The sequence below is a fragment of the Herbinix hemicellulosilytica genome (assembly GCF_002904165.1).
Lineage (GTDB): Bacteria > Bacillota > Clostridia > Lachnospirales > Lachnospiraceae > Mobilitalea > Mobilitalea hemicellulosilytica.
In genome coordinates this window covers 1-112,052 of sequence record NZ_CVTD020000029.1, presented here as the reverse complement: position 1 = coordinate 112,052, position 112,052 = coordinate 1, and the positions used below count along the sequence as shown (strand labels likewise).

Below are 112,052 nucleotides of genomic sequence, written 5' to 3'. Positions count from 1 at the left end.
TATAGTAAAAGAACCTAAAACAAAATTTTTGATTGGTAAATTTACCCCATCAGATAATGTTGTGGTACATGCTAAAACATTTATTAAATTTTCTTTATATGCTTTTTCTATTTCTTTTCTTACTTCAATAGGTAAATCTCCATGATGATAAGCAACCCCATATAATATGCTATTGACTAGAGGATGTTCACTTCCTAGTCGGCTATCTAAAAATTCTTTTAGTTTATTTATTCTCACATCTTCTTTCAAAGGAAGATATTTTTCAGCATATTCAATGAAACGCTCTAAATCTATTTTGGTAAAAAAATATACCAACACTTTACCGTTATTCAATGTATTGATGAACTTAAAACAACGGTCATATTTTGTATCATATTTATTATTGCTTTTTTTCCACCGTCTATTTGAATTTTTATATTCAACTATTATATCTGTAATTACGTCTTCTATAGCCCTTCTTCTTTCAAGATATTTATAAATAAGGCGATATGGAGTTATTTTTTGTCTTTTTTTATCACTAATTCTTATATATTTAGTACGGTCAGTATCAGGAATTAATACACCATAAACTCTCCTGCTTGGAGTCCATTCCGATACTATAGGCCTAAACTCATCATTTTCGAGCCAAACATTAACTTCTTCACTATTGCTAACAATAGCCGACATTAGAATAATTTTAAAACTATATTGTTGTTGTTTAATCATAAACCATGTAATTAGTGTTTCTAACAACCAACCCCTACTGTTATCAGCCACTTTATGAAACTCATCGAAAATAATTAACTTTATTCTTTCAATAAATTCTTTATGTCTCCGTAACAATAAATCAAGTTTTTCAGGAGTTACTACAAGAACATTTGCTTGGCTTAATAAATCATTCTCATATTCATTTTCATCGGTATCAAGAACTGATGTAACATTATATCCAATTTTTCTTAACCTATAGAACAAGTTACCTTCAATCTCCGACATAAGTGCTCGTGTTGGGGTTACATATATACATACCTTATCTTCCGATAACTGTAGCGACTTCACTATCGCTAATTCTGCGACAAAACTTTTTCCTGCACTTGTGGGCATAGAAATAAGTACTCTTTTTATATTTTCGCTAAGATAATTAAATCCTTTATTATTGCATCTCAAAGCATCTAATTGGGATTTCCATAATTCATATACATTTCTACTATCATACTTTGTGAGAACTTTTATATATTCATTTGTAAAGCCTTCACGTAGAAGTATTGACCACACACTTTTACTGTGCATTCTGTGTAACACTTCACTCAATAATGAAATATAAAATAAGGTCTCTATATCATCCAGTTGTATTAAAAAATTCTTTAATTCTTCCATATTTTCAAATATGATTTTATTATCAAGCCCGTCAACAAATGAACGAGCATTTAAGATTAAGATTCTGTTTAAAAAATCCCATATAGTATTTTTAGATAATTTAATTGATAAATCCAGTTGATTTCTATCTTTATATATTGTTTTAAATTCTCTACCTAAAGTAAGACAAATATATATCCATGATTTTTTTACATCAATACCCAAACTGGGTATTTTGTCATTTTCAATAATCGACTTCAACCTTCTACCTATGACCGCTGCACTTGCTTCTTTATCTGACAAACTGTATGAAACTGATGAATAAAATAAGTACTGTCGCTTTTTTTCAAAGTCTTCAAACTCTACATCTGCAAGCAACTCAAATATTAGACCAGCAATATTTAACCCTTCGATATAAAAGTCTTGAGTATATCTTTTCATTTCTTCACTTGTTACATTTGTTAACAAGGAAAGTAAATACATTGAAATACTTTCCATAGAAGTACGGTCTATATTATCTACTTCTTTTCTATTAAGTATAATTCTTTGTATGTAAAAATGAAGGTCAATAATAACTTCCCTAACCCTTTCAACTTCTTTTTTATTCTCGATAATATCTTTTAAGCAAAGATATAACTTATTCATATCGATAATTTTGTCCATATTACTTCCAACACTCTTTCTTTAATATCTTTCATTCCTTTAATTCCAATTAATTTTATTCTTCTACACTCACTGCTATCATATAAATGAGTTACACATTTAGCACGAAAGTTTTGAAATACAGTTTTTCGTGGAGGAGAGTTTCTCCCATAATTAATAACCCCCGCAAATCTTTTATGTTTTGTTGGATTTTTATTCATAAAGTATATGGGCATTCGGTTTATAAATTTCTTTAAATCTTCCGGTGCGCTATACTTCGTCCGTTCTTTAAAAGCATTAATTGTTTGATGTATTAGATGCACAGGTCTCTCTATTAATGAATCAAGAATTTTGTCAGGGTAATCATCAATTGTATCATCAGTAGTTTTAACTTCGCCAATAATAAAATAATAGTCAGAATCACATTTTCTAATTTCAACATAATCTAAGCCTGGTTGCTTCGAATATGTTTTTGGGCAACTCGGTTCAATTATTACCTTTTCATCTTCAAGACATTGTTCTCTTACAATATAAAACAATACCTCACCAAAATATCCATTAAATGCTTCTCGGTCTAGAGATTCAATATAATTTTTTGTTTTATTATACTTAGACTGGCTTATCATCCCATCAAAAAAAATATACTTAGCAAGGCGCTCTTTTTCTTCTTTCTCTAATTCAATTTTATTATCAATTGCTTGCTGAAATTTATAACATAAATCTTCACCATTATCTTCCAATATCAATTCCCCATTACAGCGTAATCTACAAATTAACTTAGCGAATTCAACTATAAAACGCTGTACATCATCTTCTTTTAAATCTTTTTTCCAAAGCAGTGTAATTGTTCTGCATTTATTATGCTCATAGTACTCACTTATATTAAACCAGTTATGTAAATCAGGAAATTGTTTCATAATAGTCTAACCCCACAAAATCTATTTATAGTTTATATTAATTATAGGACAAGTTTCATAATTTTTCCACAAAATTTGTCAACAAAACTATCTTGAATATTCTTTATAATACTGTTACTGACACAATACTACAAAGAACGATAATTAAGAACTCTATATGGTTAAATTTTTTACTTATATATTTTTATGGTATAATTTAATAAAAATCATATATAGCGAGGTAATAACTTTAATGAAAAAATCAAAAAAGAAAATTGAGCAATCGACTGAAAACAATCAAAAAGAAACCGAAAATCTCATGGACGCTGTAATCAATGAAAATATAGAGGCTTTTAAGGAATTAGCAAAACAAGATTGATTTTTACGCCTGTTTTTCAAATAGTATTATCCACGAATTTAGTGTTAAGTTTAATAAGCCGAGAATTATCTCGGCTTATTCTTAATCGTCTTCTTCAACTTCCTGATTTAAATACTTCTCTTCATATAATTTCTTAAGTGGCTCAAATTTCTTCTTTTCCAATAACTTTGTATGACCTGTTGAAACGATGGCATCAAGTGCTTCTTCGTCTGTTACAACCTCTGCATAATCTCTTTCGCCTTGCCAGTCTGTACCATGAATCAATACATATCTGCCATCTTTTAGTTTTGTAATACCAAGATGACGCCCAGTGCTTCCACAACTAAAGTTTCTGCCATCCCAGAAATCGAGGTCGTTATTATATTTAACCACTGCAACCAAATCACCAAATTCATTGACTACTTTTACCATAAGAACCAACTCCTTTTCTTTTATTTGCTAACAGCGGCCGACTGTTTGCTGAATTTTTACTTTCTATTTTTAGTATAACAGGTGTTTTTTAAAGGCTTCGTATTATAAGGCTGTTTTTTTGAAATTGTAATAAAAATGTAATATTTGAGCGCTTCGTCTATGCTCTCCAAAACAACCACCTGATTTCAAATAATTTTATTGATATTTTATACACAGAATTAAAAAAATCAAATTTTTATATATATTTTTTAGATTATTACATCAAAAACAATGTTTTGAAACTTCAATGGCAACCTAGAGGAAAGTTATATACTAATAAGGCTTATAATTTTATACAATTTATTTTTATTCCTCATAATTTCTAAAAGGAGAAACAATAAGACCCCACCCCAATAGTTAGGTTCTTATTGTTTCTCCTTTTTACAAAAAATCTATGCAGAAATTTGATTTTCATAGCACAGCAAATATAATACTTAAAAATCAAACATGGAGTCGCTAATCGAAACGGCAAACACTTTATTTTTAAGCGGAGATTTATAAAATACTACCGTAAATTGCCTCAATGTAAACGGAAAACACAATATCTAGTGACTCCTCTGAAAAGGAGGAGTTTAATCTGCATAAGGATGTCCGGGATGCAATTACCAACTGGCTGGAAATAAGAAAGAACATTAAAACGGAATATGATAACCTCTTTATTTCCGAACGCAAGACCCCTTACACTAGGTCAGGAATCTGGAAGATTTTTAAAAAATACTGTGAACAAATCGGGATTACTGATGTAACTATCCATTCCTTCAGACATTATTTTTGCCGAACTTTACTCAAAAATGGCGTTGATATTTCTGTAGTTGCCAAGTTAGCAGGTCACTCTTCAGGTTTTGTTACGGCTCAGGTATATACCATTCCAAGACAAGAAGAATTGGAGGCAGCAATAGAAACATTAGTTTAAGGCTTAAAAAAACAGGCTCATTTTGCCTGTTTTTTTGCTATCTATAATACTTTCTATTTTCGTTTTATAATGCCTATTATTGCAGAAATGCTGACAATTGTGATACATACTATTAGACTTATTATTACATACTTCATAACTCCTAACCTGCTTCCTGTACCCTTTACTCTTTACAGGATTTAGGGACAAGGGATAAGGTTTAACCTCATCTTTTCCCTTACCCCTTGTCATCTAACTCTGCTGCTTTATCACCTTCCACTCTCTTCTGTTATCTATCATTAAATACATTGTAACTATTAAGAACGGTATAATAGCCAGTAACCTGTATTCATAAAACATTCTCTGATAAAAATAATAAAGCAGGAAAAATACTATATATGCAACTGCGGTTGGTATTACTATATTAAGCATAATATTTATTTTCTTTTTCATCGATAATCATCCCCTCTGTAATATAAATTTATAAGATAATTGTAGCGCGCATAAAAAAATTTGTCAGGTCCAAATTTATAAAATGTCATGCATTTGTAATAAAGTCTGCCAAAATTTTTGTCGCCTTAAAACACTTTCAATTCCTTTATACATAAGCCTTTTCCCATCTCAACTAATATACATATAATTAATAGGGTTCAGGGCATAAGGTGTTAAGGAAATAGGAGAAATATGACTTATAGGAACAATAGTAATCTTATAGGATTTTTTATTCGATGTTAAATACCATTTTCTTTAGTTCGTCTATACTGCAAATGCTGGTCACCATCTGAAGCCATTTCATTAATGTGTCCTCGTTGTTTTGTTTCGCAATTGCATAGTAGATGTCATCAGGTAGGACGTTAAATTTCTCCAAAAGTATTATAATTATTGATTCCCGCATTCCCTCCTTAACCCCTGCATCTTTTATACTTAATCCTACCTCCGTATCCATGAGATATTCCTTTAAAACCTCAACCCCTTGTTTACCTATTAATCTCGATACAATTTCTGAAATTACTGTTAAGTACGCTATCCTTTCTTCTTCATCCTTTATTTTCCCTATGATTGACATAACCTTCAGCAACACTTCATTAAAAGGTAAGGAATTCTTCATAAATGGAAGAAATACCAGGCTCAGTTTGTCAGCCTCATTAATAGGAAAACCCGAACTAATTTTTTGACTAATTTCCTTATGCACTCTTTCTCCATCAAGTCCTGATAAATCTACAATTTGAGTATTATAATAAACTGAACCAAAACTCCTCTGAAAATTGCTATTTTGCTTGCTTCCAAAATTCAGAATAACAGTCTTTACCTGCATCCTATATCTCAATACTATGCTCATGTCATAGGTCAGCATGCTCTGGAGGTCAGGTTTTATTTTATCACTCATAATTTCCATGTGAAGCAATGTATCATCCTCAAGTAAAAACATCAATAATGGTAGTTTATAATTCTCTATCCTTTCTACTTCTGCTATTTCCTTTATCATTGGCAACTCTAACCCAATCCACTTGAATGATAATCCTTGGAATATCTTATTAAAGCATTTTTCATTAAAACTCTCTTCCTGAAAAGTCACTCTCATATCCATCACCTCTAACCTTGATTTTATCGCCTCGAATTTTCTTTCAAAAAATAAAAAAGCACATTCTCCTTAATTACTGCCAAAACGAATCTGGCTGTATAAAGAGAATATGCTCTCCGCCTGTGTCACTAACGCTATTGTAGCGCATATATATAAAGAAAACAATCATATTGTAATTATTATTGGTAAACTATCCAATTTATCTTAACCTTGTAATCCTTCTACCCTATTTAAAACTTTTGCCTATATTAATTTGACTTCCCATACACCTGTTACTATAATATTTCAAATTTTCGTGAGGGAGTGGTCGATGTGATAAATTTGGAAGTTTTCAGAATAGAACTAAATTACCTGCAACAGGTTGTGGGGAAGGAATTAGGGAATAAGGATGCAAGGAAGTTAAGTGAAGCAATCACTGGATTAGTCACTTGTTTCCTTAACCCTGCTACCTATTATTCCTTATCCCTTTCTTACATTCAAATAGTAGAACAGTATCTATGTCAAGTTCAGCCAAAAACAGAGCCTTATGAATATAAACTAATGCTTAACAACATCCCTACAATAAGGAATTTTTTAAAGAAAGTAAAACTTGAGATGTCCATATCCTAACAAAATAAGGCTTTGTAGGATATATAACCTTATCCCCAAAGCCTTATGCCTTTATCCTGATTTTCTTTAACCCTAACCACCTTGTTCCCTTATAAACTGAAATAAGTCTGAATTATCCATTTCCCTAAAATCATCGGCTTTTATAATATTTGTTAGAATTATCGAGGTGTTATTTTTACTCATTTCACCGACTAAAGTAAATCCAAAATCTTTATCATAAGCAATTACAAAATCCTGGTCTTTTTCTATTTCTATCGTTTCTAGTTGTTTTATAATGTCTTCTTTTCTTAATTCATATTTATCAACTAGTTCAGTGCATTCTATAATAACCTTATTCATATAATCAAACTACTCCCTTCTTATTACTATACGCTCTATTATATTGTAAGAACCTTAAACCTTTCAACCATATTCCAAAACACGTCTTTGGTAGTATCTATACATATTTATGTTCTTTGTTCCTTATCCCTTACCCCTATCCCCCTTTAACACCTTCGTATATATTCCATTCTTAAGCCTGTATACCGAATCCGAAACCTTATTCGGGTCGTTATCTGTTTTTATTAAGTATTTAAGTAGTTCCTTATTGCTATAATTAAATTTTGCGACGAGAAAAGAGGAATTGCTTGGAACTGCGATTAGTATATCATCTCCAACTTTTCTTTGTATCTGTTTTTTCATTGCTTCTGATAAAAGCAGTGAACTGGCATAATCGGTGCTGTACTTTAGTGAATATACCGGTATGCCTTTATTTAAAGGCACAAGAGCAGCAGTCATCTTACTAATATTTTCTATAGCCTTTTGTTCAAGTAAATTAAAATCCACATCGTCATCAATAGTAAAAAACCGAAATACATCAGTCATATCCGCAACATAAAGTACATCTAAATCCTCGAAGGCTCTTTTCCTATAAAACTGTATTTTTGCATTATTGCCAAAATCAGTATGTTTCAATATAGGATACACATTATTGTAGTCTACTCTAAATTTATATTGATTTAATATTTCATTTGAAATCTTTATATATAATCTCTTTATGCTTTCAAAATCCGTAACCTGGTATTCTTTATACATGCTATTGATTGGCAATTCAACATGGGTTAATCCAGTACCAAGACGGATAAAACTATTTTCTATACTCACTTCAGGAAATACTTTCTTAAAATCTTCTGAAATATTCTGTACAAATTCTTGAACCGTAAGCATTCTTTCATCTCCTTCAACTGCATTTTTATACTCTACCCTCTAAAACCTAACAATAAAATGAAGTTCTCTTCCATAGATATCATCGTCTATTAAATTTCTATATCTGCCATTTCTGAAAATACAACATCAAGTCTTCCACCACATATTTATTATAAATAAGCAAAAAGGTACATCTCCCTTTCGTTTAATTCCAGTTGTGAAACTGGCCGTAAAGGAGATGTACCTCCATCCGTGTTTTATTTCTTACAACTTAAATCCTTTAAATCTAAATTCCTTGTATCCTACTCAAAATGATAGCGCAATTTGTTAGTGTTTGCAATGCTATTTAACTTATTCCTCTATTCTTAAATATCCATAATTCTTCAATTGTTTCAACTCAACATCCATATCATATCCTAAAGCCTTCAACCCTCTTTTATATGTATCCTGTAACTCCCCATAGCCACCTTCCCTGTATCTGATAATCATGCGCCTTAAAAACTTTGCAAGATAGATGTTCTCTCCTCCCGTAGGACAAAACAAATTTATTAGCGTAGCATATTCTGTAGTTTTCTCCCCATCTTCTTCATTATTACTTTTCTTAGATTTTCGTATAATCCTTCCCAGTCTTTGTATCTGCTGCCTTTCATCTTGATTGCCTTGGAATACAAAAGCCATGTCTGCTTTAGGAACATCTATCCCTTCATCTAAAGCCTCTACAGCAATGAGAATATTAGCAACTCCGCTTTTAAACTTATTAATTACCTCTTCTTTTATGCCTCTCTTATCATTTGAATTATAAATAACAACCGATTCGTCACAATATTTATTCTTTAGTATTTTATATATTTTCTTATTTGCATCATCAATCCGCTCTGCAAATATAATAACTCTATGCCCCTTGAAAATATCCATATTATTTATAAGTTCTTTTTCCCGCATTCCCATACCATATAAAATGCTTTGTTTTGCCTGATGTGCAACAGTTAGATTTCTAGCGCTCCATGCAATTTCCATATCATCATTCACATTTTCATTATACCAATCATTAAACTCAATTAACCATTGGGGCTTTCGATTATTATAAGCATCTTTAAATTTCTTTTTCTTACTTTTAACATAATCTATTATTTTTTTATACTTCTTATTTTGTATTATGTCATAAGCAAGGTAAATCAAAAAATCTTCCTCGTAATTTTTATGTAGTCTATCTAGTACTTCTTTAAAATCGTCTTTAGAATACTCGAATCTTTCTTTACTAATTTTATATTTCTTAAATTCCTCGGAAGTAAAATCAACACGTATATCATTAATAATCGGGGTAGCAATAATTCCCTCGTCTATAGCCCTGATTAAATCATATTCATAAATAATGTTACCTAATCTTTTCTCCAACTCCCTGGTTTTCATTGGATTAGTCTGTTCGGGAGTTGCACTTAAGCCAATGGAAAAAAACTTTATATTTGTCTTCTTGTCTTTTGTAATTTCATTGAAACAATTTAGCATATCCAAATTATTATCAGAACCATATCTATGGCATTCATCAGCAATAACAAAATAGTATGAATCTGAATAATCCCCTCCTATTGGTTCTACCAATGCTGAACAATGCAAATGTCTTTCCAAATATTTTTGTGCTGAATTATTAATATAAATAGTAAAAGTTCTCAACTCCTTCTTTCCATCCCCAACCCTTCCTATTTTTTTAGCAGGCACATGGAATGTATCTTTTAACACTTCTTCCCATTGATTTTGTAAAGCAATACTAGGAACAATTATAGCAACCCTTATACTATACCCTTCTTCGATGACCCGCTGAAGGCAATTGAGAGCAAAAATTGTTTTTCCACATCCTGTAGCAACTTTAAAAATTCCCCTGTAATTATTTATTTTCCACGTCTCATATGCTTCTTCCTGCCAGTTGTAAAGGGTTACATCTTTGAGTTTATATTCTTTATCATCTTCATCAATATCATTACTTAGTTCCCGCTCAAGGTCATTTAGCATCATTTCTTTGTAATCATATAACTTTGTCATTTTCTCAATACACTTACGTAGATACTCCTCAACCCGCTGAATCCCATCAATAATTCTATCTTTTTCACATAACATGTATATAACATAGACATATTCTTCTGATGTATTATATTCTAATTCTTCAATAACAATTTCATCATGCTGCACTTCTTCCAATATCCAGTCAGGAATTCCTTTAACTTTTACTGTGATTTTTGTTATGTAATCATCTATACTTTCTGTTGAAATATTGCTTATATTACTTGACTTATAAAACTTAACTAATAAAGCACATATTTCATCATCTAACTTTATGGTCTCATCTTTTAAAACCTTGCATTCATGCTTAATTTTTCCTATCATATCATTATTTAAATTTAATTTTTCTATCTCTGCATTAATTCTCCAAAACTCTTTGTTATACTCTAATAGAAACTTTTTAATACTTCTCAGTTTTTCAGTAAAACCCTTAAGACTTTCACAATTGTAAATATTTTCTCCATATAATTCAAACCCTGTCTCTAAATCAGCAATTACTATTTTTACGGCTTCATTTAATCTTTTTATTTCATTAAATTGACTGTAAATAACCTTTATGTCCTGAGATTTATTCATATATTTCCCCTTCCTTCAGATATTCTTCTATATGTTTTACCTCTAATTCTATTTCTTCCTGTGCATGGATATAACTTATTTGATTAAGGTATGTTCTCAATGCGTTTTTCATAATTTCCTTGTATGTAAGCCCGGAAACATTCTTAAAAATTGTAGCAGCATAATAATCTATTTCACATATTTTCCACGAATAGTGCTCTGTTAGATGGTCAAATTTATCTGTCACATGACAGGACTTTTCTTTGACAAAATCGTTATAGTCGGTCATTATTCTTTCAATTTCTTCATCAGTCAGATAAACTTGTTGAAGACCTTTTCCTTTATTATAAAAAACTATTTTATAAAAAACAGAAGGTATGGAGTATCGTAAAGCATAAGTAAAGATATTCTTAATATTATTATCTTGACGTTCTATATCTGCATCCGCAATTCTCTTCATTTTCTGCCAAAGATATATTTGAAAATCATTAAAATCCTGCGCTGCTTTTAGGTCTACTTTGTAAATTTCCCAACCACAATTTTTAAACTTGTTATTATTAATCCTAATCCGACTGATTCCCAATCTTTCATTATGTGATGAAACAGTCATGGATTTAAGTTTATCACACTCATTATTTGAATTCCTGCTTTCACCAGAAACATTGCTATAAATAATCCCGTTATTGCCCTCTTGCATATGACAACACCTCTCAAGATATAACTTGCAACTTAGTTATTCATACTTTTAGTTATAAATAAGTATATTATAACATCATTCTTGATTCAAGAATAGGGTGGTAATATATTATTGCATTTTTCTTGTTTCAAGAATAAGGTCATAATATATTATTACACATAAATCTTATAACAAAATGTCTCTTTTCTATTAATGCCTGTGTTGTATATTTTGTTAATTTTTTTATTTTTTGTATTGACAACCTTTTTTAGTCATGTTATGATATACTTGGGTAAATGTTATCTAAATTCATACATTGGCCAGTGTTATGGATTATAGGAAGACAGGAACTATATGTTCTATGTCTTTTTTTATTCCCAAAAATCAAAAAGAAAGGGTTGAGTAGAATGATTGTTATAAATAATGTAACAAAAAATCATATTATAGAGGCAGATTATATTTGCCTCGATATTACAAAGCAAGAGGTTAAAAATATAAATTTAAGAAGAGCCAGACAGACACTTAAAGCATTCGAAGATGCTGGTAAGCAGGGTAAAAATAAACTAATAATTGGTTTCAAGGGCTATGAAAATACATCAAAAGACATCTATGAAATCAAAGAAATTAGAAAATATGCAAAAAAATTATTTGATGAGTTCCCTCATATTTTTTATTTTCTTTCAAATGTTGTTTATTCAAGAACTGCTTTCTTACATTGTCTGTATGATGAAAATGCAGTTAGAAGAATTTCACCATTAAATGTTGCAATAGTGCCTTCGGAATATTCAGAATATATTAATAGAAAAGTAATCGATGGAATATTAGATTATGGGACAAAAATTGGAGAAAGTGAAACAGAATTGTGGCAACTTATAGATGAGGTGTTAAGACCAAAACGTAATACAGAACTTTTTAAGATATTATCCGAGTTAACAAGGGTTAATAAATAACACAAAATGTCAAAACTTTGAATTGTTAAACTTTTAGTAAATAATACGGCTTATATTTGTAGTGCTAATTTTACTTGCTACCTAGATTAAATATCTAGGTAGCATTTTTTATAACCAATCTGAAAGGAGAATGAATTATGCTTGAATTTAAAATTGGGGCTCCATTCCCCATGTTTAAAAACTATCAGAAAAGAGAAGGCGCCGTTTTGGAAGTTTCCAAAGAGGGTGGCTATTTCCTTCCAATCTATTTACACGGAATTCTGCCTGAAGAAATTAATGCTATAAAAACTGGAACTATTGAATTTAGAATATATGAAGATAGTAATACAGGTTTCATTTTAACACTTGTTCGGATGGGCAAAAAGTCTCTTACCTTTGAGATTGTATTCGACCCGACTCTATATAAGGATGGAAGAGCAGATATCTCGGTGTATAAAAAAAGCAACATTTTAAACATATATGGGATTGAGTCTCAAAACAATATTATACAGTGCATGAGGGCTGTGGCTATCCCTCCCGCTTTGCAGGAAAAATGGCTGAAGTCCTGGGCGAAAATGCTTTCTATGGGTAATTGTAATAAACAATATATGGACTGGATATTCAGACTTTACAGATTTGACCTTAATACACTTTGGTCGTATTCCACATATGTAGCAAAAATTATCAGGGGTTAACAGCCGATAATAATATTTATTTGGAGTTGCTTAAACATATACAGAGCAACTCCTCTTTTATATTCAAAATATTAAATTTGAAAGGAGAATAAAATATGTATAACAATAATGATTATTTTAAACGTATTGAGAAAAGGTCAGAGGAGTTATGGGAAAATTTTATAACATCAAAATGTTTTATTACTAAATTGCCTTTAGAACTGTTTTGGTTAGAAATGCAACAAGAAAGGAACAGAATAATTGATGAACTTAATAACAGGGTTTTATCTAAACCAATGATGAATTTGATGGGCACAGCCAACTATTTTATTGTCAATGATTTAGGTTATGGGGAAGTATGTGAAAAATGCCATAATAGCGGGATTGTTATTTATCTATCAGATAGCAACTATTTATCAGGATTGGAAGAAAAAATATTTACCCCCTGTTTTGAAACATATTATGCACTTAAAATCCAACCTGAAAGTGCTACCTTTGCCGAAAACTTTCCTATTCCTGTAAATTATAAAACTGATTACTGGTACTGCCCTTATTGCAATGAACTGCATAAATTTAAATATGATGAAGAACTAGGTTTATTATATGACCAAGAAGTTGTGGATATAAAGGAACTTTTGGAATCATCTGAACACAAAGATTTCATATGCGATATTCTGAAATTACACTTGCTAATGGAAAACAACCTAAAAAGAGAGCAGGAGAAAAGTAAGATTACTCCTACTTTAAAGCAAATTTCACAGGCTAAAAAAACTAACAAGCCTGTCCTCATCAGTAAGTGGATGGAAAAATGTAATGACCCTAATGAGGAATGTTCTTGGGATATTGTATATAAGTATGTTCTTCCAAACGGCAAAATAAAATTTGAGAGAACCCATACTTATTAATAACGAACAAGTCAGTTCTATCAAGATATATAAATTGATAGAACTGACTTGTTTCTTTATTTTTATCTCTTCGTAAGCCTAATATCCAATACCCTTACTACCACTTTCAAAATTAACCTTTAAAAATCCGCTGTGCGATTGAAATCAACTGCTCTTTTACCAATATCTTTTCCTTCCACCTGTCAGGGATAGCGTTATAGCCATAGTACACCCCAGCCATTCCGCCGGTAATTGCGGCTATAGTGTCCGCATCTCCTCCAAGGTTGGCTGCTTGGCATGCAGCATCCTCGAAGGTAGAAGTGTTAATAAAACACCATAATGCACATATCAAGGTGTCAAACACATATCCTGTCGGTTTCAGTTGGTCTTTTGATAACTGGAATACCTGCTTATATTCTGGATACTCTTCTATGTACTCTCTTATACAAGGCACTTTAGGCTTACCATTGAGAAATTGGTAAACTAACAGGTTGTAAAACTGGCAGGCATCTGTTGCTTTTTGGTCATAATGGGTAAGAACGCTTTGTGAAGCAGTTATCTCAAGCATTCTATCGATGTCATTGTAATAAAGCGCAACTGGCAAGCATCGCATAAGTGAACCATTCCCAGCACTCATACCACCTGTTGCCTGATGAGCGTAGTAGGCTGTTTTCATCCAGTCATTGCTTCGTTTATACTCACCAAGTGCAATTCGGATAATATTGCCGATATCCTTTGGTTTACTATCATACCATTTAATAAAGTGTTTTCCGATATCTTCGACAGGATTCTCTGGGTTGTCCAGGATGCCTTCTGCCACAGCAATAGTCATCATTGTATCATCCGTCACTTCTCCAGGTTCCAGGTCCCAACAGCCACCACCGATAATATCTTTTAAATATCTATATTTTCTTTTTATTTCATACCTTGACATAAACTCAAGCGTTCCACCGAGAGCGTCACCGCAGGCAACTCCAAAAAGGCCTCCGAGTATTCGTTCATATCTATCCACTTAACGCACTTCCTAACTCTTTTCTTGCCTAAATTACATATATTTTTATTTCTGTCGGTAATAAATAATTTATATAATATCTCTTAATCATTTACTTTACTTATTATACATATAACTATTCACCGTCATTAATTTCTTGGAGTTTCGCCCTTCTTAGGTTATCTAAAGTTCTATCACAATCTAATTTTACTGCCCATTCATAGATACATATTGACGACCATCCCGTTACATCCTGCCCCCATTGGTTATAGGTAATCTTATTGCCTTTGTAGTTAACAAATCTTTGGTCGATAACTTCGGCCGTTGATGATTCCTTATCATGATTTCTTATATACAACTTATCTCCTTTTTTTAGCAGACCCCATTCAAACAATTTGGGCATTCTGGGAAGATTGGTTCTGATAATTTCAGTTGGGTTTTTCCCTATTTCAATTTCTTTATTATCCTCAATATCTACATAAAAATCCTCTATACTTGAAGGGGGAAGAATTCTATCAACCTGTAAAAACACCTGGTTGTTTATCTTTAATGGCATAATACTAAAGCAACTGATATCAACATTATTTGATATTAGCCAAGCCACAGCGGATAATGTTTGAGTATCAAATGATGATGCGACTAATATTATTCTTTGCTTTTGGTTGAATGTTTTTAAAGAATTATTACTTATTAGAAAATCGTTTATTATTCTTTTCCCTTTCTCAGCAGGTGTTAAATCCCCCAATTCAAACTCTTCTTTATGCTTTTCGATATATTTTGAGAATATTTTATTAACTAAAACATCTGGTGACTTTATCTTAGCATAACTTGCTGCATATCTTATTGCCTGGAATTCAAATGCTTCTTTTCTACTCTTTATGTCATCAGCATCTCTTTTTATCTCTATAAGGACAATATTGCCATTTTCATCGATTGCAGTTAAATCACTTCGTCCTTTTTCCTTATTGTTTACTTGCTGCCCTACTATTAAAAGACTTTCTTCTTCGCCAAATATTACCTCAATGTTTTTCCTAAGAAACTCTTCAATATGCTCTTCTTTCAACTTTAAATCTTTAAAGGTTGAATTACTAATCTCAGTATCACTGGTATCAATATTATTTTCTTCGATACTTATCGGGATTAACATCCTATTTCACTCCTTACATAATACTGGCAGATAGTTCTTGGTAAACTTTCCATTAATATATAAGTAAAAATACTCCTAGCCTTGTACAAACTCAAACTACTCCACCCCAAGAGCCTTAAATACAGCATCCTCCGGACTCTGGTAGAATGAAATCTGAAACTTTGCAAATAGTTCAGGCGGAACGGTTGGAATATCCACCGCAGATGCCATTGGAAGAAGCACCCTCTTGGCACCTGAATCAAAACATACCTGCAGAACATTTGCTAATTCCTCAACCTTTATTATTGTACCACCTATGCTAAGTGAACCCAGAACAACCAACTGGCTCTGTGGCGGCTTACCCAATGCCCCTGAACATAATGCTACAAAGGCTGCCAGTGCAAGTTCGGAAGTCATCCCTACTCCATGTATATCCTGTACATGCATCAAATAATCCTTTGTGGTAACACTTATACTACCACTTATATTTTTGCTGTTTGCCCTGAAGTACCTGAAGGCTGTTTCTATACTTTCTTTTGCCTCCCTATCAGAGCCAAGGCCTGTCCTTTCAAATTTACCGGTACCTGATATAACCTGAGTTTCAATCTTATAAGCCCCTATCATACCTGATTTCCCTCTTGCAATGGTATAAAGATGGCCTGGTTTACCCATGCCTTCAGGTATTATTTTGCCACCGCCCTGCTCAGGAACCGAAACAAATTCCTCGCTCATTGTTTCATTATCTATGTAGGAGAAATGAACGTCATAAAATTCCATACCACCGATTTTCTTCAACTGCTCTTTAACGCGCCTTCTCCCTATCAATGCATAGCGCAGTATCTCTTCAATATCATTTCTTGTAAATTCACCGTCAGGGTATATGAGTTTTACAAGCCCTGAAACTGTTTTTCTTACTGCAATAACATCTCTCTGATTTAAGTTGTTGCCCAGTTTAAAGAATTTATCCAATGCATCAGAGTAGGACCATTTTCTCATCTCTCTCATAAACTCAGATATATAATCTGTAATAAAACCATATTCATCTGTAAAAAACTCCGGTCGCATTTTGGGTATCTCCCACCCAGGTATATAATAATGCATCCTGTCAAAAAATGCTGTATCATTGGCCATTGCCTCAGGGAAGGGCTCAAAAAGGTGGGATGTTTTCAGAAGTACATCCACACTCTGGTTAATATTCCCCACAAATACCATAGAAGCAGAAGCATTCTTCTCTTCTTTCCCTCTGGCAAAAGAACCCGAAGCCATGTAATCCTTCATTATCTGAATTCCATCTTTATCTTTAAATGTAATGCCTGCTACCTCGTCAAAAGCCACACAATCCCAAAGCCCCACAAGGCCTATCTGCCTTGAAGCCATATTATAAAACAGATTTGCCACCGTTGTCTGCCCGCCTGATACCAGAATGCTGTTTGGAGAAATTTCCTTATATACATGGGATTTACCTGTACCCCTTGGCCCTAGTTCGCAAAGGTTGTAGTTATTTTCCACCAGAGGTATCATCCTTGCCAGAAGGTGCCACTTCACATTATTTTCGAACCTTGTAGGTTCCATCCCTATAGACCTTAAAATAATATCTATCCATTCATCTTTTGTGAAGTATTTTCTGCCGTTTATTATCTCTTCCATATCAAGATTAGGCATTTGTATGGGAGTCAAATTGCTAATATTAAAAGGGCTTGTCCCTCTAGCCTCTTCATCATAGTAATAATCCATTTTTATAATGCACCATATTCCCCCACAAAGGAGTTTTTCATATTGTTTTACATATGTAGGTGATATGGCTACTCCCTTTATGCCCAAATTAGAAAATTCAGCCTCGTAGACATCCTTCTTTTCATTAAGTTTTACACTAACCTTATCAATAACGGTATACTTTCCTATTTCCCTAATCTTGGATTTTACCTTCTCGGCTTCATCAGGACGCACAAAATTTTCAGCCAGAATTCTTTTTACTGTTTCAACACCTTCGGCTATACCTTCTTCATCATCTGTGGCGCAATACATGCCCAAAAGATATTCAAGAACATATACGGGCACGTTTGCACCTTCTTTTATCTTTTTTGTTAAGTCCTTTCTTACAACCCTGCCGGCAAAATATTGATTCAGTTTCCTGCTTAATTCATCCACTCTTTCAACCCCTTAACTATACTTTATATTCCTAATAAAGTATAACAATATCTTTAAAAGGTTCTAAGACACTTCTTCTCCTAAGTAATACAATCCTTCATCTTTTACGATAAATACTTGCTCCCCCTTATTAAAGGATATTAGATTTCTTACTGAATCAATTGTATTTATTACACTCTTCTCAAAGTCTTCCATCCTTTTTACAAAGTTAGTATCAAATTCTCCTTTCTCATTCCATACTTTATCTTTATTAATAATTGCTTTACGTTCAATTTGTTCTAATATCCCTGAATATTTATTAATAATATCTCTATTAAACGTAACTGAATCTATAAAGTGAATGTTTAAATCTTCTATTAAGTTATTGCAGTATTCATCATCATAAATCTGGGCTAACTGCATCTCATACATCTTGCCTATTAACAATAATTCAAAACATATATGCTGTTGAACAAGCAATTCTGATACCTCAATCTCAACTTTTTGCACCTCATTAACTCTTTTACCTGTAGTTCTATTATTGCTGATAATACTGTCTAATTCTGCATTCTTTCTTTTTATTGTACTTTCATAAAATAGTAGATTTTGTTTTAGTTCTACTAAATAAGACTGCAAATTAGTCAATGTAGCAATTCTCAAATCAGAATTATTTATTATAATATTGAGATTATTTCTGATATAGGTATAGAAACCAAATATCGCCTTGTTTTTCGCTTTTTTATCATCTAAAAACATCGATATTATTTCTCTTACATCCTTTGATATACTTTCTAAAGACTTATCTATTCTAGCCATAAAATACTGACCCGTAATTGCGGATATTGCTGTAAATACCATTACAGGTGTTAACGACAAATTCTGCAATTCAACTAAACCAGCATGAGTATTTCCGATTTTGCCATTATTAACCAAAGGAGTTCCTAACATTCCATTTTTATATCTCATTAACTCTCCTACTGCCCCTTCAGGAAAAACTACTTTATAAGCACCATTTAGCATCTCTGATTGTTTTGCAGTTTGCACTATAGGAAGATATTGGATGAGACTCATAATCTTCTCTGAACTGCCAATTGGTCTTAAACTTTTTGTTTCGTACTTATTTGGACTATCAATTAAAGACTCTACATGTAAGAATGGTTTATTATCAATTGGATTTACAAACTGTAATGAATTATTTAGTTCCTTTTCCTCTTCTGGTTGATTTTTAATTTCTGACTTAATTTCTTCAATATTCTTCAGAATTTCATCTATTCCCAATAACCTCTTAATATACTTCTTCATATTGGCCTCCTTTCAACCATTTATTAAAACCCAAAATCATCACTTATGGCTATATCAATAATAAACGGTATTTTATCATATATCTTTTCTACTGTTTCCTCTTCATCTTCCATAATAAGATAATATTTCTTCGTTTTATCATATTTTCTATTCTTCAATACAAACTTTTCCCTAAAACTTCTGTCCTGATAATTTTCTGACTTACTGTCAGCAATAATTATATTTTCATTTGATATGCGGTTGCCATCTTCATCTACAAAATATACTTTAAGTCTCAATGGAACACGCTTGTCCTCTATCTTCTCAGTCTGAAAGAACTCCAAATAAGATATGGTGTTGGTTATTTTTCTTGTTATGCTTGTAAGTTTTACATCAACTTTTGTCACTTCGTTTTTACTATCCTTACTCCTGTCATTCTTAAATTTAATTACAGGAATAAGAATTTCCTGCAAAGATGTGCCGCCATGTACATAGTTGGCTCCTGTACCCTGCACCTTAAACCTGTTTACTCCCCTTGGAGAAATATATTTAAGGCTGGTATCAGGTCCAAGCAAATACTCCATATCAAAGGTTAAAGTGCCATCCAATTCTAAAGCATTTGTACTTAATACAAAACGTCTGTTTTCATAAGCATCTTCAATAGAACCTTTTGATATTTTATCGCTTTCCATAAGGTTTCCACGTTTATATATAAATCCGTGGTCGGCAGTAATAATGATATTTGTTGCTGTAACATTATTTACAAGATTATTTATTAACAGCATTAATTCTTTAAATGCTTCCTCCACCGCGTCAAAAACTTCTCTTTCGGTTTTGCTGTTGTCCCCTCTGGCATCAATCGTATTATGATAGATATATATTAATTCCTTCCCGCCAAAAGTTTTACGCATATCATCACGCTTCATATCAATGACATCAACAAACTGTACTGCTATTGACTCCTGGCTATAATTATTTAGAATTTTATTCCTGTTATCCGTTCCTTCTGAAGATATGCCGTCTACACATACCTTATAATCCTCATCTATTGTAATAGATTTATGAGGTAAAAGGGATGCCATGCCCAAACGGGTACTGGATGGGATACAGCCCTGCATATATTCAATTTCCGTAGACCCTTTCCTTTCTTTATTGAGAATATCACAAAACTCTCTGGCTACCTCATATCTAAGCGCATCTGAAATAATGACAAATACCCTTTCTTTACGATTTTTAAATGGTTTTATGTACGCATTATAAAAGTCTTTCTGCATAATCATACCGGGAATTGTCCAATTCCCGTTTAAAGTTTCCAGACTATCGGACCACTTAATAGAGAGTGTATTGAGATAACCGTTAGCATAGATATTTTCAACCTTCTCCTTTAACTCCATCAGCAGTTCCTTGTTTTGCAGCCTGTCGAAAGAAGTATAGAATTTTCTGTAAGCAGTATCCAGTTTATAATACTGCTCCGTATATTTTTTAATAAACTCTAAAGGGGTATACTGCCGTATATCCTGGCTAACATCCTTCCAGCAGTCAAATAACTCTATAGCCCAGTAGATACACTCATATTCTGATTTAAAAAAGTTATACCAGTGCTTGGTCCTTCTGTTTTGAATAACATCCCTATACCTTTCAAACTCTCCTATATCAGATAGCAGTTGTTCTTTGAGTTTCCTTATAATTGCTTCGTCAAAGGCTTTAAAAGTGTCACAGTTGATATAGTCCTCTATTTCCCATTTATTAATATATTCTTGCACTTTTAGTTTCCCTTCCATGCTGTTTGCCAACCTGTCATAAGCAGCAGAGTAGAGAGAGTGGTTCATGAAGTTGCTCAAGAATACTACACAATCAGCCTTCCTTGAAGAAACATATTTTCTCCATGTATCAGGCAATTCACCGCTAAGGCAATATGCTACATTTGTAACCAGCATGAATATAGCCAGTTTCTCAAGAGTAGGCTCATTATCACTATACCCATAATATTTATCAACAAGTTTCCACAGTACATCTAATCTTCCAAACTTCTCGATAGCCTCCAGGTGCTTGTTATTCTCCAAATCTTCTTCCATCAAAAGCACCCTTAAAACTTCGTCAAAATCCGGATAAGGCAATCTACATAATGCTGATAGCACAGCCACATCTACTATTTCTTCTGTGTACCTTTCTATTTCATACCCTTTGAAAATTTTATATCTGTCCTTGTTGTTAAAGAACTTAATATACTTCCTGAATGTACTTTTTAGACTGTCATCTGAAATATTTAAGTCCCTCATAATAAAAGTAGCCTTGTCAGTAGAAAATTCCATGCTGTATTTTAATATGTCCAATAAGTAATTCTCTCTTGGATTTGGTTTTCCAAAAGGAGCATAAATAAGATAATTGGATTCAGTGTCTGCCTTTTCCAAATGGTACTTTACAAAAAAGTAATTATTCTGGGATAATTTAAGTATCTTTGCATTTTCAAGGTCCAGTGCGTCTATGTCTTCCTTGAATTCTCCGTCATCGTCATACCAAAAAACAATATGACGTTTCTTGCCTTCAGTTAATTCTTTATTAAATGTGTCTTCAAGCAATGTTTTTATTTGTTTTAAATCCATAACACATCTACTCTCTCCTCTAAATTTTCGCCAGCAAATCTGCTTTCAACGGCTTCCTGCCTTCACCTTGAGGTACCTCAATACCCTGGAATTTAGAATAATTTACACTTACACCATCGTCCAAGTCTATCTTTATCCTCTGATTTGCAACATGAGCGATTACCTGGTCATACTGCAAACATTCTTCCATCTGTTTTAATATCTTTTCTTTTTTCTTTCTTGCATTGGTTTTCTCTCTTTGCGAAACATTGGAATCAATAATAATATCCAGCCTCTTAATTTCCGCTTCATAGGATTTTTGCAATTTGTGCAGGTAGTCGGTTCTTACCCTTGCCACCGTAAACTCATCATATCGGTGCATATAGATAAGGGCTTTAAAACCATCCTGCTTACCTGAATCAAAGAGCCAGTAGATAGGTTTTTTCTTATATACCTGTACATGGTCCTTATAGAAATCCTTGAGGAAGTATCTTCTTATGGCCTGCCTTGCAGTTTCGGAGGATTTTCTCCCCAATGTATCAGCAATGTAATCGAGGTTTTCTTCCAATGTATCCTCACCAAATGTAACCTTGAGGAACTCAATAAACCTGCTGACAATATCATCCTCAAAGTATTCGTCATCGGTGATGGGCAGGACATTATCCATATCAGGCACAAAAGTAGCATCTACCCATGTATCTTCAACTACTTTACCTTCTTCATCTTTTACTATCTTTCTCACTTTCCACTGCCCGTTCTCACACTTCCACTTATCCTTAAAATCTCCACCAGCATAAATAAGGCCTTCTACATCAATGGAGTATCGTCCAAACATACAGCCTACAGCGTAGGAAATAAAGGACTTGATATCTCTTACTCTGTCGGCTTTTCTTATGGTTATATCCTTGTCCTCCACTTCAGGAGTGAGTTCATCCTGCAAGCCGTATATTTCGATGAATATGCGGTTAAGTTCCTCCTCATTGGCTTTCAGTTTGTTAAACTGCTTATCAGTAAAGGCTGCCCAGTTATTGAAGGCTTGTTCTATAATAGCACTGTTATCCTTATGGGTAAGCAGGGGATGTTTTTTATAGTTCCAAGAGGTTTCAAAAGAATTCCAATCACTTTCGGATATTTTTATATTTTCATCCACTATGCTTGTAACATCATCAATTAAAGTTTCATTAAAGTCTATCACAGGAAGTCTTTTAATATCAATGTTCTGATAGTCTTGACTTTCACTAAATAGTTCAAGTAAATAGTTTACTACAGCACTATTCATGAAGCCCATATAAAATTTCGTCATACTTTCTTTAAGTAAAAACAAAGATGGTCCTTTTTTATCAAAAACACCTGTTGGAGGTAATAATCTACAAGAAAATTTTGAAGTTGTTGTTGCAGTCCATGTAATTCCTTCTCTAAACCAATATTTCTTGTCAAGCATGTTAGATGTACTGTTTTCACGGTAGAATTTTTTTGCTTCTTCACTCCAGTCAACAACCAAACTTAAATTGCCATACCACTTTCTAAAAGTACCTCCTTTTGCATATGTAATCCATTTCTTGCCCATGTCACTATAACTAATTTCCCAAAATTCTCTAAGATATTTTTCATTGTCAGCCGTAATATGCTGACTACCTGTTAAATCAATTATATTCTCAAAATTTTTCCCCTCCTGGAAAATTTTTAATGTAATTTCACTTATCCAATATGCAATAGGACATCCTTGTATTTGTCTAAAATCGCTTTGCTTTAAATTGGAGTAATGGTTATCAATATTAAAAAACTCTTTTTCTTTTTGTATGTGATTATTATACTTCGTTAATTTAATAAATTTAGGTTTGGCATCATCATTATTTATTTTTGAAATTACAAAAGAAGCAGTTTTGACTTTTTCTCCTTTAATTTCTTCAAATGCTTTTGAACCTAGATGCACTAAATTTATAATTCTATTATTTAATATTTTATTTCTTAATCTTTCATAACTTGATAAAAACATCCATGATTGTTGTGTAATTAATGCAACATAGTTACGAGTATACTTAATACTTTTTTCAATGAATACAGCAAATAAGTCTAACTTAGAATCTGGGTAATTATTAGAAACGTACTGTGAAATTTTACTATTCATTCCTCTGTTTCCCATATACGGAGGATTAGTTACTACAACATCATACTTCTGGCTCATTATCCTTGCCTGCTTTACCAATGGCGGTATCTTCTCAAGAATTATATTCCTAAAATGATACTCAAATAAATCCTGGGTTCCCCCTTTCCTTATCTCTTCCAATCTTCTTTCAATAGCATCAAAATCAATAGGCTTTACTTCAAGTATAGACCCGTACTCTTTGGCATCATGAAATACATTTATAAGGTACTCTACATCCTCTCTGCGTATTTGCTTCTCAATCTCTGTCTCATTCTGGTTTACAAGATAGTCAATAGCCTCTTTAGGAAAACCATTGCTTTCCTGTATAGCGCATACATTAATATTTATATTTTCCCTAAATATCCTTCTGCTTTTGCTCCTTGCCTTCATCATAACTGCAAAATAGGCAAGTTGGGCCGCCCTGTCGTCAATATCCAGCCCGTACAGATTGTTTTCAAGAATAAGCCTTGGAATATCCCTTTCGGAATATCCCGCACTCTTGTAGATATCATAAAGCACATCAAAGGCATACACCAAAATATGACCGCTGCCCATAGCAGGGTCCAGCACCTTAATATCTTCTGGTCTAATATCCCTGCTTTTAGCCCTTATTTCTTCCAACTGTTTCTGAACTTCAGGTTCCTGCTCTGCTTCCTCAAGGTAGTACTTCCATTTGCTTCTCAATTCTTCATCAGGATGCCCTTCCAACCACAGGCGCCCTAAGGAGTTTTCCACCATATATTTAACAATCCAGTCAGGAGTAAACAATTGAGTTGCAGCAGGAATATTTTCCTTTGTTATCTTTATGTTCTTCTTAAGCCCTTCAAATACCTCATCTTTCTTCTCTGAGATGTAGTACTGATACATCCAACCAATGATTTCAACCTGGTCTTTGAAATCCTCCTCAGGTATATCATCTACCAACCGCCTTATAACGGAACCTTCTCCAAGGAGGTTTGAAGGCAGAAGGATTTCAGTGTAATCCTCAATCTTTTCAAATAGTCCCGGAAGGATTTCTTTTAAGGCATTGCACTGCTTTACAAGAAGATATCTGTAGAGGGTCTCAGTATCATTGCCATCCTGCAATCTATACACTAGTTCTCTGTCTATATCAAGGTCAATATTAAGTGCTTCCTTAATAATATCCGGTTCTTTCTTGCCTGGTTCAATGGATGACAACACTCTGACTCCTGTAGGAAGATATTCATTGACTTCCATGAAACGCAGGGCAATAAACCTGTTAAACCAAGTATATGCCACTTCCTCTATCACATTGTTAAATCCTTTTTCTCTTATCCGGGACACAAGACTTTTTCTCTGTTGCATTTCTGCCTTATTCAAGGTCCTATCTCCTATTATTATTGTATCTGATGTAGAAACTTCAGGCTCTTTTATTTCTTTCTCAGTTATACCTATCTCATAAGCCTTCTGTTTTATATCTTCAATAAGTTTTTTTCTCGCCCATACTGCAAAATTTTTTATTGCTGTTTTATCCATGTCACTGCCTCCATCATACAAGTTTAATAATAACGTCGTCTTTCAACTCTCTTTTTAGCCTGTTCCTTATTTCATTTACTACATCCTCTATGTCCGATTCACTCTCAATGCTTTTTGCGCCATGCAGGATGTTGGCAATACTGATGTTTACTGTCTTCTTATACTTTCTCGGCGGGTCGTTTATTACTGTTGGCTTGCCTGGTTCTTCGGGTGTTATTGGAGGTTCAGCAGGCTTCCTTTTTGCAAGTTCCTCAGCAATTTCATCAAAGCACCTTAGTTTAAGCCTGTCACTTTCCTCTTTCATTGCAATGGCTTCATAGAAGTTGTTGGCACGCTCCAACCTGTTTAAGAGGTCATCGAATCTGCCTTTGAACCTGTCAAAAAGAACAGGTTTTAATTCGTACTTGTCCAATTCCTCAAGAACCTTGCTGTAATCACTCTCAATCACCTGTCTTACAGGTTTGCACTCCTCTTCCAGCAGTTCTGTAAACCTGGACACAAACTTGTCAATAAGGCCGGGCAATTTATGAATATCGGAATATGGTTCACGGCTTTCAACAATTTTCTGCATTTGTGCTACCAGGTCTATGACTTCTTTATCCAATACATAGGTCTTGTTGCTGTTGTATACATTTATCTTGTGAACCGCCTTGTCAAAGAAGTCCTTCTGGTTGCTGTCAAAAAATTTCTTAACATCTACGGAATCATCAGCATAATCCAGAAGTACATCTTTCTCTCTTTGAAGTTCATCATAAAATTCTTTTGCATCATTGATTTTGCAGACCTTTTCTAATGTTTTCTTTCCTTCCTCTAAAATATCCTGTCCAGGATATTTGGACTGTTTGTAATAAACCAGCAATTCATTGATTTTTGCAATTTCATCCCTTGCCAGGTCTTTAAATCTTCTCATAAGTCCATCTTCGTCAGAAGGGACATCAGTTCTAATAAACAATTCTTTGCATAGTTCTCTGGCATTGCTAATCTGGTGTGCAGGTACCTTTATCCTCTTTTCAATAAGAAGCCTGTCGGCATAATCCCTCTTGGTAAGATATTTGACAATCTCCCTATCCTGAACATCAAGGTACTGGCTGTTTAATTGCAGTTTTATTTCCTGTGCCTTAAACAGTTTGGCAACCAGCCATTCAATATCCTCCTCAAGCCATCCATAAGGGGCTTTTCCATATATGCCAAGGATTGTTTTCATGGTTACAGGAATACTTCTTGTTGTATTTCTCTCAATATAACCTGCCATTTCATCAAGAGCCAGTTTATTTGGGGCTTCAACACCATTTAATGTAATCTGTTCATTATCTGCAAATATATCGTATAAGTCTTTGGTAGTAGTAAAGTGAGTAATATAGCCAAGTTTCGTATAAATTCCTTCAATAAGCACCTTGAAACCATCATTTATCCTGTCAACAGGGTGCTTTGACTTAATCTCAAGCCTTTGGGAATTGGCATACATGTCCGCATTCTTGATGGCCTCCGTCAAAAGGAATTTTACCCTTTCCTTGCGCTCAACAAGTTCCCTTCTTTTTCTATCCTTGATTTCTTCAATCTTCTGAGTAAGGGAAGTTCCTCCTTTCCTACGCAGGAAAGTTTCAATTTTCAATACTTCTTCCATTTCGTCAAGGAAAGTAGTATCATTGGGAAGTTTAACAATTAAATTATTTTCCCTCATAGTCATTAGTTTTAGTTCATTATCCGTAAGTTCTACTCCAGTATCATAATAGGGGGTAATAATTTTAAGACCAATATCATTTCCCTGATTGCCCCTGAAAAATCTATCGTCTACAACCTGGTTAAAACTAAAGTTGTACCTTGAAGAATATTTATATTTCTTATCTGGATAGATTTCCTCAAAGACGATTTCGGAAATTTTTTGAATTACCTCTCCCAAATCCACACTAATGTTCTTTATTTCCCTATTAATATCCTGCTCTTCATGGGTAAGGAAAATATATTGGTCTCCGTTTTTTTGAACAAGGGTTTCCTTTACCAGCCTTTTTAGAGATTCTTCTATTTTCTTTTTGAGGTCTATCTTATCCTCGTCTATATGAGATACCATTAGAGTAGCCAGATTCTCTATGTTTGCAGGTATCTCCTTAACATATTTAATCATAAAGAGAACTTTCAAAAGTTCTACATCAAAGTCATTCAAATTGCCATTTTCCTGGGCATGGATAATAACCGTCCTGATATTGGAATCAAGGAAGGCTTCAATGGTATCATAAAATGCTGAAAATGGTATTAATGTTCCTTCTTCACTGTTCATATATTTTATAGCAGACTCCTGGAAGGAACTAATCATGGAGCGCTCCCCTTCTGCCAGATGCTTACCGGAGGCTCCATGTATCCTTATAGAAGTCAGCACTTGCTGAAGAAGATTGAATTGATATGGAATAAAAGGATAGCATTCTGCAAAATCCTCACTATCCTTATATACCTTTTTCTCCGGAGTATCTGCTGAGAAAGTAATAAGGTTTTTAAGTATGGAATTTTTATTCTCATAAAGGAGTTTTAATGTATCCTTTGCTACATCCTCTTTTAAAAGGATTCTTTTTCTGATTACCTCGTCAACATTAGCACTGGAAAGGCTAAGACGGGTATTGAACCTGCCCTGAATCTTGGAAAAATCATTGCCTTTTACTTTTGTAACAGAATCAATATCCTGCTGGCTTGTCACAATAACCCAGGCTTTGCCACCGCATTCGGTTCCCAAATCTTCTACAACAGTTTGAAGATTTAGCATCAGTTGAGAATTGTCTCCGATATATTGTCCTATTTCATCTACCAGGAAAATAACATGATGATTCTTGCCTTTTCTTTCTATGTACTCCCTTACTCGTCTTGCAAACTTTTCAACGCTTAAAGTGTAACTTTCTTCTGCTTTTGCATACCAATTCCTGGCTGCCTCAGGACTCATCTTGGTACTTTTAGACAGGGCTTCTACAATGGCATCTTCCTCATAATAGAAATCCTCCCTTGCATCTACCCATTCTCTTCCTGATATATCTTTAAAGGTCTTTTTAAAATCTTCATAAACCCCATCTATTACCATCTGTCTTTCCAAGTCCGCTATCCAAGGCATAGAGCCACAAAAACCCTGCATTTCATTAAATACTTTATTAAATACTTTTACTATGGCATCTTTATTGGCTTTTGAATCGGAATCACTCTTGGAATCTATGTTAAATAGAATTACATCGGCTGAAGTATCCCCGGCCAGTTTCATATCGGCTAGAACCATATTGTCTTGTATCTTGTCGTTGAAATATTCAATTGCTCTTTTCCCTTCAACTTCTCTGTTCTCAAGAAGGTAAGAAAGTATTTTGAGAAAATGGGATTTACCGCTTCCAAAGAAACCAGAAATCCACACTCCCATTTTGTCAGTAGTACCTACTATTCCTTTTTTGTATGCTTCAAAGAAAGTGTCAAAATGCTTTGCCAACTCCCTTGTGACAACATATTCTTCAAGTTCCTGTTGTACATTGCTGTCATCGTCCTGACCAACCTTAATTACACCCTTGATATCTCTATCAATAGGTTTTTTAAACATATCTTTTATTAACATGTTTAATCCCTCCCCATTTTATGAGCCTAACTTCCGCTAATATCTATCAACCAACTTAAATGCTCTATAATAGTTGTCATCCTTAATTTCTTCAAAAAGCACCAGTTCAAGTCCATCATATACTCCTGGGAAAAACATAATTACAGGTACTTCGTCCAAAACCTGATGAAGGTTATTTAATACCGTATGTGAGCGTATAATCGGCCATACCTTCCCCACACCGGTTATAAATACTACGTCTCCTTTTACTACCCTATCCCTTATATATTGAATAATAAGGTCATCTTTCTCAGTAAGCCTTAATGCTCTTTTAGTAGCATTAAATACAAATTCACTACCCTTTACCTGTTCCATCATAAAGTTCTTCTCAAGATAACCTTTTGTCTCAAGAAGTTCCAGCATTATTTCATACAAGTCAAATTCCTTTATGTGAAAACCATAGTCTCCGTCATTAATCTTCTGTATAAGAAAACGCACATGCTCTCTCACAAGCATTTCATATCTTGGTTCATAATCAAATATATAGTATCCTATTTCATTTCCAAGTCCTGTATTTTCTCTAAATGATTCTTTCGTAATCCGCTGTATGATTTCATCAAGCCTTTGATAAATAGTTTTCACTTATATCTCTCCCATCAGTGCATTAAGGTATTTTATGTCTCCAATCTCTTTAAGATGCTGCACAACCTCTTCTTCAAGAATTGGCTTAACAATTTCCCTGTCCTTTTTTGGGCCTTTTATAAAACCAGCCTCAAATAGGATACGAATATATACCTGTTTCAATTTATAGAAGGTGTAGTCATCCCATGAGGCCACCCGTTCGCTTTGCTCTTTCTTTCTATTAAAATATAGATTAAAATCCTTATCCTGCAATGTTAAATCCCGAAGCAATATCTTTTCTCTAAACACCTCATACATAAATTCAAAGAATAATCTATCAGTCTTCATAATAGAGTAGATAACTATCTGCTTGCTCGTTTCTATATCACCGTTTACTATTTTTTCAATCAAAAAGTCATCAATAGCCTTTAATCTCTGCAGCACTATTGACGCAATTTCACTTCTGCGCGTTTCTGTGTTTACCTGAAATATGTTATCTTTTTTTGCCTTTTCTTTTATCTCAAATTCCTTAAACCCTTTATTTATAAGTTCAGCAGCCTTTTTCGTTTCCCTAAAAAGAAACGGTCTTGATTTAATTGTGGATTTATATTCTAACTCTTCAGCCATACTTTTCCTTCTTTCTGGTCCACTTTTTCGATATTTTAATTATACATATTAATTGAAAAATTGTACAGGCTTAAGTATAAAATTGTAATATATATGACTTGTAAATTGTCTAATAATCACGATTATAACTTTAAAATAAAATAATAAACAGCCATTCAAATCCTGATTCCTACAAATGCTGGTTTAATATAATCCTTTCCTCTACTCCATTATGATAAACAAAATTAATTTTCTCCTGTCAAAAACAGGTCTTGCCCTATGAATAATCCGATGATGATTGGGACAAATAATAACCTGATTTTCTGCATTATTATTGAGGGATTCAACAAATGGGTCTATATGGTGAGACTTTACAATATTGACTCCATATCTTGTACTAATATTTTCTCCACATATCTGGCAGCAATAATTATAAAGAAGTTTCAAGGTTTCCCCTATTGCCCTGTTAAGTTTACGAATCTTTACTATTTGATTCACTATAGCAATAGTAGCATCAGGGTCAACTGTTTTATAGTTAATACTTGCTTCATACTCCTGCTCATCTTCATTAACCATTGTTTCCTTTACTATCCTTGTATCCTCCTGCGTAATACATTCAAATAGATACGTATCTGGATAGTCTGTTGTATATATAGCCAGATATTCCCTTTTTTCTACAGGAACTTTAGTGAACTTGCGTTGGTTTTCAGGCAGGCTATTTCTCTGCTCTAATATATACCTGTAACTTGCAGCAAAAATGCTTCTAAGTCTTTCGGCAATCTCACTTTGAGGATGATACCTTATTTGCAGTATATCTTTTCTGTTTGGATACTTTCTCTCATCAAATTTCTGGTTTACAAGCCTCGCCTTATAAGTCAGTCCTTCCAACACCAGATAAATATCTTTAGACTGGCCCCTTGGCAAAAACTTATTTATAGTATTTTGGAAAACTATCTGTATAGTTACTGGAATGCTTACACCCTGCTGCAGTACCGACCAGTCCACTTCTTTTTTATATACATAACAGTTGTTATCAAACATCCTATCATTCCTTATACCTTTAAACTGTTTATTCTACTTTTCTATTCGATAATTGTGAATAAAATCCTTTTAAATTTGATATAAAAACAAAAGTGCACGCTATAAAAGCATGTACTTTATATCACATACTCCCTAATCACGGTCCCGTACCAACACCGTCAATCCTCCAGCCGCTTTTTCAGATTCCTTCTTCAATATAACAAATCTTGGCCAGACTCCATCATCTGCTGTTATTAGTTTTTTAAAATCAAAATCAACTTTAACCTGATACTCCAACACCCCTGGCTCATTCTGAAATCCCTTTAACTCTTTTATCTCCAACAACTTTGCGCTATTAATGTTGTAGTCAATTTTATCTTCACCCTTAAACAAGAAAAATCACTGCTTTATTGTTTAAGCAGTGATAATAGAATACAAATAATGTCTCAAAGTGCAATAAATTTAATCTTATAAATACCGTGGGTACAATTAAGGCAGGTGTTAACCTGCTCCGTTACATATTGTATCTTTAACAACTCTTCTTAGAGAACTTATTATTATCTTTTTTAACTAAACTAACATTATTTTTATCAGAAGTAAGCCTTATTTCTAAAACTCCATTCTCTGCTAAAACAACTATCTTCTTCCCTGTTTCAAACCCAAGTTTCTTAAGCCATTTGCCTTGCAGCCTTATTTGAGGCACTTCCTTATCTCCTGTATAACTATAATAAACACTTAGAATACGTTTTTGCATTTTAACACCTCTGTAGTTGCTGCAAGATTAAATGCTTTTTTCCTTAGCAATCAATGTCCACCGAATGGCAGTCTTACTAATTGACTGTATATCATTTCCCCCTGTGTTTACCTTAACGTAATATGGCCTCAAATTAAACCTATAACCTTTATTCACCAGAGATTCAACCACTTGTATAAGGGCTTTCACTGTCGTATATGTTGCCTTTATTCCTATTGCATCAATATGGACAATGCCATCCTCAACTACGTATTTATTAATTGTATCAGCAATAGCGTTTATATTACCATTTCCTGAAACCTTTAATACCTGTATACCCAATATAAAATCCCTCCTTAATGTTTCAAGCATTATAGGAAGGGATTTCTCATAATTTCAAGTTTCTTGGTTTCTTACATTTATGTAATGAAGTATTATTTAAAATACTTCAAACCTATACTTCATTACGGAAGGAAGGAATTTGGTTAACCTCTCCTTCTCGTAATGAAGTACATGTTTAATACTTCATTACATGAGTTATTATAAAGCCCAAAAACTTTTTGTCAAATTTTCACGGCTCTTTTTTTTATTAAATTTTTGTTACAATTTATGAAAAATTTTTATCTAAAAATTTGATTTTATTTTATTTCTAAATATAATGCCATCATCATTAAATACACCGCCAAACGGTGTTTGATTTTTATGTGTTACTTTATAATTAGATGATAAATTTCTACGAAAGGATGATGGCAATGAATATCAATGAAATTATTGAAAATAAAATCAAATATGAAATGGGACAACTTTATAACTACCTAAATGAAATAGAAAATACTTATATATCACCTCATATAACTGGGGAAAATTTAGTTAGATTTTTCAACCTGAATGCAACTAATCAATATGGACACTGGCGATGTGTTTGTCCTTTTCACCAAGGTGCCTCCAATAAAACTGAGTTTATATTTAACGATAACGAAAAAAGTTTTACATGCTTTGCCTGCAAAACCAGTGGAACTTACTTAAAGTTTATTGCGCTGATGCAGGGATTCACTTCAAATGCTCTTAATGAAGCAAAAATATTTGCCGCAATAAATTTTGCTCATTTAAATCTTACTTTTAACTCAATAAGTGATTATAAAGAAAAAATAAAGCAGAAAGTTTTAAAAAGATATGAGGCAACAAAAAGTTTAAACATTAAGGATTATTATGATATCTCGGTATTACCCCGGGAATCTACTCCACTGGTTAATACAGTTGCGAGAAAACCAGATAATTCTATTGTAATTAACAAAAAAGAATCTTCAATTGAGCCATCTTCGAAGAAAGATACTGAACTTAATGTTTATGCACAAGCAATAGAAGACGCAAAAAACAGTATATTGCTGCACGAAATTTTATTAAATAAAGAACAGTTCAATTCAATTGATAAATTGCAGGATTTCATGCATAAAAAGTATTATATTTCTGGCGGTACTATAGAAAAATATGGACTTATTTATTTTGACAGACAAAACCAAAGCAAACTTACTCATCCTAATTTTTATGGGCTTAGTGATAGAGTAATATTCCCATTCAAAGACCATAACTCAGGCATAATAGTAGGGCTTCATTGTAGACACGTCTTATACAAAAAAGAAGAAGGCAAAAGTAAACAATGGGGGAAGTATTCAAATATTCTTGATTATGGTGAACTCAAAACTAAAGACAATGGATATCAGTATTACGGTATAAAATCTTTTTCCATAGGCCAGTTTTTGTTTAATCTGTTTGAAATTAAAAACAATAAAGTAACTAAATTATGGATTACTGAAGGTGTTGCCGACTGCCTGAAACTGATATCCTTAGGATATATTAATGCCGTTTCCCCCGGTCAATCTAACCTGACTGACGAACAAATAAATCTGTTAAAACACTATTTTGGCTGTGAAATTGAAGTACTGCTCTTTTTTGATAATGATAATAATAACATCGGACAGTGTAATAGCATCCAAATAGCCTATAAGTTATGGAACAGTGGATTTAGAAAAATAAAAATTGTCCGCACCTTTCCCGGGCAAGGAAAGGATTTGACGGATGTTGCTGTTGCAATCCAGGATGATAACCAACTGCAAATGTTAATTGACCTGTGGGAAAAGAATGGTTATGTTTTCTCGCCTGCCTCAGAAGAACATCTAAATATTCTTTTGAACTCTGGATATTACACTGATTCTGAAGTATTTTCTATTGACCCCAGGGACATAGAAGAAGAAATTGCAAAGGTTAATCTCCTTAAAAAATTAAGCCAGCAAAACGGCATTGATATTAAAGAACTAAAACAGATAAAAAATATTACGTCTATCCTTGAACTTAAAACAAACAACTCTAATGACAATACAAAAGATAATGTTTTTGAGCCGGCCGGCACAACCCATATAACCCCTCCTTCTCGTAATGAAGTAGAGTTATGTAAAACGGATACATCACAAAAAACCGAATACTATTTTATGAACATTTCAGATGCCCAGTTGTACCGTCTTAAGCAGAAATTTGATATAGATACAATTAAAGAAATTGATGAGAAATGTACAAGAGAACAAATTATCAATATAGTGGGTAAGATAATAAATGGCATTCCGTTTGAACTTGATGAATATTTTTCTCCCGAAAAATTTACACCACCAACTTTAGTAGACGAAGATTTTAAACCAATCCTGGTTGAACCTGAAGATATGCCATTTTAGAATAAATTTATTGTAAAAATATTTGACTTTTATTTTTATCCTTTCCTATAATGCCATAAAACTTTGGAAAGGAGATGGTGCTTTATGAAGAATAAGCATCTAAAATCAGAAGTTGCTAATTTATTAGAAACTGTTGATAAGACTTTTGGTAAAGATTCTGTTCCGTATCAAAATTTGGACTATTGCTTTGATATTCTAGTAACCGTCTATGAATACAACTGCGACAGCGAAAAAGACTTGCTGGGCGAATTAAAATATTTAATAAATAAACTTTCTGAAAAAATACCAGAATTGACTCCTGAACAGTTTAAAGAAAAATACCCCAACATAAGCGAAATGATTGATTACCTGGATAAATGGCTAACCGACTAATTATCTTTCAAGGCTTTCCAGTTTTATCGATGGGAAGCCTTTTTTCTATAGATTCTTAATAAGATAATGGGTAAGAAAAAACAATATTTTTAATAGTTACTATCATATTATATAGTTACGAATTCCAAGACTCCTATCCCCTTTAACCTATAATTCCCTTACACCTGCCTTTTTCAGTTTTAGAATCACTTTTTAACCTTTAATCCTCAAAAATCGTTTCTGAACCTTTTGCCTATACAAAACCTACGCATTTGCTCTTTTTCTGTTATAAAATGCTTGATTTCTAATAATTCATCTTACTAACTTTCTTATAAGGAAACCATTTCTAAAATCGAGTTTTACGCTTCTATTATACTCCTGAGGAAAAAATTACTTTATATTAAAACAAAATAGGGGAAGAAACTGCAGCAAAGCAACCTCTTCCCCTATTTTGCCTATTTACCAACTACATTTCCCAGAATGCATTTTAAATATAGCATATCTTAAAATTATTTGTAAAGAGTCTATCTTTAATTTTAATTATCCTCGAATTATAGTTCCTTTTAGTTCCTAACTTTTTATTCCAGTTCTTTTTGGGACTGTGTATTATAGAATAAGGAATTAGGAGAAAGGGGCAAGGAGGAATAAGGCTTAACCTAAGGTAATTTATGGCTTATTCAATGTCTCTCCACCTATACTTTTATACAAGAAAAAAGCAGGAAGTCTTAAACTTCACTGCTTGTAAAGGTTAAAGTCTATAGATTGTCAAACATATCAAATATATCGTCAGGCAATTCATGTTGTATGCAACTATCATTCTCTTTTCCCTTGTTTTCTATGGTAATTCCTCCACATTCCGCTATCGCTTCTTTCACAGCCTGTTTAACTATTTCCTTATCAAAACCCTTATCCCTTTCTCCTATATAACTTAACACTGCCTTAATTACATAATCTGTTTTATATTTTTGTGCAGAAAGTATGTTATATACCCTGGCATCGTCTTCCCTATCCATAGAAAAAGAGAGGTTTATCCGTTTTGTTGCCATAAAATCACCTTCTTAGTTCTTGCTCTAATAGGATTTTAAAACCTTTGGCATTTGCAAACTGGTCAAGGTTTTCAATATACCTTATCTTGTCCGATGATTCTATATATTTTCTTAACATCATACCCCCGCCACCAGCAACTATTGTCGGATTCCTGAATTCAAAACCGTATTCTAAAATCTTTGTCAGCAAATTTTCTACATATTCCTTTGCTTTTATTTCTATCATTTTATTTATATCTGCATCAAATAAAACTGGCTGCTTACCTAAGATAATATCCTGTATCTGCTTTTCTGTCAGATTAATATTTATTTTTAATAATTCCTGTTGTATGGATGCAAACAATGTGATTGTACCGTTCGGTAGTGAATAGCAGGTTGCAGTGTTAATTATCCCGTTTTCTACTATGAAAAAATCTGTAGTATAGCCACCAATGTCAATCACATTTGCCAAAGCAATATCTTTATAATCTTTAAAAATATTAATAAATGCAGCATAACCCTGGGGATAGACTCTGCAATCTTTAATGCTAATTGTATAGTCTATTCCTAAATAGTTGAAATTAATATTATTACACAAAAAATACTCTCTGAATTTTGCTTTCATTTTACCGTAGTGAATGATAGGAAGCCCCACACCTAAAAATACATCTGCTTTCTGTTCTATTCCTGCCTTGTTAATTGCATCTGCTATTGCAGCCAAAGATATTATAAAAGCATCCTGAGTCTGAGTCTTATCTAATTGAACGCTCGCTCTGTTATTACCTATGCTGTAATAAATACCTTGATATATAAGCAGATTTTGTTTTGCAATAGGCTCTACATCAGATTTTGTAAAGCCCGACTGACAACTAAAACCCTCACTGCTTTTAGTATAAGCATTTCCATTGTCTAATCCTAAGATAATCTTATCCTCCATGAAAATTCCTCCATTTCTTTAATAAATTTAAGTTCGTTATAGTTCTTTATATTTAATCACTTTTTATAATTTCAAGTATTTTTACAAAAAAATTGCTTACCTATCAAATTAGGTAAGCAAACAAATTTATTGTAACGGAGGTATTTGATTATAATTTAGTAAAATACCTTTTTATTAATGGGCGATTATTTTATATAAAATTACTAAATACATTTTCAAGTGTTTTATCATCTTTTCCCTAAATCCTTTTCCCTTTCCTCTTATACCTTTTCTTATTATATATGTATTTAGTAAAATCCCTCGACCCTCTAGCGCTACAGCATTTATATGGATTTTTAAGCGACAAAAACCATGTTAGGATATTAGTTCTAAGGTGTAATGGACTAAGGATTAATTATGCATTATTTATTTCCTTAACCCTTTTGCCCTTCAGTAATTACTTTACAAAAATTTTTCTATCAGAATTTGACTTATCCCTAACAATCCGTATAATGTGGAAAATCAAATTTGAAAGGATGAACTTTATGAGTGAAAGTTTAGTAGTAAAGGATTTTAAGACTCTCAAGGTTTGGCAGAAGGCAAATAGTCTTGAGCAGGAGATAGGGGAATTGGTTAAAGGGTTTCCAAGTTATGAACAATATAGGCTTACAGACCAATTAATTAGAGCCAGCCGTAGTATTGGGGCAAATATTGCCGAAGGAAATACTCAATTATTTATTAAAAGAGAACTCTTCCACGCCAACAGCGCACTTGGCAGTGCAGGAGAATGTAGGAATCATCTTCTTACTGCCTATCAAAATGGCTATATACATAAGGAACAGTATGATGCTCTAGATGAAAAGTTGATTGAGATTATCAAAATGCTCTATGGTTACATAAAAAGGTTGAAACTGGAGATAGGTAATGATTCAGATTTTAGTGACTCCAAATAATGGTATAACAAGGGTTAAGGTTGCTTCCCTTTGAGCCTTAATCCTTTATGCCTTAATCTTTATGCCTTACCCCTCCTCCTAGCCTTCCTATACGCATTTTTTATCCCTGCAGGTAATGTCCATTTCATTTTCAAAACATACTCATCATGCCTGTGAATGTACTCAAAAGTATCATTCAGATTATTAAATTCCTGCTGAAAGTGATAATTCTTGTTACCGAATTTTTTATTCTGATGATAAAGGTAAAATTTTTTAACCCCAACTTTCTGTATCAACCATAAATCAAGAATTGAATAGACATAAATAATATTTTGAACAACTGTTACTTTAAAATTATACTTATTACTTTCACAAACTTCATCCTCGCTAAGAGCATAAGCACTATTACATCTTACCACCTTCATTAATCATCACCCCGTTTTTACTTATTGTATCGGACCAAAATGGGCATGACAAGAGTCCAGTTATGAAATAAAATTTTTCAATGTTAAATTTAATAAATTAACAAAGAAATATGGTATTATATCTACATAGAATATCGTAAAATTGGTATTTGAAGGGAGGCTAAGATATGCCTAAAACAAAAATAGTAAACTTTGAAGAGTTTTTGCAGATGGATAAAGAAAACGAACATAGATTAGAATATTTTGATGGTGAAGTAGTTTACCTTGAATCTCCGTCAGTAGGACACCAGCGGGTTTTATTAAATATTGCGGCAGAATTCAGGAATTATTTTAGGGATAAACCCTGTGAAGTATTTATCTCTCCACTAGATGTTTGGCTGAAAAGTGAAGGAAAAACTACCGAAGTAAAAGTTCAACCTGATTTAATAGTTATTTGTGATAAAACTGGATTAATGGAAAACGCATATGAGGGTGTACCAGTCCTAGTTATTGAAATAATTTCCACATCTAATCAAACCCATGACAGAATAAGAAAGTATATTACTTATATGGAATTTGGCATAAAAGAATATTGGATGGTAAATCCAGAACTTGAAACAGTCGAGGTATATGTATTAGAAGAAGATGAGTACAAACAGGCTGCTATTTACAAAGGCGCTGATTGTGCAGTATCTGAAAGTTTTGATAAACTTGAGATTCACCTAGAAGAAATTTTTTCAGAACGATAAGACCTAATTCATAAAGCCCCTGATGAATGACGCTTCTTTTGCCAAAATGACTACTTTAACAATTATTGTAGTATAATATAAGGAAAGATATTAATGCCGATTTCCTGCTCCGTTGAAGAACCTTCTTTTGCTATGAAGAAGTTTTTTGCTAAGACACTTGCATCTACTGCGAGATTTTAGAATTTGTTATTTATATTTACTTATATATAACATGATTTTATTATATATTTTTGACATAACATTATTATTTCTAACACAACTTTTTTTGATATGATTTTTTATTCGTGACACGAGTTTCTTAGGGTTTATACAGCAAGTATTATGTACCAAGCCATCAATTTAACCATACGCTCTACTACCTCATGTACCTACTTATTATATCTTACACCATATTTAATATAGAAAATTTCTCTTAAATCTTCTCTATTACAGAAGAAATGAATTAATTGCTTTTCCTCAGGGGTAAACTCCTTATCGTAAATCTCTTCATAAAGAAAAATAAATATATAATTAATATTCTTTATTAGATTATAAAACTCTTTGACACTTCTCTTCAAGTCCTCTTTGTTATTTAAATTGTAGTTTTTTATTCCTTCATTAAAACTCAAAAACTTCTCATCTTGTGAATGTACATAACCACAACTAACCTTATAGAGATTAAGTATTTTTCGAAATGAGTCATCTAATATTCTATTATCCTTAATTTCATCCTTGTCCAATATTATCTCGAAGGCTTCCAAAGTATACTTACAAGTGATACTTAATCTATCCTTACATACTTTGATAAAATTATCGATAATATTTCTATACAACATATATAGAATTTTTACATCTCTATATACAGTCGTATAAATTATCTGTATAAATGTAGATACAATTTCATCAATATAAGTATAGTCTAAACTTACTTTCTCAAAATTTATTTTCCATATACAGAAAATATACGATGCCTTATGTATTGACTTCAGATATTCCTTAATTAATTCATCTGATATCCTTGCTTTGTAATCATACTCCATAAGAAGTTTGTACATTTCATCAAAATCACTCTGAATTTCTCTTTTGGCTAACAATCCATCTCACCTACTTAAATCAATTGAATCTATTACCTCTTGCCAGGTCAATTGAGTCTTATCATAACCATCATTCACTATTTTCGATATAACCTCATATAGTTTATTTAGAGCATTTTTAATCTCTTCAATATCTTCTAACTCTGAAAAGTACCTAATAGTTCTCCCTAATATAAGCGTCTTGTTCTTAGTAACATACTCTGGAAAACTAAATCCAAATATTTTGGATAAAAACTCAACTAAATCCTTATTCTTTTTAAATACAGACTTACACAAAATTAATTCAGATATACAAGAAATCATTGTATTATAGTAGAAAGTAGAATTTTCAATTTGGCAGTTATAAATATTATATTTTTTATTAAATACATTTAATAGGTCAAAAACCTCTTCAATTTTTTTATTCATTCTATCTCCCTCCATTTTCGTCATAATATACATCTAAAAATTCTTGAGATAAATCTATAATGTTTTGTTTAAAATCAGCAATATCATATAAACATATATTACGTTCAGCATTTTCAGGAACTTTGATAGAATGACTAATATAATTATTAAAAATATGGAATTTATATTTTTCTCTAATTTCTTGCATTTTAGCACTTCCGTGGTTTGTATGTTCTTGTGCTAAAGTAAAAATCATTCCTAAACAATTAATTTTATGTGGAAACTCCTCATTATATTCCTTTATTGCATTTCTAAATAGGTTTATGCCTAATGTTGACAAAAAGTCTGGCTTTACAGGCATTATATAATAGTTGCTTGCATAAAATGCAGATAAAGTATAAATAGATTGAGTAGGCGGGCAATCAATAAAAATAAAATCATAAATTGCTTTAAGATTATTATTTTCAATATATTTTGTCAACTTATGTTCTCTACCTAATACATTGCTTTTCTCAACATTAACCATCTGTAGGTCTCCAGGAATTAAGAATAGATTTTCATTAATTTTATACTCTAATCCTTGAAGATTCGCTTCATCAACTTCAATATCACCATCAACAAGGCTTGGTTTAACCTTCCTTTCTCGAAAAATATTATAAATAGTTTTGTTTTGTTCATAAATCTCTGATACATACTTATCCTGTGGAACCAGGTATTGTGTTGCATTAAACTGAGGGTCTAAATCTATTAACAATATTCTTTTATTAAAATGTTTTGATAAACAGTGAGCAATGTTAACACAAAGGGTCGACTTACCAACCCCACCCTTCATATTCATAAATGATATAACATTATTTCTGCACATACATATTTCCCCCGATAAGAAATTATGATTCACTTTAATTATACCACTTTAGAAAAAAAAGCCAATACTTTTAAATTTTTCTCAATTTTTATTATCGTCTCTTTTTATCTTAGAGTATTTCATCTTTATTCTAAAAATTCTTTTGGTCTAAATCCATTATTGTATAATGCTTTGATGCATATAAATAAAAAACTCATTTCGCCCCTCAAATTCTTGCTGCTTCTTGTCTTAACCTATTTTCCCTAATTCTTTCCAGATAAAAAAGTTATGTCAAAAATCACCCTATTTCTTTGCTCCTCTCACCCAATATTTCCCTATTTTAATCCTATTTCTGATAAAAAAGTCGTGTCAAGAATAGGGATAAGGTTCAAGGGAAAAGTGAAAAGTTTTTATCAATATCTTTTATCAATACTCCGTTCAAATCCAATAAATCCAATGCTTTCATCCTTATACCTTATACCTTACCCCTTAATCCTTTAAACTTAATAAGGTTTTCTACCCTATTTTCACCATGATTCTTAACACAACTTTTTTATTTTTAACACGACTTTTTTATTCGTGACACGAGTTTTTTTGGGTTATACATAGTAGGGTTATGTGCTAAGGGGCAAAGAAATAAGGTTAAGTATTATTTTTAATGCATTTTAAAAGAACCTTTTTCATTTTTATTAAATTCCATCTGTACCTCTTTCTTATAATTTTAAAGATATATCATATAGATAAATGATTTTATTATATTAATCTATCTATGTAAAAGATAGCCCTTTCGACTTACCTTAATTCGTTTTTAAGGATGGCGCGACAGAAAGTAAATCTAAAATTATCTTCCATCGACTCTATAAATTTGCAATTTATTTTTTATAGAAATTTCAGTGCAAAATTAATATCAGATATAAAAGTGTAAAGTTGATACATTGCTACAGCAAAAAGTAAAATATAAAAGAAAATCTTTTTATATATCTTGTCCTCCTTTGTTAAACAACGAATTCTTTTAAAATTATAATTAATTTTTTTCACACCACCTTCCCAAAATACGTCAAAATACGCTATAGAAATTAAAAACATAGCATATTCAAAAGCATTACTAGCACTCATAAACTCGATACTTTTCAATATATAAGCAAAAATAACATAATATATACAAACAAATATTGATAGAATAAGAAATAGAATAATTTTAAATGCCGCAATAGTTTCATACTCACCAATACTTTTATTTATCAACGGCACCATAAACGGCTTGTTCTTTTTATTCTCATAATAAATATTAATTTCATCTCTCCTTACTTGCTGTAAATACATAATGTAATAAATAAAACTCGCCACAATGTCAATAATTACTACTCCAAATGTGTTCAAAAATATTGAATCCATATCGAAAAAATAATGCATACTAGCAAATATCACCATGTAAAAAAAGGAAGGTGAGAAAAAATAATTAATCAAAATTTCCTTTTTCTTGTTTTTTATAATTGCATCAATTCTTCTTTTTTTCTTTCCATTTATTATATTATATTTATTCATCGCAACGCTCCTTCAAATTAAAAAAATTATAAAATGTACCATATCATTTTATAAATAATCCTTATACTATATATTTCGTCAAAAATATAAAATTTCCTTTATATTGCATATCAAAATGTTAATATTTCAAATACTTCAACTAATATAAAAAGGCTGAACGTTTTATGTAAATAAGCATCCAGCCTTTATCTAAAGTATTTATTCTGACCAATTAAATTCTCTAATTCTATTTCTATATTTTCTTGATACTCCTTCCTAATTCCAGCCGTTCTCCATCCTTTTACTCTTATCTCTTTTCTTAACTCCTAAACGCCCCACCTTTTCCGCCTAATCCTGAAAATATAACATTTCCTTCTCTAAAATATTTTAAAAAACTTGTTATTAAATAATATAGTTTATCCTTTATGACATAGTGGACAACAAGTTGCGCATCCATCAGCGTCACTGTAAATTTCTTTTGCTTTCTCTACAGCACCCACACAATTAGCAAAATAACCTAGATATGTTTTGTTTGAAATATTCAGTTCATTCGCATGTTCCTCAGTATGTACTTCATGATGTAAACCAGGATTTCTGGTTTGGTCGTTATTAACATAGTAGTATGGCATTATTCTGCCTCCTTTCTAAAAAGAATAGTAGTTGATATATTCATATGAAGCAAACGAAGTGAGTCTATATATAAGTCATTAAGAATGTATATCCTACTATAGATTGTATATTAAAAGTATAAATTTGTCAATAAATCCACAATTTTATTTCTTCTTGCCTAAATTTCTTCCGTACTTTCGACCATAACCTATATATTCCCATGTCAGATATCAATAATGTTTTCTTTACCCTTATTCCTTTCCCCTTACCCCTTAATCCTGCCTTCTGTGTAAACATCAAATAAACTCGTTCCCTTGCAAATAAAGTCGTTCCATTGGAACAGGTGCAAGGAGCAAGTTTTAAAGGACGAGAATAGCCACCTTTTTAATAAATGAATCCTTTATAATCCACTTATCATGCAAGTTTTTTATTATTTCCCCATTCTCCCCTATATCCCTTTTCCCTTACCCCTTCTCTCTAAAAAAGGAACATCTCTATTTTCATCTATTTTATCCCACCTATTAACCATGCGGGTTTGCGGGGATGAGGTTGGAATGAGTTTATTTTATATTCACATAGATAGGACTAAGGATTTAGGGGGTAAGGGTTAAGGTTTTTGATAAAATTAGGTTAAGTCGTTCCAAAATAAAAATAAAGTCATTCCATGACTTCACCGTGATATAAACCTTGAAATACCAGTATTTAAAGACTTATATGATATCAGGAATTCAGGGTTACAGGCTGTAAAAATGCAGATAAACACACTTAAATATGCTTTATGTTAATAATACGGAACGACTTTATCGTATGTGCTTAATTTTTTACGCTATTTTCTTATTGTTTTGTTTTTTGAATCAAATAACTCATAAGTCGTTCCAAAATGAAAATAAAGTCGTTCTTAAAAATGGGCTTGTATCTAAAAATAGTGTTGATATTGCAGCAACTTTTACTGCAAGATATAAAGACTGTATATTACTTATTTTTATATTTATTTAAGAAATAAAGCCCATCATGTGGTGCAATTCTCCATATTTCTTTCTTAATATCACATTCGACCATAAAAGCATAGTATAACTTTTTAAAATTTTCCTATATTACTGATTTTTCTTAATACTTATCTCTTATTCTCTTCTCTACTTCCTTCACATTGGCTTGAACGTTTAAATCTCTCTCACAAGAAACTATTCTATATGGCTGGTTCAATTTTATCTCTTTTCTGTTTCCAGAGATTGTTTGCTTCAAATATCCAACTGCTTGACGCAAAATATAAAAATATTGTTTAATTATTGACCCTAAGATTACGCTCATTTAATTTGCTCTGGATTATAGATAATACTTCATTAAAATTCACATCTGCTGTATTTATCGATATCGCAATAGGGGGATAATTTAATTTCAAGTTTGCTTTTATTACTTTTTGCTTTGCGGGAGAAATTCTGTGCAATAATTTATCTATATCATAAACAGCAATTGCTATAACTCTTTGTGTGAAAACTCTTATAACAGAAATAGATTCAATTTCATTCCAAGCAATAAATCCTACACTACTTGCAGTTGATATCAGTGATACCATCTTCTGTAATCACCAATAATGGTTTAGGATTTAATGCTCTTTTAACAGAATATATCTCACAAGGAACAAAAAAACCCATTCCTATTATTCCGATTATTATGTAAACTATATTCTTGTGAATTGTTCCAAATGCTAAAACAAAGACGCATGCGAGCAACATAACAATTCCTAATATTATCAAGCCTATTGATTTAACCTTGCTTTGTTTAATTATAATCTCATTCATTTATTCATCCCTCCCAAATTATTAAACCATATTCACAATATCAAACAAATGTGTTTTTTCAATTATATCATATGTATTTTAATAAATCATCCAAATATTACAATTCTTATAAACCCATATCCTCCAGCACTCTTTTAACCTCCTCCATCACCTGCTTCCTATACCTGTTCCCTACTCCAATCATATCCACAATTGTATAAACTCCAAACTCTTTTCCTTCCTCCTTCAACCTCCTGATTGCCCACTGTATCCGCCTCTTGTGCAAATCTATAGGCGTCTCTATAACAGAATTGATGAATGCCTTGGTCAATGGCAATTTATCCAGTTGAAAGTCAAAACTCTTAAGCCCTGACATGGTTTTAATTAATCGCAGGCTGATTCTCTGAGGCTTTTCATCACTTTCTAATATATTTTGAACAGTTTGCCTTACACATTTAAGAATTTCTTCATCCCTTGCCTCCCAATCAACATTGCTGTAAGCCTGAACATATTTCTTTGCGGGAATGTTTTTCTCCCACCACTCCCTGTCATTTTTACATAGCCAGACACAGGTATATTTGGCCAGCCGACGCAACTCAAGCCTACCTTTATCTGGATTTTCCCTGACTATCTGAAGCCATTTTTCCCTGTGAAACCGTTTCTTGATTTCAAACTCCGCAGAACTGATGCCCTTTTCCTCTGCTGTCTTTCCACTTTTCCCTTGCTCCTTTTTAAAAGCGTACCTTTTCACAGTTTTAATATCCGCATTAAGTCTCGCTGCAACTTCCTGAATGCTCATGCCGCTTTCAAGCAATTCCCGAACCTTAGCCTCCCACAAAGGTCCATACTTTACAACCCTGACAAACCTGCGTTGCCCCTTACCTCTTTCACCTTGCTCCTTTGTCACTGTTTTCATATACTCAAACCCGCAGGAACAGGAGAAAAATCCATTCACATTTTTATTTCTGCGGCGGTACTTTATCAACAGGTTTTCCACTACAGGCTCAAGTAAGTGGTCGTCGGCAGGATTTAGGCAAACCCAGGGTCCTTCTCCGAAAGGTCTGTTATTTAACTCTTTTATAAAAAGTTCATCTGCTCCTATACCTAAAAACCTTGCCAGTACCAGACAATAACTTTATTTTCATTTTAATATGACTTTCCTTTCTAGTAAAAATATTTTTTGTTTCTAAATTATAATCTATATGACTTTTGAAACAGAAAAAGCAGAGCATGTTCTATAGTAAATGCAAATAAAGTCATTGCATAAACTCCCTACAATTTCCAATATTTTTATACCTTAAAATCTTACCAAACCCCGTATTTTCAATATTTCCCCTTGCCCCTTTTACCTTCTGATACCACAACTTTATTTTTATTATAAAAGAACTTTAACATCCGTAAAAATGTCTTTTCTTTTTCTAAAATTTCTTCTTCATCATTTCTGAAACAGAAAAAATATGCCAAGTTATTATAAAAAGTAAATAATGTCCTTATCCCTTTACCCTTTTATCCCCATTTCCCTTGTATTTCATATGATTTATCCCCATTCTTGTTTCATAAAATGTGAGTAAAATCCTAATACAAGAACTTTATTTTCTTTTTGCAACTACTTTTCTGCGATAAAAGGACTTTTTTGTTTCTTACAATTTTAACCATGCTATTTTTTGAAACAGAAAAAAAGGCCTATGTCGTATAGAAAAAGTAAATAAATTGCTTTCACAAATTACCTTTAAATACCATATACCTTTATCCTAAAACCTTATCTAAACCTTGTATTATCAATACTTTCCCTGATTCATTATTCCTTTCACTACAACTACTTTATTTTATTTTTACAACAACTAATTATGGCCTAAATTCTTTCAAAATTTTTTCCTATTTCCTTACCCCTTTTTCCTCAATCCTAACTATATGCACCTCAAACAAACTTCTTTCCTTTTTCAAATAAACTCCTTTCACAAATCCCCCTCAAACCCTTGAAAATACTGGCTTGTTATTCTCTTCCAATTATCCGTTTATTTACTCCATTTTTGTTTTTCACAATTTAAAGTAGTTGCATTTTTGATTTTTCAATGGAAAAAATGAAAATAAAGTTGTTATAGGATTTAGGATTAAGGAGGAAGGTTTAAGGAGAATTATGTCCATTTCTCCTGTCCATTTTTACTTCCATTCAATCTCTCAATCCATTGATTTTACTGAATTTAAACCTTATCCCTTATTCCTTTTCACCTTAAAATTCCTAATAAAAAAACATGGCCTACAGGGTATTTCCTTATCCCTAATAAACCATGTTTCCTAAAAGAACTTTATTTGCATTTTAAAAAGAATTTGCAAAATGATAGGAGTTTATTTGATGGGGACAGCAAATATGCACCTCAAACAAACTTCTTTCCCTTTTCAAATAAAGTCCTTTTATAGACAGCCCTCAAACCCTTGAAAACACTGGCTTGTTATTCTCTTCCAATTCCCCATTTAATTCCTTTTTCCTTATTCCTTACTTCCTAAAGTCCTTTCATTCCTCAATTTTTAGGGCAAAAAATGAAAATAAAGTGCTTTTAGAGAAAAGGGTTAAGGGGGGAGGATTAAGGGGGGATTTTGTCCATTTTCCCTTCCATTTTCAATTCCATTTAATCTTCTAATCCATTGATTTATCTGGCTTTTAACCTTATTCCTTGTTCCTTATCCCTTAAAACTTCTAAACAAAAAACATGGCCTACTGGGCTTTTCTTCTCCCTAATAAACCATGTTTCCTAAAAGTACTTTATTTACTCCTTCTCAAACATTTGAAAAATGAAAGGAGTTTATTTGATGTAGACATAGATGCAGGAATAAAGGGATAAGTAAAAAGGTTCAAGTTTTTTATTTAAATTAAATCTTAAAATTACCTATTAATATTGCATGATTAGGCATACTTGTAAACTTAGGAAGATAATCGCTAGATGTTAGATTTTTATAACCGTTCTTAGCATTAACAAAGCCCCAATCATATATAGCGTACATTTTGTAATTCTCTTTCTTACTCAAATCATCTTCCATTTCTTTAGGTATTTCAATATTTTTTGCAACAACTAAATCAATTCCCACTTTACCATAATCTTTATGTACAAAACTCCATCTTTTATCATCAAGAGTTCTTGGTCCATATACTTCTGCTGCTGTTAAATACTTTTTAGTATGCGTACTAGTTAAATTAAAATTGCCAACACAGATTACTCTATCAATTGACTCAATTTGTTCGTTTAAGAATTTAAACTGTTCTACTCTATCCTCTTCAGAGCCTTGTGTCTTAATTCTTGCACCTATAATTGAGAATACTTTTTCTTGTTTTGTTTTGATATCAAGTTGCAGATATTCTGGACGTTTTATATCTAATGGATTAGCAGTAACAATTTTAAGTATATCACTCTCTTCAAATTTACTCCTATTTAAAGCAATAAGCACTTGATTATGCTCATATAAAAATGGAGATATAAATACAAAATAATTGTTTTGCAAACGTTGTCTAATATAATCAAAGTTATAACCAATATAAAACTCAACTAAAACAACGATATCTTTATTCTTTTGAATAATAGTGTCAGCAACAAATTTTTGTATTGTATAACCACTTAATCCACCCGCACCTTGAATATTCCATTCTAAAAAACTATAACTTATTATTTCATTCATAGGATAACCTCTGTAATCTATACATAAATTTTCTTCTCCTTTTGTCCCATTTCATTAGACTTTATCAATATATCCTTATTTTTTCACCTGTAATGAGATATTCAGGTATCTCTATTTCCTTATTTCCTGGATAGTTAGCAAAAAATAATCTTATACTTCTTATTGCTTTATATGTTTCAATTATCATTTCATTTTGCTTTTTATATAATAATTTGTCATATTGATTAGAATATATCTCATGTGCAGGAACCTGTCTAATTTTTCTAATGGACTTTAGAGGATTTATAATCAGTTCATCGATATCTTCATTAGTTCTAATATTTTGCTTTAACCATTCCGACATCATATTCAAACTGTGCTTTAAATTTCCCTTATCATCTTTTCGTTCTACTGGTTTAATATATTTAGCAGTTGTTGTAAAAGTTTTATAATTAATATTATGTATAATTATTTTTTCAAGTGCCAATATAAAACTATAATAATTTTTAAGTGTCGGAAGAAACATTATCCTATAATCTTCTGGTTTTTCGAATGTGTGTGGCTTATATGTTTTATTAAATAAATGTGGAATGCCCATATTTTCACACATCTTATTTATAACTATCATTTCATCAAGAATAGCATCATAAATTGACACTTCATCTACCCATTCTCCTAAAATTAAGTTCTTATAAAAACCTTCATTTATTAAATAATCTTGTTGATTCTCCAAATAATTTACTTTCCATTTGAGTTGCGCATTAAGTGAAAGTTCTGCTAAGTCTCCTAAAAAAACTCCAACTACCCTTTCTTCATATAATTTTTCTTTGTGATAACCTAATCCAAAATCCTTTATATATTCGCTTTCTAAGTCCTCACCATAAAATTCGTCAGAAACAACAATACTTCCTCTATAATCATGCCAAAATACTTTATATCTTGGGTCTTGAAAATATGTTTCTAAGATTTCTATATCAAAAAATAATATTTTCAATTGTTCTTGCCCATCTAAAAGCATTTTTGTAAAAGGTTTTTCGCTATTAATATTTAATTCTTTTAAATATTTTTCTGTTGGATATAAAACAACTGAATCTCCATTATTAATAACTTCTCTTTTCTGGTCTTCTTTATCAATATTTAGTTTCAAGGCTTTTATATGTGGGTTTATAACAAATGCTGAAGATAATACCTCTACTTTATCTTCATCAATTAACTGACAAATCAAATCAGTATAGTTTTTATCAAAATTATATAACGGGAATCCATTAAAATCCCCAGAATTCAAATAATAATCTGTAATTATCTTAAGAATCTCTTCCTTCACAAAATCCCTCCCATCTTTAAATCATCTTGTCATTCATTATTTTTATATAAACTTCTATATTTTTTATTATAACACACTATTTGCATTGTCTAAATTTATTTAACATTCTCTGGAATTTGAAAGGTGTTACTTGTCAAAAAAAGACTGCACACATTTATGTACAAATTATTTATTGTTGAAGATAAAATCATACCCCTTCTCCCTTAATGTATTTCGTATTTCTTTAGAAATTACTTTCATATACCTTGGCTTAACTCCCGCTGTTTCTGCCAAATTCCATAATGTTATCTCTTTTCCCTGACTTTCTAATTCTTCAATTGCCCATTTAATCTTTCTTATATGATATTCTTCTAGGCTTTCTAGTTCTGACTCTATATATGCCTTTGTCAGTGGAAGTTTCTCTTTCCTTTTAGAAAGCCATCCACTAATCCCTAATTTACTACCTATAGTTGTCCAAGTAATTCTTTCAGGTTTACTTTCTTTCATTTCCTTTACAACTTCTTTTACTAGTGGAAGTAGTTCAACATCTCTTTTAGACCAATCAACAGTGTTAACTGTCGTTTTTATTCTACGATAATTTTGTTCCAACCATTCACTATCATATTTTTTCAGCCAAGAATACAATCCATCGTTATTTCTTCTAATTTGGTTACTACTTCTATCAGGATATTGAGCATGAAGTTCGAGCCATTTTTTTCTATATTCTTCTCTTTTTATTTTAAATTCTTCGGTATCAGTATATTTCTTATAAATGTATTTTCCGCCACCATTGAATTTCCAAAATGGCTCTATTCCTAACCTGTCAATCGCTTTTCTAATAGTTTTCGTAGAGGACTTTAGTATATCTGCTATTTCCCGTATTGATAATCCTGACTGTGAAAGTTCAATTAATCTCTGGTCCCACAGTTCTTGATAAGCATCAATATTACTTTCATTTTCATCATTAAAGCCAAGTTTTGTATTAAATAATTCAACGACAGGTATTTCAAGAAATCTCGTTAATAGCAAGTATCTTATTGCATATGTTGTTCTATCATTTTTTCTTACCATATCAGACAGCCAGCCTCCGCTTTTATCAGGTAGAGAAGACTGAACAAGTTTCAGATATTCATAGCCATAAAATTCTATAAAATCTTCTTTTAATTTCTTCTGGTGAATATAGTTGTTCATCCTTGCATATCCTTTTTCAATTAATTTTACCCGGAATTGATTCTTAAACCAATCAGGTTCTTTAAATTCAAAGTGATTGTTTAAAAGTATTTCTGCATCCTCTGCCATCCAAAGCATCTTTTCCATTAAATCGCTAGGAAAACTTATTTCTTTTTCTACTATACAATTTGCATGAGTAGCGCTAATAAATCTTTGTCTATTTCCTCCCCTTATAAGTTCCGTACTATTATACAGGGGTATTTTATGTTTTGCACATACAAATACCCCTGTAATTTGATGGCTTCTATGCCAGTATGGTTCTCCAAATCTTTCTATATCCTCTTTAAAACACTCAGGACAAAATCGAAAGTACCGATTTAAAGTAACGGAACTCGTAACAAGACCCAAACTCATGTAAGAAACAGCACCTTCACCATTTCTCATAGTTTTAATTATTTTGTTAGCACGTTCCTCTGGAATAAATGCTGCAAGAAAAGGAAATAAGGTATGTTTATAGATAAAATATTCTGCTGTATACTTTGAGTTTGCAGGCATATTTTCAATTAATGCATCTAATTGTGTAGGCAATTCCATAGTTGCTATACAATTCCTTGTACCAAATAAGTCTTCAAAATTATGTATTTCTTTTATATTACCACTTCGCATACAGTATCGTGCCAGCGTACTATATAATATTTCATCTGGATAAGGTGTTGGAAAAAAGTTCACGATACCACTTCCTTAGAAAAAATGTCATCCTCAAAACTAATGATATATCCTGATTCTTTTATAGCCTCATAAGCACTTTTATTATCCTTTTTGCCCTGCTCAACAATAGTTCGGATATCAAGTAAGTTTAATGCCTTCTGTTTTTTCTTTTTTCTCTCTGCTTGTTTCTTAATCCTATCATTTTCAATCTTTGCTGTAGCAACTTCTATTATCTTTTCTGCATTTATATTCTGATTTTGCGAAAGTATAGTATCAATTATTTTTTGAGCCTTCTTAGCATTCACGCCTAAATCAACAAGTTTTATTAAAACCTCCTTTTTCTGCTCAATCAGATTTTCCTGCTTCATTTTGTTCTGTTTTTTCTTTATCTCCTTTGCCCGCAAATCCAGGCTGATAGATTCTTTAGTTCGGGTTAAATAATCAGTATAGTTGATATCCCCTACATATATATCCTCGTACTTAATAATCTCTCTCAGATTATTCGTTTTCAATGCAGTAATCATTGGCTGAATCAGTTTTAAATTCTCTTTTGCCACCTTTTTTATAACATATGGAGTTATCTCTTCCTTTCCCGATGAAATAGCATGGGCTTGAGCAATGACATATACCTTTTTTAATAAATCAGGTATTCCCTGAGTTTCTTCATATAAAACACTGCTTAATTCAGGGGTAAGAGGAGTTTCTTTTCTCGTCCACTGGTAGTGCCATATTGAATTAACTAATAAATCCCATACCTCGCCCTTTGGAATCTTATCGCATACCATATCACCATCAAGACCAGACCCCCTTCGTGCTTTCCTAAAATCCCCTTGGAGTACCTTTACAGCCTTCGGAGTTCCTACTAAAACGACTGGCACTCCTACATTATTTATAAGGTTTACAAAGAAATTTAACATTTTTTCACTTCCGCCAGACCTCGCCAAACTCAAATGTTGTATCTCATCAATCACTAAAATTCCTAGAGCACAATTTCTTGCCACCTGATTCATCACTGTCATCATGGCGTCCGTTGTTGCCCGTGTTCTCATCATCTTTTGATAGTAGTTAGTTCCCAATAGCCTGTCTATTTCTAAAAAAAATTCATATAAAAGTCCCTTAATTGACCCATCGTGAGGACATTCCAGTTTCGCCCACACCACTTGATACGTAGAAAATGGCATGTTTTGATATTCAGAGTGTACAATTACTTGAGGATATAAACTTAGTATTCTATTAAGAGAGGAAGTCTTTCCCAAACCTGATATTCCTATCAAAGTAAACCCTAGTGAATACGAATAATATTCTTTATTATCCATTATGCCGATGGGATTTTTATGATAATCCCTATAAAAATCTTGAGCCAATCTGATGCCAAATGGATTGCGTGAGAGATAACCCTGTCTAATTGAACGAGAAATCTTTCTTTCCAGTTCTATAGTCATAGGAATGGGCTGAAAAACCTGAAATAATCTGTCTATCATATGAATACGGTAGTGGTTGTCTAACTGTCTTTCATTTTTTTCAAACTTAGGATAAAAAGCCAATTTTTCTATTGCCTCTTGCGTAGAAAGAAGATTAGGAAGGGATTCGATGAATGGATTTCCTCTATAATCTGGAATTACTTGTTCTTTATATTCTGCTTCTACTGCTATACTACCATTGGGTATCATCACTTCTCTCATCTAACATCACCTCTTTCTGTTTTCGAAACAATAGTTGCAAAGTATCATTTTCTCCTGTTTCTGCTTCCTCATCTAAATTGTTTTGATAGTTTTCATCACTATTTCCTAAATCAAAAGCCTCTTCCATCCTTCTTATCATTTTTTCAGCCTTTCTGTTTTCTCGTATATTCTTTACTCTCTGTTTATCGCTTTCTACAATGCTTGTTTCTCTTTTATAATCCTCCTCTGCCTGTTTAACTATATCTTCTATTTCTGAAATTAATTGTGCCTTTGCCTGTGCAACATTATCTTTATTTTTTTCTCTCTGCATTTTTTCTACTGCTAGAAGATACTCTATTTCTTCAATTGTCTTTTCCTTGTATCTACTACCTGCATCAGTTAAAAAACATTTCTCATATTTTTTTATATTATCATCATAAACATATATGTAATCCATATTCCGTGGGTCATAACTTATCTTTACATTCCATCTTCCTTTTACTCTGGCATCAGTAAACACTCCATTTTTTAACATAGTCTTTGATGCATAATACATATCCTTATACCTTATCCCTTTAGGAGTTACAGTTGCTGTATCAGCCGGCATCAACGCTAGTTTTATAACATCCTCAGGAACGGTTCTAAGTGTACCGCCCCGGTTTGCAATACCCCAGTTCCAAAGTTCAATTGGGATACATTGAACATTATCTTCAATCATATCTTCATCCCGTTTATAATAATCTAAATGATAATGATTGTTGTGATACAAGACGCATTTAATTAATATCTGTGTAAATTGGTATATATCCAATTTTGCTTTTATCCTATAGTCCTTATCCCCTCGTTCCCTTCCATCTAAATCCACAACACCTGGCAAAAAAGGCTTTATCCGTTCATTCGTAAGCCCAAAAAATCTTTCTACTGCTGATTTAAGGTCAGCCCGATAAGGAGGCGTATTTTTAACTTTTACATTAAGTGTATTTATAAGATTTTCAATATTTCCTCCCTCAAGTTCTCCCCGGTCGGCAGTTATAGACTCTGGTAAATGATGAACCGGCCAATCCTTCTCCTCTATTTCAATACCATACTGCTTGCAAAATTCCACTTTGTCTGTCGTTGCATTTAAAAGTGCCATCATTGCGCCAAGGTATGAACCACTTTCCAAACCTACATAAATTCCACATATCATACGGCTAAATTTATCGATGACAGCGTATATAGCAGGTCTGCCTATTATCCAATTCCGATTAAATCTTGATACCAAATAAACATCTCCCACTTGGCAGTCTATCTCAAATTCCCCTGGTTGAAATACTCCATCAAGGGAACTGCCTATAATAGGTCTGTACCGTTTTTGATACTTTTTATTGCTGTATCTGCTAGTTATCTCTTTTTTTAAGTCACGTTCTTTATAAAACCAGTATCTAAACTGACCAAATGAAGGGATTTGTGATTGCGGTTTTAAAATAGGTATCGTTACCCCATTTTCTTCTTTAAATCCATCATTAAAGTATTCCTTTCTCATAAGTTCGTAAGTCAAGGTCAAAGAATTTTTGGCTGTGGTATAGTAATATTTGTTTACTGCAATACGAAAAATTCTTTTAATATCTTCCGTAACATTAATTCCTTCTCCTTTAACACTTTGATTTGCTCTAGGTCTTCCTCTTTTCGCATCTCTAGCCTTTCTCTCTTTACCCTTTGCACCACAGTTTCTGTAGTCTGGCAATAAGGCATTACGGGTTTTTCCCCTTTTCCAATATCGCTTTAAATACTCTAAAATCCAAAATTCACTTATTCCATAATTCTCAGATGCTTTTTTTATTAACTTCCTTCTAAAAGATGCCTGATAAATATCAGGCTCCTTGTCTACCATATCTTTAACAATATTCCATGCCTTATCCCTAATAACTTTATGCTTTTCGGCTATATCTTCTTCTCTCAACACAACGATATATTTATCTTCCTTGATAATTTCTGCTTTATCCTCTGCTAGTGCAACTTCTATATCTTCAATTCTACGAATATAAGGAACTTTATTTTTATTTACATCAATTACATATGCTATTTCATCGTCAATCCACAATAGCCTCTCAATACTTTTATCTCCATTCTCCTCTTGCCATTCAATTAAAGAATTAACCGAATACTTTAACACCTTCATTCACCTCCTTACCGTTCACTTCAGGTATGTATATTGATTTACAGGTTTGATTAATATTTATTGGTCTGTCCATATCCAAACTTATTCTTTTTTCAGCAATTAGGCGTTTAAATAGAAACAATCCCATTCCCGCATCTAATGTATAATCTCTTTCAAATCCTGATATAATGTTTTTTATACTCTTTTGGCTATCTATAAATCTATATAAAAGAGCATATAATAAATCAGCCAATTCATCTTCAGAAAAACTATTATCGCTACCAAAGCCCATCACTGAATGAATCCATTCGATGTTTTTCGCCCGAACTGTATTTATATCCTTATTAGTTACAATCCCCCAATTTATTCCCTGTGCTTCCCAGTACCTCCGCTCAATTTCAAGTTTCTCAATTGTACTCCTTCTTGATAATTCAGAAGCATATTTAATACTTCTCGCTGCAAAACTCTTTTTACCATCAGAATCTAACAGGGTAATTAAAAATGTAGTAGTTATTATATAAGGTTCTTTCGTTTTCTTATCTTCAAACTTATCAATTTTTAAATCAGTAGTATCATTCAGTACCACTTCTAAATCTATAAGGGGGTAGTGCTCCCGAATATCAATTACTTTCTCCTCCCAATCCAATAAGTAGAAATATTTCAATTGCGTATCTGAGAAAAAATGATGTATTCGCTGCGTTGTCCATCCAAATACTCTTGTTACCCTGCCCATCGAAGGAAAATCCTGAATAGTTAACCACGGTTTATATTCCTTTCCCTCTCCCTGCCCTCTGCCTTCTTTTATCCATTGTTCTATCTTTTTTGAATCCCACGTTGTATTCCTTTTGCCCACATAAACACCTCCATGTGCCAGGAATTAGAGATTAGGTTATAAGAATTAAGAATTAGTATAATCGCAACATTCTTGATGCCTTAATTCTATCCGTAAATTTAAAAACAAAAAATGCCACTGACCGCAGGACACCTATACTAGATGTCTGTGTCAATGGCATTTACCATTCTACAGTGTACTTTCATTTTACCATATAACGACTTTATTTTAAACGTAAAATTTTTTTATTTACAATATTCAATTATTTTATTTACTGTTATTCAGCAGCAAATTGAAGAGTTTATATGAAAATAGTAATTGAAATAATGGAAGTATTAGTAGAGTTTATCTATCTATGCCTTTTCATTATTTTACTGAAGCATTCCACCTTCGAATTTATAGTTTTTTAAGTAATTCCAATATGTGTTGACTTCATTACTATCAAGCATTCCGAAGATGTCTTCAATCTCATCATAAAAATCCTTGTATGCTTTGCATATAGAAGGCCTCATTTTCCCCCTTAAATGAGGTAGTGTATAATTGCAAAATACTAAATCCCTTATGACAAGAAACTCTGCAATACTTGTTTCTAAAATAACTTCTTTTTGATTATAAGGCTCGGCTGATAGAATATATAATTTAACCATTAACATCTCCGCATTACTGATGTAATCATATGTTGCAAAGTTGCTTGCTACTTCTTCATTACTTAATAGTTCAAGGAGTCTATCTACCTGCTGTAATAAAGTAAATAATAATTTTTTAGGAATCATTATCTGAATGTTTTCTTCATTGAATTTCGAATAAATTTCTTCTGCTTTTGTAAACATATTATAAGCCCTCCTTATCATTATAAAATTCCTATTTTTAAATCTCATATAATATAAAGAGGGCTATATACTAGTCTCAAGTTTTATAACCAAATTTGGAATACAATTTTAATTCCCTTCCAGCAGATACCCATATTTTCATTATTTCAAATCAAGTTGAATTTGCTCAGGTCTTCCTTTAAATCTTCAATCCTTTTATAGTAACAATCTATATATGCAATGTCATCATTATTCTATGTACAAAGATTTGCTCTATAAAATATATCCAACCTACCATCAAAACCTTTATCAACTTGCACATTATTTAATTCAAAAGTCTCTAATACAGTAAAATTACCCAAAATCGTCACATCTCTCATTAAAAATCACTCCATTCAGTTTTTGATTTGAAGGTTATTATATAAATAGTACCTGTAAAATCAACTTTCGAAGTGATTTTTTAACTAGGGAAGTAGGTTAATTATTCTTATTAAGGATTCTGGCTCGTATCTTTTTTATGGTATAATTTAATAAAAATCATGTAAAGCGAGGTAGAATTAATGGCTTTCACGGAAAAATCGAAAGAAGAATTTTTGCAATTGTCTGATGAAAATAAAGAAGAAATTGAAACTCTTATGGATATAGTAATTAATGAAAACAAGGAGGCTCTCGAAGAGTTTGCAAAATTGTGATGGTTTAAGCATCAGAAAAACACTTCACCTGTATTAATAAATAACAGAGGATGGATTGTAAAATCCACCCTTCTCCATAATAATTAAAATTTATCAATATCTTCCACTCTATAATACTCCTTTGTAGTTGCTCTAATATTGTTCTTTGCTACTGTTTTTATTTGTTCTAATTCCTCGGCAGACAACTGACCTCTTGATATTAGTAATTTTAATAATTCATCATTTAAATTTTTAATATATGACAACATATCCATAATGTTACTAAATTCAGGCTGGAAAAACTTCGAAAGAGGTGATTCTTTGTTGTCGTAAATATCTTCTACAAGTACAATATCTTTTTTAATATAACCATCATTTTCTGACCAGATAACTTTGCCGAATCTCATTTTTTTAACTTCATCACTAATACCTTTTCTGATTACATCAAAGTACTTATTTTCCTTTGTAGCCATATCAAGTTTTTCAGCATCTTCTTTTGATAATTTTATTTTTGCTTGTATTATGATGGCATCATCATATTTTTCGGTAAATTCATAAGGTGTAACTTCAACTCCTGCAATAACTAAACTGTCTATTTTTAGTCTCTCTATTTCCTCTAAGTATAAAGTATAAGTATAAATAGTATCTTCATCAGAATAATTTTCAGTATAACTGTAGGAATGGTTCACTAACTTATACTCCTTTATATTAATACCGTTATTGTCAGTACTAAAAATCCCCCCATCTTTAACTTTATGCAATTTGTTATTAAAATCCTCTTTCAGGGTTTTACCCCTAACTTGCAAACTAAAGGAAAGTGTCTCAAGTTGTTTTCCTGTATGTACTGACAATTTTGGTTCACCATAACTAACATTTGATGCATTAATTATATGGTCTGATAACTTCAATCTCAACATAATATCCCTCCATATACAAATAATGGACAAGTCAAATATACCATAAATCATTAAAATTTGTCTACATTGAGAAATTATACATTTATGATTTTAATAAATTTTATTACGAGATGCTCTAACCATCATCTCTACAATTGATTGAAGGCTTTGAAGTGATTTTTTTATATAAAAACATTTTTAACTCAATACTGATTTATTTCGAATATTAAACTACATTACAAACAATTCAAATTTGTTTTATATATTAGCGAATTAATAGAACTATTTCGTATGCCAATGCATATATTGTTTTTTAACTATTGAACTTAAGTTTTTGTATAACTTCAATATAATCTTCCACGTCAAGCACTTGTTCTATTTTAACATTACCATTATTTACTAATTCTGATAACTTTATGATTTTTAACTCTTTTTGATTTGCAAATCCTAAATCTTCAATTATTTTTTGGCCATCATCAGTAATATAATCTTCTAGTTCCCCTTTTTTTAGTATAAAAATATTACTTGCTTTTAATTTGTCTATATAATTGTAAACTTTAAATTTTATATCTTCATAATTATCTAATATTCTATAATTTACTTTTTTGGTTACTTTAGGTCTCACATACTGCCATATCTCTTTTAACTTGTCATTATATTCTTCAGTAGCACAAATTTCGTCTATAACAGTACATAATGATTTTGCATCCATACTTTTATCAGGTTTTAATAATTTCTCTCTTATATCTTTGCTCTTTATCCACGGCTCATCAATTGGTATTATTTCATTTAATGACTTTCTAATATCATTCAATTCTTCCTGAGAAAACTCATTTATAAATTCATCGATATCTTCTAATCCATTATGGAGAATATCAAAATCAGCAATAACATAATATTCAATTCCTAGACAAGATAATACCTCCATATATGGCTTGAAGAAAGATTTTCCACCTACTTTGGCTACACTAATATTGCTATAATCCAAAAAACCTTTTTCTTGATAATAATGCTCTGCTATTAATGGTATTAAATATTCCTCGCCACCTTCTACCAATATAACTTTGTCTGCAAAAAATATTTCTGCATTCTTAGTCGATATTATATTTTGAAGTTTTGCAAGTTCTTTATGCTTACCTGTCTCCATTTGTATACATCTTGTTTTTGTTTTTCCACTAACCTTCTTAACTACTATTATGTTGCCTATATCAGTGTTTCTTATAAACTCAGATGAGTGAGTTGTAATAATCACCTGATTTCTATTTGTAGAATTAAGGTTAACAAACTCATCAAATTTATTTGAGACAACCCTTCTAGCCTGCGGATGTAAATATATTTCTGGCTCTTCAACCACAAGCAGTGAAGAGTTTTTATGAAATTTACTACAATAATAAGAAAATAGTGATATTACAACTGCACTCTGAATGCCTGTCCCTTTATCCTCTAATAAACCTTCAACGCCATCATTAACAAATATATTTATTCCTTTATAAATATCATCTTTAGTATTTTGGAGAAGTTGGAAAGATATACTGTTATGATAAATAGCCTTTTTAATTTTTTCTTCTATATCTGATGCAGCATTAGTAAAGATATCATCAGTAATTTCTTTAATTTCACTGAGTTTTTTATCTATTTCTCTTTTTTGACTAGGATTACAGTTTTCCCAGATATCTTTTATTAATCTTCCATACCAACTCCACGTGTTAATCCTAAGTTCTTTATTTATATCTCTAACCGCTGATAAAATTGCACTTGTAATCAGTGAATTCTTCAAATCATTAGAAAACTTTGAGCATCTATAATATTGGTTACCATGCTTTAAAAAAATTGAATATGTTTTTGAATAATTACTCTGCTGATTATCCATATCATAATCCATGTTTTCGATTTCAGCATTTTTTATAACTGAAAAATAAATATATAACTCTTGAGCATTTCTAAATATATCAAACAACTCTTCTGTGTCCTTACAGTATCTTCTATTACTTAGAGTATCAAAATTTTTTATGAGTAACTCAGGATTTTTGTTTGCGTTAAAAAAATCCTCTAACAAATTTTTGTCTCCTACAGTCGCTAACCATGCTCCACTAACACTTTTAAACAATTCTTCATTAATGTCATTTCCCTCTAATTTTACTGCTATAAAAAACGCTTTTTTAACCTTTTCATTTCCATCTTCGTAACATGTAAAAAAGTCTTTCTCATTTATATCTAAATATACTGGGTTCTTCTCTCCTAAAACTAAATCTAATGCTTTAACAATATTACTCTTGCCAGAATTATTTTTACCTACCAATACATTCTTCCCAGGTCTAAAATCAATACTTTCTTTCTCTATACTTCTAAAATTTCTTATTAAAAGTTTTGATACAAACATATCCTTCCTCCTGTATTGATAATACAAAGGCATAACTAATTTCATATTCATTATATATCTTACAAGAAGAATTTTCCACAAAACCTGTCAACAAAACCAGGATTTTGTGGAGAATACAATTAAAATCAAGTGGAATTTTATCTTAATTTGATGTAATAAGCCATTAAAAATTGTCCACAAAACTTTTTAGCCTTACTTTTAAACTTGAAATCAACCTGGTATATAAACTTGAATTTCACCTTATGAGTCCTTAAAATCATAGTAAAATTTATGGAAGGGAGTTTAGTCATGGATACTAAGGAATATTATTTGGATGATTTTGTAGATTATTTAAATAAAAACGATAAATCAAGTGGCACAATATCAACTTATACTACCAATATCAATGATTTTATAAAATACTACACCGAGTCATATGGTGAAAAATTTATCCCAGGAAATGTAATCATGATGGACTTACAAGACTACCGGAATTATCTTTTGAATATCAAACGGCAAAAAGCATCTACCATAAATAATAAAATTGCAGCACTAAAAGAATATTTTTACTTTCTTCAAAGCAATGGCATTATTAAAAACAACCCTGCTGAAAATTTAAAGAAGATACGTACAAATAAACCTACCGCTCCAAAGGGTTTTTCTGACTCAGATTTTAGAAAAATCAAAAGATATGTGTATAGAAGTCAGAAAAATTTATGGATAGTAGTTTTTGAGTTGTTATCTAAAACTGGAGTCAGGGTAAGTGAACTTATAAATATCCGCCTTGCTGATATAACCATAAATGAACGTTCTGGAAATCTAAGAATTATAGGTAAAAATCAAAAAGAAAGGAATATTCCTCTTCATTTAGATGTCAGAAAGGCTATAATTTCATACATGGAAGATAGAGATAGAATGTCCATATCCTCTGATTATCTTTTAATAAGCGAAAGAAAACGCCCTTTTACGCGCTCTGGAATCTTTAAAATACTAAAACGCTGGGCAAATGATACCAATATTAAAATTCATCCTCATATGTTCAGACATCACTTTGCAATTCAAATTCTAAATACACCTAATGCTGATATTAATACTGTACAGTTGTTGTTAGGACATGAAAGTATAGAAAGCAGCGCTATTTATCTTAAAGTGAGACAGGAGGATTTGGAAGAAAGTATTAATGCTATATCAGATTATTAGAAACAAATTTATCTTTAGTTTCAGACTAAAAAACAGGCATCATTTGCCTGTTTTCGCTATCTATATCTACTCTCTATTTTCTTTTCATAATGCCTATGCCTATTATTGAAACAATGGTTACAATCGTAATGCAGACTAAAAGACTAATTATTACATATTTCATAACTCCTACCCTACCTTCTTTATCCTTTACAGGACTTAGGGATAAGGGGTAAGTTTGACCTTATCCACTTATCCACTTATCCCCTTTTCCCCTTACTCCTAATTCTCTAACCCTGCTGCTTTATCATCTTCCACTCTCTCATATTATCTTTTATAACATATCCTGTAACTATAATGAATGGAATTATTGCGAGCCATCTGTATTCAAAAAATAATCTCTGATAGAAATAGAAAATCAGAAAGAACGTTGCGTACCCTACCATTGTAGGTATAACTATGTTAAAAATTATATCTAATCTCTTTTTCATCAATAATCAACTCTCCTTTCTTCTAATATAGTAGCGCGCACAAAGAGATTTGTCAGGTCCAAATTTATAAAATTTCATGTATTTGTAATAAAGTCTGCTATAATTTTTGTCGCCTTAAAACACTTTCAATTCCTTGAAACATATGCCTTTGACCATCTTAACTAATATACATATATAATTAATAGGATTCAGGGCATAAGGTGCTAAAGGGTAATAGGAGTAATAGGGCTTATAGGGACGATAGTAATCTAATAAGATTTTTTATTCTATTCAATGTTAAATACCATTTTCTTCAGTTCATCAACACTGCAAATGCTGGTTACATTCTGAAGCCATTTCATTAAAGTGTTCTCATTCTTTTGTTCTGCAATAGCATAGTAGACATCATCGGGTAAAACTTTAAACTTTTCTAAAAGTATTATCATAATCGATTCCCGCATACCTTCCTTCTTCCCTTCGTCCCTAATCCTTATTCCTACCTCTGTATCCATAAGATATTCCTTTAAAACCTTAACCCCTTGTTCACCTGTAGACCTTGATATGATTTCTGATATCACTGCTACATAAGCCATCCGTTCTTCTTCATCCTTTATACTCTCTATTAAAAGTATAACTTTTCTAAGTGCTTCACTGAAGGATACCGAATGCTTCATAAATGGAAGAAATGCCAGATTTAATTTATCTCTCTTATTAAGTAGGTAGCCTGAAGTAATTTTTTGACTTAGTTCCTCATATACTTTATCTCCGTCAATACTTGATAAATCTACTATTTGAACCTCATAATGCATTGAGCCGAAATTTCTCATTATTTTGCCATCTTGCCTGCTTCCAAAATTTAGGATTACTGTCCTTACCTGTATCTTATACCTTAAAACTATACTCATGTCATAAGTAAACATGCTCTGGAGGTCGGTTTTTATTTCATCATTCATGATTTCTATGTGAAGTAATGTATCATCCTCAAGCAAAAACATCAACAATGGTAGTTTATAATTTTCTATCCTTTCTACTTCCACTATTTCTTTAACCTTTCTTAAATCTAAACCAATCTCCTTGAACGATACCCCTTGAAATATCCTGTTAAAACTTTTTTCATTAATACTCTCTTCCTGAAAAGTTATTCTCATATCCGTCACCTCTTATCCTTACATTTTACTACATCAAACTTTCTCAAAAATAAAAGCACATTCTCCTTAATTATTGCCAGTATAAACCTGGCTGTGAAAAGAGAATGTGCTCTCCGTCTGTTTTTCCAAAATTATTGTAGCGCATATAGATAAAGAAAACAATCTATTCTAATTATTATTGATAAATTACCAAATTTACCTTAGCCCAATTATCATTTCCCCCTGCCTAAAACTTTTACCTCTTTTAATTTGACTTTCCATCTATCTGTGGCTATAATGCTTCAAATTTTGTGAAGGAGTGGTTCAAATGATAAACTTAGAAGTTTTCAGGCTGGAACTGAATTACCTGCAACAGGTTGTGGGGAAGGAATTAGGGAATAAGGATGCAAGGAAGTTAAGTGAAGCAATCACTGGATTAGTCACTTGTTTCCTTAACCCTGCTACCTATTATTCCTTATCCCTTTCTTACATTCAAATAGTAGAACATTATCTATGTCAAGTTCAGCAAAAAACAGAGCCTTATGAATATAAACTAATGCTTAACAACATCCCTACAATAAGGAATTTTATAGAAAAAGTAAAATTTGAAATGCCTAAATGCTAATACAATAAGGCTTTGTAGGATATATTGTCCTATCCCCAAAGCCTTATTCCTTTATCCTAATTTTCCTTATCCTCAATCACCTTGTTCCCTTATAAACTGAAATAAGTCTGAATTATCCATTTCCCTAAAATCATCGGCTTTTATAATATTTGTTAGTACTATCGAGTTATTGTTTTTACTCATTTCACCGACTAGAGTAAACCTAAAATCTTTATCATAGGCAATTACAAAATCCTGGTCTTTTTCTATTTTAATCGTTTCTAGTTGTTTTATAATGTTTTCTCTACTTAATTCATATTCATCAATGAGAGTATCACATTCAATTAAAACCTTATTCATACTGTAATATCTCCTTTCCATATATTACTAGTATAGTACAATATACAAATTTAAAATACCTAAACTCAAACTTTTTACTCAAACAAATTAGGAAATAAATCACCGTAAGTATCAATAAATAATACTTAACCCTTATTCCTATACTTCCTTAATATAAATATACTTTTCAAACCGATGCAATATCAAATATCCCATTTTTATACTGATACACTTTATCCGAAATTCTGTTCGTGTCTGTGTCTATTGCCATTAATGACTTTATTATCGAAATATATTCAGGACGATATCTGGCCACAATTAATGTAGTTGAAGAAGGAATTGCAAAAAGATAATCCTTCCCTATTTTTTTGTGTATTTGATTCTGTAGTGCGGTACTTAACAACAATGTCGAGTTATAGTCTGTAGAATACTTCAGGCAGAATACATCAAGTGTCTTATCCAACTTTACCAGTGGATTGGCCATCTTATTCAAGTTTTCCCATGCTGCCTTTTTCATTTTATCAAAGTCTACATCATCGCTATTAAGTATAAATCTAAAAACTTCTCCGATATCTGAAGCATAAAAAATATCTATATCAGCAAAGGCTTGCTCTCTATAAAACCCTAAATCCTTTTCCCCTTTCCCAAACTCCCTGCTTTTAAGTAATGGATACACATTATTATAGTCTACTTTAAATTTGTATTGATTTAATATTTCATTAGAAACCTTTATATATAATTTCTTTATACTTTCATAATCCGTAACCTGGTATTCTTTATACATGCTATTGATTGGCAACTCCACATGGGTCACCCCTGTACCAAGGCGGATAAATTTTTCTTCTTTCTTCACTTCAGGAAATACCTTCTTAAAATCATGTAGAATTTTTTCTGTGAACTCATCAACAGTAAGCATCCTTTCATCCTCCTTAAACCGTGTCCCTTTATTCTTAAGCCAAGCACTAACGTCACTTTTCTTTCCTAATGACCAATCAATAATTTAAAAAGGCACACCCCCATTACGTTTAATTCCAGTTGCAAAACTGGCCGTAAAGGAGATGTGCCTCCGTCAGTATCTTTTAATTTTCTATAAAATAACTATTCTACAACTATTGTACGATATATTATTTTTTCTACTTGGTTTGAAATATCATTCTTAACTAAATAATCTTCCACATCTTGAACTGTCCCAATACTCTCAGAAGCCTCTCTCAATATGCTTCTATCCATTGAAGGTATATAATGGCATATATCTTCTATAATGTCATCCATAAAAATATGTGCGCACTGTGTTTCTTCAGGCCCTAAGTACATTCCATGCCTAAAATATCCTTCTTTGTAAGGAACATTTCCTCTATAGTATAGTTTCCCTTTACCGTGGGCATGAAGTTCCTTTATTCCCCCTATATATTTTATATCTCCATTTTCATATGGTATTACAACAGTTTTGATACTGCCTTTATAAAACTCATTATTAAACTCTCTACACAATTTAAAAAACTCTATTTGCTCGCGTGTTAATATAGTACCTACGCCATCCCTGTGTTTTACGCAATCATCTGTTTGTACTTTATTAATTCCTATCACCTTGCCATCTTTTCCTTTTTTTATCATATAAATTTCTCCTTTAAAATTATTATGTTTTTAACTAATATGGAATCAATACCCTCCATATGTAATTTTGTTTAAAGGAAAGATGATTTTATATATAGGTCAAGACCAACAAAGATTTAATTATCAAGGTTCTAGGTTTTTGTTATAAAATAATAAGAAAATTTTACCACAACCTTCTATCATGCGCAAGAGCCCTCCTTACAGTCTTTCATCTCTAAATGCATCGGTAATATATCTGTTGTAGCATTCTACATATATAGACTAGGACGGCTCAACTTCTTTTATAGTTAATACTACCATGCCATAACCACTGGAGTTTTTTCCACACCATTGACATCTATTCATGCAAATTCTCTCCTTAACACCGACTGGAATTACTCTTGAATCCTATTCTTTTCAATCATCCTCTTTGCAATAGAAGTTAACTGCTCTTTTACCAATATCTTTTCTTTCCACCTGTCAGGAATAGCACCAAAGCCGTAATAAACTCCAGCCATTCCACCGGTAATTGCGGCTATAGTATCCGCATCTCCTCCAAGATTGGCCGCTTCACATACAGCATCCTCAAAGGATGAAGTATTAATAAAACACCATAATGCACATATCAAAGTATCAAACACATATCCCGTTGGCTTCAATTCTTCTTTTGATACCTGAAATACCTGCTTATACTCTGGATACTTTTCAATATGTTCTCTTATAGCAGGTACTTTAGGCTTATCATTTAGATAATCATAAACTAACAGATTATAAAACTGGCAGGCATCCGTTGCTTTCTGGTCATAATGGGTAAGAACACTTTGGGAGGCAGTTATCTCCAGCATTTTTTCAACATCAATGTAATATAAAGCAACTGGCAAGCACCTCATTAGTGAACCATTCCCAGCACTCATACCACCTGTTGCCTGATGAGCATAGTAGGCAGTTTTCATCCAGTCATTGCTTCGCTTGTATTCACCAAGTGCAATTCGGATAATGTTGCCGATATCTTTAGGTTTGCTATCATACCATTCAATAAAGTGTTTTCCGATATCTTCGACAGGATTCTCTGGATTGTCCAGGATGCCTTCTGCGACAGCAATAGTCATCATAGTATCATCGGTCACTTCTCCAGGTTCCAAGTTCCAACAGCCTCCACCTATAATATCTTTTAAATATCCATATTTCCTTTCAATCTCATCCTTTGACATGAATTCCAGCGTTCCGCCAAGAGCGTCTCCGCAAGCAACACCAAAAAGCCCTCCGAGTATGCGTTCATATCTATCCACCATAAAATACACTTCCTTAATTAGGATTTTTCTATCTTTTTCAGTAAGTTCCCTTCAATTATCTTTCTGTCACTTCCATAAATCCAGTAATCAATGCTGCTGGTTTCCCACGGGTAATATTCATTTCTTCTTTTTAAACGGTCCAAAACAGTATCCCCCAAATCTGCCTTTCTCTTTTCAAAAGAAACAAATGCAATGGGGATATCTTTACTCATAGCATATTCTTTTGCATCATGCCAATTATGCTTATACTTGTCTGCACCATTTGTATAATTTAGCATAACTAGCAGGCCAAAACTAAACCCATCATAATCTTTTGTATTTTCCATATATGCAGCAATTGAATCTATCTTCTCCAAATATTTAGACACTATCGTTTCAACCTCAACTACTATAAAAGGTTTATCACCTTTGCATAATAGGATATCTGCATTTTTTTGCCCTTTTCTTCCCTTGCCGACAAACGGAGAGGGAGCGCCATCCAACACAGAATGGTCAGAAGACTTTTTAATCCATTCACTTGACAAAAGACCAATAATGGAACTATGAGAGTTGCCGTACATTCTGGTGATAATACCCCAATTAAACATCTTGATAAAATCTTCTATAGAAGCAGAAATCATGTTGTTACCTCACTATAATTCATTTTATAATAATATAGTAGTCATACTACCCCGCACACATATTTAATCATATCCCAGGCACCTTAATATAACTCTTATAATCTTGTCCATACTATTAAATATTCTTTAACCACTTCAATATGTATTCAGGACTTTTCTTCAAAATATATACTCGTTTATAATTCTCCTTATTTTCTAATATATCTTCTTTTATAAGAATTTTAATAACACTATAAACCAAAGTTTTAGGAGACTTTTTATAATTTGTTTCCTGCATGATTTTATCATTCAATAGTGAAGATATTGTAGATGTTTTTATATAATCCTTATTATATCGAGCAAATTGGTCAATGATGGTCTTAACAATTTCTCCAAAAATATGTACTGGTATAATATTAGGGTAACTGCTGCTTTTGTCAGGTCTTACCGTTTCAATCCTTATATTCTCATTTTCTCTCTTCCATGTTGTTCTATCTGCCACATCTTTTATGTCTTTTTCGTTTTCCTCTTCAATTTCTTCGGTATCCTCTCCATTATTGCTATAAATATAACTTCCAAATGCCTGATTATAAGAATTTCGCAACTTAGCAAGTTCATTCATATGGCTTTCAACCTGCTTTAGCACTTGTAATGCGTTTTGTATTTCTTCAACTTGACCATTCTTACTGCAATCAGGTATATACTCTTGCAGGATTTTATTTTTGAGATTTTCTAAACTGTCCTCCAGCAAATCGTATGAAGCACTTATATCCTCAATTTCCTTTTTAAAAACTGTATTCATGCTCATCCCCTCAATATTATTTTTTTAATACTACTAACCTAATTCACACTTTTAAGATTTTCTTATATATTTATGAAACTTGGTTTCTACCAAACCTAAATAACTCACCCTAATACCCAAGATAACTTAAATACTTACTATATTCCTCCAGCCTGCTCCTAATCAGCGTGTCATTCGGGTCTAAGCGTATGGCATAATTAAAATAAGCCCTTGCCTTTTTAAAGTCTTTTCTCTGGTCGTATGCGTGACCAAGTTTTTTTACTATATAGAGCATTCCAGGAGTCTTTTTATTAATATCCTCCAGAATCTCTATGGATTTTTCCTGTTCATTATTTAAGCCATAAGCACATGCTAGTTTATATCTATAGTTCAAGTCATCTGGATTCCTTGATACCAATTTTTCATAAACTTTGACTGCTTCCTCATATCTTTTTAGTTCAAAAAATAATTTTCCTTTTAAGTATAAAAGGTTATCTTCTATAGCCTCTCTTCTGACATCCTCTATCTCCTTAATATTTATGCCGTTTAACACATCCATACTGTCGAAATATCTACCCTGCAGAAAATATGTATAAGCAGTATGATATAGTATGTCAGCAGATTTATTTCCATTCTCATACTCCGTTTTTAGCAGTAGTTCTGCCTTATCAAATTCTTTATTCTTATAGTATCGGATTACTCTTTCTACCCAATCAGTATCCTCATATCTTACTTCAACCCGCTCATTGTAAGAAATAATATTGCTATTTCCATTCCTTAATACCTCTTCGAAATCCCTTTTTACTTCCCTCACATTCTGATATCTTTCTTCAGGGTTTCTTTTAAGTAATTTTATAATAATTTCTTCAACTAATTCGGGTATATTATCATTTATCTCCCTTGGTTTTGGGTAAGGCATATTATTAATTAATTGATTGGCAGTTTCATGAGGAGTCCTGCCAGTTAAAAACTTGTATAAAAGCACTCCTAATGCATATATATCCGAGTTAAGATACCTGCGGTTAGACCCAGCCACTTCTGGAGCCATATAAGCCCAGGTGCCTCCACCATCAATTGTTTTTATAAATAAATCTTCAATCAGTTTACTTGTACCAAAATCGGTTATTTTTGCAATTTTCCCATCTGTCAATATATTTTGAGGTTTAATGTCTCCATGACATATTTTCTTTGAATGTATATATTCTACACCATCTAGTATTTGAAAAAACAAGTTATATATTTCTTCAAAAGTTCTGGGACTCTTAAATCCAGTTTCACATAACTCGTCTGATAGTTTATGCCCGTTAAAGTACTCCATTTCTATCAGGAAAACCCCATCCACACGTCCCATCCAGTATATAGAAATAACATTTGGGTGATGACTCCCGATGAATTCTTTTCCTTCCGATAAGGTGTTGTCTCCTCGTTCCTGGTCCTTTGGTATTTTGAGCGCCACTGTTTGCCTATTTTCAAGGTTTATTGCTTTCCATACATAACCAAAAGAACCTTCATCAATAAATTCTTTTAGCAAATACTTATCCCCTATACTCAAATCTACTTGCGGATGAAAATTAACTGCTTTTTTCTTCATAATTAACCTACCTCTACCCATTGATTTAGTGTTAAATTATCAACATTACCTGAAGCAACACAACGATAAACCAGATAGGTCGTTTTTAAAGCATTTATTCCTCGTACGTAGGTACCATCATTTTTCTTAAAGCCATTATCCAGTATTGATATGCATTCTTCAATATCTTCTGGATTCTCCCCAGCATAACTCCAATATACAAACAATATAATAGGTACATTCCCGCCCAACTGGTGGTAAGCAAGAAGCAGATTTTGTATCTTTTCCTTGATTTTTAAATCTTTTCGTCTATTCTTTTCATATCTTTCAAATTCACAAATCAATATAGGGCTATTATCCTCTTTCGAATACCAAATAGAATCTGGTCTTACTTCGTTAACTTTTATTTCGTAACTGGCCTGGCTCTCTGCAACCATTTGTCCGTAGTGGCTTCTTTCAGAATATGGATATACAGGACATTCCGAAAGAGATGCAACCCCCTCAACAAATCTTCCTATAGCAGTTATGTAATTAAGGCCTATGGTATGAACAGTTTCTGAATAGTCCCTCACTCCGAATTTTGTCATCATAGGGAACATTTCGTTTCTAATTTTACCTTCTTTAAATTCTTTTTTTATGAAGTCAATGATTGTTTCCTTATTCATTGAATGCTCCCCATTCCTTGATAACTTCAGGGGATTCACCACCATGTATAAGTGCTTTTGTCCCAACTTTTACTAACAGTGGTGCAGGTATTGACCTACCATTTATCAACGCTTCTCCCGTTGATAAAGATGGCAATTCTTCAATATCAGATGATGAAAACATATCTGACGTTCTTGCTATAAACCTCTGGTCATCTGGATTCTTTAATCTCATTGTAATTATTGTATTACATTGCGACGTAACATCAGGGTCCAATTTTGACGGTCTTTGAGAAATAATCGCAAAGCCAGTACCAAACTTTCTTCCTTCTGCTGCAATCTTCTTAATAATTTTTTTAGATATACTTGGGATGCCTGCTGGTGCAAAATTATGCCCTTCTTCATAAACAAGGAAACAGGGCCTTATCTGTCTTTTCTTATCCGATGCTGCCCTCATAATCTCACTGGATATTAGTGCTGTTATAATTTGTTTAGCATCATCAGATAAGCCTTGTAAATCTATTATAACAAGCCTTCCCACGTTATTTCCCTTTTCGCCAATCATATCATAAATATCTGTAGGCTCACCTATAGACCTTGTGTAAAAACTCTTTGCTTCATTTATCACTCGGGTTAATTTCATAGAAGCCACTGCCGCACTTCTATTATTCAGTGCTTTGGCTTCACCTTCAGTCAAATTGTCCCAATTCTTTAGTTCCTCAAGCCCCTGTTCATCAGAGAGTAGATATGTTAAATCCTGAATATCTCTTGGTGGATGATTATATTTTGCTTTCCAATACCTGATTGCAACATCTAATACTCTTTCCTGGGCTTCTGTCAAACCGGGAAGAATGGAAGATAAATCATCCATATCGAATCTGTCGAATTGCAGGGCTAAGTGATGATTTTTCCCACTATACTTATAATCAAAGGAATCAATCTGGGGAGTATAAACTTTTATTCCACCACCTGCATTCTGCATTTTTATTAAATTTTCCTGAATCCTTTGAATACTCTTCTTTTCCCTCTCATCCTCAATAAAATCAAGATTGTTATTAAAATGTATCTCTCCCTTTTCAAACGCTTTGCCATATTCTCCATGAACATCAAATACAACTACTGTACCATTCATTTCTGCTACAAGCCTCTCAATAATTCTACCCACAGTATATGATTTCCCTGAACCTGTCATTGCCAGCACAGCCAAATGTTCTGTAACCAGTTTGTTTACATCGAGATAAACAGGGACTATATTACTTCCCTTGTCGTATCCAATCAAATTACCTATGTTAATGCTTGTATTCTCATCAAACTTATAAAACTTTGACAAAAACTCATAGTCAACACCATATACCTTTTCCCCTGGGTTAAGGGGTCGCCTGGGTATTTTTATCTGCCCATAGTTATCCCTGTATCCCACCAGTTCTATGGTCCCAAATAAAGTCTCCCCAGTAACTTGTGCACCTGGTAGTATCTCAAGAGATGACAGCCCCTCCCCCATATTGGAGTTATATAGAATATTGCTTCTGGATATGGATACAATTCTCCCGAGAACATATGTATCCCCATCTTCTTCCGATTCTCTATGCTTGATTTTTACAAACTCTCCTCTTTTAGCAGAAAAACTGTTTTCGAGAGCAATCTTTAAATCATTAGGATTGCCTGTATTGCCGATAAGTTTACCTATGTATTTATCCACCATCAATCACCCCTTCTCTTTAATCCTCAAACACATCCAAATCTTCTTTCCAAATGCTCTCCAATGCCTCACTTTGGAGCATCTCCCTGGCTTGTGTTTTATAGTATTCTAAAATCACATTTTTCCCATTATTTGTGGCCTCGACAGGCTTTAAAGCATATTTGGCATACCATAATGGCAGTGGCAGTGCTTTTTTCTGGTCAAATGCAATCAGGGATATAATTTGAGAAGCCAGTTCATCCAGCATTTCAGATGACCAATCTTTTACGCTGCCTAATACTTCTACCAAAAGTGGCGGTGTAGTGTTTCCCGCCTTAATATGCATGCCTATTAATCCCACATCTCGTAAAGTTTCAGGCTCCAGCCTGTTATCCTTATTTAATCCATCATATTGAAATGCTGCTGTCCTTGTTCTTTTTACAAGAATACCTGTTAGCAGCCTTTTAATACCTACATCTTGAATTTTGGGCATTAGTTCTTCCATCTTTTTAATTATACTATTGTCCACATCATCTGGAATATAGACTAAATTATCCTCAGTCAGAGCATATATAATTGCACCAAACCTTTTTGTTCCCACTGATGCGATTTTAATTCCATTTTCATTAAATGGATATACCATATCCTTATATTTATCCCAGAAAAACTTAATGGTCTCCCTGCATCTATCATAAATTCTTATAATTTCCTTTCTATCTTCAAGGGGAGCATCCGAACGCTCAAGTACTAAAGGTACATCAACCAAAACGAGTTCAGGCTTTTCATCATCTTCCATTAAATCCTCAAGTAATTTATAGACATTGATAATATCTATAAACTTCAACTTTTTCTGATTATCCAGGTCATCTATCTCATCTACATCAACGATACTTTCCTGTCTTGTTTTATAAATAGAACCTTCACTTATGAGTATGTCCTGCCTTACTGCCCCAGCAACATATAACATTCCGCCAAATGCACTGGAAGTCCTATTGGTTGCCGCAATACCTGATGCCTTGATAGTGAGAGGGGCTATTAAATCTATATTCCTAACCACCCCACTTTCCTTTAAGGCAGGGGCTATTTTATCAATAAACCGCATTTTGGATGATAACCTGGAAACTGTGGCTGGAAGACCTAATTGAATATTAGCCACTATGCTTTGGGATATTGGAGTACTATTTTCTTTAAATCCATCCATCTTCTTTTTCTCCCCTTTGTTTTACAGCATTGATAAAGGATTTCAATTTCCTTTCTTTAACTACAGTCATACCCTTGCTTAACAATCCATTCTCGTTAATATATTGATTTGCTACCAGGTCTTGATATCCTTGCTTGGCAGTTTCTTCATCAATGAAAACTCCAAAATATTTATGAATTATACTTGACAGACACTGACTTAAGTCAATACCAGCCCCTGTCAGGATAATCAAATAAATATGAATATCATCTAATATAAAATCTTTTGTTTCTACCAAGGATTCTTGTTTAACATCCTCAGCAAGGAGCAGGGAATTAAAAAGAGCCTTTAATTTATCTTCTAACTGAATCATTTTATAGTCCAATAACGGTAGAGTGACTACCGTTACTAGACCTGTTCCCGTATTCTTCCTGTAATGAATCCCAAATTTCTTCCCATTTTGTTGAAATATAACATCTTTTACAGTGGTATCAATCAAAAAGCCTATCGGAATTCCCTCATAATTATCATCTGTTCTATTTATTCTTATATCTACCGATGAGTGAAGGATTTCCTTTAAATTCATTTCGGCCCAGGAAGGTGTAAGTATTAACTGGTTTTTATTATCCTCTAGCCATGTATTAAGTAGGTCTAACTGTTGTTTGTTTAGTTTACTTAATAGAATTCCAGGCAGAACTAAAACCCCAGTTTGCAGTGAATTCATCTGGGCTACCTGGCAGTCATAAAAATCCTTAAGAAGCCTGTATTCTGTTCTATTCTTATATTCATCAAGTATTTGAACAGCCATCACAGTACCTCAACCTTTGTCCGAATGAGTTTTATTGCTTCTAACTCACGCTTTTCCTCAAGGTAGTCATCCCAGTTAATATCCCCATCCTTTTCTACTACCTGCTTAAAGAAACTAAAGGTAGTTTTCCTAATCAATGGTGAGTTTTTAAAGAATGATTCACCTTCACTTGCAAGCAAATTCATTTTATTCTGTATTGCTTCTTTTGTGGCAGCATAAGTTTCCTCTTTTGGGTACTCTTCCGTATTTATTTGTGCGGATACGGGAGGTTTCCCCTGTACTCTGCATATCTTATCTATGGTACTTATCAGCAAATTATCATAAAACTCATTCTTCTTTGTCCTTGCTAAATTCATTACATTTGTTTTATAACCTTCAATAAGCCCTACATACTGCTGCATATCTTCTACACTCTTTTTAAGAAGCGCCAAAAATTCATCAGGCTTACTCAGCATAACAGGCTCGTTATCTTCAATCTCTTGTTCAAGACCGCCGTTAACAAATAACTCTATTTCCTTAATACAGTTGCTTAAATTCTTCACCTCGGTATGATTCCTTAATTTTTCTGGTGCATTTGAAAAATAATCAACCCACCTTTTGCTTTCAGGTAATTTCTTATAACAGTCAATGATAGAAGTAAAATTCTTATAAATAGCCTTATACTCACCTATTATTCCTCTATCATTAGCCCACTTTAACTCATTGTTCTCAATAGGCTCTAATCCGCAGGCATCAAGAATTTCTTCAATTCGCTTATATGCTCCACTAAAATCTCCATCTTTTAACTTGTATGCTAATGTATTTATATAGGAAACCATAGTCCCTGTACCTGATATAGTCATCTTTTCGTAATCAGTTGAGTTCTCCAGTTCATTACAATACTTTTGCAGTATATTCGTTATCGGAGAAATAGGAAGCATGAATCCGCCATACTCACAATTTTTCTTGATTTCTGCAATTTTATCCGTAATGCTCTTTACTGCTGGGTCCTTTAAGGTATTAATATAGTCTATAAACAATCTTATATGCCTTACCCTAAACCACAAAGGCTTATCCTTATCATCAATTTTAATGTCCTTTATGATGTTTGGATTATAGGTTTTGATGTTATTCCATCCATCACTGTCATATACTTGGTAGCAAATGCCAAGGAATTTCTCAATCTTCGAAATAACATCTCTGAAGTTTTCCATATTCTTATTATCTTTTTCTGATAACTTATCAACATTAATGCTGTCCTTAATTTTTTCAGCCTCTTGAAGTTGTACTTTATAATAAGGTACCTGATTCTTCTCAAGGACATCCAAATAAGGACCGTTTATAACCTTCTTCATGCTGTCAATTTCTTTTTTGCAGTCATCTTCCAGCCATTTTTTAACTACAGAATACCTGCCGTCCAACTCATAATTGGATATTCTCTCGATAAAACCGTCCTTGGTTTTTAGCAAAAGATTTAGCCCCATCATAAACTCTATCCACTGTTCTAGAATGCGTTTCGGCTTTACCTCGTGTATAAGGCTGAAGAAAAATTTATTGCTGTAATCAGCCATGGATTTGTTGCTGTTTCCATTAAACTTCAGTATTCTGTTCATACATGCGGGTATATTTATGCTGTATCTATTTTCATCCTCATGAATGAATAAACCTGTTTCCTTATATCCTTTTCCCTCATTCATTCTGCCTATGGCGGTTGATTTCAAAACGTTCTTTAACTCCGTATATTCTGCATCAGACAATCTCACATCTTTTTTGCTTCCAAGTTCCTCAAAATCAATGCCGTGGATGAGCATTTGCTTATAAGCCTTTGACAGCAGCGCTATTTGTTTCTCATCATGTTTCTTATAGATAATAGGTCTTAATATCCAGCCTTCCTCATCTAATTTTTCAAACCATTCTCTTGCCTTTAAATTAAAATGGTCCCTGATTTTTCTGATTCTATCCCTAAAGGTAGAAGTAATAACATTCCTGTTCTCCCTTATATCCAATATGTCCTTATCTATGGACATGACCTCTAAAATATCCTTTTGAAGTCTGGTTATATTGACAAATATCAAGCACTTTCCTATGCCTTCATACTTTTCTTTTACAAATTTATCGGTGTACTCTGCACTAATAACAGAATCAGAGATTACAATAACAGGATGAACTCCTTCTTTTAAAAGCCTGCTATCTAACAGTGCATCTTTTAATCTATCTTCATCCTTACCCCATATAATATCTACTATTCTGTCCTCGTGAACATCAAGATAAGGTCCTCCTTCTACCTTGGTCCTGACACATTCAACGCCATTGATAGTATAAAAATTTTCTTCTGGGTAGTTTATTTCCAATGCCCTGCAGGCACCTGAAAGAACCCTTTTTACTTCCTCTTTTCTATTTTTGCTTCTTTCTTTTACTAACGCTTCAATCTCTTTGTTTTTTTCAGTATCTGGAACGTAGCCAAAATCATCTTTTTCTACTCTATACCTTTTATCAAGGCGGCTTAAATAGGCAAAGTTTGGTCCGATATATTCTGCTTCTTTTATATCTTCTTTTTCTATTTTTTCAAGGATGTATCCATAGATATATCTTGCTGATTCTTCAATATCATCCTTCGGATACAACATCCTGACCTGGTCTAAAAATGTTTCTTCTTCCTTCCCCACAATATACTCATTTTCTTTTACATTGAGAGAAAAAGTTTTTAGGCTTCTCAAAAGTATGCCTAAATCAAAACTGCTACCGAAATTATTAACAAATATATCTCCCGTTTCTCTTTTGTAGCCTTGAGAATTGAGGTAAACCGCCAAATCATCCTTTTCTAATTTCACACAGTAAAACTCTTTGAATAACTTTTCGCCATCTTCTGCCTTTGCATCCATCATGGCATTTATTTCTTCCGCAGAATAGTTTGTTTTCTTCTTAGGGATTTGCTCTAAAAGAGCATGCTTAATAGTCTGCCTGAATCTATCATCACACTGAATGTAGTCAAAAGCAGGTTTATCAATCAAACTTTCTTTAAAACGGTTGCTGGAGTTTAATATGGTTTCAAAAATATATCCTGTTTCTTTTTTGACAGAACTATCTTCCATCTTTTGGTCTACGTTATGCATAATAACGTTAAACCAGCCAAAATTACCTCCTGCTATGGTATAGGCTGCTTCTATCAGTCCTTTTGGATAATCGGGTATCATGCCCTTCTTGTTAAGATAAGCGATATAATCCGATATATCTGCAAAGGAATTCTGAAGCATTTCATACATTTCCGTTCTTCTATCTAAAGCACCTATCCCTTGGATACTTCCTCCTATAACTGTAGAACACAAAAGAAGATAGGAAACCTCTGGATATTTCTTTCTCGGGTCTTCATGTTTTATAGCACTTGTAATTACCTGAATTGCTTCTCCATCTATTTTGTTTACCAGTTCCTTCTCTTTTTCAATTCCATACTTTGCAATTTCCCCCGCTGTTTCTAATTCATCGCAGACAATAAGAAAATGTTCAATACCGAATTGCTTAACATACTCCATTCCTTTTCGGGTTAATTCATCCAACTTCTCTTTGTTTATAACCAGTTCATTTAAATTTACCCTGTCTACTTGCAGTAAATCTCCAAGGATGCTTCTATCAAACCCTACAGGAGATAAGGCATCTTGAATGGCTTCCATAATCTTTCCTTGAATGCTTCCATCGGATTCTCTGCTTAAATAGGAAAGTGCTGTATAAATGCCGTAAGCCACCCAGTTATCTCCAATTAAATCAGGATGGCACATTTGGGAATACCTTATGTATAATGGAAGAACCTTATCTTCGAAATTCGGCTTGAAAATTCTCACTTCCTTTTGTACGCCATCTTCATTAATAATCCATCCCTTGTCCATGCCAAGAGGTTCTGAAATAAGTTCGAAACCGATACGGGATTTACCTACACCCCACTTTGAAATCAGCGGGAAAATAGTTGCCATCCCTGCACTTTTCATAGTCTTCGTAAAGCCTTTAAAAATTTCGTAGAACTCTTTCTGCCCTACCATCGGCTGATTTAAAGGAAAATCACTGGTACCAAAAGGAGCCCATATAGACATATCCATCCCTCCTAATCTCTAATCTCCAACTTAATTAATTGATAATCTTTTTTCCCCAGCAAGCCCCTGCCGTGCCTGGGCTGCCCCTGCTCATGGTCTTTAATTATAAACTTTCCTTTGTTTATACCCGTAACAAAGTAATGGTCAATCCATTGTTCTTCTGCCATAGTATTTTCACTGTCAACCTTCTTTTTCAATATGGAGCCTACTATTCCTACTGGAAAAAATCCTCTTGCATCCGAGTATTCTTTAATTAATTTATGTAGTATTTCTATATCATCCACGTCGGCTTCATTTACTAAACTTTCATATACATCAATACCAGCATCCTCTTTTATCTTATGTTTATCTAAGACGTACCTTCCATCTTCGCTTTCAACAATCCAACCTAAATAGTCAAACAACAGCATTGGTATTTTTAAATAAGTACTCATGGAGCCTAAAGAAGGATAATCTTTATTAACGCCCCTAAATTCTATTTCTTCCCCATCTCCAATATCAAGTTCCTTTCTCCAGAAATCACCTAATATTTTTGATTGATTCTCCTTCATTAAACTATTAATGTTCATTTCATCGGGCTTGTTGCTGAAAATGTAAAACTTCTTGTCATTCAGGGTTATATAAGCCTTTGCGAAGTTTTCCATATATCCTTTTTCAAAATAGAGATATCCTCCATTTAGCATTGCATAAGCAATGGTCCTAATTCTTATGGAATACTTTAATAATTGACTTCCCAATACCTTTTCCCATTCCTCATTATGTTTAAATCTTTCTACCAGTTCAGTAGCACCCCCTGTAAGTTCATATCCTCCTTCAATTTCTTTTATAAAGTTACATCCAACGATAGTTAAAGAGTCTTTATCTTTTTCTGCACCAAAAAGGCCATATACCTCATCAGCATTGACAATTCTTCCGCTCTCGTCAACCTTATAGCCAAGATAATCCCTGGCTATATCTTTTTTACTGCTGCAGGGTATTTTCTTTGGTAAAGATTTTAAAATCTCTGCCCACCTTTCTATATTGGATGCTTTTACCCAAAATCTGTCCGTACCTATTTTTATAATCATAATGTATTCCTCAACTTTTCTATATAGTCTTTAATGGTGCTTTTAAACTTTCTGGAACGGTTTTTTATAATAATATCCTTTGAGTATATTAAGTCTTTAAATTCCTCATTAAGCACGTATTCCCCATCTTTAAAATCAATTATATTCTCATCCATCATATCGAAAACCACCTTGTCTACTTCAGGAGCCTTATCTGGAAAAAGGTACATATCATTTTCCATGCAAAATTCATATACAAAATCATTAAGTCTTCCTACCCTAACTTCTCTGCCCTTTGTATTAAAAATGTAAAAGTCTAAAGGCTGGGTTGCATAGTAGTTGGTGTGGTCCGTAGGTCTTATGGATAAGCCTTCAAAACCTGCCGTCTGATATTCAAGGGCTATCATAGTTAGTATGGTTAAAAATGTCTTCCACGGGTAAGAAAGGGCTTCCCTTATAGGCTCTTCCACTGAAAAATCCTTATATTCATAGGGAGTAAAGGTATATTTGTTTTTATCCTTTAACTTTGAGAGGTTTACAGATGAAGTTATCCTCCTGCCCTGCACCCATATCTCATTAGGGTTATTACCCATCGGTGGTAACTCCACATCCTCTGTATCCTCTGCCAATTGCATGATTTTTAGTTTTGTAAGTATTGAAGGATATTGAGGATATCCATTAAACACAGCCTGATAAAAGGACTTTATTTCTTCCGTTTCTTCTATATCTTTATCCTTAATATTTAATATGGTTTCACCAAATTCAGGGATGCTGTCTATAAACTCATATAGGGCTTTACCGTCTCCCCTCTGACCTATAATACAAGCCTCTTCGTATACTTTTTTCAGCAATTTATGTAACAGAGGAGGATAGAAGCAGAGAAGAGATGTTATAAAATCTTCCCTGCTTACCTTTCCACTAAACTTAATCCATTTTTTCGTGATAACCAGCCTGTCTTCTGCAAGTCTAATAAAGTTTTGGTCTATAAGGTATTGTAAATCAGTGTTATTTTTTATTTCTCCGTAATCGTATAGGCTATTTAAACTTTTAACCAATTCGTTTATATTTATCAAAGGACTCACCTGCCTTTGCTCTGTACAAAATTCTAACTATTTGCTTTTACTTTCGACATATCAAAGTTGCCTTCTATCAGGTCTTCTACGTCTCGTTTGGCCTCTTGAATTAGTTGTTTTGATTCTTTATGTTTTATTAAACTATTAAGTACATTATGATGGATTTTATCCATTATATTATTCGCTAATTGAGGTATTACAATATTATTTAATTCTTCTAATGCTATATTAGGTTGTGCTACTCCAGTTGATAAACTATAACTTATTTCTTTACCAATATCAGAATTCAAGTATAGTAACAAATATCCAGTAGGAATATTATTTCTTTTTGGTTTTATACATGCTACTCTCTGATTTATATATACTGTTTCATTATCAATATACATTGCTACTTTTCCAATTGTAGCACCAGTCATTGCATAAACTAAATCTTGTATATTACATGAGAATTCTCTAATTCTTTCCTTTACCTTAGTACCAATCTTTACTCTAGTTAGACTTGTTGTATCTATTGTAAAGTCACTAATATCTCCTATCTTTATTACTTTTTCTCCATCCATATCATCAAAATCACCACTTGAAAATGCATATCCTGAAATTGTTTTAAACTCATCCTTTAATAGAGAACATTTATATTTTCTAAAATGTTCATAAATCGTAATTATGGATGGAGAATTATATTTTAAATCCAATCTATCTTCAATCTGATTTTCTTTTATCCAACTAAATTTAGTTACTTTTATTAATTTGGAATTCAATTTATCTATCTCTATCGCCTCATAAAATATCTCTTCAGCCTCTTTCTTCAATCTTTTCGCTTCTTCTCTCAACTCTTCTGCTTTTCTAACCTTATCTCCTATGTACTTTTGAATTTCAGGAGATGGGATGGGGATTAAAAATTGTTTAAGTCTTTGAAAATCAATTGTTGGTTGACCAGTTTTGGTTTGTGCTCTATTGGTTTGAACTTTTCCATATTTACTATTTAAAAATGTAGAAACATAATGAGAATCAATGCTCTTATTTTGACTTTTTTTAAAAAAACAACAATTCGATGATGCTATGGCTTTCATTCCTTTGGGCACACAGCATACTTGACCTAGATTAGAGCCCGTTTTAGTATAAAGTAAATCATCATCACTAAGTTGTGCTCTTTTTAAAATGTTATATACTTCTTCTGAAATATAAGTTAAATCATCTTCATCAAAATAATTATCTCTAATATTTTTACATCTAATAAATGGAATTCCTTGGTTTGTGTAATTAATATATTTTGAGTTTTCAAATCCTGTTAACATCTCTACTGAATAAAAATCTGTTATATTAGCCAATTTTAATCCACTAAATTTTAATTTTGATATTTCTTTTATATATAAATAATTATAAGCATCTGCATCAATTCTATCTTCTATCAATATATTAGCAGCATAAATTGCACTAGGTTTTTCTAAAGCCAAACAATATCCCTTCAAAGATATTCACCCCTTTCCGTCTTTACTCCATATCCTCTGGCATACCCTTTTTATAAGCCTCCACAATCTTTAATAAATCGTTGTGGTCGTCACCTAACTGCACTTCTACATTCTGTTTTACAGTAAATCCAACCTCATCTGCTACTGCCATAAATACAGGACCTTGTTTTTCTCCTGGATGTTTTTTCTTCTTTAAATATAGCAGCGACGTTTTTGCACCTGCTCCTGAAAGGGCAAAAGTTTCCTGCGGAAGGCTTATAACCGCTTTCAGTATTGCTTTGCCGCCTTCAAATTCACCTGTTACAGGGTTTTTCTTACCCATGATGTATTCACGGACATATTTATCCCCTGAGTTTGAAAGAATTCCATCTGGTACAACTATCATGAGTAGCCCGCCTGGTTTCAACAGTTGAAGGTTTCTGTCAATAAATAACACTGCTGGGTCTACCGAATTTACTTCTTTCCACTGACCTCTGCTGTCTGGCTTTGACCCAAGTGATAAGCCATAAGGATTCATTCTGTTTTGTCCATCTTCATCTATGTCAGAAGAATAATATTTGATAATTTCAGCGCCTTCAGGGTTTTCAACAGTGGTATTTCCCTTCTTAATCGTTTTTGAAATACCAGTTTTTGAAAATGGGGGATTTGTAAGGATTGCATCGAATGTCCCTGGTTTAAGACGTGTATTCATAAGGGAATTTCTCGTTTGGAAAATCGGGCACTTAGGCGCTCCGTGAAGTGCCATGTTAATCCTTGCTTTAAGCACCATCCCTGGGGCATTATCAGCACCTATAAAACAGTGTTCCTTCATTTGTTCAAAAAGTTCCTCATACTGCTTCTTGTCTCCTGTCAATTTGTTCAGAAGGTAGTGTTCTATCTTCTGAAGCATTTTTATTAAAAATCCTGCCGAACCGCAGCACAAATCACCTATGCGGAGGGTAGGTATTCCTGTTTTGGGGTCTTTAGCAATTAGTTTTGCTGCCCCGTCTTTGGTAAGGTCGTGTAAAACCATTTCTGCTGCTGCTTCCGTTACCTGTCTTGGAGTAAGATAGATACCCATACCGCCTTTATTCTCAAACTTTCCACGAAGCAGTACATCAAAAACCCTACCCAATACATCCCCAGTTAAATCCCTTAAAGTGGCAGGTCTCTCTACACCGTCAATTTTTATCGGTCCTAAATCCTGGAGAGCCTTTAAAACAGCAATATAGATATTGGGATTCTCCAGTTTTATATATTCATCTGCACTGAATATGTTTGCCTTTTCCCCATTATCCAAAATAGCAACATAATCTGCATGGTCTTTTATTTCTTTAAAGGCTTCCCTTATCTCCTGGACTGCCTTATCCTTATGTTTTTCTACATATTCGTATCTATATATTTCGTTAAATAGTTTCCCTGTTACATTACCCTTAGTTAATCTATATTCAGGATGATAAAGCCTGAAAGTCTCCAAAAAAATAAGTTTGCTGAATTCATCGATTACATCATTGGAGTTATTTACATGGTCCTTCATTCCATAAATCATTTCATGGAGTCCATCAAATTTCTCTTGTAACTCTTGATATTTTCTTATTGACCATTTATCCCTATCAGTAAGTTGCCTTTTGCCTGAGTACAATTTATTCTCATCTTCAAAGACTGATGGAATTTCAGAAACAGCCTTTTCCTCTTCAACAAGGACATAGGCATTGCTTGTACCGTTTGTAATCCAAGCATAGGTAGAAATAGGGTCAGTTTCCATCGCTTCATATGTTATAGCAGTAACCAATTCTGGCTTTAACTGTTCTTCATCTACTTTTTTTACATATACATATACATTTTTATGGCTGGCTATAAAGGTAGCATCATCAATGTCCTTTATTTCTTCGTAACCAAGTTTTCTTATTTTATCCTTTAGTTCCTGCATGAAAAATTCCTCCTTAATTTTTTGCTCTCATTAAAACAGCCCCATTGGGATGAAGTTTGTATTTCCCACTTTGCTCTGCAATTTTTGATATCTCTTCTGCACTGACTGTAATGTCATTTGGTACATACTCCATAATCCTTTTTATAGGTGTAACAGGTTTACCATCCATTACTTTATCCACTATGTCCAATATAATAGTATTTAGATTATTTCCTCCAACACTGTATAAATCCCCAGTCTTTTTAATATTACTATCCATAAGAAGAAATAGTTGTAATTGTGCTTTATTCCATTTCACTCCAGACTCTTTTAACCTTTGGTGTAATTCTTCAACAGACTTAGGGGTTTTCAGTTGTTCATATATTATTTCTACCAACAGGGTCCACCTCCATTAATGCTCCTTATCTTTTGGTGGATACGGGTCATTTCCATAACTATCTTTACTCCTGATTTTACCGTCTCTTCCTTGAATGATAAGTTCAGATTTTTGGTTTTGGGCAATTTCCTTTGCTACATTTATCGCTTGTTTTTGAGTGCCAGTGACTTTAGTTGCTCTTTCGTTGCCTTCACCTTTAACAGCCCATTTGTCGCCATGTCTTACAACCCATTGATTTTTACCCATATATAACACCTCTTTTAAAATTTGTTTTGTAACACACTTAAATAATTCATCATTTTATCTACTATTTGTTCTTCCAAACTACTTTCCAGTCTTGGAATTTTGATTTTTTCAAAGTCATTTTTTTGAATGAGTTTATATAGTGTCCCTTTAGTAAACATGTTTACCTGGTTTAGAATTATTGGCTGTTTAAATAAAAACAGAAGATAGTAAGGATTAATTCTTCTGGGGACCAAGTTATATAGAGCATCTGTTGTAACCAAACCATCAAATTTTTCTGTAATAAGTGCCGTTGCATGTCCCTTAGTCCCTGTGGCACTGCCTCCTTTGGCAGTTACTATTTCTCCCCTCCTCACAACATATCTCATTCGATTGCTTAAATTGCCGTAAAAATCCTCATGTGTTTCTTTTATGATTGAAAAATTCGGGTCTATATCCGCTAACAAAAAATACTTTACTTTTTGATTCTTACTTATTTCGGGCTTATCTGCTTTTTTTATTTCTACAAGTTCTCCAAGTTCCTCCCATTTTACATCATCAAAATTCTTGTGAATTACCCTATACAGTTCAGTGTAAAAGTTCGAGTAGTACTCAGGGTCTAATCTGTGACTGTCAAGGTATTCTGTCACATAAAAGTGTTTAAGATTCATTTCTTCACCTTTATAATCAAATACCCTGTAAAATATGTTTTCTGCAGACCTGTATAGTTTTTCAGACTCTGCATATCCTGTAGAATCATAAGAACACTCTTCCTGATATGTATCAAAGTCTTCAGGAATTAATAAATTTTCAACATCCTCCACAAAAATTTTATTTAAAATCCCTATTTTTATGGAGTTTAACAGCATTTGTCCTATACTGCTTTTTAAAAACTTATATAATCTTATACCTTTATCCCTATCCCTTAATGTAATTTTAATAATATCCGATGTTACTACACATCCTTCTAATACTTCATTTACATAAATTACCTGTCCTGATTTACCTGAGGCTGTAATCAATATATCTCCATTATTTATAATGTCTTTTTCTCTTACTACTTCAGGCTGTACTACTTTAAGTTCATTAATATATATAACTTCATTTCTTATGTCTCCAGGAGCAATAATCTTATATCCGTTTTTATCTGTATAATACTCTTTCTTAACCCGAATCCCACTTGTTATTTCTTTGCAAATATCACTTAATGCTATAAGGGGATGCCACTGTAATAATCGCTGTATTTCACATTGCTGTACTACATAATCATAAGAAATTCGCTTTCCATCCATTTTATCTGGGGTAATAAACATACAATTCACTCAACTCACCATCGTTCTATAACATAATTTCCCCTTAATAAACTTTCTTTACGTATATAATATTACTATTTTTAGGAAAAGTCAATAGTTTTGTTTCCAATTATTATTAATCACGCTATATCAAATCACTGTACTATGCACAAAAATAAAAACAGGCAAATGCAACCTGTTTTCTATAAATGCTGATTTAATATAATCCTTTCTTCTACTCCATTATGATAAACAAAAATTAATTTTCTCCTGTTAAAAACAGGTCTTGCCCTATGAATAATCCGATGATGATTGGGACAAATAATAACCTGATTTTCTGCATTATTATTGAGGGATTCAACAAATGGGTCTATATGGTGAGATTCTACAATATTGACTCCATATCTTGCACTAATATTCTCTCCACATATCTGGCAGCGATAATTATAAAGAAATTTCAAGGTTTCCCCTATTGCTCTGTTAAGTTTACGGACCTTTACCATTTGATTTACGGTAGCAATAGTGGCAGTATAGTCAACAGTGTTATAGTTTATACTGGCTTCATATTCTTGTTCATCCTCATTAGCCATTGCTTCTCTAATTATTTTAGTATCCTCCTGCGTAATACATTCAAGCAGATATGTATCTGGATAGTCTGTTGTATATATAGCAAGGTATTCTTTTTGTTCTTCAGGAACTTTTATAAATTTGCGTTGATTTTCAGGCAGGCTATTTCTCTCCTCTAATATATACCTGTAACTTACAGCAAAAATGCTTCTAAGTCTTTCCGCAATCTCACTTTGTGGATGATACCTTATTTGCAGTATATCTTTTCTGTTTGGATATTTTCTCTCATCAAATTTCTGATTTACAAGCCTTGCCTTATAAGTCTTTCCTTCCAGTACCAGATAAATGTCTTTAGACTGACCTCTTGGCAAAAACTTATTTATAGTAGTTTGGAAAACTACCTGTATGGTTACTGGAATGCTTACACCCTGCTGCAGCACCGACCAGTCCACTTCTTTTTTATATACGTAACTATTGTTATCAAGCATGCTATCGCCCCTTACACCTTAAAACCATAGGCCTTACTTTATTTATTCTATAATTTTAAGTAAAACCCTTTTTATGCCTAAATCCATATAAAAAAGTACATACCAGTTAAGGTATGCACTTCATAATATAGATATTAAACAAATATACAATAGCATATCAAATAATATTCTTAATAGTACGAGTCATAATCATCATAAAGGTTATAATCATCATTTGATTCTTTACTTTTCTTTTCTCTTTTTTCTATTTCCTCAAGCCATTGGTCTCTAATTTTGTTTTCCTCTGCATAAAAAGTTAACATGTCTATTTTTAATTCATCAACACTAATACCATTCTGCTTGCAATATTCATATTCATCCATGTCTTCAGGTATTTCTCTTTCAATTCCACCAAACACTTCGCTTCTTAAGTATTCGGTACCTGGATAAACTGTGTACAAATCCATAAAATCTTCATAATCTTCATCAAATTGCCCTGTTGTATAAGTAGCACCGCAAATTTTACCTGTATGAAGATTTATCTGTGCCGTGCCCCTACACTCGTTTCCACAAGTAGCATAGTATGCTTCTCTAACAACTTCTCTGATATCTATATTTTCTAGGATATTTTTAATCTTTTCATAATTAATCATAAACATACACCCCCGAAACTATTTATAATTAATTTTGTTGCAAAGGGGAATATAAGGATTTATTCCCCTTCGGTCAAAAACAATTTATTTATTGTAGCCAAAGTACTCATAACATTTTTTGCCGACTTCTTGCATATACCAATGGTATTCATTATTATAAGTCCAACTATCATCATCTAAGTAATATAATTTGTCTTTTATTTTAAAGATTTCTTTGCCAAGATATGTTCCGATTACATAGTCACCATCTGCATCATATCCATTTTCTTTTAGATAATTATCAATTTCTGATTCAAGGCTGCCACCATTTACACCATGAAATTCTATAGTGTCTTCTCCATCTTTTTCGTCTTCATATTTCTTTATCAGGTCATCTACTGCTTTTTTACATATATTTTCTTCATCTGCCCAGTCTATTTCAAAAATTGATTCCATCAGATACTCGGAGTTGCCTGTATAATAAGTTAAATAATATTCTATGAAGTTATCAGTATCGCCAATTTTTCCATAGTTATATAATTGACTGCATGACCAATCTTCGGCGATATAAATTCCTAATTCTCTTACCTCATAAAAAGCATTATCATATTTATCATACTCGCTACCAAATTCTAAAGAACATATATAGTGAATATCTTCTTCGGTCCATACATACTCTTTTTCACTATCCATAAGAAAATCATTTAGCAAGACTTTTAATTCTTCTTCAGTAATTTTATTTAATGGCTTTTTATATTCACTTTCAATTTGATTTGCTACCCTATCTGTAATTTTATAGTTAAATAATATTCTCATAGTATAAACCCCTTTCTTATAGAAATTTATATTTCTTATATCAGCAGATACTTGAAAAATTCAAGTATCTGCCGTTAAAGATTTCATATTTATATAAAGTTATACCTATGCCCCTAAATTATATGGACATGAGTAAGTTGCTGTTTCTAAATCAACGTCCTTAGGATTAAATACAAGTGCATGATTTCTCCAAAACTCCAGCATTCTCTGCCTTTCTAATTCGTCTTTTATATTTTTGTCCTGCGGCTCTTTTACCAGGTATTCTCCTGGGAACATGGTAATAAGGTAGTATTCATCAGGCTTCTGATTGCTTCTATTTAAGACAAAAACACATTTATTCGTTAGTTTCTTTTCCCCATCCAAGGTAAACCTGCTGTATATCTCTCTGTTCTTTCTCTTCGCATATACAATAGAATCCTTATCAGTTGTCTCGCAAAGCAATGAGTATCCGATATTAAATGGAAATTCAACTACCATATCTACGAATCTCTTATTTATATCATTAAAGTATCCTTTATATGAAGCATATTGAATAACATTTTGATAAGGAATTATAAAATCTTTCTCATGCACTTGCATATGGCTTCTAAATTTGTTGGATTGGATAATTTTATTTTGAACTGTTTTTCTTACACTAATAGTTCGTACAAAAATTTTATTATAGCAATATATAATTCCCTGTTCCATTGGATTACTCAAAAATGCTATTGAAGCAATTTCCTCATGCTCTAAATTCACAGTAAAATCTTTCTTCTTCACTCGCATCCTGCCACAATTAAATGCATTTTCAATCTTTTTGATTGCTTCATCATAACTTATTACATAAACTATTTTTTCATCTTTTCCATTCATTTTTGTATGGTGCTCTTCTAACATTAATTCTTTTCCGCAAAAAAGTTCTTCTGCTGTTTTTAGTATTTCTTCTTTAGTATAATAACTTCTTTTAGATTTTACATATTCTACAATATCTCCGTTATTCATAATTATTGTAATGGCATTTTCGTCAATTAATGCTTGTTTATATTCACCGTCAACAGGAAATACCGAAGAATTAATTATATGGTCAAAACCACACGGATTTACAAAATCGTATTCTTTATCAAACTGACCATTTACATATCTTTTTATAAAGTGCCCTAATTGACATATGTGCTTTTGAAGTTCCTTAGAATTAACAGATTTATTTATATTTTTCATATTCCATCTCTCCTTTGTCTTTGATATAATTATTAATAAGTTCATATTTATATTCTGTTACCAATACATGAGAGGGGCATTCGGCAAAATGCCTCTCATTTTTTCTTTATCGGGTGCTCTAATATTAATCACAAAACCACCTCCCTTATAGTCCATAACTTAGAGTAAAATGTATTTTAAAAGTCAGGGGGTTTTCAAACTTTTTTAAATTTTATAAGAATCATTTTCCCCCTCTACTAGGAGTATAACATAAAAGAAATTTTGAGTTTTTTATGAGCCTTACCCCCTACATTATTGAGCATAACATAAATTAAATTTGAAATTTTTTATTCGCCTTTTATCCCGACATCTATAGTATAACTCATAAGAAATTTGAAATTTTTTGAACCTTACCCCTCTAATAGAAGTATAACATACAAGAAATTTTGGTTTTTTTGTAAGCCTTACCCCCTCGTCTATAGTATAACTCATATAAAATGGACAACTTCAATTTACCTTAGGACTCTATTCCTTATACCTTATACCCATCTCGCCTGTAATTGGCAATAAAAAAAACTGCCTACTATTTAAGTATTTAAGTAGACAGTTACGTGAAGGAAAGCGATATATATTGAAACCATTACTAGATGAGGTATTCTAATAATTATTAGTTTTCTATGTCAAGTTTATTTTTATTTTTTAATTCTTAACCCTTTATTCTTTTCCCTTCTTTAAACCTAATCATAATATGTATATTAGTGAGTCAGAGCAAAGGCTTATGGTTTAAGGGGGTTAGTAGGTTTAAATGCGACAAAAATTATACTCCTGCCCCAGACATCAACCTTATAACTAATTCCTTAGACCTTTCCCATCTCTAACCAAAATGGCTGACAAATTAGTATACTACAACTACCCGTCAGCCTAGTTAAAAAATGTAAATTATTCAGTCTTTTCGTTTAATAGTTTTTTGAACATTCTTTCTATCTTGTTTATAAACTTCTGCCTGCTCTCACTTGTATTAATAATAGAATATCCTCTTTCCTTTCCTCCCTTAATTATTTCAGCATACCATACTTTAGAAGATTTTAGCAGGTCGAGTTTATTAATTAGTGGTAGATACTCTTTCCAATTCTCCTTATCCCGTAACACCTTGCTTATGGCTACGTATCCGTAAAACATGAAATTTTCCCCTATTAACGATGTTTCTTTACTTTGTGCTCTCTTTTCGTAATTGTGCAACTCGGGAATGAGGTTTATTAGTTCATTAAAAAATTCTGACAGATATTTTGCAAGTTCCATTGCCTGAACCCTTGTTTCCAAATCCTTATAAACTAAATCTATAGCATTTACAAGAGTGGCAAAAGTAACAATATGCCTCTCATCTTTTTTGGGAATTGAATTTCTCACTACTTCCACTCTACCAGCCAGGTCGCTGTTTTTCATAAGTTCTCTAACTATAATGTTTGCAAGGCCCGTTTGATTAAAATATTCCGCACGGCTTGAACTGATTTTCAGCCCTAGAGAGAACTGGTGGAATTGCTGCTGTGCGGTCTGGACATTATAGTGGGTAACTTTTACAGGGAATTTTAGTTCGGTTAAATCGAAGAATGTATCCCCTTTTTCGTTTCCTTCAAGAATCATGCTTAAAGCCCTAATTCTGTGCTGCCCATCTGCAATGTTTATTTCGCCATCTACAGCAAGATTACCCTCATCATCAAGTTCGACTTTTTCATTGCCATCTTCAAGAACATTTAATGTAATCATATCCGTAAAATATTGGCCTGAAAGCATAGAAGTATAGATTTTTTCACATTGGCTTTATTGTACACAGCAACCTCAACTTCACTATTGTCCTTTCCCCTTTTTACCTTTGTTCCTCTCTGGATTTCTGGGTTATATGTTATTATCCCATCCCTCCACATCTCTGCTAATTCCTGTCCATCAATAACAGTTTGATATTCTTTCTCCCCTATTTGATTTACGTTTTTGAAGACATATTCGGACATATGTGCCCTTCCTCCTCTGCTAATATATTAGATACCAACCAAAATATTTTCCATTATGAAGATTATTAGCAATATTTTCTGCTTGTATTCTAACAGATTGAAGTCAAAGGCACAAGGGAAAAGTTAATTTTGATGGGTACATCAATAATAAGTTAAACAATATATAAAACAAGTTTGGAAAATAAAAAGTGCGGGATTCTCTCCCACACCTTGCTCCTTGTCCCTTATATACCTAATTTCTATTTATCCCTGCTATTCATCTATTAAGTACCTTGTAATAAGTTCATCCAGTTTCTGGCTTAATTTCAACGTCTCTTCATTGTTTATTCCTTTGCCCTCGAGGGTAACTTTTTTATTCAACTCATCTCTTAATTTTTCTATTTCCCGAAGCAAATGCTTCAATTTTTCACTGTTCTGTTTTTCTTTAGATTTTTTACTCTTTTCTCTTTGTACAAATCTCTATCTGCCATTTTTATTATGTCCCCCATGTTTCGTAAACAATCATAATAGGCTGCTCCTGCACTAATTTGAATATTCATCCCTTGCCCTGCTGCTAATTTATTAATCTCTCTTCTTATTCTTTCTATTACTCTATAAGCAGCCTTTTTATCCTGGTTAAAAAGTAAAATTATGAATTCATCGCCCCCGTACCTTAGTCCCGCATCCTCCTTCCTTATACACTTTTTTATCGCTTGTCCTACTATTTCAATGACCTTATCTCCTGCTGTATGTCCATATGTATCGTTAATTTCTTTTAAATTATCCACGTCAATAAGTATTAGGGAAAAGTTTTGGGTTCTAGGGTGAAGGGTTGCACCACTGATAATCTTCTCCCAATAATTACGGTTATATAGTCCAGTAACTGCATCTGTCAATGCTTTTCTACAGTTTTTACACTTAGGATGTCTTAATACAGCAGTAATTACATAGTACATATTGCCAGTAATATTAACCTCATCAATAGTGACATTATAATCCTCCAAATCATATTCAATAGGAAAATTATCAGTCAATCTATATAAATCCCCTAGTTTTTCAAGGTATTTTATGGCATTTTGATTGTCTATGCTGGCATATTGAATATCATATCTTTTATTTAATACGATGCGAATTATCTCTCTATTTTTGTCTCCCTTACACACAATAATTAGCCCCCAAATTTATGGTTTGTTCTTTATTAGAACATATTATTGCATAACTTCGGATAAAATACAACTGTTCCAATAAAGAACATAAGGTGGTGTAATTATGAAGTTAATACTGGATTCCGAAGAACGCAATATTACAGGTTCCAGAGTAAAAATTGCAAGGTTAAGAAATAATCTAACCCAACAACAGTTATCCGCTAAACTGGAAACCTTGGCCGTGTATATAGACAGAGCCAGTATTTCTAAAATCGAGCAACAAAAACGCATTGTGACTGACTATGAGTTACTTGCCCTGTGCGAAGTCCTCAAAGTCAGCCCTGGTTGGCTATTAGGGTTAGAAAAATAATTTTTGTTCTAATAAAGAACATTATAATATATACCCTTATTTTTGTAAATCTAACAGTCTCTTTTTCCTTTTCTTGCACCTTTACCTTATATCAGTCCTCATTTACCCACCTTGTTTGCCTTCATTTACCTATATTTATCAAAGCATAAAAAACACACCTCTCCTCTGCGTTATGCAGTATAAGAGAAGTGTGTCCCTCTCGGCTGTATGCCACCATATTACCATATTTTAGTTATGAGTACAAGAATTAATATTATTTTCCCTTTGCAATCAATGTCCACCGAATGGCAGTCTTACTAATTGGCTGTATATCATTTCCTGCTGTGTTTACTTTAACGTAATATGGCCTCAAATTAAACCTATACCCTTTACTCACCAGATATTCAACCGCTTGTATAAGGGCTTTCACTGTCATATATGTTGCCTTTATTCCTATTGCATCAATATGGACAATGCCATCCTCAACTACGTATTTATTAATTGTATCAGCAATAGCGTTTATATTACCATTTCCTGAAACCTTTAATACCTGTATACCCAATATAAAATCCCTCCTTAATGTTTCAAGCATTATAGGAAGGAATTTTATATTATTTCAAGTTTAAATAACAAATATGTAAAATTGTTAACTTTTGCAAACAGTTAAACTTTGTTTGTTGCTTCTTATAAACAGTTGAATTTTGTTGTTTTTCCTTATAAACAGTGGTGCAAATGTGTTTGCCAAATTCAGTCATTTTTACGCCACTGTTTGATAAGGAGTAACAATTAATTTTACCTTTTACTATAATATTTAAAAATACTTTATTAATAAAAATATGTATCATAGTTTAACTGTTTGTAAGGGTCAACAATGAATGAAATATTTGTAATAAAAATATATACACAGTTCAACTGTTTATAAGGCTTAACAATTCTTTATATGCTTCTATATATATATTATACAGGCTTTAAATTTAAAAATGTGACACTTTTTATAAAACTTTTTAAATTTTTTTATTTTATTCTACAGCATTTTTCAGTCCTGTATCATAATCTTTTACAACGATTTTCTTCTTGTTATATCTTATAGTCTGGAGTTGTGCAGTTTTATATGCTTTGTCTACCTGCTCTTTTGTGGCTTCTCCTGCATCCTTTGCTCCTTCGAGAATCATCTTATAGATGTTTCTGAATCCTAATTCCTGAAGACTCTTTACATTATTCTCAAAACCTTTTAACCCAGCCTCATCGTTGTCAACAAGTAGATATATCTTAATTTTTTCTCTTACATTCTCATACAACTGGTAAAGTTGATATAGTTGTCCCTTACTGAGGGAATGGCCGAACATCCCCACTGTATTTTTATAGCCATGTTTAAGCACCATTTTCATTACATCAAATGGTCCTTCAACAATAAAAACTTCTTCTTTACTACTATTAACCAGCCGGTTTGCATTATATAAAGTGCATCCCGATTTAAATCCCTCAAAATTATAGTACTTTTTATATATGCAATTTTGATTTTCAATCTCTTTTATTTTTTCTTCTCTACTAATATCTTTTAATCCCAGCCTTTTAGCCCAATAGTCGTAATGTTCTTCCTCGCTGTATTTATTTCTCCCCACAACCCCTACAAGCCTATCATTTAAATCTCTAACCAGGAAACATATTCTGTTTCTAAAACCATTAACACAGTCTCTTCCTGCAAAATACACTTCCATCTCTTCCGCATCCTTTACTGTAAATCCCCTTTTAAAAAATGCAGGAGGATATACTCCTTTATTAAAGCCAAAGCCTTCAAGACTAACCTCTGGAAGAATTCGCTTCTCAAGCACAATTTCTTCCTCCACATTTACAAATTCTTTTTTTATTTCTGCAACATTTTTATGCTCAACATTTGAAACTGTAATCCCTAAAACACCTGATATCCATTCCAGTGCTTCAGTAAAACTATAGTTTTTCTTTTCACATACAAATTTAATAAAGTTTTCTCTTTTCCCACATTTAAAACAGCCAACAAAATAAGAATTGTCATTACCTTTCTTTAAAATTGCATGCTGATACCTTTTACTATGCATATCACATCCCCAGGGGCAGTGCTCAAACTTCCCATTTTCTATTGCATACCCTAAGGCTCTGATTACGTGCTCTATATTTAATTGGCTGCTATCATTAATCTTCTGTTTCAACTCATCATAGTATGCATATGTCTGCTGTTGATAGTTATTATATTCACCATTCATCTTTTCTGGATGATATTTAAGGTATGTTTTAACAACTACTCTAATTTCTTCATTATCGTTATGAGTAAGATAATTTTCCAAATAACTTCTATTTATTTCATCAATCTGCTTCAGCGTTAGTCCCTTATATTTCCCAAATCTAACAATATAATCACCCGCATATGTTTTAAAGCATTCTGCTATTTCTTCTTTTACTGTATCGTTTGTGCTTCTTTTGTACTGTCCCCATAGATATTGTAATCCAGAAAAGTTGGCATGTATGGTTTCCATATTCATAACTTCCACCATATCCATCCCTTTTACCTTACCAAACGAAAAAGTTTTGTTTTCCATATACATCGCCTCCGTCTTAATTTGGAGGCATTATATTGACCAAATCTTTGGTTTTCAAATTTTTATCTTGTTTTTTTAAAATTTTTACTTCAAAATTTGATTTTCTTCTTGCTATGGCTAAAATGTCAAAAACAATCGTGGAGGATGATTCATATGAAAAAACCATACATAAATGATAAAAAAGTAAAATCCCTTCTGTACATGTACAAGTTAGGGCAAGAAGATAAAAGCAATTTAAACAAACATCATCAAAATGAAATTTTCGTTAATTTGTATTATTTAATGGAGCCCCTTTTAAAATGGACAATAACAGGAGATATAACTAAAATCTATTCGCCTAAAATTAGAAAGCAAAGGTATTCTAAACTTATTGAATTACAAGATTCTTTATTGTGCAATCATTATGATAAAAGTTTCAAATTTAAATTTGATTTTACTTCTGTTTATGGAAGATATTTTAATGATTATATTCAACTGTATGGATATACAGATGATTCTAAACCTTGGAACTATACTCTTATATACCCTTTCTGGGAACTGGTGAATAAAATCTCTTTAGATAAGATTGAAAAAACATTAGAGAAATTTAATAATCAATATTCTTATTATCTTGCCGTTAAATTTTGTGACCAGTATTGGGATTATATATATAAATGTGTCAAACGTGACTTAACATTACAAATATTAAGCATAGACAGGATTAAATATGAATGTTCTTCAGACGAGACAACTAATTCTTTTGATAAATTTCAATATAAACACAATATGTATACTCTTATCGACGCTGATGGCACAGATGATATTTTTTCCAGTATTAAAGGAATATTAACAGAAAAAGAACAACAAGTATTAAATTTGCTCATAGATGGATATACCCATATAGAAATTGCCCAAATACTAAATATTACACCTGAATATTCCCGTCAGATAAAAGCCAGGGCTGGTAAAAAGATTCGTAGCCATCTATGCAGAATGACATAGTACTCTGTATCCATAGAAGTCCATATTACTGAATTAATATGATATGCACTCATATGGCTGGATATATTCTTATGTCGTCTTTTATTTTTAACCTTTATACTTCTAATCCTGTTTTTAATGTATATGTAATTAGTTGAAACTGTATAAACCTTTGAATTCAGAAGGTTTAAAGCATTTTTGGGCGACAAAATTAACTTTAACCATATAATTAACGCATTGCAAGAAAGAAAAATTTTTTGAATTTGAGAAAATATATTTGACTTTTATCTTTATCCTTTCCTATAATGCCATAAAACTTTGGAAAGGAGATGGTGGTTTATGAAGAATAAGCATCTTAAATCAGAAATTGCCAATTTACTAGAAACTGTTGATAAGGCTTTTGGTAAAGATTCTGTTCAATATCAGAATTTGGACTATTATTTTGATATTCTAGTAACTGTCTATGAATACAACTACGACAGTGAAAAAGATTTGCTGGGCGAATTAAAAGATTTAATAAATAAACTTTCTGAAAAAATACCAGAATTGACTCCTGAACAGTTTAAAGAAAAATACCCAAACATAAGCAAAATGATTGATTACCTTAATAAATGGCTAACCGACTAATTATCTTTCAAGGCTTTCCAGTTTTATCGATGGGAAGCCTTTTTTCTATAGATTCTTAATAAGATAATGGGTAAGAAAAAACAATATTTTTAATAGATATTATCATATTAAACAGTTACGAATTCCAAGCCCCCTATCCCCTTTAACCTATTATCCCCCTACACCTGCTTTTTTAGAATCACTTTTTACCCCTTAACGCTTAAAACCGTTTCTAAACCTTTTATCTATTAAAAGCCTATGTATTTGCTCTGTTTCTCATGCAAAAAGAATGAATTCTAAATAATTATCTTATCAGTTTTCTATATAAGGAAACCATTTCTAAAATCGAGTTTTACGCTTCTATTATGCTCCTGAGAGAAAATTACCTTATATAAAAACAAAATAGGGAAAGAAACTGCAGCAAAGCAATCACTTCCCCTATTTTGCGTATTTATCAACTACATTCCCCAGAATGCATTTTAAGAATATCATATAGCAATGTTATTTGTAAAGAGTCTGCCTTTATATTTCAACTATCCATCAAACTATAGTTCTTTGTAGTACCTAACTTTTTATTCCAGTTCTTTTTGGGACTGTGTATTATAGAATGAGGAATTAGGAGAAAGGGGCAAGGAGGAATAAGGCTTAACCTAAGGTAATTTATGCTTATTCAATGTCTCTCCACCTATACTTTTATACAAGAAAAAAGCAGGAAGTCTTAAACTTCACTGCTTGTAGAGGTTAAAGTTTATAGATTGTCAAACATATCAAATATATCGTCAGGCAATTCATGTTGTATGCAACTATCATTCTCTTTTCCCTTGTTTTCTATGGTAATTCCTCCACATTCCGCTATCGCTTCTTTCACAGCCTGTTTGACTATTTCCTTATCAAAACCCTTATCCCTTTCCCCTATATAAGTTAACACTGCCTTAATTACATAATCTGTTTTATATTTCTGTTTTGATAGTATGTTAAATACTTCTAAATCATCTTTCCTATCTAAAGAAAAAGATAAATTAATTCTTTTTACAGCCATAAAATCACCTTCTTAGTTCTTGTTCCAGCAAAATCTTATATCCACGTGCATTAGCAAACTGGTCAAGGTTTTCTATATATTTTACTCTATCAGAAGACTCTATATATTTCTTCAACATCATACCCCCGCCACCAACGATTATTGTTGGGTTCCTGAATTCAAAACCGTATTCTAAAATCTTTGTCAGCAAATTTTCTACATATTCCTTTGCTTTTATTTCTATCATTTTATTTATATCTGCATCAAATAAAACTGGCTGCTTACCTAAAATAATATCCTGTATCTGCTTTTCTGTCAGATTAATGTTTATTTTTAATAATTCCTGCTGTATGGATGCAAACAATGTGATTGTGCCGTTCGGTAGTGAATAGCAGGTTGCAGTGTTAATTATCCCGTTTTCTACTATGAAAAAATCTGTAGTATAGCCACCGATATCAATTACGTTTGCTACTGATACATTTTTATAGTCTTTGTAGATATTAATAAAGGCTGCGTAACCTTGGGGGTATACCCTGCAATCAACAATATTAACCGCATAATCGCTTCCATTAAAACTAAACTTGATATTGTCCCTTATAAAGTATTCCCTGAATTTATGTTTCATTTTACCGTAGTGGACGACAGGAAGTCCCGCACCTAAAAATACATCTGCTTTCTGTTCTATTCCTGCCTTGTTAATTGCATCTGCTATTGCAGCCAAAGATAATATAAATGCATCCTGAGTCTGAGTCTTATCCAATTGAACGCTTGACCTGTTGTTTCCTATGCTGTAATAAATACCTTGATAAATAAGAAGATTTTGTTTTGTAATTGGCTCTACATCAGATTTTGTAAAGCCTGACTGACAACTAAAACCCTCACTGCTTTTAGTATAAGCATTTCCATTGTCTAGTCCTAAGATAATCTTATTCTCCATAAAAATTCCTCCATTTCTTTGATAAATTTAAGTTCGTTATAGTTCTTTATATTTAATCACTTTTTATAATTTCAAGTATTTTTACAAAAAAATTGCTTACCTATCAAATTAGGTAAGCAAACAAATTTATTGTAACGGAGGTATTTGATTATAATTTAGTAAAATACCTTTTTATTAATGGGCGATTATTTTATATAAAATTACTAAATACATTTTCAAGTGTTTTTATCATCTTTTCCCTAAATCCTTTTCCCTCTCCTCTTTACCCTCCCATATATAATTATGTATTTAGTAAATTTGCCCAAATCCTTGATATTACAATACTTAAATAGATTTTTAAGCGACAAAAACTAGTTTAGGGTATTAGGCACGAGGTACATGGACTAAGGATTAATAATGTATTATAAGCCCCTTAACCCTTTTACCCTTCAGTAATTACTTTATAAAAATTCTAACATCAGAATTTGACTTATCCCTAACCCTTTATATAATGTAAAAAATTGATTTGAAAGGATGAGTTATATGTCTGAAAATTTACTCATAAAGGATTTTAAGACGCTTAAGGTTTGGCAGAAGGCGAATGTATTGGAACAGGAAATAGGAGAATTGGTTAAAGGGTTTCCGAGTTATGAGCAATATAGGCTTACAGACCAGTTAGTAAGGGCTGTTAGGAGTATAGGAGCAAATATTGCCGAAGGAAACACCCAATTATTTATTAAAAGAGAACTCTTTCATGCAAATGCTGCGTTAGGTAGCGCAGGAGAAGTTAGAAACCATCTTCTTACCGCCCATCAGAGTGGCTATATAAATAAAGAACAATATGATGCTTTAGATAAAAAGTTGATTGAGATTATCAAAATGCTTTATGGTTACATAAAAAGGTTAAAACTGGAATTGGGTAATGATTCAGATTACAGTCATTCTAAAATTCTTGATTAATTTGTATATTATTCGTTATCAAAAGAAATACCAATAAACATCTGTTATACTAAAAGTAGAAAGGAGATGATTTTTTCATGAATAATGTAAAAGGCTTTGCAAGGGTTGGTAACTTAGGAAGTAAAGACGGCTATCTATTTGTCTTTACGAAAAACTACATTTATATAACCATAAGAAAAGATTATATGACAAAACATAAAAAAATAAGAAATGACATATGCAAAAACTTAACTGATTTTAGGAATCTAAGTTGGGATGAATTGTGTAAATTGGCAGATAATAGTTAAGCGATTTAACAACGGAGTTATTCTAACACTCCGTTGTTCTTAGTATTCTTACTAGTAATTTTCTTTATTAGTTTATTATTGTATGTCCGAAATTCTTGCTTTGCAAATCTGATAGATGTGATTATTAAACTATAAATAAAGTATATAATTTCATGCATATATAAATTCAAAAATTATGAAATTAATAATTGGTCTTTTTTATTATATTGCAATCTCGAACAATTGCATTGATAATCTTCATTATCATTACTCTTTTTTATAAAGGAGTTACAAATGCTACAATATACTATCTCATAAAACCGTATAACATTATTTGTGAATTGTTTTATTTCATCCTTGGATACTCCTTGAGCCCATTCATTATAATGACACCCACTTATATTTCTAATAAACTTAGAAACATTGATGGAATCTAATACCTTTGAATTTAACCTATAAAATTCCTTATTCTTCTTTAATTTAGAGTATAAGTTATCCCAAATATCCACAATGGTATATTTATCTTGATATTTTGCAGGGATTGATAATTCCAAAGAGTACCTTAATTTGCATAAAACTAGTTCCAGAAAAGTACCAGTAGCAGAAGCAAGAATATTTTTATCTGTATGAGGATTAGTTAAATGTTCCCTTAACTTCTCAATTTCTGACTTAGTATCATCTAATATAGGTCCCCTATCTTTTGTCCATTCACATATCTCAATATTTCTATACTTGTTATTTCCTCCATATAATTTTTCTAACTCAAGGATTTCCTTATATAATACAATATCATGAGTTGTAATAATTAATTGGTGTTCTTTAAATTCAGAAAAAATAAGGTTTATTATATTGATTCTATGTGCCGCATCAACAGATGTAAGCACATCATCTAATATTAATAATCTTAAATCTTTATTTTTTGAACATTCTCGCTTATATAATGCTAGAAAAATTGCCAATCCTAAAGTATCAAGATGTGATTCACTATAATATGCTCTCGGGTCCTCACCACTCTTTTCATAGAAACTTGCTTCTATTATGACACTTCCCTTGCTTGAAGAATCTTTTATTTTTAAATCAATATCACCTATATCCTCTTCAAAATGCATACTACTATAGTAACTATTAATATCATTTTTAATTTCATCATAAATTTCTTGTACGGAATTTTTACGTTGGCGAACCAATTCCTCATAAAATTGCTTAGCAATTTTATATTTTTTATTTAAAAGAGTATTTTCTTTAGTTTTCTTATTTATATGTACAATGTTGTCATATACAATTTTTAAATCATTTTTAAATTTAATTGCTTCGTTAAGTAATAACACGGCATCCTTTGGAAGTACTTTGTTACTATACTCATTTTTTAGATGAATAGCATTTTTATAAATAGATTCATTCCAATTTGGCAAATTCTTTACAATAATGATTTCTTGTATGCTATTAGGAACTAATTTCTTGAAATTCTCGATATCATCTTCAATTGTTTTACATAAATTTTCAATATTTTCATCATTAATTTTTTTGTTTATATTTCTAATCTTGTCTAGATTGTCTTCCCACCATTTAAGTTCTGACTGCAATATACTATAATCTCTTTGAAACTCCTTTTTAAGTGTTGAATACTCCGAATTCTCATTTATTCTCTTCTTTACTCTTTCTATAACACTTGGTACATCTATCGGACTTTCACAAAATGGACATAGTGATTTGTTTTCTTCCTGTAACCATTGAATACCTGTAGTGAGAAATTCCTCGTAAAAAACAACTTTCTTTTTCTGAACCAAATCAAGTTTTGTGTTAATATTATCATAAATCGCTTTTGCAAACAGTTCAGGTGATTTTTTATCAATTAGTTCATTAAGCAAATTCAAAAAATTCCTAATAATTACATCTCGATTTATATTTCCCATACACTCAATATAATTATCAACTTTTTTTATGTATTCCGGTATTTCCTTAAAGTCTTTTATATCTTCTATGTTAAACTGTTTACCTCTATTTACAAGTATCGAGAAGATATTATCAGAAGTAACAGAACCTAAATCCTTTATGTCAAGAGCAGCCTGAATGTTCCTCATATGATTTTCAATTTCTGTTTTAAGATTATTTACTTCCCCTTGAAACTTATCAACTACTCCTTTTAAAGCATTCTCAAATTTTGTTATTTCAGCAAGTGGCAGAAATTGCTTTAACAAATCATATCTTTCTTTTGGTTGGGCAGAAATAGCATCTAACAGTTGAGAGCGTCTTAAAATATTTATGTTTCCTAATTTACTATTTCTTATTCTATATGCCAATGTGCCTTTCTCAGGCTCTTTATAATTAGATAATACGCTTCCATCACTAAATTCCACTTCAACTTTTATCTCTTGAAAATCTGCGTATATATGAGGGGCGTGTTTTTTTAATGATACTTCTCTACATGTTGAAGAAATATGCTTAATATCCCCAGTAATTGCATATTCAATTCCATCAACAATTGAACTTTTTCCTTTTCCATTTTCACCAAAAATAATTAGAGATTTATTATCTAAATCAATATTTGTATTAAACCTAATTCCTCTTAGATTTTCAATATTAATACTTCTTATCATGGTTTTTAATCACCTGCCTAATAGACCTATATATCTCCTCCTGGTTATCATATTTTCCCTGTTCAAATAAATCTTTGAAAATTCCACTATACTCATCAGACCAATCTTGCTGTGAGTTTAGTTTTTCTATAGTTTTTTTCAGGATTTCAGCAACAAAAGATTTATCATCCATTTCAATCCCCCCTATATTAAGTTAGTGATAAAAACACATTTATATATAAAATTCGATATAATTTTCCAAATCCCTTCATTTTCCATAAAAAACCACATAAATGATATCTTATCTATAATATTATATTGTAATCATATCTTTTACCATCTCCTTACTCCTCTTACACTCTCATTTTTAACTTCTGTATAAGCATCAAATAAACTCTTTCTCTTACAATAATCCAAATAGTTTTTTACATTTAGAACTTGTTTTTTAGTAAATATTTACGTTTTATCGTTTTATACCTAAAAACCACTCTTGATTTTATCTTTTACTATTTAATAATTCTAATATTTGTTTCTTTAACAATTATGTCTTCAGGATTAAACCCTCTATCCCATATGCTGGTGGCTTCTATAAGAATAGATTTTTCTTTTTTAGTTGCATATCCAACCAGCATATATTTTTTGCCTTCATTTATATATGGCGTATAAAATAACATCCTTTTATCCAAACTTAAATCTTTTTCCTTTTCCTCAATGTGGGAAAAGATATTTTGTTTTGTTTTATTAAAATCCAAACCAAATTCTCTTAAATTACTAAAAAACCTGTCCGAAAAAGTTATGACTTTTTTTCTTTCCATAACTTTCACCCTTTCACATGAAACCTATTCATACTCATAAGCCTCTCTATTTATTTCCAATATAGCATAATTCCTATTGTTATTTCAATGCCAGCAAATGCTTTTGTAGTATTTATTAACAGTTTATAAAAAAAACATTCATCTCATGATACAACTTTATTTTTATTCTGATAGAACTTTATCGTTTGCAATTTTATTTTTCTTTTTCAAAAATTTTTTATATTTATATTTTGAAACAGAAAATACAGCGTATGTTCTATATAAAATGCAAATAAAGTCGTTGTATAAATTTCCTATGATTACCAGCCTTATTATACTCCGAACCCATATCAAGCCTCGCATTTTCAATGTTTCCCCTTATTTCTTAAACTTTTCAATATAACAACTTTATTTTAAAAATAAAAGAACTTTATCGTCCTTTATAATACTTTTTTATTTTCAGAATTCAATTCATTAATTACAATTTCTGAAACAGAAAAAATACACTAAGTTCTTGTAAAAATAAAATAATGTCCTTTTTCCTTTTTCCTTTTATCCACATTTATGCTTTATTTTATATGTTTTATCTCTATCCCTGTTTCATAAAATGTGGACAAATTCCTAATACAAGAACTTTATTTTCTTTTTGCAACTACTTTTCTGCGATAAAAGGACTTTTTTGTTTCTTACAATTTTAACCATGCTATTTTTTGAAACAGAAAAAAAGGCCTATGTTGTATAGAAAAAGTAAATAAAGTACTTTCATGATTTCCCTCTAAATACCATATACCTTTATCCTAAAACCTTATCTAAACCTTGTATTATCAATACTTTCCCTGATTCATTATTCCTTTCACTACAACTACTTTATTTTATTTTTACAACAACTAATTATGGCCTAAATTCTTTCAAAATTTTTTCCTATTTCCTTACCCCTTTTTCCTCAATCCTAACTATATGCACCTCAAACAAACTTCTTTCCCTTTTCAAATAAAGTCCTTTTATAGACAGCCCTCAAACCCTTGAAAACACTGGCTTGTTATTCTCTTCCAATTCCCCATTTAATTCCTTTTTCCTTATTCCTTACTTCCTAAAGTCCTTTCATTCCTCAATTTTTAGGGCAAAAAATGAAAATAAAGTGCTTTTAGAGAAAAGGGTTAAGGGGGGAGGATTAAGGGGGGATTTTGTCCATTTTCCCTTCCATTTTCAATTCCATTTAATCTTCTAATCCATTGATTTATCTGGCTTTTAACCTTATTCCTTGTTCCTTATCCCTTAAAACTTCTAAACAAAAAACATGGCCTACTGGGCTTTTCTTCTCCCTAATAAACCATGTTTCCTAAAAGTACTTTATTTACTCCTTCTCAAACATTTGAAAAATGAAAGGAGTTTATTTGATGTAGACAGCAAAAATACATCACTTACAACTCCACCCTGCCTTCCAGGGCGCGAAGAAGTGTTACCTCATCTATATATTCCAGATCACCGCCTACGGGAATACCGCTGGCTATCCTGCTTACCTTTATGCCTGCGGGTTTTAAGAGCTTGCTTATATACATGGCGGTTGCTTCACCTTCCAGGCTGGAATTGGTCGCAATTATAACTTCATCCACATCCGTTTGCTGAAGCCTTGTCATAAGTTCTTTAAGCTTTATATCTCCTGGGCCTATTCCGAGCATAGGGGATATAGCCCCGTGAAGAACATGATAGACCCCGTCATATTTTCCGGTTCTTTCATATGCCGCCAAATCCCTAGGAGTTTCCACAACCATAATCTGCTTTTTATTCCTGTTTGGCGAAGAACAGATAGGGCATAACTCTTTATCTGTTATTGTAAGGCATTCCTTACAATAACGGATATTTTTCTTGGCATCTAAAATTGCATTTGAAAGTATCTCTACCTGGTCTTCCGGCATATTTATAATATGAAAAGCAAGCCTTTGGGCTGTTTTTGTCCCGATACCCGGAAGTCTTGACAGTTCCTCTATTAACTTGCTTATTTTACTGCCATAGTAATCCATTAGAACGGGAAGCCTCCCAATCCTCCTAATCCACCTGTAATTTGTCCAAATGCCTTGGAAGTTTCATCTTCCATTAATCTTAAAGCTTCATTGGTAGCCGCAACAATAAGGTCTTCCAACATTTCAACATCGTCGGGATCAACCACTTCAGGTAAAATCTTAACAGATACAATTTCTTTCTTTCCCGAAACCGTAACAGTTACAGCACCGCCGCCTGCACTGGCTTCCCAGGTCTTTTCTTCTAACTCTTTAGCCTTCTCCTCCATCTGCTTTTGCATACGCTGTGCCTGTTTCATCAGATTGCTCATATTTCCGGGTATTCCCCCACCGGGAAATCCTCCTCTTTTTGCCATCAGATAAGCTCCTTTCCTTATTTTACGTAGTCTAAATTTTCTTTGTCTGCCTAATATTATAATATGAAGCCTGATTTTCTACTATAAGAAAATCAGGATATTTAAATTGTAAGTTTTAAAAGCATTTGATTTTAATGCATTTATATTAATTCATATCAACAAATCATCAGCTTTTACTCATAATATATTGGGGCTTTAATCAATTTAGTAAGGTCCACATAATCATTCATATTCTCTTTATCTTTATCCAGGCATCTGACGCTGATTGTTGTCTGTTTGCCTATTGTCTTAGCTATAACATCATTTATGACTTTCTTATGGTTTTCCCTGTCCACCAGTTCCTTATCAAGAGGGTCGGCTACAACAATTACAAGCCCTTTTGATTCGTCTATACTTAAGGTAGACCCGTTAAGAACCGAAGCTAATGCCGGCGCTTTTTTAGAAATCTGCCCTATTATTCCCTTCCAGTTATTTGCCACAGCTTTTAAATCTTCCGGAAGAGCTTCCGGCAGTATTTCCTGCTTTTCTTCAGGTTCCGGTTCAGGCATGGGAACAGGTGCTGCAGCTTTCTTATTATCAGCCGCCACCACTACACCCTTTTCCAGCTTTTCTTCCAGTATCTTTATGCGATTTATCAGGGCCTCATAACTTTGCTCCATCTGAGGTTTGCAAAGTTTAATAAGTGCTATTTCCAGTAAAATTCGTTTTCTTGACGCATATCTGATCTGGTTTGCCAAATCAGAAAATACCCTGATATACCTCATTAATACAACTTCATCAAACGATTGGGCTTCTTCCTTAAGCTGCATCAGGTTCTCGGTGGACATATCTATAATAATGTCACTGACATTCTCAGTTGTCTTAACCAGTAAAAGGTTTCTTAGATACCAGATAAAGTCTGTGACAAATTGTGAAAGCTCACGGCCGTTGCTTTCAATATCATCCAGTATCCTTATGCAGCCGGATACGTCCTGGCGTTTTACGCATTGTAATAAATCTGAAAATACTTTGGTGTCTACCGTTCCCAAAACGTCCAGAACGTTGTCGTAAGTTATTTTCTTTCCGAGATAGAATGAGATGCATTGGTCAAGCAAACTTAAGGCATCTCTTAGGGAGCCGTCGGCAACCCTGGCAATATACTTAAGAGCCTTGTCCTCTATCTCTATGTTTTCTATATCCATAAGTTCACGAAGCCTGTTTGCTATTGTTTCAATGCTGATACGTTTAAAGTCATATCTCTGGCACCGTGATAATATTGTAACCGGAATCTTATGGACTTCCGTAGTCGCAAGGATAAATATTACATATGAAGGCGGTTCCTCAATAGTCTTTAAAAGAGCGTTAAAAGCTCCGGCAGAAAGCATATGAACCTCGTCAATAATATATACCTTATACTTTCCTTCCGTCGGGGAATATCTAACTTCCTCAACTATTTCCCTGACATTTTCCACACCGTTGTTGGAAGCCGCATCTATCTCTATCACATTCATGGACGTACCGGAAATGATGCCCCTGCAAGTCCTGCACTCATTACAGGGATTGCCCTCATGAGGGTTTTCGCAATTTACGGCTTTTGCAAACAATTTTGCCACCGTAGTTTTTCCGGTTCCTCTGGTCCCCGTAAACAAATAGGCATGGCCTATCCTGCCGGATCTTATTTGATTTTTTAATGTTGTAACTATATGATCTTGGCCTTTTACATCATTAAAATTATCGGGACGAAATTTCCGATAAAGAGCCGTGTACGACATATGTTGCTTCCTTTCTTATTGGGAACAAAGGTTTTGTCCATTTTTGGTACCGTTTCATTATATCATTGTAGTTTTTTAAAATCAATTACTTAACCCTGTCACATCAGGTGTTAGGATACATATTTCAATATTACAATTTATTATAGCAGGTCTAGTTATTAATTTTCTCAAAATGCTGATAGTCCTTGCTGTTTTTCCATTCCCCGCCCCAGGTAAATCCTCTGTTTATAAATGCCTTATAACAGGGGTCATCTTTTTTAATATAATAGATATTATCCTTATCTCTGTCTGCATACTCCGCGCCGTTTTCAGGTAGAATCTCAAGTTTATTGTCTTTGGTCCGGACATAAGGATTATACAAAGGATTAATGTCTATAGCCAGGCCGTCACTATGGTTGGAGCGCCTTGTAGTTCCTTCAACAAACCTGAAATTAAACGCCGACGTATTATTATCTGCCATAGATTTTAGATCGTTGGCATCATATTCATCAACTAAAAGCATTTTCTCTATGGGATATGAGATACTGTATAACTCCTTAAAAATATCGACTATATCCTGAGCTATAGCTTTGTTTACTATCAGTTCTCCTATACGGGTCTGGCCTTCAAAATCCGTATGAAGGACCCGTACATATCTTAAATCACTGTATGGTACATCGCAGTTTTCTTTATACGATTTTCCGTATATGCGGTCAATTATACTCCGGTCCAGTTCCTGAAAATAAAATAAAGAATCAATTATTTCACTGCCAAATTCGGTAACATTAATTACTGTTCCTGCAGAAAGTTTCTTAATATTATTTATCGTATCTTCAGTATTTAACGTATCTTCTATATCTTTTAAAACATTGGTTTTCCCAGCAGCAATTACCTCATCATTATTACCATTGTCTATATTCTTCATGTTATCCTCGGTCATTTCCATGACCCCATTATATTTATCATTTTCATCTATATACATATCACTATTTATTGTGATTAAATTATCATTGGTATCATTTTTTTTGCATGATCCCATAAAAAAACACAGGGGGAGTATCCATAATAATATTAAGATTCTCCTGCCCACGCTAATCCTCCTCTATTACCTGTATTTCAAGGTAGTCAAAATCAATAATTTCTATAAAATTATCCTGGTTAAACCTTGTTTTGTCATGCCTTTTAAAATCGTTTATATTTGAATCAAGCCATATAGGCTTTGATAAATCAAAGTTATGGCAGATATCATCAATAGCAGAAAATATTTTTTGAGTCCTTCTAAGATCAGGGCTGTCATTTGATACCACCATATCTTTAATAATTTTATTATCTTTTATTATTTTTGCCCATAAACGAAACATAATATTTCCTCTCTAATAAAGAATTTGAAAAACGTTGCGAATCAATGTTTTCATGTATATAATTATATTTGAAGCTACCCTGCTTTCATTCTATTATAGCTAAACAAATACAAAAATAAAAGTAGTAATAAAAATAAGAGGGTTTATCAGATGGACGGGAATAAGCGAAGAGAAAAACTTTTGCAGATAATTAAAGACAGCAGTACACCCGTATCCGGCAGTGAACTGTCAAAAATGTTAGGCGTAAGCAGACAGGTTATTGTCCAGGATATAGCTCTTTTGCGCGCATCTGATTACAATATCATATCGACTACAAAGGGATATATATTATATCAGGATAACAAGCCGAAGTATACCAGGGTAATAAATGTCAAACATTCTACCGACGAAATCGAAGACGAATTATGTACCATAGTAGATAACGGTGGCCGTGTCCTGGATGTTCAGGTAATTCATGAAATATACGGTCAGATAGCCACCGAACTTATAATAAGAAACAGAAGCGATGTATATGATTTTGTAAAAAAGGTCAAAGAGAAAAAAATAGTTCCCTTAAAGGAACTAACAGCAGGATATCATCATCACACTATTGAAGCCGATGATGAAGAAACTCTTGACAGAGTAGTTGATGCCTTAAGGCAAAAAAAATACATCCTCGATTAAAATATCAACATAAAGAAAGAACATGTATGCTTATATGACATGTCCTTTCTTTTTCTTTTTATGAAATTCATTTCATCATCCTTTATCGAAGAAGCAACATAGGATTTACGGTTTGATCGTCTTTCTTCACCATAAAGTAAAGGTTACTTCCTTCAACTACATAGAATTTTGTAGGTTCATCAACCGCTCCGATTACTTCACCTTCAGCAACTCTGTCCCCGATTTTGTGATTGACATCCTTTAGCTGACCGTAAAGCAGTGAATATCCGTCTCCTATATCCATGGTAACTGTTAAACCGGTTACAGGATCATCATATATATCTGTAATTATTCCATCTGCTGCTGCCTTAACTTCCGTACCAACCTCAGCACCTATAACGATTGCAGGGTTAACCTTGTACTGCATAAGGGTAGCATAATAAGTCAGATGATCCATGCTGTAATTCATGATTACATTGCCATCCACCGGCCAAAGGAGTCCCTTTTCAACATCAAAGCTTAAAGGTGTCACGTTCTGAACAGTAGTACCGGCAGTTTCTACAGCCTTAGGCTGCTCTTTTATATCCTTTTTAACATCCGCTGCCTGCACAGGCTCATCGATTTCTGCCAAATCAATTCCTTGTTCTTCTTCTTCAGTAAACACGTCAAATTCCAAAAGACTGTCATTGTCAGCTACCTCTTGACCGTCTTCAGTAGATTCGGATACCTGGCTTGTCTGATCGTTATTAGCCAATTGATCCGATGTGTCGTTATTATCTGCCAGAAGATTCTCATCATCCTCGGCTGCTATGTTAGTATCCGGTTCATTAAGATCCACAAAATCATTATTGTCATCCTCAACTTTAGAGGATAAGTTGGAACCAATGAGCGCTACTGCAGCTATAGCGATGATACCGACAAATAATAACACATAATAGCCTTTCTCTTTGAAAAACTCAGCAATTTTTTTCACTGTTCTCACCTCTAGTAATATTCTTCTCAGATATTGTTGTATTTATTCCTCAGTCGCTTCCGGATTATAAAATTCTCTCTAAAATTAAAAGATCTCAACTTACCTAATTAATATTTCCATTTGCATTTTTTTTAATCGTTTGTCACATACTTTTTCTTGACTTTTTTGATTAAAGTAATAAAATTATTTATGTGATGCGGATATAGTTTAGTGGTAAAACACGAGCTTCCCAAGCTTGTGATGCGGGTTCGATTCCCGTTATCCGCTTAAAAAAAGGTACTATGCATTAAGCATAGTACCTTTTTTTAATGGCTCTTTG

Annotated in this window: 101 protein-coding genes, 1 tRNA gene and 1 pseudogene; 20 read left to right on the top strand and 83 right to left on the bottom strand. The window is 32.5% G+C overall.

The features are described 5' to 3' along the window. Together HHT355_RS13400 and HHT355_RS13395 are read right to left on the bottom strand one after the other, a co-directional pair. A partial coding sequence (locus HHT355_RS13400) for a DEAD/DEAH box helicase (protein ID WP_146039197.1) occupies positions 1-1,995 on the bottom strand: 1,995 nt, incomplete at its 3' end. Beyond that, complete coding sequence (locus tag HHT355_RS13395) at positions 1,974-2,891, bottom strand: hypothetical protein (RefSeq protein ID WP_034843390.1); 918 nt, start codon at positions 2,889-2,891, stop codon at positions 1,974-1,976. The genes HHT355_RS13395 and HHT355_RS13400, both read right to left, overlap by 22 nt. A gap of 232 nt (positions 2,892-3,123) precedes the next feature. Here HHT355_RS13395 and HHT355_RS13890 point away from each other — a divergent pair, with 232 nt between their 5' ends. Next, positions 3,124-3,249 carry a hypothetical protein gene (locus HHT355_RS13890; protein ID WP_278320060.1) on the top strand — a complete coding sequence of 42 codons (126 nt, stop codon included), beginning with the start codon at positions 3,124-3,126 and terminating at the stop codon, positions 3,247-3,249. An 81-nt stretch (positions 3,250-3,330) separates the two neighbouring features. Here the strand turns inward: HHT355_RS13890 and HHT355_RS13385 are convergent, their stop codons facing one another. Further along, entirely contained in the window at positions 3,331-3,660 is a 330-nt protein-coding gene (locus HHT355_RS13385; RefSeq protein ID WP_034843395.1) for a hypothetical protein, read from the bottom strand. 580 nt (positions 3,661-4,240) lie between these two features. Here HHT355_RS13385 and HHT355_RS13995 point away from each other — a divergent pair. Further along, the gene (locus HHT355_RS13995; RefSeq protein WP_278320062.1) at positions 4,241-4,612 is read left to right on the top strand and encodes a tyrosine-type recombinase/integrase; all 372 of its coding nucleotides are present in this window, start codon (positions 4,241-4,243) and stop codon (positions 4,610-4,612) included. 231 nt (positions 4,613-4,843) lie between these two features. Here the strand turns inward: HHT355_RS13995 and HHT355_RS13370 are convergent, their stop codons facing one another. Both HHT355_RS13370 and HHT355_RS13365 read right to left on the bottom strand, forming a co-directional pair. After that, on the bottom strand, positions 4,844-5,044 hold the full coding sequence (locus HHT355_RS13370; RefSeq protein ID WP_103203933.1) for a hypothetical protein: 201 nt from the start codon (positions 5,042-5,044) through the stop codon (positions 4,844-4,846). Between the two features lie 268 nt (positions 5,045-5,312). After that, positions 5,313-6,173: a hypothetical protein gene (locus HHT355_RS13365; RefSeq protein ID WP_103203932.1), complete on the bottom strand. Its 861-nt coding sequence runs from the start codon at positions 6,171-6,173 to the stop codon at positions 5,313-5,315. 312 nt (positions 6,174-6,485) lie between these two features. Here HHT355_RS13365 and HHT355_RS13360 point away from each other — a divergent pair, with 312 nt between their 5' ends. After that, positions 6,486-6,782: a hypothetical protein gene (locus HHT355_RS13360; protein ID WP_199179201.1), complete on the top strand. Its 297-nt coding sequence runs from the start codon at positions 6,486-6,488 to the stop codon at positions 6,780-6,782. A 72-nt stretch (positions 6,783-6,854) separates the two neighbouring features. Here the strand turns inward: HHT355_RS13360 and HHT355_RS13355 are convergent, their stop codons facing one another. The 4 genes from HHT355_RS13355 to HHT355_RS13340 form a co-directional block, all read right to left on the bottom strand. Beyond that, complete coding sequence (locus HHT355_RS13355) at positions 6,855-7,121, bottom strand: hypothetical protein (RefSeq protein WP_103203930.1); 267 nt, start codon at positions 7,119-7,121, stop codon at positions 6,855-6,857. Positions 7,122-7,244: 123 nt separating this feature from the next. After that, entirely contained in the window at positions 7,245-7,988 is a 744-nt protein-coding gene (locus tag HHT355_RS13350; protein ID WP_103203929.1) for a DUF1444 family protein, read from the bottom strand. 330 nt (positions 7,989-8,318) lie between these two features. Then, on the bottom strand, positions 8,319-10,598 hold the full coding sequence (locus HHT355_RS13345) for a DEAD/DEAH box helicase (RefSeq protein WP_014253580.1): 2,280 nt from the start codon (positions 10,596-10,598) through the stop codon (positions 8,319-8,321). Beyond that, on the bottom strand, positions 10,591-11,274 hold the full coding sequence (locus HHT355_RS13340) for a BTB/POZ domain-containing protein (RefSeq protein WP_014253579.1): 684 nt from the start codon (positions 11,272-11,274) through the stop codon (positions 10,591-10,593). The genes HHT355_RS13345 and HHT355_RS13340 overlap by 8 nt, the downstream gene beginning before the upstream one ends. Before the next feature lie 386 nt (positions 11,275-11,660). Here HHT355_RS13340 and HHT355_RS13335 point away from each other — a divergent pair, with 386 nt between their 5' ends. From HHT355_RS13335 to HHT355_RS13325, 3 genes are all read left to right on the top strand, one after another. Next, positions 11,661-12,203 (top strand): hypothetical protein, encoded by a 543-nt coding sequence (locus HHT355_RS13335; RefSeq protein WP_014253578.1) that lies wholly within the window; start codon positions 11,661-11,663, stop codon positions 12,201-12,203. 137 nt (positions 12,204-12,340) lie between these two features. Beyond that, complete coding sequence (locus tag HHT355_RS13330) at positions 12,341-12,877, top strand: hypothetical protein (protein WP_014253577.1); 537 nt, start codon at positions 12,341-12,343, stop codon at positions 12,875-12,877. Positions 12,878-12,972: 95 nt separating this feature from the next. Then, entirely contained in the window at positions 12,973-13,761 is a 789-nt protein-coding gene (locus tag HHT355_RS13325; protein WP_103203928.1) for a hypothetical protein, read from the top strand. Positions 13,762-13,873: 112 nt separating this feature from the next. Here HHT355_RS13325 and HHT355_RS13320 read toward each other — a convergent pair whose 3' ends face one another. The 13 genes from HHT355_RS13320 to HHT355_RS13260 all read right to left on the bottom strand — a co-directional run bounded on the left by HHT355_RS13320 (position 13,874) and on the right by HHT355_RS13260 (position 32,365). After that, positions 13,874-14,752 (bottom strand): ADP-ribosylglycohydrolase family protein, encoded by an 879-nt coding sequence (locus HHT355_RS13320; RefSeq protein WP_103203927.1) that lies wholly within the window; start codon positions 14,750-14,752, stop codon positions 13,874-13,876. Positions 14,753-14,867: 115 nt separating this feature from the next. Next, positions 14,868-15,878, bottom strand: coding sequence for a PDDEXK family nuclease (locus HHT355_RS13315; RefSeq protein WP_103203926.1), 1,011 nt, complete (start codon positions 15,876-15,878; stop codon positions 14,868-14,870). Positions 15,879-15,974: 96 nt separating this feature from the next. Then, complete coding sequence (gene brxL, locus HHT355_RS13310) at positions 15,975-18,005, bottom strand: protease Lon-related BREX system protein BrxL (RefSeq protein WP_103203925.1); 2,031 nt, start codon at positions 18,003-18,005, stop codon at positions 15,975-15,977. Positions 18,006-18,068: 63 nt separating this feature from the next. Then, the gene (locus HHT355_RS13305) at positions 18,069-19,286 is read right to left on the bottom strand and encodes a hypothetical protein (protein WP_103203924.1); all 1,218 of its coding nucleotides are present in this window, start codon (positions 19,284-19,286) and stop codon (positions 18,069-18,071) included. 23 nt (positions 19,287-19,309) lie between these two features. Beyond that, positions 19,310-21,868: a BREX-1 system phosphatase PglZ type A gene (gene pglZ, locus HHT355_RS13300; protein ID WP_103203923.1), complete on the bottom strand. Its 2,559-nt coding sequence runs from the start codon at positions 21,866-21,868 to the stop codon at positions 19,310-19,312. A gap of 19 nt (positions 21,869-21,887) precedes the next feature. Beyond that, positions 21,888-25,490 (bottom strand): BREX-1 system adenine-specific DNA-methyltransferase PglX, encoded by a 3,603-nt coding sequence (gene pglX, locus HHT355_RS13295; RefSeq protein ID WP_103203922.1) that lies wholly within the window; start codon positions 25,488-25,490, stop codon positions 21,888-21,890. 13 nt (positions 25,491-25,503) lie between these two features. Continuing rightward, positions 25,504-29,064, bottom strand: coding sequence for a BREX system P-loop protein BrxC (gene brxC / locus HHT355_RS13290; protein WP_103203921.1), 3,561 nt, complete (start codon positions 29,062-29,064; stop codon positions 25,504-25,506). Positions 29,065-29,100: 36 nt separating this feature from the next. Then, positions 29,101-29,685: a DUF1788 domain-containing protein gene (locus tag HHT355_RS13285; RefSeq protein WP_103203920.1), complete on the bottom strand. Its 585-nt coding sequence runs from the start codon at positions 29,683-29,685 to the stop codon at positions 29,101-29,103. Beyond that, a complete protein-coding gene (locus HHT355_RS13280; RefSeq protein ID WP_103203919.1) occupies positions 29,686-30,291 on the bottom strand; it encodes a DUF1819 family protein in 606 nt (201 codons plus the stop codon). Between the two features lie 201 nt (positions 30,292-30,492). Further along, the gene (locus HHT355_RS13275; protein ID WP_242967692.1) at positions 30,493-31,311 is read right to left on the bottom strand and encodes an HNH endonuclease signature motif containing protein; all 819 of its coding nucleotides are present in this window, start codon (positions 31,309-31,311) and stop codon (positions 30,493-30,495) included. 132 nt (positions 31,312-31,443) lie between these two features. Next, the gene (locus tag HHT355_RS13270; protein WP_103203918.1) at positions 31,444-31,683 is read right to left on the bottom strand and encodes a hypothetical protein; all 240 of its coding nucleotides are present in this window, start codon (positions 31,681-31,683) and stop codon (positions 31,444-31,446) included. 136 nt (positions 31,684-31,819) lie between these two features. Next, entirely contained in the window at positions 31,820-32,044 is a 225-nt protein-coding gene (locus tag HHT355_RS13265; protein ID WP_103203917.1) for a SymE family type I addiction module toxin, read from the bottom strand. 27 nt (positions 32,045-32,071) lie between these two features. Continuing rightward, positions 32,072-32,365, bottom strand: a complete 294-nt coding sequence (locus HHT355_RS13260) for a stage V sporulation protein S (protein ID WP_242967691.1) — start codon at positions 32,363-32,365, stop codon at positions 32,072-32,074. 410 nt (positions 32,366-32,775) lie between these two features. Here HHT355_RS13260 and HHT355_RS13255 point away from each other — a divergent pair, with 410 nt between their 5' ends. Both HHT355_RS13255 and HHT355_RS13250 read left to right on the top strand, forming a co-directional pair. Next, the gene (locus tag HHT355_RS13255; RefSeq protein ID WP_158245976.1) at positions 32,776-34,746 is read left to right on the top strand and encodes a CHC2 zinc finger domain-containing protein; all 1,971 of its coding nucleotides are present in this window, start codon (positions 32,776-32,778) and stop codon (positions 34,744-34,746) included. Positions 34,747-34,830: 84 nt separating this feature from the next. After that, positions 34,831-35,118, top strand: coding sequence for a hypothetical protein (locus HHT355_RS13250; protein WP_034843675.1), 288 nt, complete (start codon positions 34,831-34,833; stop codon positions 35,116-35,118). Positions 35,119-35,852: 734 nt separating this feature from the next. Here HHT355_RS13250 and HHT355_RS13245 read toward each other — a convergent pair. Both HHT355_RS13245 and HHT355_RS13240 read right to left on the bottom strand, forming a co-directional pair. Then, positions 35,853-36,143, bottom strand: a complete 291-nt coding sequence (locus HHT355_RS13245) for a hypothetical protein (protein ID WP_103203915.1) — start codon at positions 36,141-36,143, stop codon at positions 35,853-35,855. Positions 36,144-36,147: 4 nt separating this feature from the next. Continuing rightward, the gene (locus HHT355_RS13240) at positions 36,148-37,059 is read right to left on the bottom strand and encodes a ParM/StbA family protein (protein ID WP_103203914.1); all 912 of its coding nucleotides are present in this window, start codon (positions 37,057-37,059) and stop codon (positions 36,148-36,150) included. A gap of 524 nt (positions 37,060-37,583) precedes the next feature. On the opposite strand from HHT355_RS13240, the gene HHT355_RS13235 reads away from it, so the two are divergent. Next, on the top strand, positions 37,584-37,991 hold the full coding sequence (locus HHT355_RS13235; RefSeq protein ID WP_103203913.1) for a four helix bundle protein: 408 nt from the start codon (positions 37,584-37,586) through the stop codon (positions 37,989-37,991). 59 nt (positions 37,992-38,050) lie between these two features. On the opposite strand, the gene HHT355_RS13230 is transcribed toward HHT355_RS13235, so the two are convergent. Next, positions 38,051-38,395, bottom strand: coding sequence for a hypothetical protein (locus HHT355_RS13230; protein WP_103203912.1), 345 nt, complete (start codon positions 38,393-38,395; stop codon positions 38,051-38,053). A gap of 167 nt (positions 38,396-38,562) precedes the next feature. Here HHT355_RS13230 and HHT355_RS13225 point away from each other — a divergent pair, with 167 nt between their 5' ends. Next, positions 38,563-39,123 (top strand): Uma2 family endonuclease, encoded by a 561-nt coding sequence (locus HHT355_RS13225; RefSeq protein ID WP_103203911.1) that lies wholly within the window; start codon positions 38,563-38,565, stop codon positions 39,121-39,123. 368 nt (positions 39,124-39,491) lie between these two features. Here the strand turns inward: HHT355_RS13225 and HHT355_RS13220 are convergent, their stop codons facing one another. From HHT355_RS13220 to HHT355_RS13760, 14 genes and pseudogenes are all read right to left on the bottom strand, one after another. Next, the gene (locus HHT355_RS13220; RefSeq protein ID WP_103203910.1) at positions 39,492-40,196 is read right to left on the bottom strand and encodes a hypothetical protein; all 705 of its coding nucleotides are present in this window, start codon (positions 40,194-40,196) and stop codon (positions 39,492-39,494) included. A gap of 6 nt (positions 40,197-40,202) precedes the next feature. Continuing rightward, on the bottom strand, positions 40,203-40,604 hold the full coding sequence (locus HHT355_RS13215; protein WP_103203909.1) for a hypothetical protein: 402 nt from the start codon (positions 40,602-40,604) through the stop codon (positions 40,203-40,205). Position 40,605: 1 nt separating this feature from the next. After that, positions 40,606-41,448 (bottom strand): ParA family protein, encoded by an 843-nt coding sequence (locus HHT355_RS13210; RefSeq protein ID WP_103203908.1) that lies wholly within the window; start codon positions 41,446-41,448, stop codon positions 40,606-40,608. Positions 41,449-42,306: 858 nt separating this feature from the next. Beyond that, positions 42,307-42,972, bottom strand: coding sequence for a hypothetical protein (locus HHT355_RS13205; protein ID WP_103203907.1), 666 nt, complete (start codon positions 42,970-42,972; stop codon positions 42,307-42,309). A 395-nt stretch (positions 42,973-43,367) separates the two neighbouring features. After that, positions 43,368-43,580, bottom strand: coding sequence for a hypothetical protein (locus tag HHT355_RS13200; protein ID WP_073027609.1), 213 nt, complete (start codon positions 43,578-43,580; stop codon positions 43,368-43,370). A gap of 1,259 nt (positions 43,581-44,839) precedes the next feature. Beyond that, positions 44,840-45,293 (bottom strand): annotated as a pseudogene (locus HHT355_RS13990) (STM3941 family protein). 172 nt (positions 45,294-45,465) lie between these two features. Next, positions 45,466-46,458 (bottom strand): TnsD family Tn7-like transposition protein, encoded by a 993-nt coding sequence (locus HHT355_RS13185; protein ID WP_278320061.1) that lies wholly within the window; start codon positions 46,456-46,458, stop codon positions 45,466-45,468. Positions 46,459-48,206: 1,748 nt separating this feature from the next. Then, positions 48,207-49,007 carry an endonuclease/exonuclease/phosphatase family protein gene (locus HHT355_RS13180; protein ID WP_103203903.1) on the bottom strand — a complete coding sequence of 267 codons (801 nt, stop codon included), beginning with the start codon at positions 49,005-49,007 and terminating at the stop codon, positions 48,207-48,209. Between the two features lie 64 nt (positions 49,008-49,071). After that, a complete protein-coding gene (locus HHT355_RS13175) occupies positions 49,072-50,310 on the bottom strand; it encodes an AAA family ATPase (protein ID WP_103203902.1) in 1,239 nt (412 codons plus the stop codon). Between the two features lie 165 nt (positions 50,311-50,475). Beyond that, complete coding sequence (locus tag HHT355_RS13170; RefSeq protein WP_103203901.1) at positions 50,476-52,188, bottom strand: TnsD family Tn7-like transposition protein; 1,713 nt, start codon at positions 52,186-52,188, stop codon at positions 50,476-50,478. Then, complete coding sequence (locus HHT355_RS13165; RefSeq protein ID WP_003514259.1) at positions 52,185-53,849, bottom strand: ATP-binding protein; 1,665 nt, start codon at positions 53,847-53,849, stop codon at positions 52,185-52,187. Before HHT355_RS13165 ends, HHT355_RS13170 begins: the two co-directional genes overlap by 4 nt. Then, entirely contained in the window at positions 53,821-55,983 is a 2,163-nt protein-coding gene (locus HHT355_RS13160; protein ID WP_235836087.1) for a Mu transposase C-terminal domain-containing protein, read from the bottom strand. Before HHT355_RS13160 ends, HHT355_RS13165 begins: the two co-directional genes overlap by 29 nt. Beyond that, positions 55,964-56,821 carry a TnsA endonuclease C-terminal domain-containing protein gene (locus tag HHT355_RS13155; RefSeq protein WP_103203900.1) on the bottom strand — a complete coding sequence of 286 codons (858 nt, stop codon included), beginning with the start codon at positions 56,819-56,821 and terminating at the stop codon, positions 55,964-55,966. Before HHT355_RS13155 ends, HHT355_RS13160 begins: the two co-directional genes overlap by 20 nt. Before the next feature lie 350 nt (positions 56,822-57,171). Further along, entirely contained in the window at positions 57,172-57,630 is a 459-nt protein-coding gene (locus HHT355_RS13760) for a hypothetical protein (protein ID WP_199179199.1), read from the bottom strand. A 539-nt stretch (positions 57,631-58,169) separates the two neighbouring features. On the opposite strand from HHT355_RS13760, the gene HHT355_RS13885 reads away from it, so the two are divergent. After that, positions 58,170-58,301 carry a hypothetical protein gene (locus tag HHT355_RS13885; protein WP_278320059.1) on the top strand — a complete coding sequence of 44 codons (132 nt, stop codon included), beginning with the start codon at positions 58,170-58,172 and terminating at the stop codon, positions 58,299-58,301. A gap of 83 nt (positions 58,302-58,384) precedes the next feature. Here HHT355_RS13885 and HHT355_RS13140 read toward each other — a convergent pair whose 3' ends face one another. Both HHT355_RS13140 and HHT355_RS13135 read right to left on the bottom strand, forming a co-directional pair. Then, positions 58,385-59,197, bottom strand: a complete 813-nt coding sequence (locus tag HHT355_RS13140; protein WP_103203899.1) for a hypothetical protein — start codon at positions 59,195-59,197, stop codon at positions 58,385-58,387. Positions 59,198-59,489: 292 nt separating this feature from the next. After that, a complete protein-coding gene (locus tag HHT355_RS13135; protein WP_103203898.1) occupies positions 59,490-61,556 on the bottom strand; it encodes an ATP-dependent nuclease in 2,067 nt (688 codons plus the stop codon). 288 nt (positions 61,557-61,844) lie between these two features. Between HHT355_RS13135 and HHT355_RS13130 the strand changes: the two genes are divergently transcribed. Continuing rightward, complete coding sequence (locus HHT355_RS13130) at positions 61,845-62,735, top strand: tyrosine-type recombinase/integrase (protein ID WP_158245975.1); 891 nt, start codon at positions 61,845-61,847, stop codon at positions 62,733-62,735. Between the two features lie 269 nt (positions 62,736-63,004). Here HHT355_RS13130 and HHT355_RS13125 read toward each other — a convergent pair whose 3' ends face one another. Together HHT355_RS13125 and HHT355_RS13120 are read right to left on the bottom strand one after the other, a co-directional pair. Further along, positions 63,005-63,205, bottom strand: a complete 201-nt coding sequence (locus HHT355_RS13125) for a hypothetical protein (RefSeq protein WP_034843320.1) — start codon at positions 63,203-63,205, stop codon at positions 63,005-63,007. A 266-nt stretch (positions 63,206-63,471) separates the two neighbouring features. Further along, positions 63,472-64,332, bottom strand: coding sequence for a hypothetical protein (locus HHT355_RS13120; RefSeq protein ID WP_103203896.1), 861 nt, complete (start codon positions 64,330-64,332; stop codon positions 63,472-63,474). Positions 64,333-64,639: 307 nt separating this feature from the next. Here HHT355_RS13120 and HHT355_RS13115 point away from each other — a divergent pair, with 307 nt between their 5' ends. Continuing rightward, entirely contained in the window at positions 64,640-64,936 is a 297-nt protein-coding gene (locus HHT355_RS13115) for a hypothetical protein (RefSeq protein WP_103203895.1), read from the top strand. 72 nt (positions 64,937-65,008) lie between these two features. Here HHT355_RS13115 and HHT355_RS13110 read toward each other — a convergent pair whose 3' ends face one another. From HHT355_RS13110 to HHT355_RS12985, 27 genes are all read right to left on the bottom strand, one after another. Next, positions 65,009-65,275, bottom strand: a complete 267-nt coding sequence (locus HHT355_RS13110) for a hypothetical protein (protein WP_242967690.1) — start codon at positions 65,273-65,275, stop codon at positions 65,009-65,011. A gap of 166 nt (positions 65,276-65,441) precedes the next feature. Continuing rightward, the gene (locus HHT355_RS13105) at positions 65,442-66,170 is read right to left on the bottom strand and encodes a DUF1444 family protein (protein WP_103203893.1); all 729 of its coding nucleotides are present in this window, start codon (positions 66,168-66,170) and stop codon (positions 65,442-65,444) included. Between the two features lie 182 nt (positions 66,171-66,352). Next, entirely contained in the window at positions 66,353-66,868 is a 516-nt protein-coding gene (locus tag HHT355_RS13100) for a hypothetical protein (RefSeq protein ID WP_103203892.1), read from the bottom strand. 374 nt (positions 66,869-67,242) lie between these two features. After that, positions 67,243-68,139, bottom strand: a complete 897-nt coding sequence (locus HHT355_RS13095; RefSeq protein ID WP_242967689.1) for an ADP-ribosylglycohydrolase family protein — start codon at positions 68,137-68,139, stop codon at positions 67,243-67,245. 17 nt (positions 68,140-68,156) lie between these two features. Continuing rightward, the gene (locus HHT355_RS13090; protein WP_103203891.1) at positions 68,157-68,759 is read right to left on the bottom strand and encodes a hypothetical protein; all 603 of its coding nucleotides are present in this window, start codon (positions 68,757-68,759) and stop codon (positions 68,157-68,159) included. Positions 68,760-68,874: 115 nt separating this feature from the next. Further along, on the bottom strand, positions 68,875-69,540 hold the full coding sequence (locus HHT355_RS13085; RefSeq protein WP_103203890.1) for a hypothetical protein: 666 nt from the start codon (positions 69,538-69,540) through the stop codon (positions 68,875-68,877). Between the two features lie 109 nt (positions 69,541-69,649). Further along, a complete protein-coding gene (locus HHT355_RS13080) occupies positions 69,650-71,110 on the bottom strand; it encodes a serine/threonine-protein kinase (RefSeq protein ID WP_103203889.1) in 1,461 nt (486 codons plus the stop codon). A 2-nt stretch (positions 71,111-71,112) separates the two neighbouring features. Next, entirely contained in the window at positions 71,113-71,754 is a 642-nt protein-coding gene (locus HHT355_RS13075; protein ID WP_103203888.1) for a hypothetical protein, read from the bottom strand. Continuing rightward, positions 71,747-73,435 (bottom strand): helicase HerA domain-containing protein, encoded by a 1,689-nt coding sequence (locus HHT355_RS13070; protein WP_242967688.1) that lies wholly within the window; start codon positions 73,433-73,435, stop codon positions 71,747-71,749. The genes HHT355_RS13075 and HHT355_RS13070 overlap by 8 nt, the downstream gene beginning before the upstream one ends. Before the next feature lie 16 nt (positions 73,436-73,451). After that, on the bottom strand, positions 73,452-74,612 hold the full coding sequence (locus tag HHT355_RS13065) for a hypothetical protein (protein WP_103203887.1): 1,161 nt from the start codon (positions 74,610-74,612) through the stop codon (positions 73,452-73,454). Beyond that, on the bottom strand, positions 74,599-75,399 hold the full coding sequence (locus tag HHT355_RS13060) for a protein kinase family protein (RefSeq protein ID WP_103203886.1): 801 nt from the start codon (positions 75,397-75,399) through the stop codon (positions 74,599-74,601). The genes HHT355_RS13065 and HHT355_RS13060 overlap by 14 nt, the downstream gene beginning before the upstream one ends. Then, entirely contained in the window at positions 75,399-79,460 is a 4,062-nt protein-coding gene (locus HHT355_RS13055) for a hypothetical protein (RefSeq protein WP_103203885.1), read from the bottom strand. The genes HHT355_RS13060 and HHT355_RS13055 overlap by 1 nt, the downstream gene beginning before the upstream one ends. An 11-nt stretch (positions 79,461-79,471) precedes the next feature. Further along, the gene (locus HHT355_RS13050; protein WP_103203884.1) at positions 79,472-80,527 is read right to left on the bottom strand and encodes a hypothetical protein; all 1,056 of its coding nucleotides are present in this window, start codon (positions 80,525-80,527) and stop codon (positions 79,472-79,474) included. After that, the gene (locus tag HHT355_RS13045) at positions 80,524-81,579 is read right to left on the bottom strand and encodes a hypothetical protein (RefSeq protein ID WP_103203883.1); all 1,056 of its coding nucleotides are present in this window, start codon (positions 81,577-81,579) and stop codon (positions 80,524-80,526) included. The genes HHT355_RS13050 and HHT355_RS13045 overlap by 4 nt, the downstream gene beginning before the upstream one ends. A gap of 32 nt (positions 81,580-81,611) precedes the next feature. Beyond that, on the bottom strand, positions 81,612-83,033 hold the full coding sequence (locus HHT355_RS13040; protein ID WP_146039196.1) for a restriction endonuclease subunit S: 1,422 nt from the start codon (positions 83,031-83,033) through the stop codon (positions 81,612-81,614). Positions 83,034-83,070: 37 nt separating this feature from the next. Then, the gene (locus HHT355_RS13035) at positions 83,071-84,957 is read right to left on the bottom strand and encodes an HsdM family class I SAM-dependent methyltransferase (RefSeq protein ID WP_103203881.1); all 1,887 of its coding nucleotides are present in this window, start codon (positions 84,955-84,957) and stop codon (positions 83,071-83,073) included. Positions 84,958-84,970: 13 nt separating this feature from the next. Beyond that, the gene (locus HHT355_RS13030; protein WP_103203880.1) at positions 84,971-85,333 is read right to left on the bottom strand and encodes a hypothetical protein; all 363 of its coding nucleotides are present in this window, start codon (positions 85,331-85,333) and stop codon (positions 84,971-84,973) included. A 15-nt stretch (positions 85,334-85,348) separates the two neighbouring features. Then, positions 85,349-85,579, bottom strand: coding sequence for a DUF2188 domain-containing protein (locus tag HHT355_RS13025; RefSeq protein ID WP_103203879.1), 231 nt, complete (start codon positions 85,577-85,579; stop codon positions 85,349-85,351). Between the two features lie 14 nt (positions 85,580-85,593). Continuing rightward, entirely contained in the window at positions 85,594-86,868 is a 1,275-nt protein-coding gene (locus HHT355_RS13020) for a restriction endonuclease subunit S (protein WP_103203878.1), read from the bottom strand. A gap of 182 nt (positions 86,869-87,050) precedes the next feature. Next, on the bottom strand, positions 87,051-87,902 hold the full coding sequence (locus tag HHT355_RS13015; RefSeq protein ID WP_103203877.1) for an HNH endonuclease signature motif containing protein: 852 nt from the start codon (positions 87,900-87,902) through the stop codon (positions 87,051-87,053). Between the two features lie 170 nt (positions 87,903-88,072). Beyond that, positions 88,073-88,534, bottom strand: a complete 462-nt coding sequence (locus HHT355_RS13010) for a hypothetical protein (protein WP_103203876.1) — start codon at positions 88,532-88,534, stop codon at positions 88,073-88,075. 84 nt (positions 88,535-88,618) lie between these two features. Further along, entirely contained in the window at positions 88,619-89,329 is a 711-nt protein-coding gene (locus tag HHT355_RS13005; protein WP_103203875.1) for a hypothetical protein, read from the bottom strand. 105 nt (positions 89,330-89,434) lie between these two features. Beyond that, entirely contained in the window at positions 89,435-90,526 is a 1,092-nt protein-coding gene (locus HHT355_RS13000; RefSeq protein WP_103203874.1) for a hypothetical protein, read from the bottom strand. A 918-nt stretch (positions 90,527-91,444) separates the two neighbouring features. Further along, a complete protein-coding gene (locus HHT355_RS12995; protein WP_242967686.1) occupies positions 91,445-92,269 on the bottom strand; it encodes a DNA sulfur modification protein DndB in 825 nt (274 codons plus the stop codon). Continuing rightward, complete coding sequence (locus HHT355_RS13830; RefSeq protein ID WP_242967685.1) at positions 92,266-92,511, bottom strand: hypothetical protein; 246 nt, start codon at positions 92,509-92,511, stop codon at positions 92,266-92,268. Before HHT355_RS13830 ends, HHT355_RS12995 begins: the two co-directional genes overlap by 4 nt. A gap of 252 nt (positions 92,512-92,763) precedes the next feature. Beyond that, positions 92,764-92,913, bottom strand: coding sequence for an aspartyl-phosphate phosphatase Spo0E family protein (locus HHT355_RS12990; protein ID WP_103203873.1), 150 nt, complete (start codon positions 92,911-92,913; stop codon positions 92,764-92,766). Continuing rightward, entirely contained in the window at positions 92,910-93,653 is a 744-nt protein-coding gene (locus HHT355_RS12985; protein ID WP_103203872.1) for a GGDEF domain-containing protein, read from the bottom strand. Before HHT355_RS12985 ends, HHT355_RS12990 begins: the two co-directional genes overlap by 4 nt. A 106-nt stretch (positions 93,654-93,759) precedes the next feature. On the opposite strand from HHT355_RS12985, the gene HHT355_RS12980 reads away from it, so the two are divergent. Beyond that, positions 93,760-94,005, top strand: a complete 246-nt coding sequence (locus HHT355_RS12980; protein WP_103203871.1) for a helix-turn-helix domain-containing protein — start codon at positions 93,760-93,762, stop codon at positions 94,003-94,005. Between the two features lie 253 nt (positions 94,006-94,258). Here the strand turns inward: HHT355_RS12980 and HHT355_RS12975 are convergent, their stop codons facing one another. Next, positions 94,259-94,546, bottom strand: a complete 288-nt coding sequence (locus tag HHT355_RS12975) for a stage V sporulation protein S (RefSeq protein WP_073026835.1) — start codon at positions 94,544-94,546, stop codon at positions 94,259-94,261. A gap of 457 nt (positions 94,547-95,003) precedes the next feature. Further along, on the bottom strand, positions 95,004-96,557 hold the full coding sequence (locus tag HHT355_RS12970; RefSeq protein ID WP_158245974.1) for a toprim domain-containing protein: 1,554 nt from the start codon (positions 96,555-96,557) through the stop codon (positions 95,004-95,006). A gap of 153 nt (positions 96,558-96,710) precedes the next feature. Between HHT355_RS12970 and HHT355_RS12965 the strand changes: the two genes are divergently transcribed. Then, on the top strand, positions 96,711-97,538 hold the full coding sequence (locus tag HHT355_RS12965) for a LuxR C-terminal-related transcriptional regulator (RefSeq protein WP_158245973.1): 828 nt from the start codon (positions 96,711-96,713) through the stop codon (positions 97,536-97,538). A 318-nt stretch (positions 97,539-97,856) separates the two neighbouring features. Then, positions 97,857-98,144, top strand: a complete 288-nt coding sequence (locus tag HHT355_RS12960; RefSeq protein WP_103203868.1) for a hypothetical protein — start codon at positions 97,857-97,859, stop codon at positions 98,142-98,144. 727 nt (positions 98,145-98,871) lie between these two features. On the opposite strand, the gene HHT355_RS12955 is transcribed toward HHT355_RS12960, so the two are convergent. Both HHT355_RS12955 and HHT355_RS12950 read right to left on the bottom strand, forming a co-directional pair. After that, the gene (locus tag HHT355_RS12955) at positions 98,872-99,162 is read right to left on the bottom strand and encodes a hypothetical protein (protein ID WP_103203867.1); all 291 of its coding nucleotides are present in this window, start codon (positions 99,160-99,162) and stop codon (positions 98,872-98,874) included. Positions 99,163-99,166: 4 nt separating this feature from the next. Continuing rightward, positions 99,167-100,078: a ParM/StbA family protein gene (locus HHT355_RS12950; RefSeq protein WP_103203866.1), complete on the bottom strand. Its 912-nt coding sequence runs from the start codon at positions 100,076-100,078 to the stop codon at positions 99,167-99,169. Between the two features lie 522 nt (positions 100,079-100,600). Here HHT355_RS12950 and HHT355_RS12945 point away from each other — a divergent pair. Both HHT355_RS12945 and HHT355_RS12940 read left to right on the top strand, forming a co-directional pair. Next, positions 100,601-101,017: a four helix bundle protein gene (locus HHT355_RS12945; RefSeq protein ID WP_011838016.1), complete on the top strand. Its 417-nt coding sequence runs from the start codon at positions 100,601-100,603 to the stop codon at positions 101,015-101,017. 77 nt (positions 101,018-101,094) lie between these two features. Beyond that, entirely contained in the window at positions 101,095-101,304 is a 210-nt protein-coding gene (locus tag HHT355_RS12940) for a hypothetical protein (protein WP_020458089.1), read from the top strand. A gap of 173 nt (positions 101,305-101,477) precedes the next feature. On the opposite strand, the gene HHT355_RS12935 is transcribed toward HHT355_RS12940, so the two are convergent. From HHT355_RS12935 to HHT355_RS12895, 8 genes are all read right to left on the bottom strand, one after another. Then, entirely contained in the window at positions 101,478-103,880 is a 2,403-nt protein-coding gene (locus HHT355_RS12935; RefSeq protein WP_103203865.1) for an AAA family ATPase, read from the bottom strand. Further along, a complete protein-coding gene (locus HHT355_RS12930) occupies positions 103,864-104,052 on the bottom strand; it encodes a hypothetical protein (protein ID WP_103203864.1) in 189 nt (62 codons plus the stop codon). Before HHT355_RS12930 ends, HHT355_RS12935 begins: the two co-directional genes overlap by 17 nt. Positions 104,053-104,365: 313 nt before the next feature. Beyond that, positions 104,366-104,674: a hypothetical protein gene (locus HHT355_RS12925; RefSeq protein ID WP_103203863.1), complete on the bottom strand. Its 309-nt coding sequence runs from the start codon at positions 104,672-104,674 to the stop codon at positions 104,366-104,368. Positions 104,675-106,074: 1,400 nt separating this feature from the next. Continuing rightward, positions 106,075-106,674, bottom strand: a complete 600-nt coding sequence (recR, locus tag HHT355_RS12915; RefSeq protein WP_103203861.1) for a recombination mediator RecR — start codon at positions 106,672-106,674, stop codon at positions 106,075-106,077. Next, positions 106,674-107,027 carry a YbaB/EbfC family nucleoid-associated protein gene (locus tag HHT355_RS12910; RefSeq protein WP_103203860.1) on the bottom strand — a complete coding sequence of 118 codons (354 nt, stop codon included), beginning with the start codon at positions 107,025-107,027 and terminating at the stop codon, positions 106,674-106,676. The genes recR and HHT355_RS12910 overlap by 1 nt, the downstream gene beginning before the upstream one ends. Positions 107,028-107,200: 173 nt before the next feature. Continuing rightward, positions 107,201-108,778 (bottom strand): DNA polymerase III subunit gamma/tau, encoded by a 1,578-nt coding sequence (dnaX, locus tag HHT355_RS12905; protein WP_103203859.1) that lies wholly within the window; start codon positions 108,776-108,778, stop codon positions 107,201-107,203. 151 nt (positions 108,779-108,929) lie between these two features. Next, positions 108,930-109,847, bottom strand: a complete 918-nt coding sequence (locus HHT355_RS12900; RefSeq protein ID WP_242967684.1) for a M15 family metallopeptidase — start codon at positions 109,845-109,847, stop codon at positions 108,930-108,932. 1 nt (position 109,848) lies between these two features. Further along, entirely contained in the window at positions 109,849-110,118 is a 270-nt protein-coding gene (locus HHT355_RS12895; RefSeq protein WP_103203858.1) for a hypothetical protein, read from the bottom strand. Positions 110,119-110,268: 150 nt separating this feature from the next. Between HHT355_RS12895 and HHT355_RS12890 the strand changes: the two genes are divergently transcribed. Beyond that, positions 110,269-110,781, top strand: a complete 513-nt coding sequence (locus HHT355_RS12890) for a transcription repressor NadR (RefSeq protein ID WP_103203857.1) — start codon at positions 110,269-110,271, stop codon at positions 110,779-110,781. A gap of 82 nt (positions 110,782-110,863) precedes the next feature. Here the strand turns inward: HHT355_RS12890 and HHT355_RS13825 are convergent, their stop codons facing one another. Continuing rightward, complete coding sequence (locus HHT355_RS13825) at positions 110,864-111,733, bottom strand: peptidoglycan DD-metalloendopeptidase family protein (RefSeq protein ID WP_242967683.1); 870 nt, start codon at positions 111,731-111,733, stop codon at positions 110,864-110,866. A gap of 196 nt (positions 111,734-111,929) precedes the next feature. On the opposite strand from HHT355_RS13825, the gene HHT355_RS12880 reads away from it, so the two are divergent. After that, positions 111,930-112,000, top strand: a tRNA-Gly gene (locus HHT355_RS12880). The last annotated feature ends 52 nt before the right edge of the window (positions 112,001-112,052 follow it).

Bases quoted from the DNA above. Each gene is read 5' to 3' on its own strand.
- HHT355_RS13395 (WP_034843390.1), bottom strand. From the start codon at position 2,891: ATGAAACAATTTCCTGATTTACATAACTGGTTTAATATAAGTGAGTAC.
- HHT355_RS13890 (WP_278320060.1), top strand. From the start codon at position 3,124: ATGAAAAAATCAAAAAAGAAAATTGAGCAATCGACTGAAAACAATCAA.
- HHT355_RS13385 (WP_034843395.1), bottom strand. From the start codon at position 3,660: ATGGTAAAAGTAGTCAATGAATTTGGTGATTTGGTTGCAGTGGTTAAA.
- HHT355_RS13370 (WP_103203933.1), bottom strand. From the start codon at position 5,044: ATGAAAAAGAAAATAAATATTATGCTTAATATAGTAATACCAACCGCA.
- HHT355_RS13365 (WP_103203932.1), bottom strand. From the start codon at position 6,173: ATGAGAGTGACTTTTCAGGAAGAGAGTTTTAATGAAAAATGCTTTAAT.
- HHT355_RS13355 (WP_103203930.1), bottom strand. From the start codon at position 7,121: ATGAATAAGGTTATTATAGAATGCACTGAACTAGTTGATAAATATGAA.
- HHT355_RS13350 (WP_103203929.1), bottom strand. From the start codon at position 7,988: ATGCTTACGGTTCAAGAATTTGTACAGAATATTTCAGAAGATTTTAAG.
- HHT355_RS13345 (WP_014253580.1), bottom strand. From the start codon at position 10,598: ATGAATAAATCTCAGGACATAAAGGTTATTTACAGTCAATTTAATGAA.
- HHT355_RS13340 (WP_014253579.1), bottom strand. From the start codon at position 11,274: ATGCAAGAGGGCAATAACGGGATTATTTATAGCAATGTTTCTGGTGAA.
- HHT355_RS13335 (WP_014253578.1), top strand. From the start codon at position 11,661: ATGATTGTTATAAATAATGTAACAAAAAATCATATTATAGAGGCAGAT.
- HHT355_RS13330 (WP_014253577.1), top strand. From the start codon at position 12,341: ATGCTTGAATTTAAAATTGGGGCTCCATTCCCCATGTTTAAAAACTAT.
- HHT355_RS13325 (WP_103203928.1), top strand. From the start codon at position 12,973: ATGTATAACAATAATGATTATTTTAAACGTATTGAGAAAAGGTCAGAG.
- HHT355_RS13315 (WP_103203926.1), bottom strand. From the start codon at position 15,878: ATGTTAATCCCGATAAGTATCGAAGAAAATAATATTGATACCAGTGAT.
- HHT355_RS13305 (WP_103203924.1), bottom strand. From the start codon at position 19,286: ATGAAGAAGTATATTAAGAGGTTATTGGGAATAGATGAAATTCTGAAG.
- pglZ (WP_103203923.1), bottom strand. From the start codon at position 21,868: ATGGATTTAAAACAAATAAAAACATTGCTTGAAGACACATTTAATAAA.
- pglX (WP_103203922.1), bottom strand. From the start codon at position 25,490: ATGGATAAAACAGCAATAAAAAATTTTGCAGTATGGGCGAGAAAAAAA.
- brxC (WP_103203921.1), bottom strand. From the start codon at position 29,064: ATGTTAATAAAAGATATGTTTAAAAAACCTATTGATAGAGATATCAAG.
- HHT355_RS13280 (WP_103203919.1), bottom strand. From the start codon at position 30,291: ATGGCTGAAGAGTTAGAATATAAATCCACAATTAAATCAAGACCGTTT.
- HHT355_RS13275 (WP_242967692.1), bottom strand. From the start codon at position 31,311: ATGTTTGATAACAACTGTTATGTATATAAAAAAGAAGTGGACTGGTCG.
- HHT355_RS13265 (WP_103203917.1), bottom strand. From the start codon at position 32,044: ATGCAAAAACGTATTCTAAGTGTTTATTATAGTTATACAGGAGATAAG.
- HHT355_RS13255 (WP_158245976.1), top strand. From the start codon at position 32,776: ATGAATATCAATGAAATTATTGAAAATAAAATCAAATATGAAATGGGA.
- HHT355_RS13250 (WP_034843675.1), top strand. From the start codon at position 34,831: ATGAAGAATAAGCATCTAAAATCAGAAGTTGCTAATTTATTAGAAACT.
- HHT355_RS13245 (WP_103203915.1), bottom strand. From the start codon at position 36,143: ATGGCAACAAAACGGATAAACCTCTCTTTTTCTATGGATAGGGAAGAC.
- HHT355_RS13240 (WP_103203914.1), bottom strand. From the start codon at position 37,059: ATGGAGGATAAGATTATCTTAGGATTAGACAATGGAAATGCTTATACT.
- HHT355_RS13235 (WP_103203913.1), top strand. From the start codon at position 37,584: ATGAGTGAAAGTTTAGTAGTAAAGGATTTTAAGACTCTCAAGGTTTGG.
- HHT355_RS13230 (WP_103203912.1), bottom strand. From the start codon at position 38,395: ATGAAGGTGGTAAGATGTAATAGTGCTTATGCTCTTAGCGAGGATGAA.
- HHT355_RS13225 (WP_103203911.1), top strand. From the start codon at position 38,563: ATGCCTAAAACAAAAATAGTAAACTTTGAAGAGTTTTTGCAGATGGAT.
- HHT355_RS13215 (WP_103203909.1), bottom strand. From the start codon at position 40,604: ATGAATAAAAAAATTGAAGAGGTTTTTGACCTATTAAATGTATTTAAT.
- HHT355_RS13210 (WP_103203908.1), bottom strand. From the start codon at position 41,448: ATGTGCAGAAATAATGTTATATCATTTATGAATATGAAGGGTGGGGTT.
- HHT355_RS13205 (WP_103203907.1), bottom strand. From the start codon at position 42,972: ATGAATAAATATAATATAATAAATGGAAAGAAAAAAAGAAGAATTGAT.
- HHT355_RS13200 (WP_073027609.1), bottom strand. From the start codon at position 43,580: ATGCCATACTACTATGTTAATAACGACCAAACCAGAAATCCTGGTTTA.
- HHT355_RS13180 (WP_103203903.1), bottom strand. From the start codon at position 49,007: ATGAATGAAATAATAAGTTATAGTTTTTTAGAATGGAATATTCAAGGT.
- HHT355_RS13165 (WP_003514259.1), bottom strand. From the start codon at position 53,849: ATGAGAGAAGTGATGATACCCAATGGTAGTATAGCAGTAGAAGCAGAA.
- HHT355_RS13760 (WP_199179199.1), bottom strand. From the start codon at position 57,630: ATGTTTACAAAAGCAGAAGAAATTTATTCGAAATTCAATGAAGAAAAC.
- HHT355_RS13885 (WP_278320059.1), top strand. From the start codon at position 58,170: ATGGCTTTCACGGAAAAATCGAAAGAAGAATTTTTGCAATTGTCTGAT.
- HHT355_RS13140 (WP_103203899.1), bottom strand. From the start codon at position 59,197: ATGTTGAGATTGAAGTTATCAGACCATATAATTAATGCATCAAATGTT.
- HHT355_RS13135 (WP_103203898.1), bottom strand. From the start codon at position 61,556: ATGTTTGTATCAAAACTTTTAATAAGAAATTTTAGAAGTATAGAGAAA.
- HHT355_RS13130 (WP_158245975.1), top strand. From the start codon at position 61,845: ATGGATACTAAGGAATATTATTTGGATGATTTTGTAGATTATTTAAAT.
- HHT355_RS13125 (WP_034843320.1), bottom strand. From the start codon at position 63,205: ATGAAAAAGAGATTAGATATAATTTTTAACATAGTTATACCTACAATG.
- HHT355_RS13120 (WP_103203896.1), bottom strand. From the start codon at position 64,332: ATGAGAATAACTTTTCAGGAAGAGAGTATTAATGAAAAAAGTTTTAAC.
- HHT355_RS13115 (WP_103203895.1), top strand. From the start codon at position 64,640: ATGATAAACTTAGAAGTTTTCAGGCTGGAACTGAATTACCTGCAACAG.
- HHT355_RS13110 (WP_242967690.1), bottom strand. From the start codon at position 65,275: ATGAATAAGGTTTTAATTGAATGTGATACTCTCATTGATGAATATGAA.
- HHT355_RS13105 (WP_103203893.1), bottom strand. From the start codon at position 66,170: ATGCTTACTGTTGATGAGTTCACAGAAAAAATTCTACATGATTTTAAG.
- HHT355_RS13100 (WP_103203892.1), bottom strand. From the start codon at position 66,868: ATGATAAAAAAAGGAAAAGATGGCAAGGTGATAGGAATTAATAAAGTA.
- HHT355_RS13095 (WP_242967689.1), bottom strand. From the start codon at position 68,139: ATGGTGGATAGATATGAACGCATACTCGGAGGGCTTTTTGGTGTTGCT.
- HHT355_RS13090 (WP_103203891.1), bottom strand. From the start codon at position 68,759: ATGATTTCTGCTTCTATAGAAGATTTTATCAAGATGTTTAATTGGGGT.
- HHT355_RS13085 (WP_103203890.1), bottom strand. From the start codon at position 69,540: ATGAATACAGTTTTTAAAAAGGAAATTGAGGATATAAGTGCTTCATAC.
- HHT355_RS13080 (WP_103203889.1), bottom strand. From the start codon at position 71,110: ATGAAGAAAAAAGCAGTTAATTTTCATCCGCAAGTAGATTTGAGTATA.
- HHT355_RS13075 (WP_103203888.1), bottom strand. From the start codon at position 71,754: ATGAATAAGGAAACAATCATTGACTTCATAAAAAAAGAATTTAAAGAA.
- HHT355_RS13070 (WP_242967688.1), bottom strand. From the start codon at position 73,435: ATGGTGGATAAATACATAGGTAAACTTATCGGCAATACAGGCAATCCT.
- HHT355_RS13065 (WP_103203887.1), bottom strand. From the start codon at position 74,612: ATGGATGGATTTAAAGAAAATAGTACTCCAATATCCCAAAGCATAGTG.
- HHT355_RS13060 (WP_103203886.1), bottom strand. From the start codon at position 75,399: ATGGCTGTTCAAATACTTGATGAATATAAGAATAGAACAGAATACAGG.
- HHT355_RS13055 (WP_103203885.1), bottom strand. From the start codon at position 79,460: ATGTCTATATGGGCTCCTTTTGGTACCAGTGATTTTCCTTTAAATCAG.
- HHT355_RS13050 (WP_103203884.1), bottom strand. From the start codon at position 80,527: ATGATTATAAAAATAGGTACGGACAGATTTTGGGTAAAAGCATCCAAT.
- HHT355_RS13035 (WP_103203881.1), bottom strand. From the start codon at position 84,957: ATGCAGGAACTAAAGGATAAAATAAGAAAACTTGGTTACGAAGAAATA.
- HHT355_RS13025 (WP_103203879.1), bottom strand. From the start codon at position 85,579: ATGGGTAAAAATCAATGGGTTGTAAGACATGGCGACAAATGGGCTGTT.
- HHT355_RS13020 (WP_103203878.1), bottom strand. From the start codon at position 86,868: ATGTTTATTACCCCAGATAAAATGGATGGAAAGCGAATTTCTTATGAT.
- HHT355_RS13015 (WP_103203877.1), bottom strand. From the start codon at position 87,902: ATGCTTGATAACAATAGTTACGTATATAAAAAAGAAGTGGACTGGTCG.
- HHT355_RS13010 (WP_103203876.1), bottom strand. From the start codon at position 88,534: ATGATTAATTATGAAAAGATTAAAAATATCCTAGAAAATATAGATATC.
- HHT355_RS13005 (WP_103203875.1), bottom strand. From the start codon at position 89,329: ATGAGAATATTATTTAACTATAAAATTACAGATAGGGTAGCAAATCAA.
- HHT355_RS13000 (WP_103203874.1), bottom strand. From the start codon at position 90,526: ATGAAAAATATAAATAAATCTGTTAATTCTAAGGAACTTCAAAAGCAC.
- HHT355_RS12995 (WP_242967686.1), bottom strand. From the start codon at position 92,269: ATGATTACATTAAATGTTCTTGAAGATGGCAATGAAAAAGTCGAACTT.
- HHT355_RS13830 (WP_242967685.1), bottom strand. From the start codon at position 92,511: ATGTCCGAATATGTCTTCAAAAACGTAAATCAAATAGGGGAGAAAGAA.
- HHT355_RS12980 (WP_103203871.1), top strand. From the start codon at position 93,760: ATGAAGTTAATACTGGATTCCGAAGAACGCAATATTACAGGTTCCAGA.
- HHT355_RS12970 (WP_158245974.1), bottom strand. From the start codon at position 96,557: ATGGAAAACAAAACTTTTTCGTTTGGTAAGGTAAAAGGGATGGATATG.
- HHT355_RS12965 (WP_158245973.1), top strand. From the start codon at position 96,711: ATGAAAAAACCATACATAAATGATAAAAAAGTAAAATCCCTTCTGTAC.
- HHT355_RS12960 (WP_103203868.1), top strand. From the start codon at position 97,857: ATGAAGAATAAGCATCTTAAATCAGAAATTGCCAATTTACTAGAAACT.
- HHT355_RS12955 (WP_103203867.1), bottom strand. From the start codon at position 99,162: ATGGCTGTAAAAAGAATTAATTTATCTTTTTCTTTAGATAGGAAAGAT.
- HHT355_RS12950 (WP_103203866.1), bottom strand. From the start codon at position 100,078: ATGGAGAATAAGATTATCTTAGGACTAGACAATGGAAATGCTTATACT.
- HHT355_RS12945 (WP_011838016.1), top strand. From the start codon at position 100,601: ATGTCTGAAAATTTACTCATAAAGGATTTTAAGACGCTTAAGGTTTGG.
- HHT355_RS12940 (WP_020458089.1), top strand. From the start codon at position 101,095: ATGAATAATGTAAAAGGCTTTGCAAGGGTTGGTAACTTAGGAAGTAAA.
- HHT355_RS12935 (WP_103203865.1), bottom strand. From the start codon at position 103,880: ATGATAAGAAGTATTAATATTGAAAATCTAAGAGGAATTAGGTTTAAT.
- HHT355_RS12930 (WP_103203864.1), bottom strand. From the start codon at position 104,052: ATGGATGATAAATCTTTTGTTGCTGAAATCCTGAAAAAAACTATAGAA.
- HHT355_RS12925 (WP_103203863.1), bottom strand. From the start codon at position 104,674: ATGGAAAGAAAAAAAGTCATAACTTTTTCGGACAGGTTTTTTAGTAAT.
- recR (WP_103203861.1), bottom strand. From the start codon at position 106,674: ATGGATTACTATGGCAGTAAAATAAGCAAGTTAATAGAGGAACTGTCA.
- HHT355_RS12910 (WP_103203860.1), bottom strand. From the start codon at position 107,027: ATGGCAAAAAGAGGAGGATTTCCCGGTGGGGGAATACCCGGAAATATG.
- dnaX (WP_103203859.1), bottom strand. From the start codon at position 108,778: ATGTCGTACACGGCTCTTTATCGGAAATTTCGTCCCGATAATTTTAAT.
- HHT355_RS12895 (WP_103203858.1), bottom strand. From the start codon at position 110,118: ATGTTTCGTTTATGGGCAAAAATAATAAAAGATAATAAAATTATTAAA.
- HHT355_RS12890 (WP_103203857.1), top strand. From the start codon at position 110,269: ATGGACGGGAATAAGCGAAGAGAAAAACTTTTGCAGATAATTAAAGAC.